The organism is Micromonospora sp. BQ32 (assembly GCF_059358895.1).
In genome coordinates, this window is sequence record NZ_JCADBI010000003.1 from 171,344 (window position 1) to 286,686 (window position 115,343).

At 71.7% G+C, this 115,343-nt stretch carries 95 protein-coding genes and 1 riboswitch (2 of these 96 running past the window's edge); of the genes, 42 read left to right on the forward strand and 53 right to left on the reverse strand.

What is annotated here, in order from left to right:
* Nucleotides 1–124, forward strand: partial view of a TrmH family RNA methyltransferase gene (locus tag AC5L30_RS07780; RefSeq protein WP_112699877.1) — the 3' portion only. Its footprint begins 395 nt before the window's first position; the window shows 124 of its 519 coding nt (coding positions 396–519); its start codon lies off the left edge, out of view; the stop codon is at nt 122–124.
* 200 nt (nt 125–324) lie between these two features.
* On the opposite strand, the gene AC5L30_RS07785 is transcribed toward AC5L30_RS07780, so the two are convergent.
* Nucleotides 325–762 (reverse strand): hypothetical protein, encoded by a 438-nt coding sequence (locus AC5L30_RS07785; protein WP_494866235.1) that lies wholly within the window; start codon nt 760–762, stop codon nt 325–327.
* A gap of 87 nt (nt 763–849) precedes the next feature.
* Nucleotides 850–1,422, reverse strand: coding sequence for a peptidoglycan-binding domain-containing protein (locus AC5L30_RS07790; protein WP_494866236.1), 573 nt, complete (start codon nt 1,420–1,422; stop codon nt 850–852).
* 380 nt (nt 1,423–1,802) lie between these two features.
* Between AC5L30_RS07790 and AC5L30_RS07795 the strand changes: the two genes are divergently transcribed.
* Nucleotides 1,803–4,550, forward strand: coding sequence for an AfsR/SARP family transcriptional regulator (locus AC5L30_RS07795; protein ID WP_494866237.1), 2,748 nt, complete (start codon nt 1,803–1,805; stop codon nt 4,548–4,550).
* Between the two features lie 13 nt (nt 4,551–4,563).
* Here AC5L30_RS07795 and AC5L30_RS07800 read toward each other — a convergent pair whose 3' ends face one another.
* The 7 genes from AC5L30_RS07800 to pseB all read right to left on the reverse strand — a co-directional run bounded on the left by AC5L30_RS07800 (nt 4,564) and on the right by pseB (nt 11,940).
* Nucleotides 4,564–5,199, reverse strand: coding sequence for an alpha-ketoglutarate-dependent dioxygenase AlkB (locus AC5L30_RS07800; RefSeq protein WP_355421817.1), 636 nt, complete (start codon nt 5,197–5,199; stop codon nt 4,564–4,566).
* A gap of 67 nt (nt 5,200–5,266) precedes the next feature.
* A complete protein-coding gene (locus AC5L30_RS07805; protein WP_494866549.1) occupies nt 5,267–6,370 on the reverse strand; it encodes a PseG/SpsG family protein in 1,104 nt (367 codons plus the stop codon).
* Nucleotides 6,367–7,116: a cytidylyltransferase domain-containing protein gene (locus AC5L30_RS07810; protein WP_494866550.1), complete on the reverse strand. Its 750-nt coding sequence runs from the start codon at nt 7,114–7,116 to the stop codon at nt 6,367–6,369. Before AC5L30_RS07810 ends, AC5L30_RS07805 begins: the two co-directional genes overlap by 4 nt.
* An 11-nt stretch (nt 7,117–7,127) precedes the next feature.
* Nucleotides 7,128–8,954, reverse strand: a complete 1,827-nt coding sequence (locus tag AC5L30_RS07815) for a class I SAM-dependent methyltransferase (RefSeq protein ID WP_494866238.1) — start codon at nt 8,952–8,954, stop codon at nt 7,128–7,130.
* A complete protein-coding gene (locus tag AC5L30_RS07820) occupies nt 8,944–9,792 on the reverse strand; it encodes a hypothetical protein (RefSeq protein ID WP_494866551.1) in 849 nt (282 codons plus the stop codon). The genes AC5L30_RS07815 and AC5L30_RS07820 overlap by 11 nt, the downstream gene beginning before the upstream one ends.
* A gap of 10 nt (nt 9,793–9,802) precedes the next feature.
* Nucleotides 9,803–10,960 carry a DegT/DnrJ/EryC1/StrS family aminotransferase gene (locus AC5L30_RS07825; RefSeq protein WP_494866239.1) on the reverse strand — a complete coding sequence of 386 codons (1,158 nt, stop codon included), beginning with the start codon at nt 10,958–10,960 and terminating at the stop codon, nt 9,803–9,805.
* Nucleotides 10,957–11,940, reverse strand: a complete 984-nt coding sequence (gene pseB, locus AC5L30_RS07830; RefSeq protein ID WP_494866240.1) for a UDP-N-acetylglucosamine 4,6-dehydratase (inverting) — start codon at nt 11,938–11,940, stop codon at nt 10,957–10,959. The genes AC5L30_RS07825 and pseB overlap by 4 nt, the downstream gene beginning before the upstream one ends.
* A 365-nt stretch (nt 11,941–12,305) precedes the next feature.
* Here pseB and AC5L30_RS07835 point away from each other — a divergent pair, with 365 nt between their 5' ends.
* Nucleotides 12,306–14,042, forward strand: coding sequence for a hypothetical protein (locus AC5L30_RS07835; RefSeq protein ID WP_494866241.1), 1,737 nt, complete (start codon nt 12,306–12,308; stop codon nt 14,040–14,042).
* A 97-nt stretch (nt 14,043–14,139) separates the two neighbouring features.
* Here AC5L30_RS07835 and AC5L30_RS07840 read toward each other — a convergent pair whose 3' ends face one another.
* Entirely contained in the window at nt 14,140–14,649 is a 510-nt protein-coding gene (locus AC5L30_RS07840) for a GNAT family N-acetyltransferase (protein WP_494866242.1), read from the reverse strand.
* Between the two features lie 100 nt (nt 14,650–14,749).
* On the opposite strand from AC5L30_RS07840, the gene AC5L30_RS07845 reads away from it, so the two are divergent.
* Genes AC5L30_RS07845 through AC5L30_RS07860 form a run of 4 tightly spaced genes read left to right on the forward strand, consistent with a single transcriptional unit; the run spans nt 14,750 to nt 17,504 of the window.
* Complete coding sequence (locus tag AC5L30_RS07845; RefSeq protein ID WP_091401397.1) at nt 14,750–15,001, forward strand: acyl carrier protein; 252 nt, start codon at nt 14,750–14,752, stop codon at nt 14,999–15,001.
* Nucleotides 14,998–16,278, forward strand: a complete 1,281-nt coding sequence (locus AC5L30_RS07850; RefSeq protein ID WP_494866243.1) for an AMP-binding protein — start codon at nt 14,998–15,000, stop codon at nt 16,276–16,278. The genes AC5L30_RS07845 and AC5L30_RS07850 overlap by 4 nt, the downstream gene beginning before the upstream one ends.
* Nucleotides 16,271–17,026, forward strand: a complete 756-nt coding sequence (locus AC5L30_RS07855; RefSeq protein WP_494866244.1) for an SDR family NAD(P)-dependent oxidoreductase — start codon at nt 16,271–16,273, stop codon at nt 17,024–17,026. Before AC5L30_RS07850 ends, AC5L30_RS07855 begins: the two co-directional genes overlap by 8 nt.
* Before the next feature lie 52 nt (nt 17,027–17,078).
* Nucleotides 17,079–17,504: a hypothetical protein gene (locus AC5L30_RS07860; protein WP_494866245.1), complete on the forward strand. Its 426-nt coding sequence runs from the start codon at nt 17,079–17,081 to the stop codon at nt 17,502–17,504.
* Nucleotides 17,505–17,564: 60 nt separating this feature from the next.
* Here the strand turns inward: AC5L30_RS07860 and pseI are convergent, their stop codons facing one another.
* Both pseI and AC5L30_RS07870 read right to left on the reverse strand, forming a co-directional pair.
* Entirely contained in the window at nt 17,565–18,617 is a 1,053-nt protein-coding gene (gene pseI, locus AC5L30_RS07865; protein ID WP_494866246.1) for a pseudaminic acid synthase, read from the reverse strand.
* A 133-nt stretch (nt 18,618–18,750) separates the two neighbouring features.
* On the reverse strand, nt 18,751–19,914 hold the full coding sequence (locus AC5L30_RS07870) for a glycosyltransferase family 2 protein (RefSeq protein ID WP_494866247.1): 1,164 nt from the start codon (nt 19,912–19,914) through the stop codon (nt 18,751–18,753).
* 297 nt (nt 19,915–20,211) lie between these two features.
* On the opposite strand from AC5L30_RS07870, the gene AC5L30_RS07875 reads away from it, so the two are divergent.
* The 5 genes from AC5L30_RS07875 (at nt 20,212) to AC5L30_RS07895 (ending at nt 25,266) form a co-directional block, all read left to right on the forward strand.
* Entirely contained in the window at nt 20,212–21,465 is a 1,254-nt protein-coding gene (locus AC5L30_RS07875; RefSeq protein ID WP_494866248.1) for an acyltransferase family protein, read from the forward strand.
* A 91-nt stretch (nt 21,466–21,556) separates the two neighbouring features.
* The gene (locus AC5L30_RS07880) at nt 21,557–21,979 is read left to right on the forward strand and encodes a hypothetical protein (protein ID WP_494866249.1); all 423 of its coding nucleotides are present in this window, start codon (nt 21,557–21,559) and stop codon (nt 21,977–21,979) included.
* A 128-nt stretch (nt 21,980–22,107) separates the two neighbouring features.
* Complete coding sequence (locus AC5L30_RS07885) at nt 22,108–22,878, forward strand: hypothetical protein (RefSeq protein ID WP_494866250.1); 771 nt, start codon at nt 22,108–22,110, stop codon at nt 22,876–22,878.
* A 285-nt stretch (nt 22,879–23,163) separates the two neighbouring features.
* Nucleotides 23,164–23,305: riboswitch (cyclic di-AMP (ydaO/yuaA leader) on the forward strand.
* A gap of 231 nt (nt 23,306–23,536) precedes the next feature.
* A complete protein-coding gene (locus tag AC5L30_RS07890; RefSeq protein WP_494866251.1) occupies nt 23,537–24,385 on the forward strand; it encodes a C39 family peptidase in 849 nt (282 codons plus the stop codon).
* Nucleotides 24,386–24,519: 134 nt separating this feature from the next.
* Entirely contained in the window at nt 24,520–25,266 is a 747-nt protein-coding gene (locus tag AC5L30_RS07895) for an alpha/beta hydrolase (protein WP_494866252.1), read from the forward strand.
* Between the two features lie 4 nt (nt 25,267–25,270).
* On the opposite strand, the gene AC5L30_RS07900 is transcribed toward AC5L30_RS07895, so the two are convergent.
* From AC5L30_RS07900 to AC5L30_RS07915, 4 genes are all read right to left on the reverse strand, one after another.
* Nucleotides 25,271–26,941: a CDP-glycerol glycerophosphotransferase family protein gene (locus AC5L30_RS07900; RefSeq protein ID WP_494866253.1), complete on the reverse strand. Its 1,671-nt coding sequence runs from the start codon at nt 26,939–26,941 to the stop codon at nt 25,271–25,273.
* 33 nt (nt 26,942–26,974) lie between these two features.
* On the reverse strand, nt 26,975–28,492 hold the full coding sequence (locus AC5L30_RS07905; protein ID WP_494866254.1) for a D-ribitol-5-phosphate cytidylyltransferase: 1,518 nt from the start codon (nt 28,490–28,492) through the stop codon (nt 26,975–26,977).
* A 145-nt stretch (nt 28,493–28,637) separates the two neighbouring features.
* Nucleotides 28,638–29,414: an ABC transporter ATP-binding protein gene (locus AC5L30_RS07910; RefSeq protein ID WP_210781399.1), complete on the reverse strand. Its 777-nt coding sequence runs from the start codon at nt 29,412–29,414 to the stop codon at nt 28,638–28,640.
* Between the two features lie 34 nt (nt 29,415–29,448).
* Entirely contained in the window at nt 29,449–30,345 is an 897-nt protein-coding gene (locus AC5L30_RS07915; protein WP_494866255.1) for an ABC transporter permease, read from the reverse strand.
* Nucleotides 30,346–30,525: 180 nt separating this feature from the next.
* On the opposite strand from AC5L30_RS07915, the gene AC5L30_RS07920 reads away from it, so the two are divergent.
* The 3 genes from AC5L30_RS07920 to AC5L30_RS07930 all read left to right on the forward strand — a co-directional run bounded on the left by AC5L30_RS07920 (nt 30,526) and on the right by AC5L30_RS07930 (nt 35,394).
* Nucleotides 30,526–31,164, forward strand: coding sequence for a TetR/AcrR family transcriptional regulator (locus tag AC5L30_RS07920; protein ID WP_494866256.1), 639 nt, complete (start codon nt 30,526–30,528; stop codon nt 31,162–31,164).
* Between the two features lie 125 nt (nt 31,165–31,289).
* Nucleotides 31,290–33,410: a DUF6077 domain-containing protein gene (locus tag AC5L30_RS07925; protein WP_494866257.1), complete on the forward strand. Its 2,121-nt coding sequence runs from the start codon at nt 31,290–31,292 to the stop codon at nt 33,408–33,410.
* 226 nt (nt 33,411–33,636) lie between these two features.
* Entirely contained in the window at nt 33,637–35,394 is a 1,758-nt protein-coding gene (locus AC5L30_RS07930; RefSeq protein ID WP_494866258.1) for a CDP-glycerol glycerophosphotransferase family protein, read from the forward strand.
* Nucleotides 35,395–35,486: 92 nt separating this feature from the next.
* On the opposite strand, the gene AC5L30_RS07935 is transcribed toward AC5L30_RS07930, so the two are convergent.
* Nucleotides 35,487–35,825, reverse strand: coding sequence for a DUF952 domain-containing protein (locus tag AC5L30_RS07935; protein WP_494866259.1), 339 nt, complete (start codon nt 35,823–35,825; stop codon nt 35,487–35,489).
* 113 nt (nt 35,826–35,938) lie between these two features.
* On the opposite strand from AC5L30_RS07935, the gene AC5L30_RS07940 reads away from it, so the two are divergent.
* The 3 genes from AC5L30_RS07940 (at nt 35,939) to AC5L30_RS07950 (ending at nt 38,455) form a co-directional block, all read left to right on the forward strand.
* The gene (locus AC5L30_RS07940) at nt 35,939–36,250 is read left to right on the forward strand and encodes a hypothetical protein (protein ID WP_110561958.1); all 312 of its coding nucleotides are present in this window, start codon (nt 35,939–35,941) and stop codon (nt 36,248–36,250) included.
* 108 nt (nt 36,251–36,358) lie between these two features.
* Nucleotides 36,359–37,015, forward strand: coding sequence for a response regulator transcription factor (locus tag AC5L30_RS07945; RefSeq protein WP_091401433.1), 657 nt, complete (start codon nt 36,359–36,361; stop codon nt 37,013–37,015).
* Between the two features lie 9 nt (nt 37,016–37,024).
* A complete protein-coding gene (locus tag AC5L30_RS07950) occupies nt 37,025–38,455 on the forward strand; it encodes a sensor histidine kinase (protein WP_494866260.1) in 1,431 nt (476 codons plus the stop codon).
* 10 nt (nt 38,456–38,465) lie between these two features.
* On the opposite strand, the gene AC5L30_RS07955 is transcribed toward AC5L30_RS07950, so the two are convergent.
* The 4 genes from AC5L30_RS07955 to AC5L30_RS07970 all read right to left on the reverse strand — a co-directional run bounded on the left by AC5L30_RS07955 (nt 38,466) and on the right by AC5L30_RS07970 (nt 42,858).
* Nucleotides 38,466–39,365, reverse strand: coding sequence for a TAXI family TRAP transporter solute-binding subunit (locus tag AC5L30_RS07955; RefSeq protein ID WP_494866552.1), 900 nt, complete (start codon nt 39,363–39,365; stop codon nt 38,466–38,468).
* 121 nt (nt 39,366–39,486) lie between these two features.
* The gene (locus AC5L30_RS07960) at nt 39,487–40,269 is read right to left on the reverse strand and encodes a hypothetical protein (protein WP_494866261.1); all 783 of its coding nucleotides are present in this window, start codon (nt 40,267–40,269) and stop codon (nt 39,487–39,489) included.
* Between the two features lie 106 nt (nt 40,270–40,375).
* Nucleotides 40,376–41,173 (reverse strand): peroxide stress protein YaaA, encoded by a 798-nt coding sequence (yaaA, locus tag AC5L30_RS07965; protein ID WP_494866262.1) that lies wholly within the window; start codon nt 41,171–41,173, stop codon nt 40,376–40,378.
* A gap of 65 nt (nt 41,174–41,238) precedes the next feature.
* A complete protein-coding gene (locus AC5L30_RS07970) occupies nt 41,239–42,858 on the reverse strand; it encodes an ArnT family glycosyltransferase (RefSeq protein ID WP_494866263.1) in 1,620 nt (539 codons plus the stop codon).
* A 138-nt stretch (nt 42,859–42,996) separates the two neighbouring features.
* Here AC5L30_RS07970 and AC5L30_RS07975 point away from each other — a divergent pair, with 138 nt between their 5' ends.
* The gene (locus AC5L30_RS07975; protein WP_494866264.1) at nt 42,997–44,073 is read left to right on the forward strand and encodes an App1 family protein phosphatidate phosphatase; all 1,077 of its coding nucleotides are present in this window, start codon (nt 42,997–42,999) and stop codon (nt 44,071–44,073) included.
* 13 nt (nt 44,074–44,086) lie between these two features.
* On the opposite strand, the gene glgB is transcribed toward AC5L30_RS07975, so the two are convergent.
* From glgB to AC5L30_RS07995, 4 genes are all read right to left on the reverse strand, one after another.
* Nucleotides 44,087–46,189, reverse strand: coding sequence for a 1,4-alpha-glucan branching protein GlgB (gene glgB, locus AC5L30_RS07980; protein ID WP_494866265.1), 2,103 nt, complete (start codon nt 46,187–46,189; stop codon nt 44,087–44,089).
* Nucleotides 46,177–48,384, reverse strand: coding sequence for an alpha-1,4-glucan--maltose-1-phosphate maltosyltransferase (locus AC5L30_RS07985; RefSeq protein WP_494866266.1), 2,208 nt, complete (start codon nt 48,382–48,384; stop codon nt 46,177–46,179). The genes glgB and AC5L30_RS07985 overlap by 13 nt, the downstream gene beginning before the upstream one ends.
* 224 nt (nt 48,385–48,608) lie before the next feature.
* Nucleotides 48,609–49,412, reverse strand: a complete 804-nt coding sequence (locus tag AC5L30_RS07990) for a hypothetical protein (protein WP_494866267.1) — start codon at nt 49,410–49,412, stop codon at nt 48,609–48,611.
* Between the two features lie 67 nt (nt 49,413–49,479).
* On the reverse strand, nt 49,480–49,707 hold the full coding sequence (locus tag AC5L30_RS07995) for a winged helix-turn-helix domain-containing protein (protein WP_494866268.1): 228 nt from the start codon (nt 49,705–49,707) through the stop codon (nt 49,480–49,482).
* Nucleotides 49,708–49,958: 251 nt separating this feature from the next.
* Between AC5L30_RS07995 and AC5L30_RS08000 the strand changes: the two genes are divergently transcribed.
* Together AC5L30_RS08000 and AC5L30_RS08005 are read left to right on the forward strand one after the other, a co-directional pair.
* Nucleotides 49,959–50,156 (forward strand): hypothetical protein, encoded by a 198-nt coding sequence (locus tag AC5L30_RS08000; RefSeq protein WP_494866269.1) that lies wholly within the window; start codon nt 49,959–49,961, stop codon nt 50,154–50,156.
* 16 nt (nt 50,157–50,172) lie between these two features.
* Nucleotides 50,173–51,384 carry a helix-turn-helix domain-containing protein gene (locus tag AC5L30_RS08005; RefSeq protein WP_494866270.1) on the forward strand — a complete coding sequence of 404 codons (1,212 nt, stop codon included), beginning with the start codon at nt 50,173–50,175 and terminating at the stop codon, nt 51,382–51,384.
* 192 nt (nt 51,385–51,576) lie between these two features.
* Here the strand turns inward: AC5L30_RS08005 and AC5L30_RS08010 are convergent, their stop codons facing one another.
* Nucleotides 51,577–52,827: an HNH endonuclease signature motif containing protein gene (locus tag AC5L30_RS08010; RefSeq protein WP_494866271.1), complete on the reverse strand. Its 1,251-nt coding sequence runs from the start codon at nt 52,825–52,827 to the stop codon at nt 51,577–51,579.
* Nucleotides 52,828–52,923: 96 nt separating this feature from the next.
* On the opposite strand from AC5L30_RS08010, the gene AC5L30_RS08015 reads away from it, so the two are divergent.
* Nucleotides 52,924–53,868: an inositol-3-phosphate synthase gene (locus AC5L30_RS08015; RefSeq protein WP_494866272.1), complete on the forward strand. Its 945-nt coding sequence runs from the start codon at nt 52,924–52,926 to the stop codon at nt 53,866–53,868.
* A 38-nt stretch (nt 53,869–53,906) separates the two neighbouring features.
* Here the strand turns inward: AC5L30_RS08015 and glgA are convergent, their stop codons facing one another.
* Nucleotides 53,907–55,124 carry a glycogen synthase gene (glgA, locus tag AC5L30_RS08020; RefSeq protein ID WP_494866273.1) on the reverse strand — a complete coding sequence of 406 codons (1,218 nt, stop codon included), beginning with the start codon at nt 55,122–55,124 and terminating at the stop codon, nt 53,907–53,909.
* A gap of 70 nt (nt 55,125–55,194) precedes the next feature.
* Here glgA and glgC point away from each other — a divergent pair, with 70 nt between their 5' ends.
* Both glgC and pgm read left to right on the forward strand, forming a co-directional pair.
* Nucleotides 55,195–56,427 carry a glucose-1-phosphate adenylyltransferase gene (gene glgC, locus AC5L30_RS08025; protein ID WP_494866274.1) on the forward strand — a complete coding sequence of 411 codons (1,233 nt, stop codon included), beginning with the start codon at nt 55,195–55,197 and terminating at the stop codon, nt 56,425–56,427.
* Nucleotides 56,428–56,458: 31 nt separating this feature from the next.
* Entirely contained in the window at nt 56,459–58,099 is a 1,641-nt protein-coding gene (gene pgm / locus AC5L30_RS08030) for a phosphoglucomutase (alpha-D-glucose-1,6-bisphosphate-dependent) (RefSeq protein WP_494866275.1), read from the forward strand.
* 144 nt (nt 58,100–58,243) lie between these two features.
* Here the strand turns inward: pgm and AC5L30_RS08035 are convergent, their stop codons facing one another.
* Nucleotides 58,244–59,152 carry an NAD(+)/NADH kinase gene (locus tag AC5L30_RS08035; protein ID WP_494866553.1) on the reverse strand — a complete coding sequence of 303 codons (909 nt, stop codon included), beginning with the start codon at nt 59,150–59,152 and terminating at the stop codon, nt 58,244–58,246.
* 100 nt (nt 59,153–59,252) lie between these two features.
* Nucleotides 59,253–62,360: a M14 family metallopeptidase gene (locus AC5L30_RS08040; protein WP_494866276.1), complete on the reverse strand. Its 3,108-nt coding sequence runs from the start codon at nt 62,358–62,360 to the stop codon at nt 59,253–59,255.
* Nucleotides 62,361–62,600: 240 nt separating this feature from the next.
* On the opposite strand from AC5L30_RS08040, the gene AC5L30_RS08045 reads away from it, so the two are divergent.
* On the forward strand, nt 62,601–63,911 hold the full coding sequence (locus AC5L30_RS08045) for a phenylacetate--CoA ligase family protein (protein WP_494866277.1): 1,311 nt from the start codon (nt 62,601–62,603) through the stop codon (nt 63,909–63,911).
* Nucleotides 63,912–63,995: 84 nt separating this feature from the next.
* Here AC5L30_RS08045 and AC5L30_RS08050 read toward each other — a convergent pair whose 3' ends face one another.
* Nucleotides 63,996–65,165, reverse strand: coding sequence for a hypothetical protein (locus tag AC5L30_RS08050; protein ID WP_494866278.1), 1,170 nt, complete (start codon nt 65,163–65,165; stop codon nt 63,996–63,998).
* 155 nt (nt 65,166–65,320) lie between these two features.
* On the reverse strand, nt 65,321–66,592 hold the full coding sequence (locus AC5L30_RS08055) for a glycosyltransferase family 4 protein (protein ID WP_494866279.1): 1,272 nt from the start codon (nt 66,590–66,592) through the stop codon (nt 65,321–65,323).
* A 130-nt stretch (nt 66,593–66,722) separates the two neighbouring features.
* On the opposite strand from AC5L30_RS08055, the gene AC5L30_RS08060 reads away from it, so the two are divergent.
* The 5 genes from AC5L30_RS08060 (at nt 66,723) to wecB (ending at nt 72,915) form a co-directional block, all read left to right on the forward strand.
* On the forward strand, nt 66,723–68,225 hold the full coding sequence (locus AC5L30_RS08060; protein ID WP_494866280.1) for a hypothetical protein: 1,503 nt from the start codon (nt 66,723–66,725) through the stop codon (nt 68,223–68,225).
* 169 nt (nt 68,226–68,394) lie between these two features.
* The gene (locus AC5L30_RS08065) at nt 68,395–69,435 is read left to right on the forward strand and encodes an SDR family NAD(P)-dependent oxidoreductase (RefSeq protein ID WP_494866281.1); all 1,041 of its coding nucleotides are present in this window, start codon (nt 68,395–68,397) and stop codon (nt 69,433–69,435) included.
* Entirely contained in the window at nt 69,429–70,556 is a 1,128-nt protein-coding gene (locus tag AC5L30_RS08070) for a polysaccharide biosynthesis C-terminal domain-containing protein (RefSeq protein WP_494866282.1), read from the forward strand. The genes AC5L30_RS08065 and AC5L30_RS08070 overlap by 7 nt, the downstream gene beginning before the upstream one ends.
* Entirely contained in the window at nt 70,553–71,791 is a 1,239-nt protein-coding gene (locus AC5L30_RS08075; RefSeq protein ID WP_494866283.1) for a glycosyltransferase family 4 protein, read from the forward strand. Before AC5L30_RS08070 ends, AC5L30_RS08075 begins: the two co-directional genes overlap by 4 nt.
* The gene (wecB, locus tag AC5L30_RS08080) at nt 71,788–72,915 is read left to right on the forward strand and encodes a non-hydrolyzing UDP-N-acetylglucosamine 2-epimerase (RefSeq protein WP_494866284.1); all 1,128 of its coding nucleotides are present in this window, start codon (nt 71,788–71,790) and stop codon (nt 72,913–72,915) included. Before AC5L30_RS08075 ends, wecB begins: the two co-directional genes overlap by 4 nt.
* A 192-nt stretch (nt 72,916–73,107) precedes the next feature.
* Here the strand turns inward: wecB and AC5L30_RS08085 are convergent, their stop codons facing one another.
* The 4 genes from AC5L30_RS08085 to AC5L30_RS08100 all read right to left on the reverse strand — a co-directional run bounded on the left by AC5L30_RS08085 (nt 73,108) and on the right by AC5L30_RS08100 (nt 77,625).
* Nucleotides 73,108–74,982, reverse strand: a complete 1,875-nt coding sequence (locus AC5L30_RS08085; protein WP_494866285.1) for a polysaccharide biosynthesis protein — start codon at nt 74,980–74,982, stop codon at nt 73,108–73,110.
* A gap of 147 nt (nt 74,983–75,129) precedes the next feature.
* Nucleotides 75,130–75,774, reverse strand: coding sequence for an acetyltransferase (locus AC5L30_RS08090; protein WP_494866286.1), 645 nt, complete (start codon nt 75,772–75,774; stop codon nt 75,130–75,132).
* Nucleotides 75,771–76,919 (reverse strand): DegT/DnrJ/EryC1/StrS family aminotransferase, encoded by a 1,149-nt coding sequence (locus tag AC5L30_RS08095; protein ID WP_494866287.1) that lies wholly within the window; start codon nt 76,917–76,919, stop codon nt 75,771–75,773. The genes AC5L30_RS08090 and AC5L30_RS08095 overlap by 4 nt, the downstream gene beginning before the upstream one ends.
* A gap of 22 nt (nt 76,920–76,941) precedes the next feature.
* On the reverse strand, nt 76,942–77,625 hold the full coding sequence (locus AC5L30_RS08100) for a sugar transferase (protein WP_494866288.1): 684 nt from the start codon (nt 77,623–77,625) through the stop codon (nt 76,942–76,944).
* Between the two features lie 240 nt (nt 77,626–77,865).
* Between AC5L30_RS08100 and AC5L30_RS08105 the strand changes: the two genes are divergently transcribed.
* Nucleotides 77,866–78,804, forward strand: a complete 939-nt coding sequence (locus tag AC5L30_RS08105) for a DUF389 domain-containing protein (protein WP_494866289.1) — start codon at nt 77,866–77,868, stop codon at nt 78,802–78,804.
* Here the strand turns inward: AC5L30_RS08105 and AC5L30_RS08110 are convergent.
* The 3 genes from AC5L30_RS08110 to AC5L30_RS08120 form a co-directional block, all read right to left on the reverse strand.
* On the reverse strand, nt 78,743–79,201 hold the full coding sequence (locus AC5L30_RS08110; protein ID WP_494866290.1) for a hypothetical protein: 459 nt from the start codon (nt 79,199–79,201) through the stop codon (nt 78,743–78,745). The two genes, AC5L30_RS08105 and AC5L30_RS08110, sit on opposite strands and share 62 nt — an antisense overlap.
* Nucleotides 79,202–79,225: 24 nt before the next feature.
* Nucleotides 79,226–80,110: an aminoglycoside phosphotransferase family protein gene (locus tag AC5L30_RS08115; RefSeq protein ID WP_494866555.1), complete on the reverse strand. Its 885-nt coding sequence runs from the start codon at nt 80,108–80,110 to the stop codon at nt 79,226–79,228.
* 204 nt (nt 80,111–80,314) lie between these two features.
* Nucleotides 80,315–82,837: a Tex family protein gene (locus AC5L30_RS08120; RefSeq protein ID WP_494866291.1), complete on the reverse strand. Its 2,523-nt coding sequence runs from the start codon at nt 82,835–82,837 to the stop codon at nt 80,315–80,317.
* A 116-nt stretch (nt 82,838–82,953) separates the two neighbouring features.
* Here AC5L30_RS08120 and AC5L30_RS08125 point away from each other — a divergent pair, with 116 nt between their 5' ends.
* Nucleotides 82,954–84,465: a deoxyguanosinetriphosphate triphosphohydrolase family protein gene (locus AC5L30_RS08125; RefSeq protein WP_494866292.1), complete on the forward strand. Its 1,512-nt coding sequence runs from the start codon at nt 82,954–82,956 to the stop codon at nt 84,463–84,465.
* A gap of 48 nt (nt 84,466–84,513) precedes the next feature.
* Here the strand turns inward: AC5L30_RS08125 and AC5L30_RS08130 are convergent, their stop codons facing one another.
* The 7 genes from AC5L30_RS08130 to AC5L30_RS08160 all read right to left on the reverse strand — a co-directional run bounded on the left by AC5L30_RS08130 (nt 84,514) and on the right by AC5L30_RS08160 (nt 93,625).
* A complete protein-coding gene (locus AC5L30_RS08130) occupies nt 84,514–85,668 on the reverse strand; it encodes an MBL fold metallo-hydrolase (RefSeq protein ID WP_494866293.1) in 1,155 nt (384 codons plus the stop codon).
* 125 nt (nt 85,669–85,793) lie between these two features.
* Entirely contained in the window at nt 85,794–86,798 is a 1,005-nt protein-coding gene (locus AC5L30_RS08135; RefSeq protein WP_494866294.1) for a serine hydrolase, read from the reverse strand.
* A 112-nt stretch (nt 86,799–86,910) separates the two neighbouring features.
* Nucleotides 86,911–87,831 (reverse strand): SDR family NAD(P)-dependent oxidoreductase, encoded by a 921-nt coding sequence (locus tag AC5L30_RS08140; protein WP_494866295.1) that lies wholly within the window; start codon nt 87,829–87,831, stop codon nt 86,911–86,913.
* A gap of 64 nt (nt 87,832–87,895) precedes the next feature.
* Entirely contained in the window at nt 87,896–89,080 is a 1,185-nt protein-coding gene (locus AC5L30_RS08145; protein WP_494866556.1) for a zinc-dependent alcohol dehydrogenase, read from the reverse strand.
* Between the two features lie 1,161 nt (nt 89,081–90,241).
* Nucleotides 90,242–91,006, reverse strand: coding sequence for a succinate dehydrogenase/fumarate reductase iron-sulfur subunit (locus AC5L30_RS08150; RefSeq protein WP_091401529.1), 765 nt, complete (start codon nt 91,004–91,006; stop codon nt 90,242–90,244).
* Nucleotides 91,003–92,940 (reverse strand): fumarate reductase/succinate dehydrogenase flavoprotein subunit, encoded by a 1,938-nt coding sequence (locus tag AC5L30_RS08155; RefSeq protein WP_494866296.1) that lies wholly within the window; start codon nt 92,938–92,940, stop codon nt 91,003–91,005. The genes AC5L30_RS08150 and AC5L30_RS08155 overlap by 4 nt, the downstream gene beginning before the upstream one ends.
* A gap of 1 nt (nt 92,941) precedes the next feature.
* On the reverse strand, nt 92,942–93,625 hold the full coding sequence (locus AC5L30_RS08160) for a succinate dehydrogenase cytochrome b subunit (RefSeq protein ID WP_494866557.1): 684 nt from the start codon (nt 93,623–93,625) through the stop codon (nt 92,942–92,944).
* A gap of 83 nt (nt 93,626–93,708) precedes the next feature.
* Between AC5L30_RS08160 and AC5L30_RS08165 the strand changes: the two genes are divergently transcribed.
* Nucleotides 93,709–94,641, forward strand: a complete 933-nt coding sequence (locus AC5L30_RS08165) for a LysR family transcriptional regulator (protein WP_494866297.1) — start codon at nt 93,709–93,711, stop codon at nt 94,639–94,641.
* Between the two features lie 57 nt (nt 94,642–94,698).
* Here AC5L30_RS08165 and hrpA read toward each other — a convergent pair whose 3' ends face one another.
* Complete coding sequence (hrpA, locus tag AC5L30_RS08170; protein WP_494866298.1) at nt 94,699–98,763, reverse strand: ATP-dependent RNA helicase HrpA; 4,065 nt, start codon at nt 98,761–98,763, stop codon at nt 94,699–94,701.
* 169 nt (nt 98,764–98,932) lie between these two features.
* Between hrpA and AC5L30_RS08175 the strand changes: the two genes are divergently transcribed.
* Complete coding sequence (locus AC5L30_RS08175) at nt 98,933–99,376, forward strand: cytidine deaminase family protein (RefSeq protein ID WP_494866299.1); 444 nt, start codon at nt 98,933–98,935, stop codon at nt 99,374–99,376.
* 10 nt (nt 99,377–99,386) lie between these two features.
* Here the strand turns inward: AC5L30_RS08175 and AC5L30_RS08180 are convergent, their stop codons facing one another.
* A complete protein-coding gene (locus tag AC5L30_RS08180; RefSeq protein ID WP_494866300.1) occupies nt 99,387–99,746 on the reverse strand; it encodes a YciI family protein in 360 nt (119 codons plus the stop codon).
* A 141-nt stretch (nt 99,747–99,887) separates the two neighbouring features.
* Between AC5L30_RS08180 and AC5L30_RS08185 the strand changes: the two genes are divergently transcribed.
* The 5 genes from AC5L30_RS08185 to AC5L30_RS08205 all read left to right on the forward strand — a co-directional run bounded on the left by AC5L30_RS08185 (nt 99,888) and on the right by AC5L30_RS08205 (nt 106,248).
* The gene (locus tag AC5L30_RS08185; RefSeq protein ID WP_494866301.1) at nt 99,888–100,934 is read left to right on the forward strand and encodes a FecCD family ABC transporter permease; all 1,047 of its coding nucleotides are present in this window, start codon (nt 99,888–99,890) and stop codon (nt 100,932–100,934) included.
* Complete coding sequence (locus AC5L30_RS08190; protein WP_494866302.1) at nt 100,931–102,004, forward strand: FecCD family ABC transporter permease; 1,074 nt, start codon at nt 100,931–100,933, stop codon at nt 102,002–102,004. The genes AC5L30_RS08185 and AC5L30_RS08190 overlap by 4 nt, the downstream gene beginning before the upstream one ends.
* A gap of 19 nt (nt 102,005–102,023) precedes the next feature.
* The gene (locus tag AC5L30_RS08195) at nt 102,024–102,926 is read left to right on the forward strand and encodes an ABC transporter ATP-binding protein (protein ID WP_494866303.1); all 903 of its coding nucleotides are present in this window, start codon (nt 102,024–102,026) and stop codon (nt 102,924–102,926) included.
* On the forward strand, nt 102,926–103,873 hold the full coding sequence (locus AC5L30_RS08200) for an ABC transporter substrate-binding protein (protein ID WP_494866304.1): 948 nt from the start codon (nt 102,926–102,928) through the stop codon (nt 103,871–103,873). Before AC5L30_RS08195 ends, AC5L30_RS08200 begins: the two co-directional genes overlap by 1 nt.
* A gap of 257 nt (nt 103,874–104,130) precedes the next feature.
* Complete coding sequence (locus AC5L30_RS08205) at nt 104,131–106,248, forward strand: acyltransferase family protein (RefSeq protein ID WP_494866305.1); 2,118 nt, start codon at nt 104,131–104,133, stop codon at nt 106,246–106,248.
* A gap of 139 nt (nt 106,249–106,387) precedes the next feature.
* Here AC5L30_RS08205 and AC5L30_RS08210 read toward each other — a convergent pair whose 3' ends face one another.
* The 3 genes from AC5L30_RS08210 to trmB form a co-directional block, all read right to left on the reverse strand.
* On the reverse strand, nt 106,388–107,032 hold the full coding sequence (locus tag AC5L30_RS08210) for a hypothetical protein (protein WP_494866306.1): 645 nt from the start codon (nt 107,030–107,032) through the stop codon (nt 106,388–106,390).
* 399 nt (nt 107,033–107,431) lie between these two features.
* On the reverse strand, nt 107,432–109,945 hold the full coding sequence (locus tag AC5L30_RS08215; protein WP_494866307.1) for a DEAD/DEAH box helicase: 2,514 nt from the start codon (nt 109,943–109,945) through the stop codon (nt 107,432–107,434).
* 112 nt (nt 109,946–110,057) lie between these two features.
* Entirely contained in the window at nt 110,058–110,687 is a 630-nt protein-coding gene (gene trmB, locus AC5L30_RS08220; protein WP_494866558.1) for a tRNA (guanosine(46)-N7)-methyltransferase TrmB, read from the reverse strand.
* Nucleotides 110,688–110,895: 208 nt separating this feature from the next.
* Here trmB and AC5L30_RS08225 point away from each other — a divergent pair, with 208 nt between their 5' ends.
* Both AC5L30_RS08225 and AC5L30_RS08230 read left to right on the forward strand, forming a co-directional pair.
* Nucleotides 110,896–111,633, forward strand: a complete 738-nt coding sequence (locus AC5L30_RS08225; protein ID WP_494866559.1) for a hypothetical protein — start codon at nt 110,896–110,898, stop codon at nt 111,631–111,633.
* A gap of 217 nt (nt 111,634–111,850) precedes the next feature.
* Nucleotides 111,851–112,516 carry a class F sortase gene (locus AC5L30_RS08230; RefSeq protein ID WP_494866308.1) on the forward strand — a complete coding sequence of 222 codons (666 nt, stop codon included), beginning with the start codon at nt 111,851–111,853 and terminating at the stop codon, nt 112,514–112,516.
* 243 nt (nt 112,517–112,759) lie between these two features.
* Here AC5L30_RS08230 and AC5L30_RS08235 read toward each other — a convergent pair whose 3' ends face one another.
* The 3 genes from AC5L30_RS08235 to AC5L30_RS08245 all read right to left on the reverse strand — a co-directional run bounded on the left by AC5L30_RS08235 (nt 112,760) and on the right by AC5L30_RS08245 (nt 114,913).
* A complete protein-coding gene (locus AC5L30_RS08235; protein ID WP_494866309.1) occupies nt 112,760–113,077 on the reverse strand; it encodes an antibiotic biosynthesis monooxygenase family protein in 318 nt (105 codons plus the stop codon).
* An 80-nt stretch (nt 113,078–113,157) separates the two neighbouring features.
* Nucleotides 113,158–113,955 carry an exodeoxyribonuclease III gene (locus AC5L30_RS08240; protein WP_494866310.1) on the reverse strand — a complete coding sequence of 266 codons (798 nt, stop codon included), beginning with the start codon at nt 113,953–113,955 and terminating at the stop codon, nt 113,158–113,160.
* Between the two features lie 37 nt (nt 113,956–113,992).
* A complete protein-coding gene (locus tag AC5L30_RS08245; RefSeq protein WP_124820583.1) occupies nt 113,993–114,913 on the reverse strand; it encodes a proteasome assembly chaperone family protein in 921 nt (306 codons plus the stop codon).
* Nucleotides 114,914–115,333: 420 nt separating this feature from the next.
* Between AC5L30_RS08245 and AC5L30_RS08250 the strand changes: the two genes are divergently transcribed.
* A protein-coding gene (locus AC5L30_RS08250; RefSeq protein ID WP_494866311.1) for a peptidase M23 crosses the window boundary here: on the forward strand, nt 115,334–115,343 show its 5' end (the start). 851 nt of this gene lie beyond the right edge of the window; 10 of the gene's 861 nt are visible here — the first part of the coding sequence; its start codon is at nt 115,334–115,336; the stop codon falls past the right edge of the window.

Below are 115,343 nucleotides of genomic sequence, written 5' to 3' on the forward strand. Positions count from 1 at the left end.
CCCGCCCGAGGCGCTCGACCAGCTGGACGCGGCGGTCGAGATTCCCATGGTCGGCCATGGCCACAGCCTGAACGTCGCGGTGGCCGGCTCCCTGGTCCTCTACAAACTGGCCGGCCTCCTCTAGTACGGCAGCCGCCGTTGAGAGGTGTCCCCGGGACCACGTCGCAGCCTTCATCGACGCGCCCGGTCGCCGCTGGATCAATGGCGATCAGGCCGGAGAACCGCAAGGAAGGTCCGGACAACGGGTCCCGTCGTGTCCGGACCTACCTTGCGGTCGCTGGTCACCGCGTGGCGGTCGGGCCACCCGCGATGATGCTCAGTCGGTCAGACCGCCGGGTTGGAGTAGGCCTTGCGCCAGAACGCCGCCTTGGTCCCCGGCCCGGCGATGCCGTCGATGACACCGGTGTAGCCGTTGAACTTCTTCAGGTTGGCCTGTAGCGACACGATCGCCCCCGTTCCCACGATCCCGTCGATGGCGCCCCGGTAGGGAGAGGGCTGTCCGGGCCAGTTGGCCAGGTAGCGCTGCATCGCCTTCCAGCTGTTGGTCCCGAGCGCCCCGTCGATCGTGCCGTTGTAGCCGTACATGGTGAGGATCCACCGCTGGATCCGCTTGGCACCTTGATTGTCAAGGCCGAGGTTGACCACGGCCGCGCTCGCCGGGCCCGCGAAACCGGCCACCGCCACGCCCGATGCCGCCACCGCCAGCAGCCCACCTCGGATCAGCCGGCGACGCGAGACGCCGTTCCGCCCGTTCTGCCCCATGCTCTTCCCTCCATTGGTCGGGATCCTTCTTCCGGATCGGCACACGGGCCGGCGCCCGGCATCCGCCACGTCGTGGTCCTGGCGAGGTCAGCAGGTGCGGGAGTTGTAGGCGGCCCAGTAGGGGCCGCTGCCCTGGGGCGGGTAGAACCGGTAGTTTCCGTCGGGCGAGCGCTGCAGGACGAACTGGTGCGAGCCGTACGGGCTCCTGGAACCCGTCGCCCCGTGGTACACCACGTACAGCCACCCGTTCTGGTTGTCGTGCTGCACCAGCTTGTCGCCGGCCTTCGTCCAGCTGTTCCGGCCTGCGGAGCCATCAGCTGAGAGGCCCTTGTCGCGCTGGAAGTTCCTCGTCGCGGCATCGGTCTGGTCGCCGAAGACGCCGTCGACCCCGGACGAGGGCAGGTAGCCGTTCGCCCAGAGAATGGTCTGCCAGAGGCAGGCGACGTTCGAGCTGCGGTGCGTGGTGACGTTGGTGACGCCTTCGTCATCGAAGTCGTCAGACACTCCGCCGGCGCCATGGACGAACGCCCGGCCCGTGTAGGAGCCGCTGGCCGCGGCTGGCGTGGCGATGGTGACGTTGATGCCGATGGCCAGTGCCGCGCCGATGGCGGGCACCGCGACGCTCTTGAGGACGCGGCGGATGGGGCGGAGCGACGACATGTATCTCCTTTGGTCGGGAATCATGAGCAACGGTGCTGGGGCGTCACGCCAGCCGGCGGTGTCAGGCCCGACACGACGAGGCGAGGTGGCCTCGCGCCAGCTGTGGACAGACGTTCCGTTCGACCTCGCGCCATCGTCGTGCAACCAGGCCCGGCGGATGGGTGCTCTTGGATGGGGCGGTGAGGACGGTAGAACGGTACGGTGGGGCCGGTACAACCGCCGCACAACTGGCGTATAGATCAACTACTCGCCCGCGTTGTCCGGGTGTTGTATACGTGGTGGCACATGGCAGCGCCCACAGGTGAGGTGCCTGGTTGCGTTTCGAACTCCTTGGCCCGTTCCGGGTGTACCGCGACGGCCGGTTGGTTCCACTGGGCTCGGTGAAGCAGCGTCTCCTGCTGGCGACTCTGCTGCTGCGTCCGAATGAGGTCGTCGGCGCCAACGAGTTGGCCGCGATGCTGTGGGGCGACGATGAGCCGGCATCGGCCGCCGCGAACCTGCGCACCTATGTGCGCGGGCTGCGGCGGTCACTGGGCGGTGGGGAGACCTGGGATGGGATAACCGCCGCGGCCGGTGGCTACCTGCTGCGGGTGGGCCCCGGCGAACGGGACCTGGACCTGTTCGACGCCGCGGCGGCGCGGGGCCGTGAGGCGCTCGCCGCTTCCGATCTGGACCGGGCCGAGGCCGAACTCTCCGCCGCGGTGGGCCTGTGGCGTGGCGCACCGCTGTCCGACCTGCCGCTGCGCTCGATGCTGGCCCGGCGGGTGGCGCAGTTGGAGGAGCGCCGGCTGCTCGTCGAGGAGGACTACGCCGAGGCGGTGCTGGCCCTCGGCGCGCCGGCCGACGCCGTGCACCGGTTGCGCGGCCTGCTCGACCGGCACCCGCTGCGGCAGCGGGCGTGGGGCCAGCTGATGGTGGGCCTGTACCGCATCGGAGACGTGGCCGGCGCACTGGATGCTTTCCGGCAGGCCCGACAGACGCTGGCGGAGGAGACGGGCCTCGATCCCGCACCCGAGCTCGTCACGCTGTACGACGACATCCTGCACCACCGCCCGGGGCTGGCGGCGCAACCGCCAACGGGGCCGGACCGGCCGGCGCCGGACACGGCAGTGGGGCCGCTCGTTCAGCGCCCCGAGCAACTGCCGCGTGCGGTGCCGGAGTTCGTCGGACGCAGCGTCGAGCTGGCCGGCCTCGACGGGCTTCTGCACGGCGGGGCTGAGGGGCCGACGAGTGTGGCCATCTCCGTGGTGTCCGGCATGGCCGGAGTCGGCAAGACGGCCCTGGCGTTGCACTGGGCGCACCGGGTTGCCGACCGTTTCCCGGACGGCCAGCTCTATGTGAACCTTCGCGGCTACGACGAAGCCGGCGTGGTGTCCCCGCCCGACGCCCTGTCCGGCTTCCTCGAAGCGCTCGGCGTGCCCCACGCCCGGATACCCTCCGACATGGAGGCGCGGACTGGTCTCTACCGCAGCCTGCTGGCCTCCCGGCGGATGCTCCTGGTGCTCGACAACGCCCGCGACTCCGCCCAGGTGCGCGCCCTGCTGCCCGGTGCGGGCCGCTGCATGGTCGTGGTCACCAGCCGTGACCGGCTCGGCGGCCTGATCGCCGCCGAGTGTGCCACGCCGTTGACACTGGACGTGCTCACGGCGGAGGAGTCGAGGAGCCTGCTCGCCAGACGTCTCGGGGTCAGCCGACTCGCCTCCGAGTCGGTGGCGGTGGCCGACATCATCGAGGCCGCAGGCCGGCTCCCGCTGGCACTGTCGATAGTGGCGGCGCGCGTCGCGACCCATCCCACGTTCCCGCTCAGCGCGATCGCCGCCGAACTGCACTCGTCCGAGGCGAGGCTGGACGCGTTGGCCGACGGCGACGTCCGGCGCGTCTTCTCGTGGTCGTTCCTGGCCCTGGGGGCGGACGCGGCCCGGCTGTTCACCCTGCTGGGGCTGCATCCGGGCCCGGACCTGACCACCGCAGCGGCCTCGGCGCTCGCCGGTGTGTCGGCTGCGGCCGTTACGCCGATCCTGCGGGAACTGACCCGGCTCCACCTGCTGGCGGAGCAGGCGCCCGGCCGGTTCGCCTTCCACGATCTCCTGCGCGCCTATGCGGCCGAGCTCGCACAGTCGTCCGAGCGCGGCGACGAACACGTCGCGGCGCGACAGCGCCTGTACGACCACTACCTGCACGCCGCCTATCCGGCCGCCCGGCTCCTCCAGCCGCAGTGGCCCCCGATCGAGCCGGTGCCGCCGCTGCCCGTACCCGCCAGGCAGCCGGTGACCGATCACGACGGCGCGCTCGCCTGGTTCACGGCGGAGCACCGGGTGCTGGTCCGGGTGGTCCGACAGGCCGCCGAGAACGGCTTCGAAACGTACGCCTGGCAGATCGCGTGGGCGCTGACCACCTTCGTGGCGCCGCGCGGCCTCTGGCAGGACCAGCTCGCCATCCAGGAGGTCGCGCTGGGGGCCGCAGAGAAGATCGACGACCTCGCCGGTCAGGCCGTCGCCAACCGGCTGGTCTCCCGCGCGCTGACCCGACTGGGCGACCGCACCACGGCCGAGTACCGGCTCAAGCGTGCGCTTGAGCTGCACGAACGTCTCGGCGACCCGATCGGCCAGGCCCAGACGCTGCACAACTACTGCGAACTCTGCTACCTGGACGGCCGGCTCGACGAGGCGCTCGCGCACGGTCGTGAGGCGCTGCGGCTCTACCGGCTGGTCGGCAATCACGCGGGCGAAGCCCGGACGCTCAACGCGATCGGTTGGCTGCTCGCCACCACCGGCGATTACGTCCAGGCCATCGCCAGCTGCACCGAGGCCCTCGACCAGCAACGACGGACCGACGACCGCAACGGTCAGGCCGCGACGCTGGACAGCCTCGGCTTCGCCTACGACCGCCTCGGTGAACGCGACCGCGCGGCCGACTGCTACGAGCAGGCGGTCAAACTCTTCCGCGACTCCGCGGACCGGTATCACGAGGCGGAGACCCTCATCCGACTCGGGGACACCCGGGAAGGGATGGGCGACCGGACGGCTGCCGCCGCCGCTTGGCGCCTGGCCGCGCGGATCTACGAGGACGTGGGCGATCCCGCAGCCGAGGAGGTCCGCCGCCGCCTCGAACGAGTGGTTCCGTCCTAGTACTGCCCCAGGGTCAGGCGACGTTGTGGGGGCGGAACTGGACGCTGACTCGGGGGCCTACCGGGCGGGTGGTTTTGGGGATGGCGTGCTCCCAGGTGCGTTGGCAGGAACCGCCCATGACGATCAGGTCGCCGTGGCCCACCGGGAAGCGCAGGCTCTCGCCGCCCCCGCGCGGGCGTAGCAGCAGCGGTCGGGGTGCTCCGAAGGACACGATCGCGACGATCGTGTCGGTGTGCGCCGAGCGGCCGATGGTGTCGCCGTGCCAGGCCACGCTGTCGCGCCCGGAGCGGTAGAGGCACATGCCGGCGGTGACGAAGGGCTCGCCCAACTCGGGGGCGTAGTAACTGGTCAGCGCGGCCCGCGCCGCGGTGAGCACGGGGTGGGGGAGTTGCCTCGCGCCGTCGTACCAGCAGAGCAGGCGGGGCACGTCGACCTCGGCGTCATACATGGTGCGCCGTTCGGCCCGCCAGGGCACCTCGGTGAGCAGGGTGTCGAGGACGGTGTCGGAGCCGCGCACCCAGCCGGCGAGGTGATCGACCCAGGCGCCCCGGCTGAGCTGGTGCCGGCGGATCTGGCCGGGCAGCGGCCCCAGGGTCGGCCCGGCGTCGGCCAGGTCGAGCATCGACGGCTGGTAGGCGGCCTGCGTCATACGGCCACCCTAGCAGCACTTTCGTACACCCGTGCTAGCCGTGAGCCGTGAGCTTGGCCTGCTGCGGTCAGCCCGTGACGGCGGCGGCGCGCACGGCGTCGAACACGGCGTCGACGACCCGCGCCCGGCCCTGCCCGTCGACGGTGGACCAGGCGCGCGCCGCGAGCGTCGCGCGCCGCTGCGGCGAGCTGAGCAACCCGTGCAGGGTCCGTGCCGCCGCCGCGCGGGCGGCTCGCCCGGCGACACCGCCGGCGGTCAGCTCCGGCAGCTCACCGAGGCCGGCGGCCAGGCCGTGCCGCACCACCCGGGTGTACGACTCGCGTTGGTTGTCGACCACGCAGACCAGTGCGCTGGGCGCGCCGAGGCAGCAGAGTTCCCAGGTTGACGTGCCGGCGGCGCTGACCACCAGGTCGGCTTCGGTGATCAGTGCCGGTAGCGAGGTGGTGGGTGGGACCGGTCGGATGATCTGCCCCCGGCCGGGGGTCACGTCCTCGACCTCCGCCTCGATCTCGGGTCGCCCGACGATGACCGTGAGGTCCATCGGGTGACCGGTGGCCACCAGCACCCGGGTCAGGACCGGGGCCGCGCCGACCGCGTCGGTGCCGCCGAAGAAGGCCAGCACCCGGGGGCGGCTGACCGCCGTGGCGGGCGGGGCCACCGGCGGCCGGGCGTTGATCACGCTGTCGCGCAGCAGGGCGTACCCGCTCCCGGCGAGCAGCCGGCCGGGCAGCCCCGCCCCGGCCCCCAGCGCCGTCAGTTCCGCTGCCGAACCGGGCCCGGGCAGGTCGGCGCCGAAGTTCTGGTCGAGGTAGAGGTCCGCGACCTGGCCCCGGCTGTCGCCGTCGATGATGGCGAGGGTGTACACGCCGGCGGCGCGCAGGGCGCCGGCCCCGGCCGGGTCCAGGTCGTAGGAGTCGAGGACCAGCACGTCCAGCTCGTGTCGGCGGGCCGCCTCGACCAGTTCGGCCGCCGAGTCCGGGCCGGGGAGCAGCGGGATGCCTCGCGCGGCCAGTTCGGCGGTGGCCCAGTCGAGCCGTTCGACGGTGCCGAACACGGTGACGTCGGCACCCCGGGCGAGGAACTCCTCGGCGAGCGCCAGGCAGCGGACGAGGTGGCCGACGCCGCGCCGTGGCCCGGCGTCACAGCGCAACCCGACCCTCAGGGTGCTCAGGACTCCTCCAGCTGCTTCTGTCGTACGTCGGCGTTGAGCGCGCGCAACCGGGGCTGACCGTCGAGCCAGTCGGCGAGCTTGGCCAGCGGCACGCTGACGTCACCGAAGTGGTTGATGATCGCGCTGACCAGCGTCCAGTCCTGCTCGGTGTCGAGGGTCAGCCGCAGCGCGGAGCGGTCCGGGGTGAGGGTCACCCCGAGCACCCGGAACAGCTCCGGATGGGTGTACGCGTACGAGGTCACGTGCACCCGGTGGTGGTCGGTGGCGAGCCGGCCCAGGGTGCGCAGCGTCTCCGCTCGGATGATCTCGACGTCCAGCCCTCGGGGCAGGGTCCGGGCGATCGACGTGCTCGCGTAGTCCAGCCCGGGGACTGCCCGGTACACCGACGCGACCAGGGTGATGATCTCCGGGTCGAGCAGCGGGCAGTCGGCGGTGAACCGCATGACGGCGTCGCCCGGGTGCGCCGCGAGGGCGCCCACGAATCGATCGAGCACGTCGTCGACCGGCCCGCGGTGGCACGGCACGTCCAGCCGCGCGCACTCGGCGGCCACCGCGTCGTCGACCGCGTCGGTGCTGGTGGCGACCACCAGGTCGGCCAGGACGCCGCTGTCCCGGGCGGCGCGTACCACCCGGCCCAGCACGGAACGTCCGGCGAGCGGGCGGAGCACCTTGCCGGGCAGCCGGGACGAACCCATGCGCGCCTGCACGATGCCGACGATCCGCGGCCCCGCGGCGACCGAGGGCATCGCTACGCCGCTCACTGCTGCTCCTCCTGCTTGGGGGCGAGCGCCGCGGTGGCCCGGCGTTTGGCGGCCCGGGCGCCCCGCTTGGCCAGCCGGGCCGGGGTGATGGCGAGTCGGCCCACCCGGTAGCTGATCGACCCGCTGAGCAGGCCGATCGTCGCCTCGGCCCGGCGCAGCGCCCGTTCCCGTGAGGTGAGCAGCTCCTCGGTCCAGGCGGTCAGCGCGGCCAGCCGGGTGAGTTCCTCGCGCTGGCGCAGCCACGCCTCGCGCAGCTGCTGGTAGCTGTGCCCGCCGACCGGCGGGTCGGTCGGCGCGACGGCGTGCAGTTCGGTGGCGAGGTCGACCCTGCCGCCGAGGTCCAGCCCGTGCAGCGCGGCGGCGATGGCGGCCTCGGCCTCGACCGCCTCGCTGACGGTCGCCCGGTCGAGGTCGTGGCCGGCGAGTCCGCCGAGCACCACGGTCAGGCCGGCGACGTCGAGAGTGGACGACCACGGGTGGGCGTACCCACCGGTGAGCAGGCCCGCCGCGAAGCGCCACAGCCCGCGGGCGAGCACCACGTCGGCGGGCAGCGCTGCGGTGGCCCGCCAGCTGGGGTCGAGCACCGCGTACCGCTCGCCGTCGACCACCACGTTGTCGGTGCCGGCCAGCGCCGCCGCGCCGGCGATCCGGCCGTCCGTGTCGGCCTGGTCGGCGAGCCAGCCCGCGTACCCGCGCAGCAGCGTCCGCAGGGTGCCCAGGTCGCGGCGCAGGGCCGCGTCGAGCAGCAGGGTACGCAGCAGCCGGCCGGCCGGCACCGGCCCGGACAACGCGTCCGCGTCCCGGTACGCGGCCTCGCGGCTGGCGAACGGCGCGACGGCCGGCGTCTCCGCGTCGGCGGCCGGGATGAGCCCCCAGCGCCACCCGGAGGGGCCGTGCAGCACCTGCAGCACGCCGATCCCGGGGCGACCGGTCTGCACGAGCGCCACCGGCAGCTCCCGGTAGGCGGTCGGCGTGGTCGGGTCCGTGGGGTTGGCGGGCCGGTGGGCGAGCGTCAGCCAGCCCGGTGCGAGGTCGGCGGCGCGCCCGGCGTGCAGCGCGTCCACCGCCAGCCGGGCCGGGTCCTGGAGCACGGTGGCGCTGGTGAAACCCCCGGCGCAGGCGCCGTGCAGCACCGCGTCGAACAGGCCGGAGCCCGCGTCCCGGTCCAGGTAGTCGGCGTCCAGCAGCGCCGTCGGGGTGCTGACATCGGGGTACGCGGCCCAGCACGCGGCCGGCCGCAGCCCCACCGCGCTGAGCCGCTCGCGCAGCTGGTTCCGGTTGGCCGGGTGGGCGCGGTCCAGCACGCCGCCGATCACCCAGGCGGAGTCGTCCCGGCGGGCGTACCAGGGGGTGGTGTCGACCAGCCGGTGCAGGCCCAGCGGGTTGTCCAGGCGCAGCAGCAACGCGCCACCCGGTCGCACCGCGGCGACGAGTCGTGCCAGCACACCGTCCCAGCCGAGCCGGGTGCCCTCCACCGACTCCACCGGGTCCAGCCCGGCGGCCGCGATCACCACGTCGTACGTCTCGTCGTCGGGCAGCCCGGCCGGTCCGCCCACCACCACGTGGGCGGCCCGGTGCGCCAGCGCCACCGCGTCCGGGTGGCTGCGCAGGAGGCAGGTCACCTCGGCGTGGGTGAGCTGGTCGAGCAGCGCCGGGTCGTGCGGACCGGCCACCAGGACCCGGGCGCCGGGCGGCACCAGCCGGGCGGCCAGCGCGGCGAGGGGCCCACCGTTGGCCAACCGTTCCGGCGGCAGGTCCGACCAGGCCAGCATCTCGCCGCCGGGCAGGGTGATCCGGCCGGCGGGTGCCGTCTCAGTCGTCACGGTCTTCCTCTTCTTCCTGGAGGTTCGCCCAACCGAGCAGCTCGCGGAGCTCGGCCGGCGTGCAGCGGTGGTCGGTGCCCAGCTCGGCGCGGGCGATCTCGACCGCGGTGGGCAGGTCGACCGTGGTGCCGTGCAGCTGCGGCCACTGCCGCCGGATCCGGGCGGTGCCGCCGAAGGTCGGGTCCTCGTTGGACAGGATCATCGGGTCGCCGTAGACCGCCGGTTCGCACCCCGCCGCGATGCCGTAGAAGATCGCGCTGGTCAGTCGGTTGGATGCTACCCGGCGGTGACGGCGCAGCTCGGTGAGCTGCCGGTCGAGGAACTCCGGGTCGGTGTCCTTCCACCAGTGTCCCCGGTAGCCGTGGCAGATCACCCGGAACCCGGCACGCTCGTAGAGCCGGCGCACGTTGCGCATCCGGTACTCGTGCCAGTAGAGGCAGACCGTCACCGGGCCGGGCTCGGTGTCCTGGATGAGGGCGATCAGTTTGCGGTGGTCGCCCTTGACGTGCTGACCCTCCCAGCCGTGGAACGGGTACCAGATGGTGCCCTCCCGCTCCTCGACCGGTGGTTCCTCGGGTCGCATGGCCAGCAGGTAGCTGAACGGCGCGCCGATGACGACCACGTTGCGTCGCCCCACCGACCAGGCCCGGCGGCGGGTCTGCTCGGACCAGAGCAGGCTGGGGGTGCGCTCGGCGTACGGGTGCCCGGGGGCCAGACCGTCACCGATGTTCCAGCCGTGCTGCACGTACCCGTTGATCCGTGGTGGGTGCCGGTCGCCGAGGCCGGCGTACCGGGCCAGCACGTGCGCGTGGCCGTAAAAGTGGTTGGCGTGGTGCATCAGGTTCCCATCAGGCGGCGGCACGCACCGAGCCGACCCGCACCGCGGCGGTCAGCGCGTCGATGACGCGGTCCTGGTCGGCGTCGCTGAGCCCCGGGTAGAGCGGCAGCGACAGCTGCTGGGAGTAGAACGACTCGGCCACCGGGCAGGATCCCCGTCGGTACCCCAGGTCGGCGAAGGCCGGGTGCCAGTGCACCGGGATGTAGTTGACCTGGACCCCGATGCCGGCGGCCCGCATCCGGTCGTACACCTCGCGGCGACGACCGTCGAGCACCCGGATCGGGTAGAGGTGCCAGGCCGGGTCGGCCCACGACTTGCGGTTCGGCAGCAGCACGCCGTCCAGGTCGGCCAGCGCCTCGTCGTAGCGGGCGACCAGGGCGCTGCGGCGGGCCGTGAACTCGCCGAGCCGACGCAGTTGGCTGCGGCCCAGGGCGCAGAGCACGTCCGGTAGGCGGTAGTTCAGCCCGAACTCGTGGACCTCGTAGTACCAGCCGCCCTGGTCCTCGAAGCGCAGCTGGTCGCGATCGCGGACCACGCCCACGCTGCGGAACCGGCGGGCCCGCTCAAGGACCTGTGGGTCCAGGGCGGCGACGGCACCACCCTCGGCGGTGGTCAGGTTCTTGGTGGGGAAGAACGAGAACGTGGTCAGGTCGGCGAGCGAGCCGACCGGTCGACCGTGGTACGTGCCGCCGATCGAGTGCGCAGCGTCGGCGAGCAGCAGCGCGTCGCTGCCCACCATCGACGTGCGCAGGGCGTCGTAGTCGGCCGGGTGACCGGCGTAGTCGACCGCGGCGACGACCTTCGTCCGCGAGGTGACCGCGGCGGCGGCCGCCGCCGGGTCGAGGCAGAAGGTCTCGTCCTCGACGTCGGCGAACACGATCGTCGCGCCGAGGGCGGCCGCGCTGCTGGCGGTCGCCACGAACGTCATCGGCGACACCACCACCTCGTCGCCCGGGCCCACCCCGGCGGCCGCGTACGCCACGTGCAGCGCCGCGGTGCCGTTGGACACGGTGGTGACGCCCACCCCGCCGGTCCACCGGGCGAGGTCGGCCTCGAAGGCGTCGACCTGCGGACCGGTGGTGAGCCAGTCGCCGCGCAGCACGTCGGAGACGGCCGCGACGTCGTCCTCGGTGACCGAGTGCCGGCCGTACGGGAGCATCCCCGTCATCCGTTGATGCCGAGCATGTCGCGCAACTGCTCGATGGTGAGCCACTCGTCGTTGGTGTCCGACTGGTAGGCGAAGCCGTCCGGCACCGGGTCGCAGCCGACCGGCGCCTGGTAGCCCCAGGTGGCGATGGTCGGCTGGACGATGAACCGGCCGTCGGCGCGCAGCGTCCGCCGGCTGTCGTCGGGCGCGATCATCTCCTCGTGCAGCTTCTCGCCCGGCCGGATTCCGATCTCGTGGGTGGTGGCGTCCGGGGCCACGGCCTCGACCAGGTCGAGGATGCGCATGCTCGGGATACGCGGCACGAACAGCTCGCCGCCCTGCATCTGGTCGAACGAGTCCATGACGAACTGCACGGCCTGGTCGAGCGTGATCCAGAAGCGGGTCATCCGCTTGTCGGTGATCGGCAGGCTCTTGCCCTCGGCGGCCAGCCGGCGGAACAGCGGGACGACCGAGCCGCGGCTGCCCACCACGTTGCCGTAGCGCACCACCGCGAACCGGGTGGGGTGCTGGGCGGCGTAGTGGTTGGCCGAGACGAACAGCTTGTCGCCGACCAGTTTCGTCGCGCCGTACAGGTTGATCGGGCTGGACGCCTTGTCGGTGGAGAGCGCGATGACCTTCTTGACGCCGGCCTCGATCGCCGCGTCGACGACGTGCTGCGAGCCGGTGATGTTGGTGGCGATGTACTCCGACGGGTTGTACTCCGCCGTGTCCACCTGCTTCAGCGCGGCGGCGTGCACCACGTGGTCCACGCCGTGCATGGCCCGGGTCAGGCGGTGCCGATCCCGGATGTCTCCGATGAACCAGCGCAGCCGCGGGTCGTCGCCGAGTTGCTGGCGCAGCTCGTACTGCTTGAGCTCGTCTCGGGAGAACACCACCACGCGGGCGGGGTCGGCCTCGTTGAGGATGTGCCGGAGGAACGTCCTGCCGAAGGAACCAGTTCCCCCGGTGATCAGAATGGACGATCCATTCAACTCACTCAATGTGGTGCTCCCGTGATCGTGGATGAACGAGCGGCCCTGGGCCGGCCGACCGGGGTGACACGCTAGCCATGGCGGGTTAACTCCTCGGCGCTCGCGGGTGAACCGCAACCCCTGCTCCCGTGAATGCCGGACACCGCGTAGGCGAACACTTTCGACCGCCCGGGACGGGGGCTGACCTGGCCGGATCGGGCCGCTACAGTGACCGCGCGAATGACCCGGCGGCCCTGCGCGAAGCCGGTTCCCGTGTTCACCCGACATTCACACCAGCTTGATGCGAGCGGGCCACCCCGAGCGTCACCGACGCCGGCCGACGGGCTCGTCGGATCCGCGCGGGCCCGGCCCGGCCGGCAATTCTGGAGGCGTTGATGGCACCCGGTAGTGACGTGGTCGAACGGCCGGCGGTGGTGGCCGAGACGCCGAGTGACCAGCCCGCCCGGCGTTGGCTGGTGCCGCTGCTGCTGGTCCTCGGTTGGGTGCTCAGCGTGGCCTGGCGGATGTGGTGGTCCCGGCACATCGTGCTGCCGATCGCGCACACCGACGAGGACAGCTACCTGAACACCGCCCGCGCGCTGGCCGGCGGCCCGGGGGGCTTCAGCAGCGAGAACGACCTGCTGCGCCGGGTCGGCTACCCGATGCTGATCTCGCCGGCGTTCCTCGGGGACCGGGACTTCACCGACAGCTACCGGATCGTCCAGCTGATCAACGCGATGGTGAACTCGATGCTGCTGCCGCTGGCGTACCTCTTCGGTCGCCGCCTGTTCCAGCTGCGCCGCTCGTACGCGCTGCTCGGCGCGGTCGCGGCGGTGACCCTGCCGGCCACCGCCTTCTACGCGGGCGTTGCCATGATCGACGCGGTGATGGCGCCGCTCGTGGTCGCCTGGCTGCTCGCCGTACACCGCTGGATCACCCGGCCCGGCCCGCTCGCCGCCGCCACCGTCGGCCTGCTGGTCGGCGGTTTCCACCTGCTGCACTCCCGCGGCCTGGTGATCGTGGCCGTGCACGCCGGGCTGGTCCTGCTGCTGTTCGTCCGCCGCCGGATCAGCCCGCCGGTGGTGCTCGCGGCGCTGCTGCCGGTGCTCGCCATGGCGCTCGTCAACGAGGCCGCCATCCGTTACCTCGGCGGCAAGGTCTACCTGCTCGGCAGCACCCCCGGCGGCGGCACGCTCGAGGCGATCGCCTCCGCCCAGGGTGTGGTCCGGGTGAGCGCGGCGGTCACCACCCAGCTCTGGTACCTCGTGGTGATCACGTTCGGGATGGCCGGGGTGGCCTGGGCCGGCGCGGTGCGCGAGCTGTGGCGTCCACGGCACGGCGACGCGGCCCGCTGGACGATGGGCGTGGCGCTCGCGGTGACCGTCGGGGTGGCCGGCGGCGCGTCGGTGATCCTGTCCGGCATCACCGGCAAGCCGTTGGACGCGATCTACGGCCGCTACGTGCAGATGCTGGCGCCGTTCTGGCTGCTGGTCGGGCTGGGGGTGCTGTTCACCGCCGGGTGGCGGGTGGTGCTGCGCCGGGCGGCCGTCGCGGTGGCGTTGCTGGTCGGTGGCGGTGCGCTGATCGCGGCCCGACTCGCGTACGTGGCCAGCCAGGGCCACCAGCTGCGCTACGGCGGTTTCAGCGCGCCGGACCTGGTGGCGTTGACCGGGGGCTGGGAGGAGCTGCGACCGGTCGTCGGGTCGCTGGTCGGCATCGCCGGCTGTGTGCTGCTCGTCGCCGCGGTCCGGGTGCCCCGCCTGCGGCTGCCGATCCTGGGCGCCCTCGTGGTGGTCAACCTCGTCACGATGCAGGTGATCGACCAACGGATCGTGCGACCGACCGCCGAGAGCACCGCCCCGACGCCCCGGGTGGCCGACGTCGGCGTACGCCCCGGTGAGCGGGTGTGGGCCTCGACCGGGGTGCACTACGTCCTCCGGTTCAACCTCAGCCACCAGGTGACCTGGACCGACGTCCGGTGGTTCGGCGACAAGCAGCCACCGGCCGCGGCCCAGGTGGTGTTCGCCCGCTGGGCACCCGGGCAGGCCGACGACTGGGACGGCGCGGCGTACGGCTTCGTCCGGCTCGGCGGGAACCCGGAGCAGCACTGGGCGGCCTGGCGGCGGACCTGACCCACCCCGGTGGACACCGCTAGTCGTGAACGGCGGATGTCCACCGGGAGCACGGTCGGTTAATGGTTCCGGTCCATTACGGGAAACTGTCCGACAATCAACGCTGACGACGGTCCGCCCGAGCCAGTGAAATCGGGATGACCGTGATTTCCCGACCGTCCGACAGCTCCTGTCTCGGGGTGCCCTCGACGAATCGGAAACGCCGGTTCATCTGGCGTACGACGGTATTGTGGCCGAGCACCTCGCCGTCGAGTCGGTCCAGGTGCAGCCCGTCGAAGGCGTACTCGACGGCCTCCCGCATGACCCCCAGCCAGGCGGGCAGGGTCTCGTCTCGCCGGTCCAGCCCGTCGGCGTCCAGATAGAAGCCCCAGGCGCCGGTGCGGGGGCCGTCCAACCGCAGGTCGAAGAAGGTGACCACCCCGCAGGGTCGGTCGTCGCGGACGTACACCAGCACCCGCCGCGACGGGTCGTCGCGGACCGCCGACCACCACCGGGCGTGCTCCTCGGCGGTGATCTCGTGACTGGTCTTGCTGACCTGTCGATTGGTTTCCTGATTACGCCAGGACAACATCAGATGAACGTCGTCCGCCGTCGCTTCGCGCAGCACGTGCGTCTCGCTTTCCTAGCCGTTCACGTCGGGTCCCGGCACCTTACCTGGGCCTACCGGGAAATCAGATATGCATTCGTTGGGTTGTAGACTGCGGCGCATGAACGAATTGAGTCGCGCGCAGATCCGCGACCTCATGGCTCAGGTGCTGAAGAACCAGGACAAGGAGCTGCCCGCGGACGACGCGGCGCAGTTGCGGGAGATCGGCTTCCGGTCACTCGACTTCTCCGAGCTGGCCCTGCGGGTGGAGGACGAGACGGGGGAGGAGCTCAACTTCGATGCCCCCGGGCTGCGTCGCATCGCCACCGTCGGGGACGTCCTCGACTTCCTCGTCGAGCTTCAACACCAGTGACCGTCGCGACGTCGCGCCAGCCCGTTCCCGCGCACCCGGAGCCGGCTGGTGTCGACAACCGGCTCGTCGTCGGCGGCGCCGCGCTGACCTGGCGCTCGCTGCCGACGCCCACCCTGCCCGACCCGGCGGCGGTGCTCGCCCACTCGGCCACGCACGCGCTCGCCGCGGCGCGGCAGCACGCCGTGCACGGCACTGAGCTGCTGCTCAGCACCGCGAGTCGGGTCGACGCGGCGATGCGCGCCGAGCTGTTGGAGGCCGGGTTCACCGTCGGCGACCTCGACGACGATGGCGTGCACCCGAGCGCACCGGCCCGGCCGCGAGCCGCCGAGCCCGGCCGGCTCTGGCTGCTGACCTCGGGTTCCACCGGGCGTCCGAAGCGGGTCGGGCACACCCTCGACACGCTGACCACCGTGCGGGCCGACCAGCCCGACCGCACCTGGCTCTGCCCGTACGCCCCCGGCACGTACGCCTGGTGGCAGGTGGTCACCCTGTCGTTGACCCAGCCCGGCCAGCACCTGGTGGTGGTCGAGCCGGACGAGTTGGACGACTGGCCCTCGGTCGCGGCCGCGCACGGGGTCGATTCGGCCTCCGGCACCCCGACCTTCTGGCGGCGCACCCTCTACCGCGACGCCGACGCGCTGGCCCGGGTGCCGCTGCGTCAGATCACCCTCGGCGGCGAGCCGGTGGACCAGGCGATCCTGGACCAGCTACGGGAAGTCTTCCCGACGGCCCGGATCTCCTGGATCTACGCGTCCTCCGAGGTGGGGGCGTCCATTGTGGTGCACGACGGGCGGGCCGGGTTCCCGGTCGACTGGCTGGACCGGGAGACCCCGGGGCGGCCGACGCTCTCCGTCCGCGATGACGAGCTGGTGGTCACCTCCCCGTACCACGGGGCCGGTCTGGCCGGCCCGATCCGCACCGGCGACCGGGTGCAGGTGCTTGACGGCCGGGTGCTGATCACCGGCCGGCTGGACTCCGACGAGATCAACGTCGGTGGCAGCAAGGTTTCCGCCGGCGTGGTCCGCGGCGTGCTGGCCGGGCATCCGGCGGTGGCCTGGGCCCGGGTGACCGGCCGCCGCGCCCCGGTGCTCGGGCGGATGGTGGTCGCCGAGGTGGTCCTCGCCCCGGCCGGCGCGGCCTCCGCTGACACCGGTGTGCCGGACGAGGCCGCGCTGGTCCGCTGGTGCGCCGACCGGCTTCCCGAGCACGCGGTGCCGCGCCGAATTCGCGTCCTGACCGACATTCCCGTCAAGGAGACCCTGAAGAGCGATGTCTGAGCCCGCCGACACCCAGCTCGTCCCGCCCAGCTCCGTGGTCCTCGTCTCCGGCGGTTCCCGTGGCCTGGGCCTGGCTATCGTCACCGACCTGCTCGACGCGGGCGTCCGCGTGGCCGCGTTCGCCCGCACCATCACCCCGGAGCTGGAGAAGCTCGCCGCCGAGCACCCCGACCGGGTGCACGTCGGCTCGGTGGACGTCACCGACCTGCGCGCCGCGCAGAGCTTCATCCGCGAGGTGGAGCAGCGCCTCGGCCCGATCGACGGCATCGTGAACAACGCCGCCATGGGGCAGGACTCCCTGCACGCGCACACCGCCACCGACGACATCGCCCGGATCATCGAGACCAACCTGACGGCCCCGCTCCAGCTGACCCGGCTGGTGATCCGCCGGATGCTCGCCAAGGGGCTGCGCGGGCGGATCGTCAACATCACCTCGATCTGTGGGCAGCGCGGGTTCCCGGGCCTCGTCGCGTACTCGGCCACCAAGGGCGGGATGGACGCCGCCACCCGCTCGCTCGCCCGCGAGCTGGGCGGCCGGATGCTGGTCAACTCGGTCGCGCCCGGCTTCTTCGCCTCGGAGATGTCCGCCGTGCTCGGTCCGACCCAGCTCGACCAGATTGTGCGCCGTACCCCGACCGGTCACCTGACCGAGCCGGTGGAGGTCACCCCCGTGGTGCGGATGCTGCTGCGGGAGCACACCAACATCAACGGCCAGGTCATCGTGGTGGACGGTGCCGCCGCCATCTGACCTGCGGCCGGTTCCCCTTCCGGTGGAACCGGCGCGGCACGGCGGGGCCGCCGTGCCGCGTCCGGTGCCGGGGCTGCTCGCCGCCGCCGAGCAGCACCTGCGCATCGGCTCACCGACCGCGATGGCCGACGCGGTGACCCGCAGCCACCTCGACGACGGACGGTGCGTCGGCTGGTACGGCCCACCGGTGCCCGGCTGGCGGGTGGCCATCGACGCGGAGCGCGCCGACGCCCCGGTCCCTGCGGCGCTGGCCCGCCGGTTCGGCGCGGGTGACTTCTGGGCCCGGTGGACCCGGGCCGAGTGCTGCTGCAAGCTGGCCGACGTGCCGATCGCGACCTGGTGGCGCTGGCACGGGCTGGGCACTCCGGCGGACGGCGCCGCGCTCTGGCGGACCCTGCGTACGGCTGACCTGGTGGTCACCGTCGGGTTCGCCCCGACCCTCCCGCCCCGCGATCTTGCACTTTCTGACGCCGAATAACGGCTTTCGCGCCTTCAGTCGGGACAGTAACTGCAAGATCGCCGGGGCGGGGGTGGGACGTTAGATCAGGTCCCAGCTCAGCGGGGTGCCGCGGGGGACGTCGGTGGCGAAGGTGCGGCCCAGTACCCGGTCGATCTCCACCGGGGCCAGCCCGCCGGCCGGCCGGATCGAGCGGACATTCTGCGCGGTCACCGGGTCGCCGGTCCGGACGTCCTCGACCACGAAGAGCGACCGACGGAACCGCAGCCCCTCCCGCTCGGCGGGAGTCGGGCCGATCGCGGTGCCGCCCAGCGCCGCGTACGCCCGGCCGGACTCGGCGACCAGGGCGGTGAGCTCGGCCGGGTTCAGGGAGAAGTCCGAGTCCACGCCGCCGTCGGCCCGGTCCAGCGTGACGTGCTTCTCGATGAAGCAGGCGCCGAGCGCCACCGAGGCGACCGCCACCCCGATGCCGGGCGTGTGGTCGGAGAGCCCGACCGGCAGGTCGAACGCACCGGCCAGCACCGGCAGCCGGCGCAGGTTGCTGTCGGCCGGCGGCGCCGGGTAGGACGCGGTGCAGGCCAGCAGGACGATGCCCGCCGCGCCACCGGCCCGGGCGGTCCGTACGGCGGCGTCGATCTCGGCGACCGTCGCCATTCCGGTGGAGATCACCATCGGCTTGCCGGTGCTGGCCACCAGCCGGATCAGCGGCAGGTCGACCAGCTCCGACGAAGCGATCTTGTACGCGGGCGCGTCCAGCGACTCCAGCAGCTCCACGGCGGTCGCGTCGAACGGCGACGAGAAGACGGTCAGGCCACGCTCACGGGCCCGCGCGAAGATCGGGGCGTGCCACTCGTACGGGGTGTGCGCGCGCTCGTAGAGGCGGTACAGGTTCTCCCCACCCCACAGCTCGTGCCCGCTGGAGATCCGGAACGCCGGGGTGTCGACGTCGATGGTGATGGTGTCCGGCCGGTACGTCTGGAGCTTGAGCGCGTGCGCCCCGCTCTCGGCCACCGCGTCGACGATCGCCAGCGCCCGGTTCAGATCGCCGTTGTGGTTGCCGGACATCTCGGCGACCACGAACGGTCGCTCCCCGGCACCGACCACGTGTGGTCCGATCTTGATTGTCGCCGTCATTCCGACCTCTGCTCGGGTACGCCCGCACCGGGGTGCGGTGGTGCTGTCGTCGTCCACCCGGCGGGCGGACGACCTGGAAAACCAGGGCGCCGGGAGCCGCCCCGGCTCCCGGCGTGCTCGGTGAAGGGGTTGATCACGGCAGCCGGCCAGCGGCCAGCGCGTCGCGCCGCTCCGGCGCGAGCCCGTCGTCAGGTGTCTCCGCGCTGCCCGCCGCTCGGCCCGGGTCCTCGTCGGCGGTGAGCGAACCGCTGTCGGCGCCGCCCGCCGGGCCGGGCCGACGCAGACGACCAGCGACCCGGTGGGCCTGGCGCAGCGCCGAGTACGCCAACCAGTCACCCCGCCCGATGAGGCGGTGCTTGAGCCCGGTCACGCCCGGGGGCAACGGGTAACCGCCGGTGGGCAGGTACCGACGGTAGTGCGCGGCGGCCCGGTGGAAGAAGTCGCGCCGCAGGTGTGGGTGCAGCCGGCCGTCGTTGCCCACCACCACCAGGTAGTGGCTGATCATCAGCTCGAACAGCTCGGCCTGCAACCGGTCGTCCGGGTGCTTGCGGGCGACCCAGTCCATCAGCCGCTCGTACTGGGCGAAGGCGTCGAAGTGCCGGCCGCTGCGGGTGGAGGTGATGGCGCCCTGGCGGCCCTGGCGGTACAGGTAGCAGACCCGGTCCAGCACGGAGATCTTCTCGGCCCCGATCAGCAGGGGATGGCTGAACGGGATGTCCTCGTACCAGCCGGGGAAGAACCGCAGCTCCAACTGATCCATGAAGTCCCGGCGGACCACCTTGTTCCAGGCGGTGTGCTGCACCCGCAGCAGCTGCGGCTGGTCGGCCAGCCGGGTGACGCCGGAAATCCCGCGCAGCAGCGGGCTGCTCGCGTCGACCTCCCGCCGGCCGTCGTCGTGCACCCGCAGGTGGTCGAGCATCAGCACGTCGGGCTGGTGCTGGCGCAGCCGGTCCAGCACCGCCGCGATGGTGCCCGGCGGTAACCAGTCGTCGCTGTCGACGAACCAGACGTACCGGCCGGTGGCCACGTCGAGCCCGGCGTTGCGGGCCAGCCCCAGACCCACGTTGCTGCTCAGGTGCACGACGCGGACGCCGGCGCGGCCGACCGCGTACGAGCGGAGCATGTCGCCGCAGCCATCCGGGGAGGCGTCGTCGACGGCGATCAGCTCGACCGCGTCCGACTCGGCCGCGGGGATGTCGGCCCGGATCGACTCGAGGCACTGGTACAGGTACGCCTCGACGCCGTACACGGGCACGACGATGCTCAGCAGCGGTGCGTGCGTCGGCTCATTGACCACGTCCGCCACCTTCGACGACCCGGGTGGCCGGCCCCGGAACCTGACGTTGCCGCCAATGGTGGAATCTCTGAACTCCCGCCCAGCGGAAGGTTAACGCCGGCCGGTGGGCGGTTCCCCAGTCCGGGCAACGCGGCTCGTGGGGCGGGTGGGACTCGTCCGGTTCACCCAGGAGTGACCCGGTAGGGTGCCTCGGTGCGGCCCTGCCGGGCCGTCGCGGGCGTCGCCGTCGCGTCGTCCGACGCGCGCCGAGGAGGATACGACCGTGCTGGTGACCCTGCGGGGCGTCGGGATCCCGGCATGACGAGCGTCGCCGCGGTGTCGGCCGCCCGGCCGGCATCCGCCCCGCCCCGGCTGCCCTCGCTGACCGGACTGCGCTGGATCGCCGCCCTGCTGGTCTTCGGCTTTCACGCGGGCACCATGCGGATCATCGCCGAGCCGGACTACAAGGCCGTGATCGACGCGCTGTTCACCCTGGGCCTCTCCGGGGTGCAGTTCTTCTTCATCCTCAGCGGTTTCGTGCTGGTCTGGTCAGCCCGCGCGGGCGACTCCCGGCGTACCTTCTGGCGGCGCCGGATCGCCAAGATCTACCCCAACCACCTGGTGCTGTGGGCGGCGACGTTGGTGGTCGCCTGGTGGTTCGCCGACCCGGTCCTACCGGCGGCGGCGTTGGAGAACCTGCTGCTGCTCCAGGCGTGGGACCCCCGGCCGGGCTGGTTCTACAGCATCAACACCGTCAGCTGGTCGCTCTCCTGCGAGTTCTTCTTCTACCTCTGTCTGCCGCTGGCGCTGCCGCTGCTGCGCCGGGCCCGACCGAGGCTGCTCTGGGCGCTGATCGTCGCGCTGCCGCTGCTGATCCTCGCGCTCTGGCCGGCGCAGGAGTTGGTGCCGGAGGTGAGCCGGTGGTGGTTCACCCAGATCTTCCCGCCGGTACGGTCCCTGGAGTTCTGGTTGGGCGCGGTGGCGGCCGAGTTGATGCGCCGAGGGCTCTGGCGCGGTCCCGGTCTGACCGTGGCCAGCGGCATCTTCCTGGTCACCTGGGTGGCGGCCGCGCAGTGGATCCGCGCCGAACTGTGGACCATGCTGCTCGCGGTCGCGTACCTGTTGGTGATCACCGCCGCCGCGGACGCGGACGTGCGGGGCCGGCGCTCGCCGTGGCGGTCCCGGCCGCTGGTCTGGCTCGGTGAGGTCTCGTTCGCCTTCTACCTGGTGCACGTGCTGGTGATGACGAGCGTGCTGCGCTGGAGCGGAGCCTGGGGGACCGGCTTCGCCGGATGGCGTGGCCCGGCCGTGGTGCTCGGCTTCCTGGTGGCGAACCTGATCCTCGCCGGGCTGCTGCACCGCTTCGTCGAGACCCCGATGATGCGCCGCCTCGCGCCGCGCCGTCCTCCGGCCCGTCCGGCGCCCGTCCCTCGGCAACGCGCGGCCGGCACGCGGGTCGCCGGTGACGACGACGCGCCAGACCCCGCGAGCAACGGCCGCGGCGACGTCGGCGGGGCTGCCGACGAGGTCGGTCAGGCCGGCGGTCGATCAACGTACGTCGACCTGCGCTGACAGTGTCCACCCTGGTCAACGGGTCGGCGCGGCGTGATCCGACACGCCCGTGGTCGGTGCGCCCGGGTCGGCACGACGGTAGCGTGGGGACGTGCTTCCGGTCGCGTTCACCTGTCCGCTGTGGTGGGTGGCGCGCTGGGCGACGCGGGTGCTGACCAGCCTCGCCGTCGTCGCGGCCCTGGCGCTCGGCGCAGGCCCGGCCACGGCCGCCGGGTCAACGGCCGGCCCGGTGTCACCGCCGAGCGCGGTGCCGGCCTCGGTCGCCGCCGGGTCGCTGGCGGCCTCCTGCCGGCACGCCGGGGCGCTCAGTGCGACCCGCCCGGCCTCGGCGATACCGCCGGAGGCCACCGAGGAGTCGGTACCGGCATGGTCGGTCGACACGCCGGTGACGCTCCCCGGCGATCAGGGCACCACCGCGACCGGCGCGCTGCCGGTCCGCGCGGCCGAGTCTGACCGGCTGCCCCTCGTCGAGGGTTCGAGCAGTCGGGCTTCCCGGGCTCCACCCGGGCGCTGAGCCACCGGGACGACCCGTCCCATCGCCGCGCCCCGTCGACCCACCGCTTCCCACCCCGCCGGCCCCTGGCCCACCGTGGCCCGCCGGCGCGGCTCCCATCGCACTGCTCTCTCCCCGAGGTGCCGACCATGGAGACCGTCGTCTTCTACCAGTTCGTGACCGAGGTGCCGCAGGCCGCCGCCATCTGGTCGACGCTGTTCCTGCTGACCCTGGGCCTCCTCACCGTGCTGGCCGCCCGTCCCGAACGGGACCGGCCCACGGACGAGCCGCTTCCGACCGTGCCCACCGCTCGGGAGCTGGCCGCCGCCGAGGTTGTCGACATGCGCCGTTACGCCGAGGAGGTGGCCGTCGCCGCGGCCGGCGCGGCCACCACCGCCCGGCGGCGACGCGCCGCCTGGCTGACCGCTCAGGAGCAGCTGGAGCGGGCCTGGACGGGGTACGACGAGGCGGACACCGCCGCGCGTCGCTTCGCGGGCGCCGGGGCGCTGCCCACCCCGCAGACCCCGCACACCCCCGCCGAGTACGCCGCCCGGGAACGCTATCTGCACCGCGCGGCGATGGCGGCGTACTGGCGGGGCGACCTGACCATGACGCAGCTCGGCGACGTGTTCGGGCACCGGCGCGGCTGGGATCCCCGGCGGCACCCGGTCGAGCAGGAGGTGCTGATCAGCCGGGTGATCCGGGATGCGCGGCTGGCCGACTACCAGGTGGCCGCCGGCCGTGAGCGGGCCGCCTGGCGCGACGCGGAGTTGGCCGCCGAGTCGGCTCGTACCCTCGCCGAGGAGGCGTATGCGGCGGCGGCCCGGCTGCGCCCGGCCCCGGTGCCCGCCCGCCGGACGGTGGTCAGGGCGTTGCGTCCCGCCGCCGTGGCACGGTGGCGCCCGGCCCGGGTGAGTTGAGCCCGATCCGTGATGTGAGGCCGGTCACCCAATTGCGGAATCGGACGGCCGGCGCGATCGGCGGCATTGTTCCCGCGATTATGGCCGCGTTCTTTGCGGCCTGTCCGGTTGTCGCCCGCAGACGTCGCCGTAACCGGTTGTCCCATCGAGTCACATCATCGGCAATACGCGCAGAAATTGTTGCCACGATTGAGGTTTACGCAGGTGAACCTGGCTTGGCAGGGGTGCGGAGTGACCAGTACTGTCGTCCCGTCCGGTGCGGTAACCGATCGCAAGACGCGACGCCGCACCGACCCGCTTAATCGTGATCAACGAACCGGGGACCCACCAGTAAGTCCGGGGTGAATCCGCGAGCCACGGCCCGCGGTAGGGCGATCTTCCCGCCCGAATCCGTCAGCTAACCCGGTAGGCGGTGTCGGAAGGAGTCACATCCTCGTGCAGCACCTTTCCACCCCTCGGTTGTTCCCTCGCCTCCACGGCGCGGCGGTGCACCCGCTCATTCGTCGCGTGACGGTGAGCTGACCCCCGGGTCATCGCCTTCCCCGCCCGGCCGCGCCGGGCGTTCCCCTGAGCGGTTCACCATCCGCGGACCACCGTCCGCGCGCTGGCGCCTGCCCGGATACCGGTCCGGCCCCGGTGTGCCGCTCTCCCCCGATCCGTGGAGGACCCCGTGAAGCACACCCTGAAGCGCCAGCTCCGCCGCCTCGCCACCGAGCGCCCGTACCAGATTGTCGCCGCCTCCGCCGCGGCCCTGGCGATCGCCACCACCACCGGCGCCCTGCTCACCACGGCCGATGACGCGCCGGCCGGTCAGCGCACCGCGACCACGGTCGCCGAGCTGCGCAGCGACGTCGCCGCCTCCCGCGGCGAGGTTCGGGACGCGTCCCCCCTTGCCAGCGCCGCGCCGACCACGGCCGCCCCGGCCACCAGTGCCGCGTCACCCGCCGCCAAGGCCAGCAGCAACCCGGACCTGACCCGGAAGCCGGAGCGGCCGAAGCCGCCCGCGACCAAGATCCTCGACTACGACTACGAGGCGCAGAACACTTACTACAACTGCGGCCCGGCGGCCACCCGCAACGCGCTCAGCGCCGCCGGCATCGACCGCACCCAGGATGAGCTCGGCGCCGAGCTGGGCACCACCGAGATGGGCACCAACTCGGCCGAGGACACCACCCGGGTCCTCAACGCCGAGGTGAAGGGCTCCCCGTACCGGACCCGGATGTTCCTCGGCGCACCCAGCCCGGCGCAGATGGACCGGCTCCAGGCCGACGTGGTGAAGGCCATCACCGACGGCCGGGGCGTGGTGGCCAACGTCGTCGGGGACGCCACCGACACCGACGGCGGCTGGCACTCCTACGGCGGCGGGCACTACATCGCCGTCGTGGGCTACAAGGACAACGGTCGCACCGTGCGGATCGCCGACTCGGCGAACCCGGCCGACTCGTCGTACTGGATCACCACCATCGACCTGGCCAACTGGATCGCCAGCCGGGGCTACTCCGCCTGACCCGGGCACGCTGACCGCCGCGGGCGCCGTCTCCCACAAGGGGCCGGCGCCCGCGGCGTTTCTCCGCGCGGTTCGCCGGTGGGCTGTCATCGACGACTCTCGTACCGGGCCGTGAACCGTGGGAGACTGCGGCCGTGGTGGAGAAATCGGGTGGTCACGCCGGTCGCAGGCCGGTCCTGCTGCTGCTGCACGGCATGGGGGCGACCGGGGACGTGTGGTTGCCCTGGGCGCCGTACCTTGAGCAGCACTGGCCCGGGCGGTGGCTGGCACCGGACCTCGCCGGCCACGGCTGGGCGCCGCCGCTGCCGTCGTACTCCTTTGTGGGCTTCGCCCAGCAGATCGCGCAGGCCCTCGCCCCCGACGACCGGCTGGTCGTGCTCGGGCACTCGCTGGGTGGCGTGGTCGGCCTGGCGCTGGCCGCCCGCGACGCCGGAACGCCGGTGGACGCGGTGGTCGGGCTGGGCATCAAGGCGGTCTGGTCACCCGCTGAGCTGACCCGCGCCGCCGAGGTCGCCGCCCGCCCGGTGAGCTGGTTCGCCAGCCGCACCGAGGCGGCTCGCCGCTACCTGCGGGTCTCCGGGCTGGCCGGCCTGGTCTCACCGGACCACCCGGTGGTGGACGCCGGGCTGCGCCAGGTCGACGGCCGGTGGCGCCTCGCCATGGACCCGACCGCCTTCGCCGTCGGCGAGCCCGACCTGGCCGCGCTGCTGGCGGCGACCGACGTGCCGGTGGTGCTGGCGCGTGGGGAGAACGACCCGATGGTCACCGACGAACAGCTCAAGGAGTACGGCGTACCGGTCGCCACGCTGCCCGGTCTCGGGCACAACGCGCACGTGGAGGACCCGGCGGCGGTGCTGGCGTTGCTGGACCCGTACCGCTGAGCGGCTACGCCGGTGCGGACGCGGTCAGTTTCTCCGCGGGCGTCAGCTCCCGGCGGGCGGCGGTCAGGAACGCCTCGGCGTACGACTCGGCCGGGAAGTCACCCAGGTAGCGGCGGCGGGTGGCCCAGCGGGCCTCGGCCAGCGGGTCGGTGTCCAACAGTGCGGTCAGCACCTCGTCCACGTTGGACATGTCCCCGCGCAGCACGTAACCCGACCCGGCCAACGGGAACCGCTCCACGAACCGGTCGCCCTCGTCGCCCATGTCGGTGACCGCGTACGGCTTGCCGGAGTAGAGGAAGTCCGAGATCACTCCGGAAACGTCGGAGACCAGCGCGTCGGCGGAGTTGACGCACTCGGTCAGGCTCAGTTCCCGAGCCGCCGCGCCGACGACGTGCTGGCGGCCGGTGCGGGCCCGGTCGGCGACGAGCAGCTCGGTCAGGCGGCCCAGCTGGCGGGCCGAGGCCGGGTTCTGCGCGGTGTACGGGTGGGCCCGCAGAATCACCGTCGCGCCGCGCTCCAACAGCCGGCGCAGCAGCCCTTCGGCCACCGGCAGCGAGCAGTAGTCGGCGTCGGCGTGGTGCCCGGTCCAGGTCGGGGTGTACAGCACCGTCGGGTGCGCCAGCCCGCGTGTGGGCTCCGGGCGTACCTCGATCGACTCGACCTGTGGGCGACCCACCACCACGAACTTCTCCGCCGGGATCTGCACCCCGGCGCGGGCGTACCGGTCGATCGCCGCCTGCCCGGCCACGAAGATCCGGTCGAAGATTCCCGACACCGGGTTGGCGCTCGGCGCCTTGTCGCTGTCGCCGTGGTGCAGCTGGATGTGGGTGAGCTGGGTGAAGCGGACGCAGTGGCTGTTCTTCGCCCCGTGGTTGACGTAGAACGCCGCTCGCAGGCTCGGCACCAACGCCTCGTCCATCGCCCCCAGGGTGGGGCAGTAGACCACCGGCGCGTCGGTGGCCGCCGCGATCGGGGCCAGGAACTCCGGCTCGCGCAGCACGACCAGGAACGGCCGGCCGATCCGTTCCAGGTACGGCAGCCACATGGTGACCTGGTATTCCGACCCGGGAGGCGCGGAGAAGTAGAGCAGGAACTCCGGCTGGTGCCGGCGCAGCGCGGCGGCCACCGACCCGCCGCCGGCCCGCGGCCGGAACCGCCGCCGGGCCAGGTCCAGTGCGACCGCGCCGGCGACCGCGCCGACCAGCAGGCTGGCGGCCAGCGCCACACCGGCCGGCAGGGCGAGCGCGGCGGCGAGAGCCAGGGCGGCGAGCAGCCCGAGCAGCGCCGTGCCGAGTCGGTCGGCGATCAGCGGCGTCCAGGCGCGTACCGGCAGATTGGCCGCCCGGATCTCCAGACTGCCGGCGGTGCGCAGCGGCCCCACCAGCAGCACCAGCCCCAGCAGGACCAGCCCGGTGGCGACCAGCGCGAGGTTGAGCCCGTCGTCCAGCCGCCGGGAGTAACCGACCAGGATCGCCGCGGCGATCAACGCGGTCTCCGCCACGAGGTCGGCGCTCGGCCGGATCCGCTGCTCAGCGGCCGAGGCGGCCAACGCGGCGACGGCCAGCGCCAGCCCCCAGCCGGTGGCGCCGGTGAGCGCCAGCACGACAAAGGCCAGCACGGCCAACCCGGTGGTCAGGCACCGGGCGGCCAGCTTTCGGACCAGGTCGCCGCGCATGTCGCTCCGTTCGTGGTTCCGCAGCCGTCGGCGTCAGTTCGCGGACGTCGCGCCGGCCGGCGTCTCGACCCGACCCGACCCGGCCTGCGCCGGCACGTTCGGCGTGGGCCCGTCACCGGGAGCCCGGCGTACGTCGATCACCTGACCGGTGAGGTCGGAGATCAGCACGTCCAGCGACGACTGGGCGACGGCCTCCGCGGCGAGCAGGGTGTGCTCCGGCTCCTCGCCGAAGGCCCGCGTCCGCATCGGGGTGGCGGTGCGCTCCGGGTTGATGCAGTTGACCCGGACGCCCATGTCGGCCCACTCGTCGGCGAGCGCCTGGGTGAGGTTGACCAGGGCGGCCTTGGTGGCCGAGTAGAGCGCGTAGCGGGCCCGACCCCGGGTGTAGGAGCTGGAGGTGTAGAGCAGCAGCTGGCCCTTGGTCTGCTGGAGGTACGGGAGGGCCTGGCGGGCGATGGTCACCGGGCCGACGAAGTTGACCTGGAGCAGCCGGTCCATGGTCTCCTCGTCCATCTCGGCGAGGGCGCCCTTCTCCAGGATGCCGGCGGTGACCACCACGTGGTCGATCCGGCCGGTGGCCTCGAAGGCGGTCGTCAGCGCGGCCTCGACGTCCTCGGCCCGCTCCACGTGGGTGCCGGTGCTGGAACGGCTGAACGGGAAGACCTGGGCGCCGTAGCGACGGGCCAGCTCGGTCAACTCGTGGCCGATGCCGTAGCTGCCGCCGAACACCACGATGGTGCGGCCGGTCAGCTCCTCGCTGTAGCTGCGGTGGTCGGTCAGCCGGGGCGCCTGCGCCGCGGCGAGCTGGAAGAGCTTGTCCGCCAGGTGCACGTCGACCGGGTGGGTGACCTTGATGTTCTCGTCCGAACCGTCGATCACCTTGATCGGGGTGCCGGGAAGGTAGCGCAGCACCACGCCGCAGTCGTCGGTGGCGGCGAAGTCCGGGTCGTCCTCGGCGATCCGGTACGCCGCCCGGATCGTGGGGGAGCGGAACGCCTGCGGGGTCTGTCCCCGACGCAGCCGGGAGCGCACCGGGATGTCGGTGATGCAGTCGTTGTCGTCGACCTGGATGATCGTGTCCGCGGAGGGGATGGCCACGTCCACGGCGGCGTAGCTCCAGAGCGCGTTGACGCACTCGCGCACGATCCGGCCGCTGAGCAGCGGGCGCACCGCGTCGTGGAAGAGGATGTTGCAGTCTTCCGGGCCGACCGCGTCCAGCGCGATCCGGGTGGTGGCGTTGCGGGTGTCACCGCCCTCGATCACCTTGGTGACCTTGCGCAGGCCGGCCTTCTCGACGATCTGCTGGGCGTCCTCGACGTGGCCGGTCGCCATCAGCACGATGATCTCGTCGATCTCCGGTGCCGCCTCGAAGACCGCCAGGGTGTGCTCGATGATCGGCTTACCGGCGATCTTCAGCAGCTGCTTCGGGATGCCGAGGCCCAGCCGGGTCCCCGTGCCTCCGGCCAGAACCACCGCCACTGTCCGTGAGGGCCGCCACGGCGTCGGGGTCTCCGCTTCGGCGTCCGGGCCAGTGGTCTGGTCCTGCGTCATTGCCGGATCCTCACTCTCAGGGATGCGTTAACGGAAGGTTCCGCCCGAGCGGCGACGGAATGAACCTTAACGCGCGGACCGCGTCGCCCCAACGCGGGCGACGCGGTCCTCAGGTGCGTGTCGATGCCGGACGTTCGCCGGAACTCTACTTGCTGTTCGCGTACGCCTCGTAGGCCCGGATGACCTCGTCGGTGGGGCCGTCCATCCGGATGAGGCCCGATTCCAGCCAGATCGTCCGTTCGCAGGTGTCCCGTACGGAGGAGAGCTGGTGGCTGACCAGGAACACCGTCCCCGCGCCCTCCCGCAACTCCCGCACCCGCTGCTCGCTGCGCTTGCGGAAGCCCTTGTCGCCGGTGGCGAGCGCCTCGTCGATGAGCAGCACGTCGTGCTTCTTGGCGGCGGCGATGGAGAACCGCAGCCGGGCCGCCATGCCGGACGAGTACGTCCGCATGGGCAGGCTGGCGAAGTCACCCCGCTCGTTGATCCCGGAGAAGTCGATGATCCCCGCGGCCTGCTTGGCCACGTCATCGGGGTGCATGCCCATGGCCAGGCAGCCGAGGGTGACGTTGCGCTCCCCGGAGAGGTCGTTGAGCAGGGCGGCGTTCACGCCGAGCAGGGACGGCTGCCCCTGGGTGTGGATCGCGCCCCGGTTGACCGGCAGCAGGCCGGCGATGGCCCGCAGGATGGTGGACTTGCCGGAGCCGTTGCTGCCGATCAGCCCGATCGCCTCGCCCCGGTACGCGGTGAAGGAGACGCCCTTGACGGCGTGTACCTCCCGCACGTTCGGCGCGTGGGTGCGCTTCACCAGCCGGCGCAGCGCGGCCACCGGCGTGGTGCCACCGGCGGCGCCCTGGTGCACCCGGTAGATGATGTGCGCGTCGTCCACGACCACGGTCGGGATGCGCTCCTGGGTTCGGGTCATCGTCGCGCTCGCCTCAACGGGGGCGTCGAAGTGATCAACCACGGCCGTACTCCTGTTCGCCGCGCCAGAAGTAGATGAAACCGCCGATGCCGGCGACCAGCGCCCACCCGGCGCCGACCAGCCAGAGCTGGGTCAGCGACTCGTTGAGCAGCGGCGCTTCCTCGAGCAGCGCGTACCGGGCCAGTTCGATGTAGACCAGCAGCGGGTTGTACTGCACGAGCGTCGTCGCCCAGCCGGGCAGCCGGTCGAAGAGGGTGACGCTGTAGAGGACGCCGGAGCCGTACATCCAGGTCCGCATGATGAACGGCATGACCTGCTTCAGGTCGCTCGCCTTGGAGCCCAGCCGGGCGACCAGCAGCACCACGCCGGCGTTGAACACCGCCTGTAGCAGCAGCGCCGGCAGCAGCATCAGCCACTTCCAGGTGAGCGGCTCACCGGTGACCAGCACGATGCCGACCAGCACCACCATCGAGGCCAGCAGCTGTTGGAACTGGGTGATCGTGGTGGACAGCGGCAGGCTGGCCCGGGGGAAGTGCAGTGCCCGGATCAACCCCAGGTTGCTGCTGATCGACTGGGTGCCGGCCAGGATCGCGCTCTGGGTGAAGTTGAAGATGAACAGCCCGGTGGTCAGGTAGGCGATGAAGTTCGGGATGTTGTCGTTCTGCGCCAGCACCACCCCGAAGATCAGGTAGTAGACCGCCGCGTTGGTCAGCGGGGTGAGCACCTGCCAGAGCTGACCCAGCTTGGCGTTGCTGTACGAGGCGACGAGCTTGGCGTTGGCGTACGCGGCGATGAAGTGCCGGTAGGCCCATAGTCGGCGGCTGTACTCGACGAGGCTGGGTCGCTCACCGGCGACCCGTAGCCCGTGCCGAGCGGCCAGCTGCGCCTGGGTCAGGCCCGTGTCGGGGTCGACCAGCGCGGTGGTGGCCATGGAAATGGCGCTCCGATCTTTCGTGCAGACGGGGGTTGCTCGCGACGATCGAATCCTAGTGGGAAATTTGCGCGGGGCGCCGCCTCGTCGCTGCGAGGACAGTAGTCCGAAACACGTCGGGACGCAACCGTACCGTCGTTGCGCTACGCTATCCCGCGTGACCTGCGATAAGAGCCCTCGATGACCACCGAAAAGAGGCGGGTGCCGGCCGGCGCGGCGGTGCTGCGCGACGAGATCACCACGGCGATCCGCCGCGCGCTGATGCAGGAGCTCGCCGCGGTCGGCTACGGCCGGCTCTCCATCGAGGCGGTGGCCCGGCGGGCCGGCGTCAGCAAGACGGCGGTCTACCGACGGTGGAGCTCGAAGCTCGACCTGGTGCTGGAGATCGTCGCCGCTGCGGCACACCGCAAGCTCCCCGCCCTCGACACCGGCACGCTACGCGGTGATCTCGCGCTGCTGTTCCAGGCGGTGGCGCACGCGCTCCGGCACCCGCTGGCGTCGCAGATCATCCCGGATCTGCTGGCCGAGGCCGCCCGCAACCCCAGCATCGACGTGACCCTGCGTCAGGTGCTGTACGCCCGGCAGCAGGAGATCGGCGGTCGCCTGGTCACGCGTGCCGTGCAGCGTGGCGAGCTGCCCGCCGACACCGAGCTGGACACCGCCGTCGACCTCATCGTGGGGCCGCTCTACTGGCGGCTCGCCATCGCCCGGCTCCCGCTCACCGACGGCTACCTCGACAACCTGGTCGAATCCGTGGCGGCCGGGCTCGGTGCCGACAGCGTGCTGTCCAGTCCCCGGGCGGCTCCGATTTCGGGTTGACCAGCCCTCCGACACACGGTCGCCGGCAGCAGCGGCCCCCCTGCCCGATTCCGCTACGCTGCCCCCTTGACACCCGGCCGTCACCGTGCCGATGCCCCTCATCCGCCTGACGAGTAAGGACGCCCGTGGCCCACGTCGACAGCATCGCCGTAGCGCCCGCCGAACCGGATCCGACGCCGCGGACCGGGCAGGCATCCCGGCCCGCCACCGCCCGCGCCGGGCTTTCCCGGGTACGCGCGCTGATGGCCGTCGCCCCGGCGCTGCTCACCGATGGCGCCGTGATCGCGTTCGCGCTCTTCACCGTGCTCTACCACCTGGCCTTCCTGGGGGACCTGCGTCCGTCGGTGACCTTCCGGATCTGGCTGCTGGCCTGTGTGGTGCTCGCGGTCGTGGCCGTGCTGCGCGCCCGTCGTCGCGCCGGCACCCCGGCGGCCGACAGCGCGCCGGCCGACAGCGCGCCGGCGGCTTCCGAGCAGCCCGCCAGCGCACGCCCGGCCGCCGACCGCCGCCTGCTGACCGGGGTTCTGGTCGCCGCCGCCGTGGCCGCCGTCTCCGCCGGTGTGGCCGGCACCGACGTCGGGCTCTCCTGGTGGATCCCGGCCGTGGCCGGCCTGCTCGCGGCCGTCGGCGGGCTCCTGCTGGTGCGCCAGGCCTGGCGCAACGGCCCGGCGCCCACCCCGGCGGCCCCGGCGCCCACCGCGGCGCAGTCGGCGTACGCGTTGGTCGTCTCGGTCCTGGTCGGCATCTCCTCGTTCTTCCTGGCCCGCAACACCCCGGACGACGTCTACTACGTCGGCAAGTCGGTGTGGATCGCCGAGCGTGACCTGATCCCGCTCAACGACTTCCTGTTCTCCGAGAACGTGCTGCCGGCCATGGGGTCGCAGCCACCCATCCCGTCGATCGAGGTCTTCGACGGCGCGTTCGCCAATGTCGTCGGCATCCACGCCAGCTCGGCCCTCTGGTACGTGCTACTGCCGATCATGGCGGTGCTCGCGGTGCTGGCGCTGTGGCGGCTGACCCACCGGTGGGCCCCGCGCCGTCCGCTGCTCGCCTTCACCGTGGCGATCGCGTACCTCTACCTCGTCGCGGGCGGGGACGCCGCACTGGGCACGTTCCACCTTCCTCGGCTGCACGAGGGCAAGGGCATGTTCGTCTCGGCGGTCATTCCGCTGATGTGGCTGTACCTGACCGAGTGGTTCGACAACCGGTCGCGGCGCAGCCTGCTGCTCATCGTGGCGCTCTCGATCACCGCGATCGGGCTCACCAACACCGCGGCGATCATCCTGCCGATGCTGGTCGGCGCCGCCGGCTTCGCCATGCTGCTGGTCGGCCGGTGGAAGGCGGCCGTCGTCGCGGCGGTCGCCGCCCTCGCGTACCCGATCGGCTCGCTGGTGGTCTCCCGCCTGGTGCTCGGCGGGATGGCCGCGACCGGCGCGGACGACGCCTTCTTCGACGCGGCGTACACCTACAAGCGGACCCTGCTGTTCGGCGTGGTCGGGGTGATCAGCGGTCTGGCGCTGTGGTGCGGGGCGTTGCTCGCCCGTCGGCGCACGCCCGCGCTGCTCGCCGCCGGTGCCGCCCTGGCGTTGAGCGTGTTGTTCGTGCCGGGCGTGCTGGAGGTGCTGAGCGCGTTGAGCGGCATCTCGGTGGTGCTCTGGCGCGTGCCGTGGTTGCTCGCCCTGCCGACGCTGATCGGGCTGCTGTGCACCGTGCGTGTGCCGGCGCCGACCCCGGCCCTGCGCCGGGCGGCGTCCGGGGGGATCGCGGTGTTGCTGGTCGCCTCGTTCGCGCTGTTCGCCACCCCGATGTGGTCGCCGAAGAGCTGGGTCGAGGTGCACGAGCGCCCCACCTGGAAGCTTCCGCAGCAGCGCCAGGCGATTTCCTTCTGGATCAAGGGTCTGGACCGCCCGCGGGGCATGCTGCTCGCCCCGAAGACGATCATGCGCACCACGCCGATCATCACCAGCGAGGTCCGGGTTGTCCTGCCCCGCGACTTCTACCTCGTCGAGTACGACCTCACCTCCCAGTTCGCCAAGGACCGGTTGCTGCTCGCCGGCTTCGCGGACGGCGCCGCCAGCCCGACGCCGGCCGAACTCAAGCCGGCGCTGGACCGCCTGGACGTGGGCACCATCTGCGTCTACAACGGCAACCAGTACGCCCGCGACACCGCGCCCCAGCTGGGCTACCAGGAGTTCGCCAAGCGCAAGGCGCCCGGCGCGATGACCTGCTTCCGGCGGGTCGGCTGAACGCTTCACCCGTATCGAGCGCCCGGCCCCGTGGTGGGGTCGGGCGCGCCCCGACGCGGAACTTTGCCCGAAATGGTGCCGGATACCCGAGCGACACCGAGGTGTCCCCTCGCGTTAAGGTCGCAGTCACACGCAGCCGGCCGCGATTGAGTCGCTGCGACGGGGGAGTGACGTCGGTCCATCACGGGCACCGCCCGCAACGAAATCTCGTAGGGAGCGAACTCGTTTGTTCGGCACGTTGACAGGACGCCTCGGAGTGGCCGCCCAGAGTGCGCTACTGGTACTGGCCTACCTGATCATGCTCGTCGGTGGCGTATTCGGTTGGATCGGCCTGTTCGCCGTCGCCGCGTTGGCCGCCATCATCGGCGAGTTCGCCGTCGCCCGCTGGTCGCCGCCGTCGCAACTGCTGTTGGAGAAGGTGGGCCTGCACTGGTCGTACCGACAGCTGACCCGGGACCTCGCCGCCGTGTTGCTGGTCGTCGCCGAGGTGCGGCTCAGCGGTGGCGAGCTGACCGTGCTGCTCGTGCTGCCGGCCGCGGTGTGGGTCGTCTCGGTCTTCGCCGGCGCGCTCTCCACCATGATCGATCGTCGTAACCCGCTCTCCGCCATGGTGCGCAACATCGAGCTGGGTCCACTGTCCAGCGCCCCCCAACCGCCCGCCTGGGCGGCGGCGGTCGCCGGTGACCGGATGCCCCTGCTCAACCTGCTGCTGGTGCCCGCCGGCGTGGCCGCCGCGGTGCAGCACGATGCGACGCCGTTCTTCGTGGCCGGCGCGGTGGCCGTCGTGGCGACCGGTGTGGTGGGCGCGATCATCGCGCTGACCTGGCTGCGCGGTCGGGGCGCCGGGCAGGGCCCGCTGCTGCCGGCGGTCCAGCGTTGGCTGGACAGCTACCGGCCGGAGGTGGCGCTCTACTTCGCCGGCCCGGCCAAGGACGTCTACCAGGCGAACATGTGGCTCGCCCCGACCGAGGCGCTCCAGCAGCGCGCGGTGGTGCTGATGCGCAGTCGGGAGGCGTTCCTGGAGCTGGCCGACACCCGGCTGCCGGTGATCTGCGTACCGGCCGGGGTCGACTTCATGAACCTCGACCTCGGCGGCATCCGCGCGGCGCTCTACTCCGCCAACGTCGGCGCGAACATCCACATGCTCCGCGAGCCGGGTACGAAGCACGTCTTCGTCGGGCACGGCGACAGCGACAAGCAGGCCAGCGTCAACCCCTACAGCAAGGTGTACGACGAGGTCTGGGTCGCCGGCCTGGCCGGCCGGGAGCGCTACGCGCGGGCCGGCGTGGGGGTGCTCGACTCGGACATCGTCGAGATCGGCCGGCCGCAGCTCGCCGGGGTGCACACGTTCGGCGCCGAGTCGGTGGACCGGCCGTTCACCGTGCTCTACGCGCCCACCTGGGAGGGCTGGCTCGACGACGACCCGTACCACACCTCGCTGGTGCTGATGGGTGAGCGGATCGTCAAGGGACTGCTCGCCACGGGTCCCCGAGTCCGCCTGATCTACAAGCCGCACCCGCTCACCGGGTCGCGGTCCAAGGCGGCGAAGGCCGTGCACGACCGGATCGTCACGGCGATCCGCGCCGCCGGCGGTGACCCGGACGCGTCCTCGCTGGACGGCACCGCGCACCTGGTGGTCACCGGCCGCACGCCGGCGCTGTTCGACTGCTTCAACCAGACCGACCTGCTGATCAGCGACGTGTCCAGTGTGGTGTCCGACTTCGTGCAGAGCCAACGGCCGTACGTGGTGGCCAACCCGGCCGGCCTGTCGGAGGACGACTTCCGCCGCGAGTACCCGACGGCTCGGGCCGCGTACCTGCTCTCCAAGGACTGCGGCGAGCTGGAGAAGATCGTGTCGGTCACCCGGGCCGGCGACGACCCGATGACCGAGGCCCGCCGGGAGCTGAAGACCTACCTGCTCGGGCCCGCCGAGGCGAACCCGATGGACCGGTTCCAGCAGGAGATCGACCGGCTCTGCCACTGAGTTCCGCGAACGGCAGCGACCGGCGCTGCCGCTGAACCCGGCCTCTATGGCCTCGCGCCCGACCCGACACCGTCGGGTCGGGCGCGACCGTGTCAGCCCAGCAGGGCGGCCACCGCGTCGGCGGCGGGAACGTCCGCCGGCAACGCCCGCGCCGCCACCACCGCCGCGACCGGCAGCGGGCCGTACACGTGTGGGAAGAGCTGCCCGCCGCGCGACGGCTCCCACCGCAGCGCGTCACCCAGTCGCTCCTCGTCGACGCTGAGCAGGGTCAACCCGGTCGCCCCGGTGAAGTACCGCCGCGCCGTCTCGACCACCTGGTCGCCGTCGGAGAGGTGGATGAAACCGTCCTGCCGGTCCACGGCGGAGCCGGCGAAGGCACCGGCGGCGAGGGCGTCGTCCCATTCCGCGCTCGACAGCAGTTTGTAGATCACCACAGCAGCGTACGGGGCCGCCGTCGGCGCGCTCGCCCGGTTTTCGCCGGTACCGCCGCGCCCGTCGCCCCCCGCCGGGCATGCTCAGGTCAAGGGCCGCGGAGGGATGGGCGATGCAGAGCTACGACGATGACTGGACCGACAGCCAGCGGGCGCTGTACGACGAGTGCTACCGGGCCGGCGGCGAGTGGGCCGAGGACCCGGACACTCCGTCCGACGACGTACAGCACGTGATCAACCTGGCCGAGGCGGACGACGACGCCTTCCAGGATGCCGAGATCGACTATCCGCCCCTGGTCGACGCGGTCACCCAGGCCAGCGGGGTCACCGTCACCAGCGTGCCGGCCAGCCACGAGGACCCGGGTTTCCGCGGGTTCACCGACGGCGTCCGGGACGCCACCGCCGACGACGTCTTCGGTCTGTGACCGGGGTCTTCGTCCGGTAGCCCGCCCAGCCCCGGCGGGCGGCCTCCCGGTCCGCGCGCGCTTCTGCCACCATTTCGCAGAACAGCGCTGCGACGGACGGGGGCACGGGTGCGGATCCTGCTGGTGGAGGACGACCGCCGGGTGGCCGCCGCGCTGTCCTCCGCCCTCACCCGCCGGGGGTACGAGGTCGAGCACGCGGCCACCGTCGCCGCCGCCCTCTCCGCCGCCCCCTGTGACCTGGTGCTGCTCGACCTGACCCTGCCCGACGGGGACGGCACCGACCTGTGCCGGGAGCTGCGTCGACGCAGCAGCCAACTCGGCATCATCGCGGTGACCGCCCGGGGCGAGGAACGTGACCGGGTGCTGGGTCTGCGCCTCGGCGCGGACGACTACGTGGTCAAGCCGTTCTCGATGGTGGAGTTGCAGGCCCGGATCGAGGCGGTGCTGCGTCGCGCCGCGAACGCCGCGCCCGAGCGGCACCTCATCGAGGCCGGGCCGGTACGCATCGACGTGGCCGCGCGGACGGTGACCGTGGACGGCCGGGCCGTCACGTTGACCCGCAAGGAGTTCGACGTGCTCCTCTCGCTGGCCCGCCAGCCCGGGGTGGCGGTGCCCCGCGACCGGATCCTGCTCGACGCCTGGGGCACCACCTGGGCCGACCGGCACACCGTCGAGGTGCACGTCGGGTCGCTGCGCGGCAAGCTCGGCGACGCCCGCCTGGTGGAGACCGTTCGCGGCGTCGGCTACCGGCTGCGCGACGCGTGAGGAGCTGACGTGCGCCGTCGCCTGGTGATCAGCTATCTGCTGCTGATGGTCCTCGTCCTCATCGCGTTGGAGACCCCACTGGCCGCCACCATGGCCAGCCGCGAGACCGAACGGGTCCGCGCCGACCGGCTCGCCGACGCCACCCGGTTCGCCTCGCTGGCCGGGCCGGCGTTGCGCGACGGCGGGCCGGGCCCGATCGAGTCGGAGCTGACCAGCTACGACGACCTGTACGAGATCGGCGCCGCGATCGTCGACCGGGACCGGAACATCCCGGTCTCGTCGCCGAGGTGGCAGCCCAGCCCGGGGACCGCGACGGTGCTGGACGTCGCGCTGTCCGGGCAGCAGACCAGCGCCCCCGAGTCGGTCTGGCCCTGGACGACCGACCCGGTGGTGGTGGCGGTACCGATCAACGACGGAGGTGAGGTGCTCGGCGCGGTGGTGATCGTGACCCCGGCCGGCCCGATCCGCCGAGCTGTCGTCGCGTGGTGGCTACTGCTCGCCCTGGCCGGTCTGCTCGCCGTGCTGGCCTGTGTGCTCACCGCGTTCGGGCTGGCCGGTTGGGTGCTGCGCCCGGTCACCGAACTGGACGCGGTCACCCACGAGATCGCCGAGGGCGACCGGGGCGCCCGGGTGCAACACCGGCTGGGGCCGCCGGAGCTGCGCCGCCTCGCGGCCAGCTTCAACCACATGGCCGACGTGGTCTCCGACGTGATGGACCGGCAGCGCGCCTTCGTCGCGCACGCCAGCCACCAACTGCGCAACCCGCTCACCGCGCTGCGGCTGCGGGTGGAGGAGTTGGGGCCCAGCCTCACCGACCCGGACGGCCGGTCCGAGCACCGGCTGGCCCTGGAGGAGACCGACCGGCTCGCGCTGGTGCTCGACGCGCTGCTCACCCTCGCCCGGGCCGAACGGGAGGAGAACGAGCGCGTCACCGTGGACGCCGCCGCGGTGGCCGCCTCCCGGGTGGCCGCGTGGGCGCCGCTGGCCCGGCACCGGTCGGTCGCGTTGCGGCTGGCCACGACCGACGCCCCGGCGTACGCCCAGACCGTGCCGACCGCCGTCGACCAGGCGTTGGACGCGCTCATCGACAACGCGGTGAAGTTCAGCGGGGCGGGCGGGGCGGTCACGGTGACGGTGGCCCGCCGCGACGGCGGGGTGGCGCTGGAGGTACGCGACTCCGGCCCCGGCATGACCGAGAGTCAGCTCGGCCAGGCGACCGAGCGGTTCTGGCGGGCCCCGGACGCGCAGAACGTGGACGGCGCGGGGCTCGGCCTGACCATCGCCGCCGTGCTGGTCGACGCGTCGGACGGGCGGCTCACCATGCGCCCGGGAGAGTCGCGGGGGCTGGTCGCCGCCCTGTGGTTCCCGACGCCGGCGCTTGCGGTGGACCCGGGGGAGGAGGAAGCGGCCGTCGACCTACGGCCCTCCCCGGCCCGCTGAGGCCCGGCCGTCACGGTTTGGTGGCGCGGTACCAGGCGGCGGCGCCCGGGTGCAGCGACAGCGGCGCGGTGACGATCGCCGAACGAGGGCTCATCCGTCCCGCCGCCGGATGGGCGGCGGCCAGTTCGGCCCGGCGTTCCATCAGCAGCCGGGTCACCTCACGCACCAACGGGTCCGGCAGGTCGGCCCGGACGATCAGGTAGTTCGGGTCGGCCACCGTGGTCACCGCGTCCACCCCGTACACCGAGCGGGGGATGTCCCGGGAGACGTAGACCTGGCCGTAGCGCGTGCGCAGCGGCTCGGTCCACTCGTTGAGGTCCACGATCCGGATCGCGCTGGCGTCGGCCAGCTCCTCGATGCCCCGAACCGGCAACCCGCCGGAGAAGAAGAACGCGTCGATCCGCCCGGAGCGCAGCGCCGCCACCGAGTCGTCCAGTCCGAGCCGTTCGCGGCGCACCTCGTCGCCACCGAGGCGGGCCACCTCCAGCAGGCGGGTCGCGGTGATCTCGGTGCCCGAGCCGGGCGCGCCGACGGAGACCCGCCGGCCGTTCAGGTCGGCGACCGTGCGGACCGGGCCGCCGCTCGTGGTGACCAGGTGCAGTTGGTCGTCGTACACCCGGGCGATGGCGTCGACCGTGGGGCTTCCCGCCGTGCTGGTGGGCAGCACATCGGCCTGGGTGAAGCCCAGCTCGGCCTCGCCGGAGCCGACGAGCTGGACGTTCTCCGCCGAGGCCGCGGTGATCACCACGCTGGCCCGTACGTCGGGGAGTTCCCGGTTGAGGATGGCCGCCAGGGACTGCCCGAACGCGTAGTAGACCGCGGTGGGGCTGCCGGTGGCGATGCGGATCGACGTCGGCTCGGTCGGGGTGTCCCGGCAGCTGGCGACGGCCAGGTTCGCGATCAGCAGCACCGTCGACAGGGCGGCCAGGCCGACGCGGCTGGACGAGGTACGACTCACGCGGTGCACTGTGCGCCGTCGGGCGGGTGCGCGCAAGCCCGGGCCGGCGACGTCCCGGACGGTCGGAACCCGATCAGCAGGCGGTCCGACCTGCCGGTGCCACGACCGCGCCGCGCGCCGACGCCGGGGGCAGCCCGCGCGCCGTCGCCGCCCCGGGTGCGGCCACCGGGTCGCGCGCCGGCTCCAACGCCGCGCTGTGCAGGATCCGCTGCCGGTCCCGGCCGTCGGCCACGCTGACCAGGAAGCAGCCGGTGCCCGGGCGGAGTCGGGCCGGCACGTCGAGCACGGCCGCGCCCCGGATCAGCACCGCGGCCAACTCCCGGTCGGTGAGCCGGACACCGAGGATGTGCCGGCGGACGTGCCGCCCGGCGGCCAGCAGCGCCGAGCGCCAGGCCGCCTCCGCCAGCCGGGTCACCAACCGCCGGCGGGCCGGCGAGGCGCCGGGCAGCGGCCCGCCGAGCAGCTCACGCCGCCCCTGCCACCAGCCCGCGTCCAACATCCGGGTGTACGCGCCCTGGTGTTCCCGGGGCACCCACAGCCGGTGCAGCTCGTAGCGGCGGCGTAGACCGCCGACGGTCACCTCGTGGGTGACCGGGATGTCCAGCCGGTTGAGCAGTTGCCGCATCCGCTGCGCGGCGTCCTCCCGGTTGAACTCCACCCCGGCGGTGTGCTCGGCCCGGACCGCGCTGGGCCGGGCGGCGGTCGGCGGTGGTGTGCAGCGCAGCAGGCAGGCAGCCTCGAACGCGTCGCCCAGTGTCAGCCAGCCCAGCGGGGCTGGGGGCGGCGGGGCTGGGGGCGGCGGGGCTGGGAGCGGCGGGGAGTGAGGCCGGTCGAGCAGGGCGGGTTCGCGGGTCAACGGAGGCTCCCTTGTCGGAGTCTGGGTTGCCCTACCGTGGCCCCTGCCACGCCGTTACGGAACCGGTCCGGCCCAGCCTTGAGCAAATCTTGCGGCTGCCGCGCCACTACAGGTCGGTGACCACCAGATCCACCTGCCGCACCCGGCCCGCGGCGGTGGCCTGCTCCAGCACCGTGTGCTTCAACTCTCGCAGCGTGCCGACCAGCTCCGCGGCGGTGCGCGGGCGGGCACCGGCGACGAGCAGGTCGCGGATCAGCCGCCCCTTGGTCGCCTTGTTGAAGTGGCTGACCACCGAGCGGACCAGCACGCCGTCGACCTCCCGCTCGTGCAGTACCCGCACGGTGACCGTCCGCTCGGCCAGCTCCCCGCGCGGCGTCCAGGTGGCGGCGTACGCGCCGGAGCGCAGATCCAGCACCGGGCCCCGCCCGGCAGCCTCGTCCACCGTGGGGGTCAGCTCCCTGCGCCAGTACGTCGACAGCGCCCCGACGTCGGGCAGGCGCGCGCCGATCGGGCAGCGGTACGGTGGGATCCGGTCGGCCAACCGGACCGCGCCCCACAGCCCGGAGCTGATCAGGATCGACCGGCGGGCCGCACGTTGCGCCGCGACCGGCAACGAGGCCAGGTCCAGCGCCTCGTAGAGCACCCCGGTGTAGAGCCGCTCGGCCGGCGCGGTGGCCGCCTCCCGCAGTCGGGCATTGCGCCGCAGCTCGCCCCGCTGCCCCTCGCTGAGACCGAGCGCCGCCCGCGCGACCTCCTCGTCCGGCCCGGCGCTCAGCGCCACCAGGGCGTCCAGCACCCGCTCGCGGGCCGGGTTCAGCTCGGGCAGTGAGAGCCGGTCCGGGGCCCACCGCCGTCCGGTGCCGGCGTCGGCCTTCCCCTCCGAGGGCGGCAACAGGATGAGCATGGGTCTCCTCGACGGGCGAAACGGCGGCGCCCCACGCGCCGGCCCGGCCAGCGTACGACCAGCCCCTACCGCCAGGGCCGCACCGGGGTGTCGGGGTGGTACACGCGATAGCCGCCGACCTCCCGCACCGGCGTGGCGTCGGCCCGGTCGGCGAGCAGCCGGCGCAACCGCCGGTCCATCGGTGAGTCGATCTCCACCACGTAGCCCGGCCGCTCGGCCCGCCCCACCTGCCGCCAGTACGGCCGGTAGCGGTTCTGCCCCGGGGACAGGTTCCCGTCGAGCACCCCGCAGACCACCGACTCATCCGTGTTGAAGATCAACCGGTTGCAGGTCCAGTAGTCCCCGTACACCTCGTGGGGTCCGTGGGCGCGCAGCGCGGCGGCCAACTCCCGGGCCTGGCGCTCCTCGGTCCGCGATGCCCGGGTGCCGGTGGTCGCGAAGAGCACGGTGACCACCAGCGTGGTCACGGTCAGCGCGGCCAGCACGGCGGTGGAGAGCGCGCCGGTGAGCCGCCCCAGCACGCTGCTGGTGCCCCGCCAGGCGGTCAGCGCCGCCACCCAGAGCGGCCAGAGCACCGCCGGCAGCGACAGTTGCAGCACCGACAGGTAGCGGGCGTTGTCCAGCGGGCTGGTCGCGGCGAGCGGGCTGCGTACGTACGACAGCAGGGTCAACGCCGCGCCGGCGATCAGCGCGAGCTGCACGACCGGCCCGACCCGTTCCCCGCGCGGCACCCGGGCCGCCCGCCGGTAGGCGAGCACCGCGAATGCCGCGCCGGCCAGCAGCAGCACCGGGTACAGCACGCCGAACCACTGTTGCCAGCGTCCGCAGCCGTCCACCGGGCAGAGCCCGTGCGCCAGCGGCACCCCCTCCAGCAGGCCGCCCCGGATCCGGTCGGACCACGGCGGCTGCGGCCCGGCCTTGGTGCTGACCTCCCGGAACACCGACAGCGAGTCCTCACCCGGCCCGGCCCGCAGGTTGTCGACGATCATCGGGGCCACACCGGCCACCACCCCCGCCACCAGCAGCAGGCCGGACCAGCCGAGCAACTCCCGCCGTACCGCCCAGAGCAGGGCCAGCCCGGCCACCGCGAGGTACGGCAGGATCAGCCAGTCCGACCAGACGGCCAGCCCGACGAGCAGCCCGAACAGGCCGAACGCGAGCCGTCGGCGGTGGACAGTGCCGGCGGCCAACCCCACCGTGATCAGCAGCATCAGCAGCACCGCCGGCTTCACCTCCGGCCGCCCACCGACGACGGTGAGCTGATCGCGCACCACCCGCTCCGGCCCGAGCGCCAGCAGACCCACCACGAACGCGGCGAACCACGGCGTGCAGAGCCGGCGGGTCAACCGGTGGATCAGGTAGAGGAAGACCGCGTACAGCGCGAGCATCGGCAGCCGCAGCACCGGCCAGCTCGGCCCGGCCAGCGCCACCAGCGGCGCCGCCAGGTACGACTCCAACATCCCCATGTAGTGCTGGCCGTACAGGAAGACCGGGTGTTCCCGGCCCTGCCCGATGTGTAGCGCGGCGAGGCCGAACGTCGCCTCGTCGCTGTTCGACACCGGCACCGTGAAGAGCGTCAGGACCAGCCGGTAGACGACACCGGCGAGCCCGAACAGCAGCGCGACGAGCGCCGGCCGGTCGAGTCGCGGACGCCATCGCCTGCGGTGCTGCTCTGGATGCGACACGACCAAGGCCCCCGTCGTCGTCCCGACCGGAGTGTTTCACGTTCGGCCGGGCCGCCGAGGTGGATCGGCGTAGCTGGGGCGGGACTGGATCCACCCGACGGTGGCCGGGCCGGATCGGCGCAGCCGGGGTTGGCTCGCATGGCCGTGGCTGTCGACGTGTGGCAGGGTTGGCGCGTGCCACCCACTCCCGCCGGCCAACTGGCCGTTCCGAACCTGCACCGGGCTGCGCGGATCGAGGACGCCGTGCACCAGCTCGTCGAGCGTCGCCTGCGGCGCACCGGCTGGCGGGTCAACATCGTCGCGTACACCGGCTATGGCGCGCCGGGTTGGGTGCGGGTGATGTGCCGGGTGCTGCTGGGCCGTCCGGACACCCGCCAGCGGGGTCGACTGGACAAGGTCCGTGGCTGGCGCAGCTTCACCACGCTGCCCAACAAACACGTCACCGTGACCATCGAGGCCGGCGGGGTGTGCCACGAGACGCGGGCCGACCGCAGCGGCTTCGTCGACACCCTGGTCGAGGCCGACCTGCCGCCCGGTTGGGGTACGGTCCGGCTCAGTGTCCCGGACGCCGAGCCGGTCGACGCCCCGGTGCGCATCCTCGACCCGGAGGTCAAGTTCGGCATCATCTCCGACATCGACGACACGGTGATGGTGACCGCGCTGCCCCGGCCGCTGCTCGCCGCATGGAACACGTTCGTGCTCGACGAGCATGCCCGCAACGCCGTGCCCGGCATGGCCGTGCTCTACGAGCGGCTCGTCACCGCGCACCCCGGCGCGCCGGTCTTCTACCTCTCCACCGGCGCCTGGAACGTGGCACCGACGCTGACCCGGTTCCTGTCCCGGCACCTCTACCCGGCCGGGCCGCTGCTGTTGACCGACTGGGGCCCGACCGCCGATCGCTGGTTCCGCAGCGGCATGGAACACAAGCGGGTCACCCTGGCCCGAATGGCCAAGGAGTTTCCCGACGTGAAGTGGCTGTTGGTGGGCGACGACGGGCAGCACGACCAGGAGATCTACCGGGAGTTCGCCGCCGCCCACCCGGAGAACGTCGCCGGGGTGGCGATCCGCCGGCTCTCGCCGACGCAGTCGGTGCTGGCCGGTAGCCTGCCCGCCCCGGCCGGCGCGTCGTCGGCGGGACCGGTGGGGCAGAAGTGGCTCTCCGCCCCGGACGGCGCCGGCCTGTGGCAGCTGCTCCGCGACGCCGGCCTGGTCTGACGATCCGGCCGGGTCAGCTGCGGCGGAGCCAGACGGCGCCCAGCGGCGGCACCTGAAGGGCCGCTGAGGCGACCATCCCGTGCCACGGCACGTCCTCGGCCCGTACCTCGCCGAGGTTGCCCACCCCCGACCCGCCGTAGTGCTGCGCGTCGGTATTGAGCACCTCCTGCCACGTCCCGCCGGCCGGCAACCCGATTCGGTAGTCGTGCAGCGGCTGGGCGGAGAAGTTCGCCACGCAGACCAGCGTCGAGCCGTCCGGGGCGATCCGGACGAACGACACGGTGTTGTTGGCGACGTCGTCGCCGGCGATCCACCGGAAACCGGCCGGTTCGGTGTCCTGTGCCCAGAGCGCCGGGGTGTCCCGGTAGACCCGGTTGAGGTCACCGACGAGCCGTTGCACGCCGGCCCGGGCCGGGTCGTGCAGCAGGTACCAGTCGAGGCCGCGTTCCTCGCTCCACTCCCGGTCGTCGGCCAGTTCGGAGCCCATGAAGAGCAGCTGCTTGCCGGGGTGCGCCCACATGTACGCCAGCAGCGCCCGGACGTTCGCCAGCCGCTGCCAGGTGTCGCCGGGCATCTTGCCGGCCAGCGAGCCCTTGCCGTGCACGACCTCGTCGTGGCTGATCGGCAGCACGTAGTTCTCGCTCCAGGCGTACGCCAGGGAGAAGGTGAGCTGGTGGTGGTGGTGCTGGCGGTAGATCGGGTCCTTCGAGGTGTAGAGCAGGGTGTCGTGCATCCAGCCCATGTTCCACTTGAACCCGAAGCCCAGCCCGCCCTCGGCGGTGGAGCGGGTGACCCCCGGCCACGCGGTGGACTCCTCGGCGATCATGACGACGCCGGCGTGGTGCTTGTAGACGGTCGCGTTCACCTCCTGCATGAACGCGATGGCCTCCAGGTTCTCCCGACCGCCGTACTTGTTCGGGGCCCACTCGCCCTGGTTGCGGGAGTAGTCGAGGTAGAGCATCGAGGCGACGGCGTCGACCCGCAGCCCGTCGACGTGGAACTGGTCGCACCAGTAGAGGGCGTTGGCGACCAGGAAGTTGCGGACCTCGTTGCGGCCGAAGTCGAAGACGTACGTGCCCCAGTCGGGGTGCTCGCCGCGCCGCGGGTCGGGGTGCTCGTAGAGCGGGGTGCCGTCGAACCGGGCCAGCGCCCACTCGTCCTTCGGGAAGTGCGCGGGCACCCAGTCCAGGAGTACGCCGATGCCGGCGGCGTGCAGCCGGTCGACGAGGTGGCGGAACTCGTCCGGGTCGCCGAACCGGGAGGTCGGCGCGTAGTAGCCGGTCACCTGGTAGCCCCAGGAGCCGCCGAACGGGTGCTCCATCACCGGCAGGAACTCCACGTGCGTGAAGCCCAGCTCGGTGACGTACGCGGTGAGTTGCTCTGCCAGCTCGCGGTAGCCCAGGCCGGGCCGCCAGGAGCCGAGGTGCACCTCGTAGACGCTCATCGGTTCCTGGTGCGGCTGCCGTTCGGCCCGCCGGGCCAGCCAGTCCGCGTCGTTCCACCGGTACGTGGAGTGGTGCACCACCGAGGCGGTGGCCGGCGGCACCTCGGCGTACGCGGCGAGGGGGTCGGCCTTGTCCCGCCACTGCCCGTCGGCGCCCAGCACCCGGTACTTGTAGCGGGCCCCGGCCCGGGCGTTGGGGACGAACAGCTCCCACACCCCGCTGGAGCCGAGCGACCGCATCGGCCAGCCGTCGTCGGGGGCCCAGCCGGTGAAGTCGCCGACCACCCGCACCCCACGGGCGTTGGGCGCCCAGACGCTGAACGCCACGCCCTCGTCGAAGACCCGGGCGCCGAGCGCCTCCCACAGCCGCTCGTGGCGGCCCTCGCGGATCAGGTGTAGGTCCAGCTCACCCAGGGTCGGCGGGTAGCGGTACGGGTCGTCGTGCGTGGTGCCGTCGACCTCGACCCGGTAGTCGAGCACGGTGCCGTCGACCTGCGCCTCGAAGACGCCCACGTCGTGCACCCGCTTCATCGGGTGCCGCTCGTCGCCGACGAGTAGCGCCACGTCGCCGGCGCCCCGCCGCATGGTGCGGATCGTCGTCGAGGAGTCGGCGGGATGCGCGCCGAGCAGCGCGTGCGGGTCGTGCGTCGCGCCGGAGATCAGCTGGTCCATCGGTCGTCCTTCGGGGCGGGAGCGGTCGGCGCGGAACGGGACGAGCGGGCGGCAGAAGCACGGGCGGCCAGCCGGGACGCCACCGTGGCCGGGGTTGTCGTGGCCGGGGTTGTCGTGGCCGGGGTTGTCGTGGCCGGAGTCGTCGTGGCCGGGGTCGTCGGCGCGGTGCCGCCGGAGAGGTCGTCCGGCACCTCGGCGACGGTGAGATCGGCCGGCTCGGCGCCCGCCGGCTGCGGCTCGGTTGGCGGGGTGGGGCGACGCACGGTCAACACGTGCGCGGGTTGCAGGTACGGGTCGAGCCGTACCGCGTTGCGCTGACCCCAGTCGTAACTGGTGCCGGTCAGCTCGTCGTACACCGTGAACCGTTCGTGCCAGTCGAAACCGAGCGCCGGCATGTCGAGGGTGGTGTTGCCCCACTGCACGACGCGCGGGTCGAACGAGCAGACCACGATGACCGTGTTGCCGGTCTCCGGGTCGTGCTTGGACCAGCAGAGCAACGCCGGGTTGTCGATCTCGTGGAAGCGCAGGTTACGGAGCTGGTGCAGGGCCGGGTTGTGGTGGCGTACCCGGTTGAGGGTGGCCAGGAACGGCGCCAGCGAGCGGCCCTGCGCCTCGGCGCCGGCCCAGTCCCGGGGTCGCAGCTCGTACTTCTCGTTGTCCAGGTACTCCTCGGCGCCCGGCCGGGCCACGTGCTCGAACAGCTCGTAACCGGCGTACAGGCCCCAGGAGGGGGAGAGCAGCGCGGCCAGCACCGCCCGGATCTTGAACATCGGCGGGCCGCCGTGCTGCAACGACTCGTGCAGGATGTCCGGGGTGTTCGGCCAGAAGTTCGGCCGCATGTAGTCGGCCGCCTCGATCAGCTCCTCGCAGTACGCCCGCATCTCGGCGGCCGTCGTGCGCCAGGTGAAATAGGTGTACGACTGGGTGAAGCCGATCTTGCCGAGGCCGTGCATGATGGCCGGCCGGGTGAACGCCTCGGCCAGGAACAGCACGTCCGGGTCGACCGCCTTCACCTCGGCGATCAACCAGTGCCAGAAGTCGAACGGCTTGGTGTGCGGGTTGTCCACCCGGAAGATCCGGATGCCCTCGCCGACCCAGTGCAGCACCACCCGCAGCACCTCGGCCCGGATGCCCTCCGGGTCGTTGTCGAAGTTGACCGGGTAGATGTCCTGGTACTTCTTCGGCGGGTTCTCCGCGTACGCGATGCTGCCGTCGGCCCGGGTGGTGAACCACTCCGGGTGCTCGGTGACCCAGGGGTGGTCCGGCGCGCACTGCAACGCCAGGTCCATCGCCACTTCCAGGCCCTGTGCCGCCGCCGCCTGGATGAAGGCCCGGAAGTCCGCCGGCGTACCCAGGTCGGGGTGGATGGCGTCGTGGCCGCCCTCGGCGGCACCGATCGCCCACGGCGAGCCCACGTCGGTCGGCCCGGCGGTGAGCGCGTTGTTGCGGCCCTTACGGTTGACTCGGCCGATCGGGTGGATCGGCGGCAGGTAGAGCACGTCGAAGCCCATCGCGGCCACACCTGGCAGCCGCTCGGTGGCGGTCGCGAAGGTGCCGGAGCGGCCACCCACCGCCCCTTCGGAGCGGGGGAAGAACTCGTACCAGGCCGAGTAGAGCGCCCGCTTGCGGTCCACCCAGATCGAGTACGTGTCACCGGCGGTGACCAGCTCCCGGACCGGGTGCTCCCAGAGCAGGTCGGCCAGGGCCAGCGCCGGGTCCACCCGCTGCGCCAGCGGCAGGTCGGTCTCGACCAGCGCGGTGAGCGCGTCGGCGACCCGCGGCCGGTCGGCGGTCGGGACGAGATCCCGTGCGGCGGCGAGCACGCGCGCGCCCTCGGCCAGGTCGTTGGCCAGGTCCTCCGGCCCCTGCCCGGCGGCGATCTTCTTGGTTACGGCGTTCTGCCAGGTCAGGTACGGGTCCTGGAACGCTTCGACGGAGAAGGTCCACGAGCCGACGGCGTCCGGTGCGATGGTGGCGTGCCAGCGGTCCTGGCCCGGCTCGCCGGGGCGCATCCGGGTGAACGGCCGGCTCGCGCCGTCCGGACCAGCCCACACCACGTTGCAGCCCAGCGCGTCGTGCCCCTCCCGGTAGGCGCGCGCCGACACCGCAACGGGCTCGTCGACCACCGCCTTGGCCGGGTATCGCCCGCACGAGACGACGGGGGAGACGTCTTCGATCGGGAACCGTCCAGTCACCCCGCCAACCTACTGCGCGAGATCCGTTCGCGCGCGGCCAAGCCTGCCGGTCCGCCCCACACGCGGTGCCGCGCGCCGGGCCGCGCGACAAGATCCGCCCACTTTCGGGGAAGTTGCTGCCTCAGGCGTCGTCGACGCAGCAACTTCCCCGAAATTGCGCGGATCTTCGCGGTGCCGGTCCAGTGGTTTCAGGCGGTCCAGTGGTTTCAGGCGGTCTGGTGGCGTCAGGCGGATTGCCCACGGTCGGACGGTGGCCCCGCGCCCCAGCCGGTGTTCGTCGCCCGCCAGGATGGCCAGTCCTGTGGCCAGGTGTCGGGCCAGTTGTCGACTCGGCCAGCCGGCACGATCCCGGCGGGGTTGAGCGCGTCTCGGGCGACCCGTTCGGCGATCTCACCGATCTCCACCGCGGTCAGCGGCGCCCACCAGCCGAACCGCTCGAGCGCTCCGTCGACCACCGCCTGCGCCCGGTCCGGCGGGACGCCGGCGGCGGTGAGGAACCACCGCAGAGTGCGCTGGCAGTTTCCCTGCCAGCCGTCGTCGTCGACGACGGGGGCGGCGACAAACGCCATCAGCTGTGCGACGGCGACCTCCCAGGCGGCGACGACGTCGGCCGCGCCGGCGGCCCGCGCCGGATCGAGCGACGGCAGAAGGTGGTCGAAACGCTCAGCCAGGCTCTCCAACCAGCGCCGCCAGGCCAGCAGCGAGTCGGCGACGAACGTCGGCGCGTCAGCCGGCGTCGGGATGCGGTCGGTCACGAAGCCCGCATGCTCCCTCTCCCAGGGCCCCCAGTGCCAGCGGTAGGCCCACGGGCCGTACCGGTCGGACAGGAGCACGCTGACGGACTCGACCCAGGCGAAGTCTTCTGACCACCCGGCGTGTCTACCGTCACCGGAGGTCGGCCGGGCAGGCGGCGCAGGCACCAACGTCCGGACCGCCACCGACAACTCGACCGGGTCGAACGGGTGCCGCACCGGGTCGACGTCCGCCCACGTCTCGAGAAGATGTCTGTTCGACCCGTCGTCCGCCATGGCTCCGCATCGTGGCAGCCGGCCATCCCAGCGTCGAGCCAATACCCGCGAGTGGTGGCCCAGGGAGTCAGGCTGGCGGCTCCGCAGCCACGAACGACCCCTTGCCCTGGTGCACCTCGATCCAGCCCCGCTCATCCATGATCCACAGCGCCCGCTTGATCGGGTTGTCGGACGAGTTGTACTGGCGGGCGAGTTCAGCGATGGTCGGCAGCTTGTCGCCGGGCTTGAGGGTGCCGCTTCGGATCGACGTCGTGATGTCATCGACCACCTGCTCGTAGACAGGCTTGCGGGGCATGGTGGGACCACCTCTCGTCAGCCTGTACAGAGTCTCACCACGCGCGACACAGTCTGGACCCTGTGTTGACTCTGGCTACTTAGGGTCCTAAGTTGGATGGCGTAGGAGGTCCTCTCGTCAGCAGCGGAGTGCCTCATCGAAGGCCGGGGAGGTTCCCGTGCCATGCCGCCCCTGATCTGCATCCTCATCACCGACCACTCCGTCGCCCAAACCCCATAACCATCAATTCGTCGCGCCGCGAGGAGGCACAGGTGGACGAGCGTTTGCCGGATGGGCCGCTGCCGCCCGCGTACCCCATGGCGGGCGCGCGGCCACCGCAGCCGGACGGGGATCGGGTGCCCGGTCCGGCCCGGCCGACGCGGGCGCCGCTCAGCCGGCGGCAGTACGCCTACGGCATCGCGATCGCGGTGGTCGTCCTCGTGCTGTTTGTGGTTGGGGTCCTGCGGTGAGCGCGACGGGCCGGCGGTGAACGAGCTGCCGGTGGGTCGCCGGGTCGCGCAGTGGCGGGTACGGCGGAACATGACGCAGCAGCAGTTCGCCGACCGGCTCGGCAAGTCGAAGAGTTGGGTGGACAAGGTCGAGCGTGGGGTACGCCGGTTGGAGCGGGTGTCCAACCTCCGGGAGGTCGCCGAGACGCTGCGCATCGACGTGGAGGTCCTGTTGGCGGCCCGGCCCGTGCGGCCGACCCCGGTCGCCGCCGGGGTGGACGAGGTGCGGACGGCGCTGGCCCGCTACCACCTACCGGGCGCGGACCGACCGCCGCTGGTGGAGGAGTTAAGTGCTCGGCTGGAGCATGCCGAGCAGAGCTATCGGCACGCCCGGTACCCGGCCTTGCTGGCGCTGCTGCCCGGTCTGCTCGACGGCGTCCGCGAAGCGCAGGCCGTTCGCGCCGGCGCGGCGGACGCGCTGCTGGTGTCGGTGTACGGACTCGCCGCGCTGGTGTTGGTCAAGGTCGACCAGGGGGAGTTGGCCTGGCTGGCCGCCGACCGTGGAATGACCGTCGCCCTGGCGACCCCCGACCCGCAGGTGGCCGGCGTCGCCACCGTGTCACTGAGTCAGGCCCTGCGGTCTCGTGGTCGACGGCGTTCCGCCCTGGACGCCGCGCTCGCCGCCGCGGAGCGCATCGGTGTGCACGATGGGCCCCTGGCCAGCGCGCTGCGCGGGACGCTGCTCCTTCAGGCGGCGCTCGCCGCCGCAGGCGGGGGAGACGAACGCCTCGCCCGCCAGTCACTCGACCAGGCCGCGACGATCGCCCGAGACATTGGCCCGGATGACGGCGGAGGTGGCGCTGGGTCTGGTGGCGTTGGGTCCGGTGGCGCTGGGTCCGGTGTCGGGGGTTTCGGTCGGGCGGCGGTTGAGGCGGCCCGGGTGGTTGCCGACGCGGCCCTCGGCGACGTCACCACGGCGACCGCCCGGCACGAGCGGCTGGTGGCCGGCGACGACTGGCGGTGGCTGCCGCCCGAGCACCGGGCCGCGTACCTCCTTGATGTGGCCCGCGCGTACGCCCTGGCCGGCGACATGCACCGCGCGGGCCGGGCGGTGCTCGACGCGGAGCGCACCGCCCGCAGTGAGGTGCACGACCGGCCCGCGGTACGGAAGTTGGTCGCTGTCGTGTGGCGGTCCGCCGACACGCCGGCCGGCCTGGCCCAGCTCGCCGCCACCCTTCGCGTCACGTGACACACGCCCCGCGACCTGGCTGCCCCGAGTTGTCGCCGCCGCGTTCTGGGCAGCCCGGCCGGGACCCGATTCGCGCGCCCACGAACGGGGCAGGTCGACGGCACACACTCCGGCGGCGGGCGGCGGGCGGCGGGCGGCGGGCGGCGGGCGGCGGGCGGCAGCGGCAGCGGCAGCGGCCGACGTCGTCGCTGGCTATCTGCGGAGGTGGTAGTGGTTGCGGCGGGGGACCTGTTCGGGGTCGAGCCAGGCCGGTGGGATGAACTCCGGATGCCCGTCGCCGCCAAGCCGGACGACCCAGTCGCCGTGGTGCACGTGTCGGTGGTGGTGGCCGCAGAGCAGCACGGCGTTGGCCAGGCAGGTCGTGCCGCCGTCGGCCCAGTGGCGGATGTGGTGGGCGTCGCACCAGCGCGGTGGTCGGTCGCAGCCGGGGAACGCGCAGCCCCGGTCGCGCAGCACCAGGGCGCGTCGCAGCGGGCCGCTGATGAGGCGGCGTTGTCGGCCGACGTCAAGGACCTGGCCGGCGCCGCCGAGCACAGCCGGCAGGATGCTCGCGTCGCAGGCCAGGCGGCGCACGGCTTCGGGGGTGAGGTGCGGGCCGATGTCGAGAGCGCCGGTGCCCACCTGTCGGGTCAGCCCGTCGTAGCCGGTGGTGACGACGACCTGGGCGAGGTCGCCGCCGTTCTCGGGTAGCTCACCGCTGCGAAGGGCGAGCCGGCACACGTCGGCCAGGGCATCGTGGCGGCGTTGCCCCGGGGTGCGGGCGTCGTCGGGCCCGGTGGGCGTGGTGAGCGGGTCGATGGCGGCGCGCAACGCGGCGGCGGCTTCGGTGTCGAGGATGCCGGACAGGCGTAGCCGGCCGTCGGTCTGCTCGCTGATGGTGACGTGCCGGTCCCGGGCGGCCCGCGACTCCTGCGCCCGCAGCGCCGCCTCGGCGGCGGCCTCGGCGACGTCCGGCGCGACGTGGTCGAGGATGCGGGTGCCGAGCTTGCGCAACAGGGCGGCGTCGAACTGCGTCGCCCAGTCGACGAGGACACCGACGGCCTTGTCGGCGGCCACCGCGCCGGCACTGGCGTGGACGGTCTCGACCGTCTCGGCGATGACCCGGATCTGCTCCACGTCGACCGACCCATCGGCCAACGCGTCCCGCACGCCGTTCGGCGCGGCGTCGAGCGTCGCGGCCAGCTCGACCAGGCGGCGGGCGACACCGACGCCGAGCCGCAGCCGGCCGCGCAACCACACGGCGGTCGAGGACGCGCCCTGTGCCGTCGCGGTGCCGCGACCGTCCAGCTCGCGCACGAGGCTCAACTTGACCGCGGCCAGGCGCTGCTCCAGGCGATGCGTCGCATCCAACGCCGCCACGAGATCGCGCTCGTCGGCAGCCCAGACGGACGTGTCGAAGCAGGCCGCCACCGCGGTCTCGGCCTGCTCCAACGCATCGATCACGATTGCAGACTAGAACACCTGTACGACAGTTTCCGGCCCCGTCGTGCGGTCCGGTCGAAGCGGACCACCGAGCCGAGGGTGACGTAGCCTCCCGCCATGATCGAACGCGTAAGAGTCGCGGTTGTCGGGGTCGGAAACAACACGTCGGCACTGGTGCAGGGGCTTGCTCTGCACCGCCAGAGCGGCAGCCTGGTCGGAATCCGCAGGCCGATGATCGACGGTCTCGGGGTGGGGGATGTCGACGTCGTGGCGGCCTTCGCCACCTCCGAGGAGAAGATTGGTCGGGACCTGACCGAGGCGATCTTCCTGGCGCCCAACAACTTTCCTCGGCTGGACTGCGACCTGCCCAGAGCGGGTGTGCCGGTCACGAAGGGCCTCGTCGACGCGACCGAGGTGCAGCGGGTGGCGGCGTCGCTGGCAGGGGCGGAGGTGCTGCTCTACTCGGCGCCGAGTGGCCGGCCAGAAACCGCCCAGGCGTACGCCGAGGCAGCCCACACAGCGGGTGTCGCCTTCATCAACACGACCTCCGACCCGGTGGCCCGCGATCCCCGCTGGATCGACAGGTTCGAGGCCGCCGGCCTGCCGCTGCTCGGCGACGATCTGGCCAGCCAGTTCGGCACCTCGGTGCTGCACAACGCGCTGCTGCGGCTCCTCAAGGAGCGGGGCCTCACCCTGGTCAGCTCCTACCAGGTCAATCTGGGCGGCACCGAGGACTTCCGCAACCTGGTCGAGAATCCCAACACCAAGAAGCAGTCCAAGCTCAACGCCCTGTCGGGGGCGGACAGCGTTGAGGTCGCCCCGCTCGGATACCTGCCGCATCTCGCGTCGCAGAAGGTGGCTCACCTCAACCTTGAGGCGCAGGGCTGGGGTGAGACATCGGTGAGCCTCGACGTGAAGCTGAAGGTGCACGATCCGAGCGGTGCCGCCGGCGTCAACATCGACCTCATCCGCATCGCCGCCAGCGCGCTACGGAACGGCCGTGGTGGTCACTGCGCCGAGGCGACCTCGTTGCTCAAGTCGCCGCCCGGAACGGCGATCTGAGGCGGGCGCCCTCCGCCGCTGAGCAGGGGTGGTCTCCCTCAGGCCGCGCCGACGGAGCGGTAGATCTCCAGGGTCTGCCGGGCGATGGCGTCCCAGGAGAAGTGCTGCACCGCGCGCCGCCGGCCGGCCAGGCCGAACCGCTCGGTGCGCGTCGGGTCGGCGAGCAGCGTGTTGATCGCGGCCGCCAGGTCGGCCACGAAGCGGTCCGGGTCCAGTGGGGTGCCCGAGCCGTCGGTGGCCTGCTCGATCGGCACCAGCAGGCCCGTCTCGTCGTCGGTCACGACCTCGGGGATGCCGCCGGTCGCGGTCGCCACCACGGCCGTCTCGCAGGCCATCGCCTCCAGGTTGACGATGCCCATCGGTTCGTAGACCGACGGGCAGACGAAGACGGTGGCGTGCGTGAGCACCTGGATCACCTCGGGCTTGGGCAGCATCTCGGCCACCCAGACCACGCCGGAGCGGTTGGCCCGCAGCTCGGCGACCAACTCCTCCACCTCGGCGGCGATCTCGGCGGTGTCCGGCGCGCCGGCGAGCAGCACGAGCTGGGTGTCCGCCGGCAACTCCCGGGCCGCCCGCAGCAGGTACGGCAGCCCCTTCTGCCGGGTGATCCGGCCCACGTAGACCACGCTGGGGCGGGACGGGTCGACGCCGAGCCGGTCGAGCACATCGGTGCCCCGATCCGGGGCGTACTGGATGGTGTCGATGCCGTTGTAGACCACCCGGACCCGGTCGGGGTCGATCTGCGGGTACGCGGTGAGGACGTCGTTGCGCATCCCGCCGCTGACCGCGATCACCGCGTCGGCGGCCTCCATCGCGGTGCGCTCGATCCAGGAGGAGAGCGCGTAACCGCCGCCGAGCTGCTCGGCCTTCCACGGCCGCAGCGGCTCCAGGCTGTGCGCGGTCACCACGTGCGGCACCCCGTGCAGCAGCTTCGCGGTGTGCCCGGCCAGGTTCGCGTACCAGGTGTGGCTGTGCACCACGTCGGTGCCGGCCGCGCCGGCGGCCATCTCCAGGTCCACACCCATGGTGCGCAGCGCGGCGTTCGCGCCGGTCAGGCCGGGCGGTTCGGGGTACGCGGTGACACCCGGCTCGGTGCGCGGCTGGCCGAAGCAGTGCACGCGTACGTCGGTGAGGCGGCGCAACTCCCGGGCCAGGTACTCGACGTGCACGCCCGCGCCGCCGTAGACCTCCGGTGGGTACTCACGGGTGAGCAGATCGACGCGCAGGGATCCGGTGGCCGGGGAGGAGTCGGTCATGTGCGCACCCTAGTGCAGAAGACTCCCCGTACGAGTGGTGAAGTGCGACGCGGGTGGATAGCGTCGGGGCATGGCTGCCAAGGTGCTCGCGATCGTCCTGGCGGGTGGGGAGGGCAAGCGCCTGATGCCACTCACCACGGATCGGGCCAAGCCGGCCGTCCCGTTCGGCGGGATGTACCGCATGGTCGACTTCGTCCTCTCCAACCTGGCCAACGCCGGCTATCTCAAGATCGTCGTGCTGACCCAGTACAAGTCCCACTCCCTCGACCGGCACATCACCAAGACCTGGCGGATGTCCACGCTGCTCGGCAACTACGTCACCCCGGTGCCCGCGCAGCAGCGTCGTGGCCCGTGGTGGTTCGCCGGCTCGGCCGACGCCATCTACCAGAGCTTCAACCTGATCAACGACGAGCAGCCCGACTACGTGATCGTCTTCGGCGCCGACCACATCTACCGGATGGACCCACGGCAGATGGTGGAGGACCACATCGCCTCCGGCGCGGCGGTGACCGTCGCCGGCATCCGCCAGCCGCTGTCGATGGCCGACCAGTTCGGCGTCATCGAGGTCGGCGACGACGGCAAGCGGATCCGGGCGTTCCGTGAGAAGCCCACCGACGCGGTCGGCCTGCCCGACGCGCCGGACGAGATCTACGCCTCGATGGGCAACTACGTCTTCACCACCCGGGCGCTCTGCGAGGCGGTCGAGCGCGACGCGGAAGACAAGTCCAGCAAGCACGACATGGGCGGCAGCATCATCCCGATGCTCGTCGAGCGGGGCGAGGCCAACGTCTACGACTTCCGTGACAACGAGGTGCCGGGCAGCACCGACCGTGATCGCGGCTACTGGCGGGACGTGGGAACGCTCGACTCGTTCTACGACGCGCACATGGATCTGATCAACGTGCACCCGGTCTTCAACATGTACAACTTCGACTGGCCGATCTACACCGAGCAGCCGCCGTGGCCGCCGGCGAAGTTCGTCCACCAGTGGGGTGAGCGGGTCGGCCGGGCGGTCGGCTCGATGGTCTCCCCGGGTGTGGTGATCTCCGGTTCGCTGGTGGAGAACTCGATCGTCTCGCCGAAGGTGCGGGTGCACTCCTGGGCGCACGTCGAGGGCTCGGTGCTGATGGAGGGTGTGGAGATCGGCCGGCACGCGGTGATCCGGCGGGCCATCCTGGACAAGAACGTGTTCGTCCCGGAAGGCGTCGAGATCGGCGTCGACCTGGAGAAGGACCGGCAGCGCTACACCGTCTCCGACAACGGCATCGTGGTGATCGGCAAGGGCCAGAAGGTCGTGCCGTGACCGACCCGCACTCCCCGAGGAGGATCCCGCAGTGACCCACCCCCGTGCCGGCCAGCCCGCCGAGCCCGCCGACCTGGTCGACGTGCCGCGACTGGTGACCGCCTACTACGCCGAGCATCCGGACCCCGCGGACCCGGCCCAGCAGGTCTCCTTCGGCACCTCCGGCCACCGCGGCTCCAGCCTGCGCAACGCGTTCAACTCCGACCACATCCTGGCGGTCACCCAGGCGCTCTGCGACTACCGGCGCGAGCAGGGGCTGGACGGGCCGCTCTTCCTCGCCCGGGACACCCACGCGCTGTCCGCGCCGGCCGCGGTGGACGCCCTGGAGGTGCTCGCCGCCAACGGGGTCACCGTGCTGGTGGACAGCCGCGACGGCTACACGCCGACCCCGGCGCTGTCGCACGCGATCCTCACCCACAACCGGGGGCGGACCACCGGGCTCGCCGACGGCATTGTGATCACCCCGTCGCACAACCCGCCCGACGACGGCGGTTTCAAGTACAACCCCACCAACGGCGGGCCGGCCGACACCGACGTGACCCGATGGATCCAGGACCGGGCCAACACCATCCTCGCCGCCGGGCTCAAGGAGGTCCGCCGGGTCACCTACGCGCGGGCGAGGGCCGCCGACACCACCGGGGAGTACGACTTCCTCGCCCACTACGTCGACGACCTGCCGGCGGCGATCGACATCGACGCCATCCGCGACGCGGGGATCCGGATCGGCGCGGACCCGCTGGGCGGGGCGAGCGTGGCGTACTGGGGTGAGATCGCCGAGCGGCACCGACTGGACCTGACCGTGGTCAACCCGACGGTCGACCCGACCTGGCGGTTCATGACCCTGGACGGCGACGGCAAGATCCGGATGGACTGCTCCTCGCCGAACGCGATGGCGTCGCTGATCGCCGCGCGGGCCGACTACCAGATCTCCACCGGCAACGACGCCGACGCCGACCGGCACGGCATCGTCACCCCGGACGCCGGGCTGATGAACCCCAACCACTACCTGGCGGTGGCGATCCGTCACCTGTTCCGTACCCGCACCGAGTGGGGTCCGGCCGCCGCGGTGGGCAAGACCCTGGTCTCCTCGTCAATGATCGACCGGGTCGCCGCCGACCTGGGTCGGCCGCTGCTGGAGGTGCCGGTCGGCTTCAAGTGGTTCGTGCCCGGCCTGCTGGACGGGGCGGTCGGCTTCGGCGGCGAGGAGAGCGCCGGGGCGTCGTTCCTGCGCCGCGACGGCTCGACCTGGACCACCGACAAGGACGGCCTGCTGCTCTGTCTGCTCGCCGCCGAGATCCAGGCCACCACCGGCCGCAGCCCGAGCGAGCACTGGGCGGAGTTGGCCGAGCGCTTCGGCGCGCCCGCGTACGCCCGGATCGACGCCCCGGCAACCCGGGAGCAGAAGGCCGTGCTCGGCAAGCTCTCCCCGGAGCAGGTCACCGCCACCGAGCTCGCCGGTGAGCCGATCACCGCGACGCTGACCACCGCCCCCGGCAACGGCGCAGCGATCGGCGGCCTCAAGGTCAGCACCGAGTCCGGCTGGTTCGCCGCGAGGCCCTCCGGCACCGAGGACGTCTACAAGATCTACGCCGAGTCCTTCCAGGGCCCCGACCACCTCAAAAAGATCCAGGAAGAAGCCAAGGCCCTGGTAGACCAAGCCCTAACCCCCTAACCCCGGCGCCACCCCGACCACCCACCCACCCACCCCGCCCACCCGCGTTGATCATGAAGTTATTGCCCTCCACCTCGGCGTGTCGCAGCAATAACTTCATGATCAACGGGGGCGGGGGCCGGGGCGGGACGGGTGAGGGTGGGGTTAGCAGGGTGGGGGTAGTTCTTGTTGGGTGCGGCGCAGCTCCTCGGGGAGCAGTTCGCGGAGCTGCTCGGGTAGGAACGGCAGGTCGAGCAGAGTCATCTTCAACTGGTTGCGTTCCTGGTAGCGCAGCGGGTCGAAGCGCACCACCAGGCCGGCGTTGCGGCGGTAGCTGATGTCCACCGCTCCCTCGGTAGCCGGGTCGCGGAACACCAACCCGTCCATCTCCACCACCACCGGGGACGAGTCGGGCTCCAGCTCCAGCCGGATCTTCTCGTCCGGTGAGAGCACCACCGACCGGGAGATGCCGGCCATCGGCGCCGACGGCGTGACCACCATCGAGTCCGCCGCGGGGGAGATCAGCGGGCCGCCGGCGGCGTAGCTGTACGCCGTCGAGCCGATCGGGGTGCTCACCACCACGGCGTCACACCGGTAGTAGCCGTACTGCTGACCGTCGATGGCGAGTGTGGCGTTGACGAACCCGGAGCCAGGCTGGCGCACCAGCGCGATGTCGTTGAACGCCACCACGTCGTCGCCACACACGTCGCAAGCGAGGCAGGCGTGCGACTCGACGGTGAACTCCTTCGACAGCAACCGGCTCAGCGCATCAGGCAGCTCCGGCGGCTCGATCTCGACGAGAAAACCCAGACGACCCAGGTGTACGCCGAGCACCGGCTTCGGGTCGAGGACAGCGGATCGCAGCGCACCCAACATGGTGCCGTCGCCGCCGATGCTGATCAGGGCGTCGGCGCGGGTCGCAACCTCGTCCGCCGGCACCGGGATGATGCAGGACGAGACGCGATGCTGGTCCTCCTCGCGCACCATCAGCGTCTTGTGGTGACGCTTCGCCCACCGTTCGATGATCCCGACCACCTCGGTGACATCCCGGGTGGGGTGCAGCACAAGTCCCAGCCCCGACACCCGTACAGCTCACCACATCGGCGGCGACCGCACCCCGCGTACCGCGAAGGTGCGCCGACGGCCCGCGAACCGTCGGCGCACCTCGCCGCCGTCAGGGGCGGGGCTGCCCGGTCAGGTGGGTCAGCGAGCGGGCGACCAGGTCATCGCGGGCCGCCGGAGGCAGGCCCTCCAACCCGAAGCCCAGATACACCGTGTCCCCGGTGACCACCACCGCGCCCTCCTCGAACGCCTGCTGACTGCGCGACCAGTCGTTGGCGTTGCCAGCGGAGCCGGGCGGTGGGCCGGCCACCGTCCAGCCACCCAGGTCGGCCGACTCGAACGAGGTCTCCGCCACGGTCGACCCGTCGACCAGCACCCGGGCGTCGTCCAGGAAGACGCCGAGACCCTGGGTGCCCCAGTCCGAGGCGTACGTGATCGACACCTCGACCTGCTTTCCGGCGTAACCCGACAGGTCGACCACGAACTCCTTCCAGCCTCCCGACGACCCGGTCGCCGCGTTCCAGCTGCCGGTGCTCCCGATGGGGGAGCAGTCCGCGCCCTGGTAGTGCGCGAGGAAGGGGTGCAACTGCTCCACCCAACCCTCGGCGCAGCTGTCCCCGGTGACCGTGCTGGTCTTGCCGTTGGCGTCCGGCAGGGTCGTCCAGTCGTCGCTGCCCACCTCGTGCGCCTCGACGAACATGAAGTCCCAGTCCTGCTCGATCTCGTAGGAGGTGAAGAAGCGCAACTGCCCGCTGCTCGCCCCGGTGAGGTCCACCGTGCGGGTGAGCCGCTTGTACGACTCGTCGGTCTGCCCGCTGTACAGGTACCAGTCACCCGTTCGCGGATCGAACGGCGCGCTGCCCGGTCGGGTCCAGCCCACCGGCGCGGAACTGGTGAACTGCGGGAACTCGTCCGGCGGCAGGAAACTCGACGTGGTCAGGAACGACGCGGTGTGCGCCTGGTTCTCCGCCGAGCCGGGGGCGTTCAGCTGCCCCGCGAAGCCGGTGAACGCCGCGTCGGTCCCGGCGACCGGGAACGGCGTCCCCTCCGGGCTGGTTCCGCCGTCGCTGACGTAGGTGTGCGCACCCAGCCAGTACTGCTGGAAGTCGTTCAACAGCGGCAGACAGCTGGCGGCCTCGGAGTCGGTGCACTCCGGTGGCGCGTCCGGGTGATAGACGTACGACCCGTTGGCGCCCTGCGCGAACAACGCGTACTGGCCGCTGACCAGCAGTTTGCCGCCCTCGTTCAGGTAGTCCCGAACGGCCAGCTCGGTTTCCAGCGCCGCCCTGGCCGTCGTGCCGGCCACCTGACCGGGGGAGCGCAGGATCACGTCGTCGCCGGTCTCCCAGACCACCGCCTGGTAGTGTGACAGCACGCCGAGCGGGTGCGGCGCCGTGCGCCCCATCGCGTCGAAGTCGTACACGTCGCTGCTGCGCCCGGCGGCGCTCAGCGACGCCGCGACCTCGTCGGCGTACTTCGCGGTGCTGCCGGTCTGCGCCGGGCTGAGGCCGGTGACGTCCTCCATCGCGAGGACCAGCACGTCGCCGCCGACGTCGTTGTGCACCCGATAGGTGAAGTGTTCGCTGGCCACCACCCCGGCCCGCGGTTTGTTTCCGGTGAACCAGACCTCCACCCGGTCACCCGGCTTCGCGCCGCTGACCGTGCCGCGTAGCTCGGCGTAGTAGTCGTCGTGGGTGTCGCCGTACCGCTCGCCGCCGCGCCACTCGCGGACCGCGACCGTCTTCGGCCGCCCACCGTTGACCGTGTAGTGCATCCGCACGTTCCTCAGCGCCCGACGGGTGATCGAGGCGACCTGCTGGGTGCGCCCGTACGAGGTGTCGAAGGCGTCCACCACGAAGTCCGGAGTGCTCCGACCGACCACCGAGACCGGGTCGTCCGGGTCAGCCGCGGACCGGGCCACCGCCAGCGCGAACGGTAGGTTCTTGCCCACCTCGCCGGCGATCAGCGCCTCGTCGTCAGGAAAGATGAAGCCGCTGACGCAGTCCTCCGGGCGCCACTCGTCGTCCGGGTCGACGGCCGAGGCGGCCTCGCAGGTGGACATCTCCGGGGTGAAGCCCAGCGTGCCGTACTTGACGGTGGCGTGACTGTCGGTGTCACCGTTGGTGGTGTACAGCTCCGCGGAGATGTCCGGGTCGTAGCCGGGCACCGCCGGGTGCGCGTCGTCACCGGCCATCGCCTGGTAGATCACGTCGTCCGGGGTGGGCGTGCTCACCTGCCAGCCGACGCCGTAGAGCAGCAGCTCGGCCGCCGAGTGGTAGTTGACGAAGAACTCGAACCCGACCCGCTTGAAGAGCCGGTCCAGGGCCTTGGTCTCCGGCTCGGAGTTGGGGCCCGGGCCCCGGTAGGTCTCGCTGTTCGGCTCCGGCGACGAGCCCTCGTTGTCGTACCCCCACTTGTAGCTGAAGTTGCGGTTCAGGTCGACGCCGTCGCCGGAGGTGATCTGCCCGTCACCGTTGTTGTCCCGCAGGTTCTTGCGCCACAAACGGTTACCGGGGGTGAACGTGAAGTCGTAGCCGTCCGGGTTGGCGACCGGCAGGAACCACAGCTCGGTCGTGTCCAGCAGGCGGGTGATCTCCCGGTCGGTGCCGTAGCTGTCCAGCACGTGGTGCATCAGCCGGCGGGTCATCTCCGGCGTGATCCACTCGCGGGCATGCTGCGCGCCGGCGTAGAGCACCGCCGGTCGCCGGCCGTCCGCGACGGTCCGCGCGTTCTTGGTGACCTTCACGGCGACGATCGGCTGCCCCTGCTGGCTGCGACCGATCGTCTCCACCTTGGTCAGCTGGGGATACCGGGCCGCTGTGGCGTTCAGCTCGTCGCGCAAGCCGCCCGGCTCACCGTAGGGACGGAAACTCGTCCAGCCGGCCGCGGCCTGCTCCCGCAGCGCCTGCGACGCGTCCTTGCCTCGCACCTTCTTCACCGACAGCGGTACGCCCTGGTCGGTCAGCCGCTTCGCCTGCCGTCGGCTGAGGACCGTCTCGACCGCGGTGCGGCCGGACGAGTCCGCCTTCGCGTCGTGGCCGAGGTCGACCCCCGCCGCGCGCAACTGCTCCCGCTGTTTCGCGTCGACCGTGCCGACGTACACCTCCAGGCCGTCGCGGACGCCCGGGTCGGACGGTGGTCGCGCGCTGGCCGGTGGGGTCAGTGCCAGTGCGCCGAGCAGGGTGACCACGCTGGCGATCGCCAGTCGTCTCGGTCTCATCGCGCCTCCTTGGGTGAAGGACCTGTAGGCGCGAGCCTTCGGTGCGGCGTGATCGGTGTCAATAGGTCGATAGGGGCAACGTTGCTGACCGTGTCTGTGCCGGTGCCGCCTGTGATGGCTGGACGCCTCGACTCGTAACTGGCATTTTGTCGCATCGTTGAAAGGGTGGCGATGAACGAGCGGGCTGGTGGACGTCAGCACTGCTCCCGAGGGTGCAGCGGAGCCAGGAGGCGAGTTGACGTGCGTGCGCTGATGGAGCATGGGTTGCTGTTCGCCGAACGCCGCCGGCGTCTCGAACGAAAGATCGCCCTCCACGACAAGTCCTTGTCCCGCGTGGAGATCGAGCGGATCCAGGTCGAGCGCTTCAACAGGATGTGGGCGTACTGCCTGACCCGGGTGCCGTTCTACCGGTCATGGCAGAAGGAGCACGGTCTGCCCAGCGTCATCTCGCGCCCGTCGGACCTTCGCCACTTCCCGATGCTCGACAAGGAACTGCTGATCAGCCGCTCGGCCGAGGTCTTCGCGGGTGGTTCGACGAAGCAGGCATACAGCACCGGCGGGAGCACCGGCCAGCCCACCAAGTTTCCCCGGGGGCGGAGCGAGTCGGCCGACCGGTGGGCGAACAACTATCTCGGGCGAGCTTGGCGGGGAGTCCAGCCGTTCGAGCCGCAGGTCCTGCTCTGGGGGCACTCGCACCTCTTCGGCGACGGGCTGGGTAGCCGGATCGCTCGGTTGCGGCGCGGCGTCGCCGACCGGCTGGTGAACATCACCCGGTTGAACGCCTACGACCTCAGCGATCCTGCGCTTCGAGGGCACTACGAGGCGATCCGGTCCCGGCAACCCGTGATGGTGGTCGGATACACCTCGGCGATCTTCAAAGTCGCCCGCTACATCGAGCGCAACACGCTGGACCTGGGAGACATGAGCCGGTTGCGCGCCGTGATCCTGACCGCGGAGACGGCCAGTGACGCGGACATCGCCCTGATCGAACGGGTCTTCGGGGCAAGGGCGGTCATCGAGTATGGCGCTGCGGAGACCGGCCTGGTGGCGATGTCCCGTGAGCAGGCACGGCCCATCCAGGTCATCTGGGACAGCTTCATCTGTCTCGTTGCCGATGATGGCTCGCTTGCGGTCACGACCCTCGACGACCGTCTGTTCCCACTGGTCAACTACGCCATCGGGGACCAGGTCGAACCAACTGACATCGTCGACGGCAACGCGTTCGAGTTCCGCTCGATCCTGGGTCGACGGCAGGAGATCGTTCAGGTCGGCTCCGCGCGCGGGACCCTCGACCTTTCGCCGATCCTGCCGGTGCACATCCTCAAGACCCTTCCGGGAATCATCGGCGTTCAGTTCCGCCAGGAGCGCCCTGATGCCCTGCACATCTACGTACAGGCAGACCACGAGCTTGATCTCGAAGCGGTGAGCCTGTACTTCGCTCGGGAACTGCGGAAGGACCACCCTGATCTTCGCGCCGAGTCGATAACGTTCCACCAGGTTGCCGACCAGGCTCGTACTCGTGCCGGCAAGCACGCTCTGTTCGTTTCCTGACCCTGATGGCGTTGCGGCCTCACCTGCCGATGAGGTCGACGGTTGGTGCGGGTGAGGCCCCCTGTTCGCGGCAATGGACCTGAGTCAGGGAGATCGACGCCGTCGGTATCGACGCGCCAACGCGGCCAGCACGAGGACCCCAGCGACCAGCATCTCGGCGACGGTGGTGGCGGCGGCGGCACCCGTCGGTCCAAGTGTCGCCGCCTGGATGAGCAGCGCGCAGCCCAGGAGCAAACCGATCGACAGGGCGAGACGGGTGGCGGCGGCGTAGTTCCCGTCCCCGATGCGGTTGAGTGTGTAGGCGCGGTTCATGGTGGTGAACGGTAGGGCAAGCGCCAACAGTTGCAGCCAGAGCGCCGATTCGGGTATCGGCAGCGCGAGCAGGCTCGTCGTGAGCCACGGCGCGGTGACGATGACCCCGGCGGCGATGACTGTCGCACCGATGACGGCGATCACCTCGCTCTCCCGGCTGATCTTCACTCTGGGACCGAGATTGTGTCGCCGCCGGGTCCGGATCGCCATGGGCACCCGGAGTCCGCTGAATGTGACCGCGACCAGTGCCTGGTAGATGGTGGTCAGGGCGCCGAAGCAGCCCACGACCTGGGGACTCGCCACCAACGAGAGAGCGATAGTGCTGACTCGGCCGGTGAACGCCTCGCCAAGGCTGTAGGCGAACAGCGGACGGCTCAACCGGAACGCGCGTCCGGCGGCCCGTAGTGATAGCCCTCTCCACATCGGGAGTGGGGCGGCCGGGCCGCGACAGGCGAGTATCTCCGTGCTGAGCAGGTAGGCGGCGGCGCCAACCAGCAGTGCGGTGGTCAACGGAGTGCCGGCGACCAGCAGCACCATGGACAGAAGACGGGTGCCGGTTATCGCTGCCGAGGCCGCGATGAAGCGCATCTGTCGGGCGAGGTCGCCGAAGCGCAGGTCGGCGAGGCTGTTGAAGATCATCACGCCGCCGGCGCTGATCAGGGCTGCCGCGCTGTATCCCTGATCGACGTAGAGCGCGGCGATCAGCAGGGCGGCGGTGGCCATCGCAGGCACTGCCACCAGGAGGCGCTGACTGTGCGCCGCGCGGCGTTCCTCGTCATTGCCGGACACGTACAGCAGGGACGATCCGCCCATCACCAGGTTGGCCACCCAGGTCAGCGCGGCCGTCATCACGCTGTAGGCCGCGATTTCGGCGGTCTGGCCCTGCCGCGCGCTGTAGGCGAGTATCCCGGCGTTCAGGAGGCCGCTCACCAGGCTGGACACCGACGCCACGACAGTGTTGGACCGCACCCCCGGCCGGCGACTTTCGTCGGAGCGGACAGCCTCGGTGGGCTTGACGAGCGTCTGCTCCGAAGTCGACCGTTCCTTCAACGTGGTCCTTTCGCGGCGGCTGGGCACCGCCCGCCGCCGGACGCGAGTCAGCGTCCCGCCACTGTCATCCTGATCCGGTCGAGGATGTTCGGCCCGGCGCTCTCGGCCCGCCAGGACCGATAGGCCTGCCCCGCCGCCCGGCGTGCCGCGAGCCGTTCCTCCTGGCTGCGCTGGGCGAACTGGTCAATCTGGTGAGCCAGAGTCACCACGGTGGCATCCACCAGGACGGCTCCACCGCCGGCCCGGAGCACCGGGCTCCAGGGGGTCTCGTCCGAACAGATCACCGGACATGACGCGGAGAGGCTCTCCGCGATGACGTGGCCGAAGTTCTCTCCCTGGGTCGGGAAGACGAACATGTCGTACCGCGCGAAGGTGGACCGGACTGCGCGGGGCGCGAGCTCCCCCCGGTAGGAGAGCGTCACGGACGCCGGCAACCGCTGGGCAAGCAGTTGGCATTCGGCCCAATAGGATCTGTCCTCAATCGGACCGTAGACATCGAACACCACCGGCCGCGTCACCAGCGCGAGGGCCTCGATCACCTTCGCCACATTCTTGATCGGGCTGATGCGACCGATGAATACGAGACGCAGAGAATCGCCGACCCCATCGGGTGGTATTGGCTCCGGCGGAAGTGACACCTCGTTGCCTCGCAGCTCGATCCGGGCCCAGGGAAAGAGGTTCCTGATCAGCTGTGCTTCGTGCGGGTTGGTGGCGTGCCAGTGGACCCTGAGCCGTTTGAGGATGGGTCGCCAAACGCGGAGAAAAAACCGCTTCTTCCGGCTCTTGACCCCCAGCGCACTCGCCGCCAGCTCACCCCGGGGGGCGAGGAGTATCTGTTCGACCCGGATGATCCGTGCCTGCGCCGCGAGAATTGGCAGAATCGATGACCTCGCCCAGAGACTGTTGACGTAGAGGAGGTCGAATCTGGTTGATCGGAGCGCTCTCAGCAGGCTGTACCACTGGCGGAGGCGACCCGGATCCAGGTAGTAGATGCGAGCGCGACCCCGGTCGACCCAGTGGCCGGAGTGACCGGGATACGGCTCCGTGGAGCCGAGATCGCGGTCTCTCGTCACCATCGTCACCTCGATCGCTGGCGATACGACGTCGAGCAGTTGGGCGACGGACCGGACGGGGCCGCCGGCGCGGAATCCCGGTTCGAAGAAGTCACACGTCAACAACACGCGATATGGCGGTGCGGGGACTGATTCCGCGGGCGCTGCGATGTCCCTCCGGTCGGGGACCGACATTGGCGAATCGCGAATGACATTCGCGGCTGCGGGAGTGGGGTCGCCGTGCAGCACGTCGAAGGTTTCAGCCACGTCCGGCTAACGATGGGTGGTGTGGATCGGTGACGCTACGGGGGATCGGTCTGAGCGATGTCGCAACGATCAGCACCGAATTCGCGGGACAAGCGGCCGAATTGGATGCCCGAATATATGCTCCGCTGTCATGGAGTCATTGACAGGGGCGCGTCCGATGGCCGGTGGGGATCGAGGCGTCCGTCCACGTCACGCACGCGACAGACCCGACGATGACGCGAGCCTCCCGACCAGCGGTCTCTGGCGCTGCTTCGCCGGGCTGGCCTGGCTCGTGCTGGGCGTGGCGTGCCTGCTCCTGGAAAGAAGCTCCTCCGTCGGGTGGAGCAGGGACGGAAACCTCGCGCTGAGCCTGTTGGCGACCCTCTTCGGCGCGTGGGTCTTCTGGCTCGACGGCGGTCGCCGCATCACCGCCGTAGGGCTCTACAACCTCGCCTTCGCGTTCTTTGTCGGCTTCAGCGGGCTTTACCAGACGGTGAAGGCGTGGACGGTCGATCCCGGCATCCCGCTCTTCACTGCTCTTGCCATCTGCTACTTCGTGCAGGTCGTGACGTGGTCGCTGTTCTGGAGCGGCACCGCGCCGAACCGGCTGCCACCGACCGCCGGGCAGGCGGACGGCAGGACGGCGGGGTGGGCGGTGAAGTGTGGCCTGCTCCTGCTGGTGCTCGGGGTGGGCATGGCGACAGTCGCACCGGACTCACTGCCGGTCGCCAACCCGATCGGCTTCGTCGGCGTCGTGCTCCTCGCGGTGGGGTTGCTGCGAGGCCCGAGGGCACGCCACACGGTCGTCTGGGGACTGGTTCTCCTGATCGCCTTCGCGTTCTACTTCACCTACCTCTTCAACGGCTTCGGACGGATCGTCGTCGGTACGCTGGCGCTCGCGCTGCTGGTGATATCGACCCACCGGGACCAGCGGCCCTATACCAAACTCCTCGTCCTCTGTGGAGCCGCGCCGGCTCTGCTGTTCCTCGCCGGGCTACGCGCCAGCAGCTCACAGGGCTCGGCGGTGATGGTCGACCAGGACGGCTTCGGCTCCGCGATCAGCCCGCTTCACTCGTTCGCCCAGCTGCTGCGCCTGCACGAGGTGGGGCTGCTGCCGCTCGGATGGGGAGAGACCTTCGCCAACGCCGCCGTCAGCCTGGTACCTCGCGCGCTGTGGGAGGGCAAGCCGGTCGGTTTCGGTTCTGACCTCGTCACCTTTCTGAATCCGGAACTGGTCGGCACGGGCCATTCCGCGGCGGCGCTCGCGCACGGGGAGTGGTTGTACAACTTCGGCCTGCTGGGCCTGGGGCTGATGGTGCCGGCGACCGGCCTGGCCGTCCGGTTCATCGACAGGGTCCTGGCCTGGGCCTCGTCCGGTCCGCTGACGACGCCGTACGCCGTGGGCGTCTACGCCGGTGCGATCGTCACCGCGGTCGGTCTGTTCGATCTCCTCTGGGTGGGCAGCTTCACCTACGTGGTGCGCGGCGGTGGGCGACTGCTGGTGCTGGCCGCGGTGATCCTGCTGATTGGTTGGCGGGTCTCCCGGGCGGCGGCGCCGAACCACCTGGTCGGCCATTACCGGACGCACGCGGCCCGCCCTGCGCGGTCGACGGGTGCCCCCACGATGACGGCGGTACGCGGGCGCGACGACTGACCGTCTTGGTTACGCGCCAGGACCATCGGGCTCGGAAACGGATTCGGTGTGCTTTGGCCCCTATGTGGGCGTTTCTCCAGCCGGTTTCCACTCGTTGCGGCAGTTGTGGCCGCACCACGGCCCCAACCAGCGCGGCCTACGCGAGCCACCATGAATGAACGGAGCGTCAGTGAGCTACTTGACCACCGGACGCCGGGTGCTCATCACCGGCGGCACGGGTTCCTTTGGGCAGGCGATGGTGCGCCGCCTCCTCGACCGTGGAGTTGGCGAGGTCCGGGTGCTCAGCCGGGACGAGGCCAAGCAGGACGCCATGCGTCGGCTGCTCGGCGACGAGCGAGCCCGTTACTACGTCGGAGACGTGCGGGACTACGACTCGGTGCTGAAGGCCAGCCGGGGCATCGACTACATCTTCCACGCGGCCGCACTCAAGCAGGTGCCCTCGTGCGAGTTCTTTCCGCTCGAGGCGGTCCGGACGAACGTGCTGGGCAGCAGCAATGTCGTCGAGGCTGCCGAGCGCAACGGCGTCGGCTCGGTCGTGGTGCTCAGCACCGACAAAGCCGTATACCCGGTCAACGCGATGGGCATGAGCAAGGCGATGATGGAGAAGGTCGCCCAGGCGCACGCTCGCCACAACCCGAACAGCGCCACCACGGTCTCCTGCGTCCGGTACGGCAACGTCATGTACTCCCGTGGGTCGGTGATACCGCTCTTCATCGAGCAGATCAAGGCGGGTCGGGCACCTACGGTGACCGACCCGGGAATGACCCGCTTCCTGATGTCGCTGGCCGACTCGGTGGAACTGGTCGAGCACGCCTTCCAGCACGCCCGGCCCGGCGACATCTTCATCCGCAAGGCCGCCGCTTGCACCATCGGCGACCTGGCTGAGGCGCTCTGTCAACTCTTCGACGTGCCCTCCAAGCTCGACGTGATCGGCGTACGGCACGGGGAGAAACAGGCAGAGACGCTGGCCAGCCGGGAGGAACTCGCTCATGCCGAGGATTTCGGGGACTTCCTTCGGGTGCCGCTCGACGCCCGTGACCTCAACTACGCGCTCTACGTCTCCGAAGGCGGCCTCGGCGACGGGCGGAACGAGGATTTCAACTCGTCGAACGCGCCACAGCTCGGCGTACCCGCGATCATCGAACTGCTGAAGGCGCTGCCCGAGGTTCGCGCGGAACTGGCGCTGCGGGATCCGGTGCTGGCGTGCTGAGGCTCGCCGTCACCGGTGCCGGGGGCTTCCTCGGCTGGCACGTCCGGGTACTGCTGCGCGCTCTGGGTTGGCCGGAACCGGTCGTGGTGACCCGGGATGAACTCGCCGATCCCGACGTGGTCGCCGCGAAGGTGGCCGGAGCCGACCGGGTGCTGCACCTGGCCGGCGTGAACCGGGGTGAGCCGGCCGATGTCGCTGCCGGCAACGTCCTGCTCGCCGCGCAGCTCGCGGAGGGTCTCAAGCACTGTGCGAACCCGCCGACGCGGGTTGTCTACGCCAACTCGGTGCAGGCCGGCAACGGCACTGCGTACGGCGACGCCAAGGCCACCGCGGCGCAGGTGCTGGCGGATACCGGCGTCGACCTCGATGACGTGTTGCTGCCGAACCTCTACGGCGAGCACGGACGCCCGTACTACAACTCCGCGGTGGCGACGTTCTGTCGGGTGCTCGCGGAGGGCGGCCGGCCGGAGGTGCACGCCGACCGTGAGCTGAGCCTCGTGCACGTCACCGACGCGGCTGCCCGGCTCATCGGCGTGCCGGCCGGCGGTTCGTGGGATCCGGCCATGCCGCCGCTGCGCATCGGAGTCCAGGGGCTGGCCCACCGGCTCACCGAGATCGCCGCGACGTACCGGACCGGGGACATCCCGCACCTGCTGAAGCGGCATGATGTGCGGCTCTTCAACACGTACCGGTCGCACTGTTTTCCGGCGCACTACCCGCTCGCGCTGCCTCGCCGCGCCGATGCCCGGGGTGAGCTGGTCGAGACGGTCAAGGCGCACGGCGGTGCCGGCCAGACCTTCTGCTCCACCACGCTGCCCGGGATAACCCGCGGCGAGCACTTCCACCTGGCGAAGGTGGAGCGGTTCGTGGTGCTGCGTGGCTCTGCTGAAATCAGCCTGCGGCGGGTGGGCGACACCAAAGTCCTGCGCTTCCCAGTGAGCGGCGAGGAGCCGGTGCTCGTGGACATGCCGACGATGTGGGCGCACAAGTTGGTGAACACCGGGCCGGACGAGCTGGTGACGATGTTCTGGACCAACGAGATCTTCGACCCGGACCGACCGGACACCTGGCCTGAGGCGGTGGTGGCGCCCCGACCGGCGCCGGTGGCGGTCGGGGCGTGAAGATTGGTCTGATCAGCCAGTGGTATCCGCCGGAGGGCGTCTTCATACCGGGTAACCTGGCGCACCAACTGGCCGGCCGTGGTCACGAGGTCAAGGTCCTCACCACATTCCCGAGCTACCCGTACGGCCGAGTCTTCCCAGGCTGGCGACAGCGCTGGCGGCATCGGGAAACTGAGGGGCCGGTGACGGTCCGGCGGGTGCCCGCCTATCCCAGCCACGACACCTCCACCGTCCGGCGCGCCCTGAGCCACCTCTCCTTCGGTGCCACCAGCGCGGTAGCCGGGGCGCGGTGGCTCGCTGACGTCGACGTCACGTACGTCTACCACCCGCCGCCCACGGCCATCGCCGCTGCGGCCCTGCAGCGTGCGGCCCGCCGAACACCGATCGTGCTTCACGTGCAGGATCTGTGGCCCGAGTCGGTGACGCAGTCCGGGATGGCACCGACCGGCCGGGCCGGGCGATGGCTGGAGCGGTCCATCGGGGCGCTGATGCGCGGGACGTACCGGCTGGCCGACGTCATCGTGGTGATTTCGCCGACGATGGCTGAGCGGGTCGTGGCCGCCGGCGCCGACCCGGACCGGGTGCGGGTGGTCTGGAACTGGACTGACGACGCGCTGTTTCGCCCGGTGCCGGTCACCGACGAGGCCCGTGCGGTGCTCGGTCACCGTCGGCGCTGCACGGTGATGTTCGCGGGCAACCTCGGGCTCCTGCAGGGCATCGAGACGGCCATCCGGGCGGCGGCCGCCGCGAGTGACCGGGTGGACCTGGTGCTGGTCGGCTCCGGCGCGGGTGAGGACGGCGCCCGTCGACTGGCCGCCGACCTGGGTGCCGACAACGTGCGGTTCATCGGTCGGCGTCCGCCCGAACAGATGGCGGAGCTGTACGCGGCAGCGCACTGGCAACTCGTGTGCCTGCGCGACGTACCCGCCCTGCGCGCCGCCGTCCCGTCGAAGCTGCAGGCCGCGTTGGCCTGCGGTGTTCCGGTGATCGCTGCCGCGGGCGGCGACACGGGGGCCCTCGTCCGGTCGGCCGGGGTCGGTCTCGTCTGCCCGCCCGAGGACTGGCGGGCGCTCGCCGAACGGTTCGTGGAGGCGTCCGACCAGCCGGCCGCCGCACGGCAGGAGATGGCCGACCGGGCCCGCCAGGTGTACCGCGATCGGATGTCCCTGCGCGTAGGCGTCGATCAGTTCGAAGACATCCTGACCAAGGCGGCAGCGCAGAGAGGACGGGCATGATGACCCGCATCATGACAGTGGTCGGCACCCGGCCGGAGATCATTCGACTGTCCCGGGTGCTGACCAGACTGGACAGCACGGTCGACCACACACTGATTCACACGGGGCAGAACTGGGACCCGACCCTGTCCGACGTGTTCTTCACCGAGCTGCGACTGCGCCAGCCGGACCGGTTCCTGGAGGTCGACACCTCCTCGCTCGGCCGCGTACTCGGTGGCGTCCTGGTCGGCATGGAACAGGCGATCGCCGAGCTGCGGCCTGATGCGCTGCTGGTGTTGGGCGACACGAACAGCTGCATCGCCGCGCTGATGGCGCGACGGATGCGGGTGCCGGTGTACCACATGGAGGCCGGCAACCGATGCTTCGATCTGAACGTGCCGGAGGAGACCAACCGGCGGCTGGTCGACCACGTGGCCGACTTCAACCTCGTCTACACCGAACACGCCCGGCGTAACCTGCTCGCCGAGGGCCTGCACCCGCGCCGGATCCTGCACACCGGCTCGCCGATGCGGGAGGTGCTGGCGCACTATCGGGAACCGATCGCCAGCTCGACCATCCTGCGGCGGCTGGAGCTCGATCGAGGCGGGTACTTCCTGGTCAGCGCCCACCGCGAGGAGAACGTGGACAGTCCCGACCGGCTTCGTCGGCTGCTGGACTGCCTCGTCGCGGTGCGGGACAGGTGGGGCCTTCCGGTGCTGGTCTCCACCCATCCGCGCACCCGTAAACGGCTGGAGGCGCTGGCCCCGGACGCCACCGCTCTGGACGGCATCGCCTTCCATGAGCCGTTCGGCCTGCTCGACTACGTGCACCTGCAGACCAAGGCGTACTGCACTCTGTCGGACAGTGGGACGATCAGCGAGGAGGCCGCCATCCTCGGCTTCCCCGCGGTGACGCTGCGCGAGTCGATCGAACGCCCGGAGGCGCTCGACGCCGGCGGCATCATCATGACCGGCCTCGACCCGCAGGGCGTGGTCGAGGCGGTCGAGGTGACAGTGGCCCAGGTCGCCGCCGAGGGGGTGCCCTGCCCGGTCGACTACCAGGTGTCGGACACCTCCCGGCGGGTGGTCGACTTCATCCTCTCCACCGTCCGCCGGCACCACGACTGGGCGGGCATCCGCCGCTGACAATCGGGGCACCAGGGCTGGCGACCACGAACCTGTGGTCGTCAGCCCTGGTTGCTGTGCGCGGAGTGCCTTGGCCCGGCGGCGCGGAGCGCCTTGGCCCGGGACGGGATGCCCTCCTGGCGAACGGAACGGGGTGACGCCGCGCGGCGTCACCCCGTGCATATCGCCGCCGCAGCGGCGGGGCCGATCAGATCAGTGCGACTGCAGCGGTACCCCCCGTGGGCCCTTCACCACCGGATCGACCGGCTGGACGCAGAGCAGCGCGAGATGCTCGACGATCTTCGCTGCGTCGTCGTACGGGTCGAGCCCGCTCACCTCGATCGGGTCGAGCGCCGGCACGGCCACGTGGGACACCAGGGGATGCAGCGGTCGGGTGTCGACCTCACCGGTCCCGAGCAGGTCCTCGTGCAGCTTCTCGCCGGGGCGCAGACCGGTGTAGACAATGGGCACGGAGCTGGAGGCATGATCGGCCATCTGACGCGCCAGATCGACGATCCGGACCGGGTCGCCCATGTCGAGCACCAGCGCCTCCCCGTCCCGGCCGATCTCGGCGGCCTGAAGCACCAGGTGGACGGCCTCTTGGACCGTCATCAGATAGCGGCTGACCTCCGGGTGGGTGACGGTCAGCGGCACCCCCGTCTCGATCTGCCGTTGGAAGGCTGTCACCACCGAGCCGCGGCTGCTCAGCACGTTGCCGAACCGGACGCTGAGGAACGTCCCCGGAAAGCGGGACGCGGCGTGCGCGGTCAACCGCTCCGTGATTCGCTTCGAGTAGCCGAGGACGCTGATCGGATCGGCCGCCTTGTCGGTCGAGATGTTGACGAACTTCGCCACGTCCTGGCAGGCGTCCAGTACGGAGAGCGTGCCCCACACGTTGGTCTTGATGGCTTCGCCCGGGTGCCGCTGCAGCAGCGTCAGGTGCTTGAGCGCCGCCGCATGAAAGATGATCTCCGGACGGCGCTCCCGGATGATCCGTCGGATGCCCTCGTCGTCGCGTAGGTCGGCGAGGATCAGCTCGGGGCCGTCCAGCATGGCCCGCCCGGCGAGCGACATCTGAAGGCTGTGCAGGGCCGACTCGTCCCGGTCCAGCATCATCAGCTCACCCGGGTTGGCCTTCATCACCTGACGGCAGAGCTCCGAGCCGATCGACCCGCCGGCGCCGGTGACCAGGATCCGTCGTCCGGTCAGGCTGTTGGTGCTCAGCGGTAGGTCACCGACCACCTGCCGGCGGCCGAGCAGGTCGCTGACCTGCACGTCCCGGACGTCGGTGACGGTGATCCGGTGATCGACCAGGTCCCGCACCGGGGGCAGCACCTTGAAGACCGCGCCGGCCTCCAGGGTGGCCTCGCGGATCTGACGGATCAGGGCGGCGTCCGCGTTGGCCACCGAGAAGATGACGGCGGTGGCGCCGGTGAGCCGGACGGAGGCGGCGACGTCGTGCCGGCCGCCGAGCACGCGTACTCCGCCGATGCGCAGGTCACGCTTGTCCGGGTCGTCGTCCAGCGCGCCCACCGGCAGGTACCGACCGCGTGGGTCGCCGAGCATGGCGCGGAGCAGCCCCTGCCCGGCGTCGCCCATTCCGAACAGCAGCACCGGCGTGGACGACCGGACGTCTGGCCTCATCGCGAGGTCTCGCCGGTGCCGGTACGCGAACCGGGCGCCGAGCATGAACAACAGGGCGAGCGCGCCGCCGACCAGGGGGGTGCTCGCCGGAACGGGCCGATCGTTGGCCGGCAACAGCCCGAGCAGCACGATGCCGGCGGTGGTGATGGTGGTGCCGGCGACGCCCTGGACCTCCTGGAGGCTACCCAGTGGATGTCGTCCGGAGTAGAGCCGGCGCAGCGCCGCCACCGCCACGTGCACGACCGCCGCGACCAGTCCGATCGCCGCCGCCCGGGACAGTTGGCCCGGGGGGAGCTGAAACTCGAACCGGGTCCACGCGGCCGCGACGAACCCACCGACCCACGCGGTGGTGTCGGTGGCCAGGAATCGGACGGTGCGCCGACGAGCCCGGGCTCGCCGTGCCTGTCGGTCGGCGTCCTGCGTGTTCTCGGTGTCCTGCGGCATGAGATGGCTCCCTGTTCCGTCGCACGACTGCTTCCGCCCGCGCGGCAGAAGAAGCCCCGGGGCTCTTTGTCCTTGTTACATGCCTAAACGGCATGGCTGGGCGTTTTTCGACAAGACGAGACGAATATCCTGTCTGTCCAAGGGCTCTCAGCGAGCCGGAACGCCCTTGACGGTCACCTGATCGGGTACATCCCGGACCACGCAGGCGCCGGCCCCGACCGTGCTGTCCCGCCCGATGCGCACGCCCTGCAGCACCGCGGCGGTGGTCCCGACCAGTACGCCGTCGGCCAGGTGGCAGTCACCGGACACCGCAGCCAGCGGGTTGACCGAGACGTAGTCGGCAAGTCTGCTGTCGTGGCCGACGGTGGCGTTCTGGTTGAGATGTACGTGCCGTCCGATGGTGACGTTCGTGGTCACCCGGGCTCCCGCAAAAGCGACGAACCCCGGCCCGTACTCGGTGTCCGGCCCGATGGTGGCGTCCGGGTGGACGAGGCTCGCGGGGGAGATGTCGTACCCGTCGATCCGGCCGTCGATGGCGCGGCGGACCCGCGGATCGCCGACTCCGATGAGGTACCGGGTGGTCGGGGGCGAGTCCCGCAGCCAGGCCACATCCCCGAGGTACGGCACGTCGAGTCGCTGCAACCGCTTGAGGTTCTCCTCGGTGGGCCGGTCGTCGACGACGCCCAGCAGTTGCCAGATGGGTCGGACGGCGGCCTCGTTCACCGCTCGGGCGATGGTGAGCACCTCCCGGCCGTGCCCGCCGCAGCCGACCACCACCAGTCCGGTCGTCATGCTGTGGACCCTCCCGACCGGGCGGCTAGAAACTCGTCGATCGCGCTGAACACCCGGGCGATCTGCGGCTCAGTCAGGGCGCTCCCGCTGGGCAGGGTGAGCCCGTTGGCGAAGAGCCGCTCCGACGTACCGGTGAGCAGGCTCTCCGCGCCGGCGTGCATGGGCTGCAGGTGCATCGGTTTCCACACCGGACGGGTTTCGATGTCCCGTTCGGCCAGGTGGGCCGCCAGGTCGTCGGCCCGCCACCCACACCGCTCCCGCTCGACAGTGATGACGGTGAGCCAGCAATTCGACTCGGTGTCCTCGGCCCCGAGCAGCTGGACGCCCGGCACCGGGGCGAAGAGCTTGGCGTACTGGTCACGCAGTTGCCGTCGTCGCGCGATCATTCCGTCCAGCCGAAGCAACTGGGCCCGGCCGAGCGCCGCGAGGAGGTTGCTGAGTCGGTAGTTGTAGCCCGTCTCACGGTGCTCGTAGTGCCGCGCCGGCTCTCGGGCCTGCGTGGAGAGGTAGCGAGCACGATCGAGGAGCGCCGCGTCGTCGGACACCAGCATTCCGCCACCGGACGTGGTCATGATCTTGTTGCCGTTGAACGAGAACACACCGGTGTGTCCGAAGGAGCCGGCGGGCTGTCCCCGGTGGCTGGCCCCGAGGGCCTCCGCGGCGTCCTCCACCAGGGGGACCTCGGCCTCGGCGCAGACCGGGACCAGGGCGCGGTAGTCGGCGCAGCTGCCGAACATGTCCACCGGGATGATCGCCCCGACCCGCTCGCCGCGCGATCGCAGTCGGCGCAGCAGGTCGGCGGCGAGGCCGACGTCGACGTTTCCGCTCCCGGGGTCGCAGTCGACGAAGACCGGACGCGCCCCGGTGTACCGGACCGCGTTCGCGGTGGCCACGAAGGTGAGCGTGGGCACGATCACCACGTCGCCCGGCCCGACTCCGACACCCAGCAGGGCCAGGTGCAGGGCGGCGGTGCCGGAACTGACCGCGACGGCCCCGCCGGTGCCGACGCGCTCGGCGATGTCCCGTTCGAACGCCTGAAGGTCCGGGCCGGCCGGTGCCACCCAGCCCGAACGCAGGGCCGCGACCAGGTACGACTCCTCAAGCGGCCCGACGTCGGGCGGGGACAGGTGGATCGTCTGGCTCATCGGCCGGCTCCCTGAGGGATGGTCATGCCGGTGTCTGATCCCGCTGCGGGGGTGCCGGGCGTCGGTGCGTGCCGAGGAACTCCGGCATGGTCGCGGACCCGGCGGCGTTGATGCCCTCGCGGCGCAGCACGGTGCGCGCGGTCGCGACCAGGATCGACAGGTCAAGTCGGAGGTTGCGGCTGTCGACGTACTGCACGTCGAGGTCCAGCTTCTCCTCCCAGCTCAGGCTGTTGCGGCCGCGCACCTGGGCCAGCCCGGTGACACCGGGCCGTACCTCATGCCGGCGAGCCTGGCTGGTGGTGTAGCGATCGAGGTATTCCGGCAGCAACGGGCGGGGGCCCACCAGGCTCATGTCGCCGCGTAGCACGTTCCAGAGCGTGGGCAGCTCGTCCAGGCTGGTGGCGCGCAGCCAGCGTCCCAGTGGAGTGAGTCGGTCGCCGTCGCCGACCAGGCCGTATTTGGGCGGCCGCATCGTGCGGAACTTGACCACCTCGAAGGGCTGGTCGTGCAGTCCGATGCGGCACTGACGGAACAGCACTGGCCGGCCGAGACCCACCGCGACCAGCACCGTCACCACGATCAACGCCGGTGACGCCAGGACGAGAAGAACCGCCGCCACGACGACGTCGATGATTCGCTTGCCCCTCCCCGGGCTGGTTCGGGGCAGCGACAGGTCGGCGTCGACGAGACCACCAGGCACCGGCACGTTGTGACCTCCCAGAAGACATCCACAAAAGGTATGATTCCGTCATACCAGGACAGACCGTATGGCGATGCTGAATACCGACGGTCGGTCCGCATTCCCCCGATCAACCCCGAAACCTCGTAGTCGGACACGGCTAGATCCGTGACCTTGTGCAGCTCTTGCGGCCATTGGACCGAGCGGTAGAGTCGCGACGGCCGGTCGGGCGAGGAGAGAACTGGCCGGTCGGGCGAGGGAGATGACGTGCTGCACCTGAGGGTGATCGCCCCGGCGGACCGGTCGGCGGAGGTCGTCGACCTCCTCGCCGCCGAGGCCGGGGTGACCCATCTGGCCGTGCTGCCCGGTGCTGCCCGGCAGCCACAGGGTGACCTCATCCTCTGTGACGTGGTGCGGGAGAGCGCCGACCGCGTACTGGGCAAGTTGCAGCGGATCGGCGTGGACACCAGCGGCGGCATCGCGGCCGAAGACGTCGAGCTGACCATCTCCGCGGCGGCCGACCGGGCGGCGGACAGGGCGCCGGGCAGCGGAGCGGACGCGGTGGTCTGGGACGAGATCGCCGCGAAGACCGGCGAGCAGACCGAACTGTCCGGCACCTACCTCGTGCTGATCGTGGTGGCAACCATGATCGCCGGCATCGGTGTGCTGCTGGACCAGCCGATCCTCATCGTCGGGGCGATGGTGGTCGGTCCGGAGTTCGGCCCTCTCGCCGCGCTCTGCGTGGCGCTGCTGCGCCGCCAACTCGGGGTGGTCGGCCGCTCGGTGCAGGCTCTCGCGGTCGGCTTCCTGGCGGCCATGGTGGCGACCGTGCTGAGCACCTGGGCGCTGACCGCCGCCGGCCTGGTCAGTCGGGAGATGCTGCTCGCCGAACGTCCGCTCACCGACTTCATCTGGCGGCCGGACGCGCTGTCCTGGGTGGTCGGTCTACTCGCCGGTGTCGCCGGCATGATCTCGCTGACGTCGAAGAAGTCCGGCAGCCTCGTCGGCGTGCTGATCTCGGTCACCACCGTTCCGGCGGCGGCGAACGTGGCGGTAGCGGCCGCCTACGGAGCGTGGGACGAAGCGGGTGGTTCGGCGCTCCAACTGGTGATCAACCTGTGCGCGATCGTCCTCGCCGGGCTGCTCACCCTCGTGGTCCAGCAGGCGTGGTGGTGGCGCCTGGCCCGTCGCCCAGCAACCGGGTGAGCAGCGTCCGCAGCGGGATCGACTCACCGTCGCGACCACCCGCGCCGACGATCAACGGCGCCGGGCTGGGCTCCGGATCGACGCCGAACAGCCGGGCCCGCAGACCGCCTGGCACGGTCAGCAGGTGGAACCGGCCATCCACGTCAACCGCCCGGGTCTGGGCGCGGTCGACGTACCAGCCGGTCAGCCTGGTCCGGTAGCGTCCGCGCCCGTCGTAACCCCGGGCGACCAGTCGGGTGGTGCGCAACCCTCGCCGGGTCGCCTCGGCCACGAACCAGGCCACCAGGTCCGCCGCCTCCGCGTGCTCGGCGGCCCGCCGCCGCGCGTCCGCGTCGGCGTGCGCCCGCACCGCCTGCCGCTGCTGATCCCGCCACTCCCGGCCGTCTCGCTCACCCACGACGCCGACGGTACGCGAGCCGACTCAGTCGAGTACGGCCCGCAGCGTGTGCCGGGCGATGCCGGCCATCACGGGGTTGGTCTCGACGTAGTACGGCAGCGCGTTGATCGCCTGCGCCAGGGCCCAGCCGCGCCCCCGCTCCCAGGTCGCGTCGTCCACGCCCAACGCCCGCCGGTACGTCTCCCGGGAACCCGCGTCGAACAGGTTCCACGCCGGCATCAGGTCCACCGCGGGGTCGCCCACGCCGACCGCGCCCAGATCGATGACCGCGGCCAGCCGGCCATCACGGACCAGCAGGTTCCCCGGCATCAGATCGCCGTGAATCCACACGTCGGCGGGGTCGTCGCGGCGCGCGTCCCGGCACCGCTCCCACACCTCGGTGAGCGCGGCGGTGTCGGTGAGCGCGCCGCTGAGCGCGAGTGCGGCTCGTACGTCGGTGTCCTCGGCGGCCAGCCGCCCGCCGCGCCCGTTCCCGGACCAGACCCGCCCGCCGGTGTCGATGCCGCGCAGCGCCGTCACCACGCTGGCCAGGTCACCGGCGAAGACGTCGAGGTCGCCGATCCGGTCGAGCTGGGCCGTCTCACCCGCGATGAACCGGTACGCCGTCCACGGCCCCGGATACCCGTCGCCCGGCTCGCCGAGACCGAGCGGTTCGGGCACCTCGACCGGCAGGTGCCCGCCGAGCAGCACCGCGTACTCCTGCTCGCGCCGCAGCTCGGCGCGCAGCTCGGGATTGGTCGAGGGGAGCAGCGGAAACCGCAGCACGACGTCCGGGCCGAGTCGGAACAGAGCGTTCACGGTGCCGGTCGAGGGGAGCGGTCGGACCGGCAGGCCCCGCCACCGCGGAAACTGTTCGGCCACCAGCGCGGAAACCACGTCCACGCTCACGTCCACCTGATCGGCGTGCATCCTCACCGCGAGATCATCACCCCGAACCTCACGGCCACGCGAGCGCATTTCCCGCCGCCCGTGCCGCTGCTTCCCGCGCCGCCCGCTTCCCGCGCCAGGGTTGGCCTCGGCGTTCCGGTGGTGACCGCCGGCAGAGGCTCTCAGGCGAGGCGCCGGGATGCCCGTCCGCTCGGCGGCATCCCGGCGCCTCGCGCTGGCTGACCGTCAGGCCAATCCGGCGCGGCGTAGCGCCTCCGCCATCGCGTCATTGGCCGGCGCCGGTGCGCCCTGCCGCTGCTGCCCGCCACGACCGCCCGGCTGTCCGCCGCCGCGACCACCCTGCCCGCCGCGACCGCCCTGCTGTCCGCCGCGACCACCCTGCTGTCCGCCGCGACCACCCTGCGGTCCACCGGAGGCGCCCTGGCCGCCGCGACCGCCCTGTGGCGCGCGTTGCGCCGGGCCCCGACCCTCCTGGCCGGTCCGGCTGCCGCCACCACCAGCGGCGGGGGGTTCGTCGTCCAGGCGCAGGGTCAGCGAGATGCGCTTACGCGGTACGTCCACGTCGAGCACCCGGACCTTGACCACGTCGCCGGACTTCACCACCTCGCGGGGGTCCTTCACGAAGGTCCGGGACATCGCCGAGACGTGCACCAGACCGTCCTGGTGCACCCCGACGTCGACGAACGCGCCGAACGCGGCCACGTTGGTGACCACTCCCTCCAGCACCATCCCCGGCGTCAGATCGCTGATCTTCTCCACCCCTTCCACGAAGGTGGCGGTGCGGAACTCCGGGCGGGGATCCCGGCCCGGCTTCTCCAACTCGGCGAGAATGTCGGTGACGGTGGGGAGGCCGAACCGGTCGTCGACGAAGTCGGTGGCCCGCAGCCCGCGCAGGATGCCGCTCTTACCGATCACCGAGCGCAGGTCCTGCCCCGTGGTGGAGAGGATGCGGCGCACCACCGGGTACGCCTCGGGGTGCACGCTGGAGGAGTCCAGCGGGTCGTCGCCGTCCGGGATGCGCAGGAAGCCGGCGCACTGCTCGAACGCCTTCGGCCCGAGCCGGGCCACCTTCTTCAGCTCGGTACGCGAGCGGAAAGGTCCATTGGCGTCCCGGTGCAGCACGATGTTCTCGGCCAGGCCGGCGCCGATCCCGGAGACCCGGGTCAGCAGCGGCGCGGAGGCGGTGTTGACGTCCACCCCGACCGCGTTGACGCAGTCCTCCACGACCGCGTCCAGCGACCGGGACAGCTTCACCTCGGACAGGTCGTGCTGGTACTGACCGACCCCGATCGAGCGCGGATCGATCTTGACCAGCTCCGCGAGGGGGTCCTGGAGGCGGCGGGCGATGGAGACCGCGCCGCGCAGCGACACGTCCATCCCGGGCAGCTCCTGCGAGGCGTACGCCGAGGCCGAGTAGACCGACGCGCCAGCCTCGGACACCATCACCTTGGTCAGGTTGAGCTGCGGGTGCCGGGCGATCAGCTCACCGGCGAGCTTGTCGGTCTCACGCGAGGCGGTGCCGTTGCCGATGGCGATCAGCTCCACCCCGTGCGCCCCGGCCAGCCGGGCGAGGGTCTCCACCGACGCGTCCCACTGCCGGCGCGGCTCGTGCGGGTAGATGGTGTCGGTGGCGACCACCTTGCCGGTGGCGTCCACCACGGCCACCTTCACGCCGGTCCGCAGACCCGGGTCCAGGCCCATGGTGGGCCGGGTGCCGGCCGGCGCGGCCAGCAGCAGGTCCCGCAGGTTGGTGGCGAAGACCCGCACCGCCTCCTCCTCGGCCGCCTGCCACAGCCGCATCCGCAGGTCCGCGCCGAGGTGGATGAGGATCCGGGTACGCCACGCCCAGCGGACCGTGTCGGTCAGCCAGCGGTCGGCCGGGCGGCCCGCGTCGGACACCCCGAACCGGCCGGCGATGGCCGCCTCGTACCGGGTCGGGCCGGTCGGTACGGCGTCCGCCTCGCCCGCCTCCTCCGACTCCATCGTCAGGTCGAGCACGCCCTCCTTCTCGCCCCGGAACATCGCCAGGATCCGGTGCGAGGGCAGCTTCGGGTACGGCTCGGAGAAGTCGAAGTAGTCGGCGAACTTGGCGCCGGCCGCCTCCTGACCCTCGCGTACCCGGGAAACCAGCCGGCCCCGCGACCACATCTGCTCGCGCAGCGTGCCGATCAGGTCGGCGTCCTCGGCGAAGGTCTCGATCAGGATGGCCCGCGCGCCCTCCAGCGCGGCGGCGGCGTCGGCGACGCCCTTCTCCTCATCGACGAACCCGGCGGCGGTGGCACGCGGGTCCTGACCCGGGTCGGCCAGCAGCGTCTCGGCCAACGGCGCCAACCCGGCCTCGCGGGCGATCTGCGCCCGGGTCCGCCGCTTCGGCTTGTACGGGAGGTAGATGTCCTCCAGCCGGGACTTCGAGTCGGCGGCCATGATCTGCGCTTCCAACGCCTCGTCCAACTTGCCCTGGCCGCGGATCGACTCCAGCACCGCGGCCCGCCGCTCGTCCAGCTCGCGCAGGTAGCGCAGCCGCTCCTCCAGGGTGCGCAGCTGGGTGTCGTCGAGCAGGCCGGTGGCCTCCTTGCGGTAGCGGGCGATGAACGGCACGGTGGCGCCGCCGTCGAGCAGCTCCACGGCCGCCCGCACCTGACGCTCGGCCACGCCGAGCTCGTCGGCGATCCGCTGATGAACAGACTGGGTCACGATCTCGATCCGCCTTCGACTCGATCCGCCTTCAAAGAGCGGGTACGCCTGCATTCTGCCGGGCGGACCGGGCCGCTGTCGCCGCGCCCGGCCGGGTCGGGGACCGCACCGCCGTGCCCGGCCGGGGTGACCGGCAGCGGTCCGGTCGGGCCTGCGCTAGCGTGGCGATCATGGAATCTGCTGCGGAGCCGCGCGCCCGGCGGCTCTTCGGCGGCAGCGCCCGAGCCCTCGGCGACCTCACGGCCAACCCGTTCCGGGCCGACCGGGACCGGATCGTCGGCTCACCGTTCTTCGCCCGCCTCGGCGGTGTCACCCAGGTGATCAGCCCGGTCGGCTCCGGGCTGCTGGTGCACAACCGGCTCACCCACAGCCTGAAGGTCGCCCAGGTGGCCCGGGCGATCGCCGAGCGGTTGGGCGCCGACGAGCGGTGGCGTGACCTGCTGGACAAGCTCGGCGGCTGCGACCCCGACGTGGTGGAGGCGGCGGCGCTCGCCCACGACCTCGGCCACCCACCGTTCGGGCACCTGGGGGAGCGGGTGCTGGACCGGCTGGCCCGCCAGCGCCTCGGCCTCCCCGACGGTTTCGAGGGCAACGCGCAGTCGTACCGGATCGTCACCAGCACCGAGATCCGCGGCGCGGCCACCACCGGGTTGGACCTGACCGCGGCGGTCCGCGCGGCCATGTTGAAGTACCCGTGGACCCGCCTGGACCACCCCGACCCGCACCCCCGCACCATGGACCCGCCGCCGCGCGGCGCCACCCCGCCGCCGGACGACCCGGAGAGCGGCTCGTCGAAGTTCGGCGCGTACCGGACCGAGCTGGACGACCTGCGGCAGGCCCGGGAGCCGTTCGCCGGTCGCATCCCGGACTGGCAACAGACCGTGGAGGCGTCCGTGATGGACACCGCCGACGACATCGCGTACGCCATCCACGACGTGGAGGACTTCTACCGGGTCGGGGTGCTCCAGCAGGGTTCGGTCTCCGCGGAGCTGATGGCCTGGCAGCGCGAGAGCGGGCACTTCCGGGCGATCACCGACGCGGCGCTGGCCACCGCAGCCCGGCGACCCGGGGCGGCGATCGAGCGGCTACGCCGCCAACTGCACCGCAAGGACGCCTGGATCGCCGACGACGACGCGTTCGCCGCCGCCGTCGAACACGTCCGCGAGGAGTTGGTGGACGGGCTGCTCGCGATGCCCTTCGACGGCTCGATCGAGGCCGAGCAGTACGTGGCCCGGTTCTCCGCCCGCTGGTCCACCCGCTTCGTCGAGGCGATCACGGTCACCGACCAGCCGTCGGTGCGCTCCGGGCACGTGCTGCTGAACTGCGCCCAGTGGCACGAGGTGCAGGTGCTCAAGTTCGTCCACCACCGGTTCGTGCTGGCCCGCCCGGATCTCGCCCTGCACCAGCGCGGCCAGGCCCGGCTGCTGGGCACCCTGGTCGAGGCGCTCTGGGAGTGGCTGCTCGACCCGGAGGAGGAGTCCCGGCTGCCCCGCCGGCTGCACGACCTGGTCGAGTTGGCCGAGGCGGAGCTGCACCCGCGTACCCCGGACCGGATCGGCCGGGCCCGGGGCCGGGCCATCGTGGACTTCGTCGCGCAGCTCACCGACGGTCAGGCAGTGGCCATGCTGGACGCGCTCTCCGGCCGTTCCGGCGCGCTCTGGACCGACGCGTTCGTGCTCTGACCCGGTTCGGCTGTGGCCTGGCTCAGGCCGTGCCGGCTGTGGCCTGACTCAGGCGACGGCCTGCCACCAGCCGTCGACGGCGGGTGGCTCGTCGACCACCACCCGCTCGCCGGGTCGGGGCACGGCGAGCCGCACGTCGCGGGCCTTCGCCTCGGCCCACAGCCGGTCGACCGGCTCGGACCAGTCGTGCAGGGCCAGGTTGAACGTCGCCCAGTGCACCGGCACGAACAGCCCGCCGCGCAGGTCGAGGTGGGCGCTGACCGCCTCCTCCGGGAACATGTGAATCGTCGGCCAGGCCCGGTCGTACGCCCCGATCTGCATCAGCGTCACGTCGAACGGCCCGTGCTCGGCGCCGATCTCGGCGTACCCGTCGAAGTAACCGGAGTCGCCGGTGTAGAAGACCTTGCGGCGCGCCCCGGCCACCACCCACGAACTCCAGAGCGTGCCGTCGCGGCGCAGCCCGCGACCGGAGAAGTGCTGGGCGGCGGTGGCGGTGATCTCCAAGCCGGCGACCCGGTGCGACTCGGACCAGTCCAGCTCGATGATCCGCTCGGCGGGTACGCCCCAGCGGTCCAGGTGCGCGCCCACACCGAGCGGCACCAGGAACGGCGCGGACTGCCCGGCGAGCAGCGCCCGCACGGTGGTCATGTCGAGGTGGTCGTAGTGGTCGTGCGAGATCAGGATGGCGTCCAGCGGGGGCAGCTCGTCGATGCCCACCGGTGGCTCGTGCAGCCGGCGCGGGCCGACCAGACCCGACGGGGAACACCGGTCGCTCCACACCGGGTCGAGCAGCACCCGCCGGCCCTCGATCTCGATCAACGTCGAGGCGTGGCCGTACCAGACGATGTTGAGCTCGTCGGTGGTGTCGGCGGCGAGCCCTGGCCGCACGGACGCGCTGGGGCGCAGCAGCGGCACCGGCGTGGTGGGATGCCGCTTCTGCTTGCCGAAGATCAGCTCGCGGAGCAGGTTGCGCCCCGGCTCGGCGACCATCGTGCGGGTGCCGGCCCGGTTGTGGAAGGTGCCCTCGCGGAACTGGGGCGAGCGGGCCGCCCGTTCCGCCCGCGCCCCGCTGAGCCGGCCACCCAGCGCCGCCGGCACATCCCGGGCGACCCAGGCCAGGCCGGCCAGCGCGGCCAGGCCGGCCGCGCCCCGCATCCGCCGCCCGAGCGACCGTTCGACGTCCGTGCTCCGCGCTCGTGCCATTGCCGTCCCTCCGACGTGTCCGCCCTACACGGTAGTCACCCGGACCGACCCGTGCCTCGGTGGTCGCCACGCCGGGTCGGTCGCCGGCAACGGCGACCGACCCGGGACGGGATTCAGAGCGTTCCCTAGCCGCCGTTGCTGGGGCGTCGGGCGGTGATCCGGAACGTCTTGCCCACGCCCGCGATCCGGTCCACCGCGGCCAGGAACCTGGGGCCCATGGCAGCCCGGGCCTGCACTGCCGGGTGGGTCGCGCCGAAGTCCTCCGGGTTGGCCTGCCCGTCGGCGAAGAGCGCGTAGGTGAGCACCGCCGCCCCGGAGCGGTCGAAGATCACACCGGCCTCGTGCCGGGCGTCGGCGTACCAGCCGGCCTTGGTGGCGATCCGGGCCCGCTCGTCCGAGGACATGGTGCGCCGGATGCCGTCGGTGAACGCCACCGGGGAACGCAGGAGGCCCAACAGGTACGTCGTCGAGGCGGGGGAGAGCAGCGTGCCCGCCACCAGGGCACGCAGCAGGTCGTGCGTCTCCCGGGGGGTGCTGGTGCCGAGGAAGAACCGGTTCGGGTTGGCGACCGGCTGGACCTGGGTGTTCGGGAAGCCCTTGGCGACCAGGATGGAGTTGATCTCGGCGGCCGGGGCGACCAGCCCGCACAGCCGCACCGCCGTGTCGTCCGAGACGGTCAGCAGGTTGGCCAGCACGTGCCCGATGGTCACCAGGCTCGGGTACGCGCCGTCCAGGCTGAAGATGCCGTCACCACCCGGTACGACGATCGCCGCGCTCACCTCGACCTGCTGGTCCAGGGTGAGCAGCCCGCGATCGACCTTGTCCAGCACCGCCGTGGCGACGGCGATCTTGTTGACGCTGTACGCCTCGATCCGCCGGTCCGCGTCGGCCTCCACCGCGACCACCGGCGTACCGGCCGGGTCGGCGACGCTGACGTACGCCTGCCAGTTGCCGCCGGCCTCGGTGCTGTGCTTGGTGAAGACGGAGGCGACCCGACGGGCGGCCCGGGCGGGGGTGGTCGGCGACGCCTGGGTGGCGTCGGCGGCGCTCGCCGGGGCGGCGGCGCCCAGCACCGTGCCAGCCGTGGCCACCGTGCCCAAGCCGAGCGCCGTTCTGCGGTTCAGTCGCATGGTCAATCGTCTCCCCGATCGTGGTGCGCCAGAGCGCTTGCTGGCCCACCACCCTAGGCGAGTTGATCGACGCACGAGGCCCCCGAACATGTCCCGAACAAGTCCGAACAGGTCAACCGAACCGTCGGCGCAGTGCGGCTCCCACCACACCCACCGACCCGAACACGAGGTGCCGCAGGTCGGGCAGGTGACCGCCGCGTACCGCCTCGCCGGCCGGGTGCGGCGCGAAGACCGAGCCGTCGTGCGCGGCGACCGACCGTCCACTGAGACCGGCTGCCCGCATCAACGGAACGACCAACACGTCGTAGACCCCCGGCAGTACGGTGAAGCCGGCGCGCAGCACCACGTTGAGCCGGCCCACGGAGACCTCCCGGCGAGGCCGGTCCACACAGTCCACGATGGCCCGGGCCACCCGCCGCGCGCTGGTGACCGGCGGCGGAGGTCGCCCGATCCGGCCCAGGTAGTTGGCTGCCTGCTGGTAGACCGGAGTGTCCACGCTGCCCGGGTTGACCAGGCAGAGCCGGATCTGCGGGCTGTCGCGCAACTCCTGCTGCACCGTCCGAACCAGACCCTGCAATCCCCACTTGCTCGCCACGTACGCGCTCATGTACGGCGCGGTGATGTGCGCGAGCACCGAACCGGTGAGGATCACCGTGCCGGCCCCGGCGTCCCGGAAGTGCCGCAGCGACACCCGCACCGAACCGGCGGCACCGAGCAGATCGGTCCGCACCACCTGGTCGAAGACCCGTTCCGGCAGCTCGTCGAAGCGACCGTAGGCCATCACCGCCGCCGTGTGCACCCACACGTCGATGCGGCCGAAGCGGTCGATCGCCGCGCCCGCGAGCGCGTCCAGCGCGTCCGGCTCGGTCACGTCGGTCGGCACGGTCAGCACGTCGACGTCGGCGCACTCCGCGCGTACCTCGGCCAGGGTCGTGGTGGCGCGGGCGGCGAGGACCAGCCGGTCGCCGCGCTCGGCGAACGCCCGGGCCGTCGCCCGACCGATCCCGCTGCTCGCGCCAACGATCACGACCACCCGGCTCACGGCACCGGCTGCATTCGTGACCGCGGGGCTCGCAACCCCGGCGCACTCCTCGCACTCATGGTTCGAGCACGACCTTGATGCAGCCGTCCTCCTTCTTCTGGAACATCTCGTACGCCTGCGGCGCCCGGGCCAGCGGCAACCGGTGGGTACGCAGGTCCTCCACACCCAGCGGATCGTCGTCACCGGAGAGCAGCGGCAAGATCTCGTCGGTCCACCGGCGCACGTGACACTGCCCCATCCGCAGCTGGATGCCCCGGTCGAACATCTCCATCAGCGGCATCGGGTCCGCCTCGCCGCCGTACACCCCGGAGAGCGAGACGGTGCCGCCGCGGCGAACCGCCTTGAGCGCGGCGTGCAGGACGGACAGCCGGTCCACCCCCACCCGGTCGGTCATCGTCTGGGCCAGCTTGTCCGGCAACAGCCCGGCGGCGGTCTGGGCCAACTTCCCCGCCGGCGAACCGTGCGCCTCCATCCCGACCGCGTCGATCACCGCGTCCGGGCCGCGACCGTCGACCAGGTCGATCAGCGCGCCCGGCACGTCGGACAGCTCGCTGACGTCGAGCACCTCGATGCCGTGCCGGCGGGCCAACTCCAGCCGCTCGGGCACCAGGTCCAGCCCGATCACCCGGCCTGCGCCGAGGTGGCGGCCGATCCGCGCGCAGAACTGACCGACCGGACCCAGGCCGAAGACGGCCAGGGTGCCGCCCGGCGGGGTGTCCGCGTACTTCACCGCCTGCCAGGCGGTGGGCAGAATGTCGGACAGGTAGAGGTAACGCTCGTCGGCGCCGGTCTGCGGGATCTTGATCGGCCCGAAATGGGCCTGCGGGACGCGCAGGTACTCGGCCTGCCCGCCCGGCACCGAACCGTAGAGCGAGGTGTAGCCGAACAGGGCCGCGCCCTTGCCCTCGCTGGTCACCTGGGTGGTCTCGCACTGGGCGTAGAGCTGGCGCGAACACATCCAGCAACTGCCGCAGGCGATGTTGAACGGCACCACCACCCGATCGCCCGGCTTCAGGCCGGTCACCTCCGAGCCGACCTCCTCGACGATGCCCATCGGCTCGTGGCCCAGGACGTCACCCGGCTTCAGGTACGGCCCGAGCACCTCGTACAGATGCAGGTCGGAACCGCAGATCGCGGTCGAGGTGATCTTCACGATCGCATCGGTCGGCTCCTCGATCCGGGGGTCCGGGACCTCCTCGACCCGTACGTCTCGCTTGCCCTGCCAGGTGAGCGCCTTCATGTCCCTCATCCCTTCTCACTGCCGTCTCGAAAGACTGCTACCCGGGCCAGGGCACTTGAACCTGCCGCCTGTCCCTGGCCTGTCCCTGGCCTGTCTCTGGCCTGTCTCTGGCCTTTGGGCGGTTGCGGTGGGGGTCTGGGGGCGACCGTCCCCGGTTTCGGGCGGTCAGGCTTGATCCCTACGCCGGGGACGGTCGCCCCCCAGCCCGTGGGTGGCCACTGCCCGTACCCGGCTTGGCCCCATCCCGGTCTGATCCGTGTCTCGGTCTGATCCGCCTCTCGGCCTGATCCGTGTCTCGGTCTGATCCGCCTCTCGGTGTGCCCGTGCCTGGTGTGCCCCATGCTCGGAGCGAGCCCAACCCGGTGCGCCCGCTGCATCTCCCAAGCGGCACATGATCCACTCGGGTTTCAGGAAATCGGCCTGTTGCCGGGCGCCGGATACCGCGACTTCAAGGAACGCGAGTCGATCAACCCGTGCGCTCCGCGGCCCGCTCCCGGCCCGCTCCCGGCCCGGTCCGTGGCCCGGTCCGTGGCCCGGTCCGTGGCCCGGTCCGTGGCCCGGTCCGTGGCCTGGTCGGTGGGCCAGGTTCGGGCCTGCGGGCTGGGTGCGTGAGTGGCTATTGCTTGTGCGCTTCGTGGCGGAGCCAACGAGCCGCGCGTCGGGGTGGCGATATGCGCGCCTTGACAGTCTTTGTCGCCCTAGTGTGCGACTCGTTCGGGCCGAGATCGAATTGATCCACTCGCGTTCCTTGAAGTCGCGGTATCCGGCGCCCGGCAACAGGCCGATTTCCTGAAACCCGAGTGGATCATGCGATGCGAGACGAGGTAAGGCGCGGTAAGGCGCGGTGAGGCGCGGTGCGGTGAGGCGCGGTGCGGTGAGATGCGGCGATGCGAGGCGAGGGTGGGGCCGCAGGTGCGGACGAGCCGTAACCAGGGTCAGGGCTGGGGCGACCGTCCCCGGCGGAGGGATCAAGCCTGACCGCCCGGAGCCGGGGACGGTCGCCCCAACCCCCACCGCAAGCGAAGGCCACCGCAAGCGAAGGCCACCGCAAGCGAAGGCCACCGCAAGCGAAGGCCACCGCAAGCAGAGACCGTCGGGAGGCCGAACGCCGACCGCCGTACCCCTGGGAAACGGGGATACGGCGGTCGGTACGGCGGACCTTCAGGAACCGGGGGTGTTGTTGGCTCCCTTGGCGGTGGCCGCGAGGTAGTCGCGGTTGAGCCGGCCGATGGTGTTCAGCGGGATGCCCTTCGGGCAGGCCGGGGTGCATTCGCCGGCGTTGGTGCAGCCGCCGAAGCCGGCCTCGTCGTGCGCGTCGACCATGCCGATCACCCGGGTGTAGCGCTCGGGCTGGCCCTGCGGCAGGAGCGAGAGCTGGGTGAGCTTGGCGGCGGTGAAGAGCATGCCGGAGCCGTTCGGGCAGGCCGCCACGCAGGCGCCGCAGCCGATGCAGGCCGCCGACTCGAAGGCGGCGTCGGCGTTGGCCTTGGCCACCGGGGTGGAGTGGGCTTCGGGCGCGCTGCCGGTCGGCGCGGTGACGTAGCCGCCAGCCGCGATGATCTTGTCGAAGGCGCTCCGGTTGACGACCAGGTCCTTGACGACCGGGAAGGCACTGGCCCGCCACGGCTCGATGTCGATCGTCTCGCCGTCCTTGAACTGCCGCATGTGCAGCTGACACGCGGTGGTGCCGCGCTGCGGCCCGTGCGCGTCGCCGTTGATCATCAGGCCGCACATGCCGCAGATGCCCTCACGGCAGTCGTGGTCGAACGCCACCGGGTCCTCGCCCGCGAGGATCAGCCGCTCGTTGAGCACGTCGAGCATCTCCAGGAACGACATGTCCGGGGACACGTCGTCGACCGGGTAGGTCACCATCCGACCCTTGTCCTCAGGGCCCTTCTGGCGCCAGATGCGCAGGGTCAGGTTCACTTGTAGCTCCGCTGCGTGGGGTGGACGTATTCGAACTTCAGGTCTTCCTTGTGCAGCACCGAGGGCTCACCGTCGGCGGTGAACTCCCAGGCCGCCACGTACGCGAACCGGTCGTCGTCGCGCTGCGCCTCACCGTCGGGGGTCTGGTGCTCGGCCCGGAAGTGGCCGCCACAGGACTCCTCGCGGTGCAGGGCGTCGATGCACATCAGCTCGGCCAGCTCGAAGAAGTCGGCCACCCGGCCGGCCTTCTCCAGCGACTGGTTGAGTTCCTCGCCGGTGCCGGACACCTTGACCCGCTGCCAGAACTGCTCGCGCAGGGCGCGGATCTCGTCGATCGCCTTGCGCAGCCCGGCCTCGCTGCGCTCCATGCCGCAGTGTTCCCACATGATCTGGCCCAGTTCCCGGTGGAACGAGTCCACGGTCCGGTCGCCGTCGACCGCGAGCAGCCGCTGGACGCGGTCCTCGACGTCGGTACGCGCCTCGACCGCCGCCGGGTGGCTGGCGTCGACCTTCTCCAGCGGACCGGAGGCCAGGTAGTTGGCGATGGTGGTGGGCAGCACGAAGTAGCCGTCGGCGAGGCCCTGCATCAGCGCCGAGGCGCCGAGCCGGTTCGCGCCGTGGTCGGAGAAGTTCGCCTCGCCGATCACGAACAGGCCGGGGATGTTCGACTGGAGGTCGTAGTCGACCCACAGGCCGCCCATCGTGTAGTGCACGGCGGGGTAGATCCGCATCGGCACCTCGTACGGGTCCTCGCCGGTGATCCGCTCGTACATCTCGAAGAGGTTGCCGTACTTGGCCTCGATGGCCTTGCGGCCCAGCCGGCCGATCGCGTCGGCGAAGTCGAGGTAGACGCCGAGCTTGGTCGGCCCGACGCCCCGACCCTCGTCGCACACGTTCTTGGCGGCGCGGGAGGCGATGTCGCGGGGGACCAGGTTGCCGAAGGAGGGGTAGATCCGCTCCAGGTAGTAGTCCCGCTCGTCCTCCGGAATGTCCTTCGGGCTGCGGTCGTCACCCTTGATCTTCGGCACCCAGACCCGGCCGTCGTTGCGCAGCGACTCGCTCATCAGGGTCAGCTTCGACTGGTGGTCGCCGGAGACCGGGATGCAGGTCGGGTGGATCTGCGTGTAGCACGGGTTGGCGAAGTACGCGCCCTTGCGGTGCGCGCGCCAGGTGGCGGTGACGTTGCAGCCCTTGGCGTTGGTGGAGAGGTAGAAGACGTTGCCGTAGCCGCCGGAGGCGAGCACCACGGCGTCGGCCATCTCGGTGCTGATCTCGCCGGTGACCAGGTCCCGGACGACGATGCCCCGGGCCTTGCCGTCCACCAGGACCAGCTCCAGCATCTCGTGCCGGGCGTTCATCTCGACGTTGCCCAGGCCGATCTGCCGCTCCAGGGCCTGGTACGCGCCGAGCAGCAGCTGCTGGCCCGTCTGGCCCCGGGCGTAGAAGGTGCGCTGCACCTGGGCGCCACCGAAGGAGCGGGTGTCCAGCAGGCCGCCGTACTCGCGGGCGAACGGCACCCCCTGCGCGACGCACTGGTCGATGATGTTGACCGACACCTCGGCGAGCCGGTGCACGTTCGACTCCCGGGAGCGGAAGTCGCCGCCCTTGACGGTGTCGTAGAAGAGCCGGTGCACGGAGTCGCCGTCGTTGCGGTAGTTCTTCGCCGCGTTGATGCCGCCCTGCGCGGCGATGGAGTGCGCCCGGCGCGGGCTGTCCTGGTAGCAGTAGGACTTGACGTGGTAGCCCTGCTCGGCCAGGGTCGCCGCGGCCGAGCCGCCGGCCAGGCCGGTGCCGACCACGATCACCGTCATCTTGCGGCGGTTGGCGGGGTTGACCAGCTTGGCCTCGAAGCGCCGGTTTTCCCAACGCTTCTCGACCGGGCCGGCGGGAGCCTTGGTGTCGGCGATCGGGTCGCCCTCGGTGAAGAGTTCCATGTCAGGACACCAATCCGGTGAGTACGGCGAACGGGACCACCAGGTACCCGGCGCAGAGCAGCACGGCGAAGATCAGAGCCGCGGTACGCGCCCTGCGCTCGCCGCGCGGCGTCTGCTGGCCGAGGCTGCGGAACGCGCTGAACGCGCCGTGGCGCAGGTGGAAGCCCACCGCGAGGATGGCGAGCGTGTAGAAGAGCGTGACGTACCAGCGCTCCGGGGCGAAGTCGGCGACGACGTTGCCGTACGGCTTGCTGGGGTCGCCGACCGGGTTCAGCGTGCCGGTGGTCAGGTCCAGCAGGTGGTAGATCACGAAGAGCAGGATGATCACGCCACCCCAGCGCATCGTGCGGGCCGCGTAGCTGCCGTTGACCTTCTTGCGGTGGGCGTACTTCACCGGGCGGGCGGCGCGGGCCCGCCGGGCCAGCACGGTGGCGGCCACGATGTGGGCGACGACCGCCACGACCAGCACGGTGCGCAGGATCCAGAGGAACCAGACGCCGGGCAGCAGTGGCTTGCCGATGTCGCGCAGCCAGTGCGCGTAGTGGTCGAACGAGGTCTCCCCCGTGAACACCTTCAGGTTCCCGAGCATGTGGGCGATGAGGAACAGCGCCAGCAGGATGCCCGTCACCGCCATGACGGCCTTGAGGCCGACGTTCGAGCGGATGGGCGACCGAGTTTTCGTGATTACCACACGACCGACGCTAGGAGCACTTCGATCAGTCGTCCAATGCATCAAACTCGCAGTGTTGATAGCCGTAGGCTATTTAGATGCAGCTCCATCAGCTTCGGTACTTCGTCGCGGTAGCCGAAGTACGACATTTTACCCAAGCCGCCGACATCGTGGGCATCACGCAGCCCTCGCTCAGTAAGCAAATTCACGCTCTGGAGGCCGACCTCGGTGCCCCGCTCTTCGAGCGGGTAAGGGGCAACATCGCACTCACCGCGGCGGGTGAGGTGCTGCTGCCGTTGGCCACCCGGATCCTCGCCGACGTGGAGACCGCGACCCGGGAGGTCCAGGAGTTGGTCGGGCTGCGCCGGGGCCGGGTCCGGCTCGGGGCCACCCCGAGTCTGGCCACCTCGCTCGCCCCGCCGGTGCTGCGCCGGTTCCGCGACGCGCACCCCACCATCGACCTGCGCGTCGAGGAGGGCGGCTCCCAGGATCTCGTGCGCGACCTGCTCCGCGGCGACCTCGACCTCGCCCTGATCATCATGCCGGCGCAGGGCGCCGACCCGGGGCTGCGGGTCGACCCGATCCTGCGGGAGAGCCTGGTGGTGGCCTCGGTGGGGGAGGTGGCGACCGCGTCGACGACCGGGGAGCTGCGCATCACCGACCTGCAGGACCAGCCGATGGTGATGTTCCGGGAGGGGTACGACCTGCGCGACGCGACCATCCAGGCGTGCCGGGAGGCGGGCTTCGAACCCACCTTCGCGGTGGACGGCGGCGAGATGGACGCGGTGCTCAGCTTCGTCGAGGCGGGGCTCGGCATCGCGCTCGTGCCCGGCATCGTGCTGGCCCGCCGGCCGGGCGTGCGGATCACCCCCCTCGCCCCGCCCGGGGTGCGGCGGACCATCGCGGTGGCCCGCCGACGCGACGTGGTACCCACCCACGCCGGTCGGGAGCTTCGGCGCATCCTGCTCGACTACATCCAGTCGGCGATCGACCTCGGCGAACTGCCCCCCGGCGTCGAGCCACTGACCTGATCTGACTCGGCCGAGGCCGCCGCCGCGAAGAGGCAGGCAGCGGCCCGGCCGCCGGGCTCAGCGGCCCTCGGCGTCGTCCATCGCCCGGTAGATCCGCTGCTCGGAGACGGGGTACGGGGTGCCCAACGCCTGGGCGAAGACGTTCACCCGCAGCTCCTCGATCATCCAGCGGATCTGCCGGACGGCCGTCTCCTGCCGGCGGGCCGGCGGCAGGTTGGCGAGCAGGTCGGCGTACTCCTTCTGCACCACCGCGATCCGGTCCTGCTGCTGGCGGTCGCGCTGCGGGTTGCCGCCCAGCCGGTCCAGCCGGCGCTCGATGGCGGTGAGGTAGCGCAGCAGGTCGGGCAGGCGCGCGTACCCGGCCTCGGTGATGAAACCGGCGTGCACCAGCCCGGCGAGCTGGCTGCGGATGTCGGCCAGCGCCGCCACCACGGCGAGGTTGCGGGTCGCGCCGAGCCGCTGCTCGACGGCGTACGCGGCGGCGAGGACCTTGCGGACCCGGTCCATCACCTCGACGACGGTGTCGACCAGGTCGGCGCGGACCTTCTCGCGCAGGGCCGCGAAACCGTCGGCGTCCCACGCCGGCCCGCCGGCCGCGCCGATCAGCCGGTCGATGGCCGCGCCCGCCGCGTCCTCGATCAACTCCTGGACACCGCCGTGCGGGTTGCGGCTCAGCGCCAGCTTCGCCTCGTTGTCCAGCCGCCCCTGAAGGAACCGCGCCGGGGACGGCACGGTGAGCCGCAGCAGCCGGCGGGTGCCGGCCCAGTGCGCCGCCTCCGCCTCGGCGGGGGAGTCGAACACCCTCACCCCGACCGTGACGCCCTCGTCGACGAGCGCCGGGTACGCGGTGACCGCGTATCCGGCGCGGACCTGCTCGATGGTCCGGGGCAGGGTGCCGATGCTCCACTCACGCAGCCCGGTACGGGCCACCTCCGGCGCGGCGGCCGCCACCACCTGGCGTACCTCCTGGCGCAGCTGGCGTTGCAGGGCCGGCAGATCCTTGCCCTCGGCGACCGGCTTCTCGTCGTCACCGAGGACCCGGAAGGTCACCCGCAGGTGCGCCGGCAGCTTGCCCGGCTCCCAGGCGTCGCGGGGCACGGTCACCCCGGTCATCCGGCGCAGCTGCCGGGTGAGCGCGTCCAGCAGCGACTCCTCGCCGGGCGTGGTCGCCGCCAGGGCGGCCCGGGCGTAGTCCGGCACCGGGACGAAGTTGCGGCGGATCGCCTTGGGCAGCGAGCGGATCAGCGCGATCACCGTCTCCTCGCGCAGCCCCGGCACCTGCCAGTCGAAGCTCTCCGCCGGCACCTGGTTGAGCAGCGGCAACGGGATGTCCACGGTGACGCCGTCGTCCGGTGTGCCCGGCTCGAACCGGTAGGTCAGTGGCAGGCTCACCCCGTCGGCCTGCCACTCGTCCGGGTAGTCGTCCTCGTCCACCCCCGGCCGGCCGTCGTTGATCAGCAGGTCGCGGGTGAAGGTGAGCAGGTCGGGTTGCTCGCGACGGGTCTTCTTCCACCAGCTGTCGAAGTGCCGGCCGGAGGACACGTCGGCCGGGATCCGCTGGTCGTAGAAGCCGAAGATGGTCTCGTCGTCGACCAGGATGTCCCGGCGTCGGGCCCGGCTCTCCAACTCCTCGATCTCGGCGAGCAGCCGCTTGTTGTCCGCCCAGAACTGGTGGTGGGTCTGCCAGTCGCCCTCGACGAGCGCGTGCCGGATGAACAGCTCCCGGCTCAGCGTCGGGTCGATCCGGCCAAAGTTGACCTTGCGGGAGCTGACCAGCGGAACGCCGTACAGGGTGACCTTCTCGTAGGCCATCACCGCGGCCTGCTTCTTCTCCCAGTGCGGCTCGCTGTAGCTGCGCTTGACCAGGTGCTGCGCCAGCGGCTCGACCCACTCCGGCTCGACCCGGCCGGCGATGCGCCCCCACAGCCGGGAGGTCTCCACCAGCTCGGCGGCCATCACCCAGCGCGGCGGCTTCTTGAACAGCGCCGACCCGGGGAAGAGCGCGAACTTCGCGCCCCGCGCCCCCAGGTACTCGTGTTTCTGGGCGTCCTTGAGGCCGATGTGCGACAGCAGGCCGGGCAGCAGCGACTGGTGCACCTTCGGAGTGTCGATCTCCTCCGGCAGGTCCGCGCCACCCCGGCGGCCCCGGCCGGCGTCCGCGTCGTCCGAGGTGTCGCGCGCCGGCCGCCCACCACGCCGGTCGCCGTCTGACGGGGTACGCAGCACCTGGCGCAGTTGGCTGACGATGTCCTGCCACTCGCGGATGCGCAGGTAGTTCAGGTACTCCGCCTTGCACATCCGGCGGAACGCGCTGGAGGAGAGCTCCCGCTGCTGCTCGCGCAGATAACGCCACAGGTTGAGGTAGGCGACGAAGTCCGACTCCTTGTCGGCGAACCGCGCGTGCGCCTGGTCCGCCTGGGCCTGCTTCTCCGCCGGCCGCTCCCGCGGGTCCTGGATGGAGAGCGCGGCGGCGATCACCAGCACCTCGGTGGCGCAGCCGTTACGTTCGCCCTCGACCACCATCCGGGCCAGCCGCGGGTCGACCGGCAGTTGGGCCAGCCGCCGGCCGAGCGCGGTGAGCCGCTTCGCCGGGTCCGCCTCGGTCGGGTCCAACGCGCCCAGCTCGTGCAGCAGGTTGACGCCGTCGGTGATGTTGCGCTTGTCCGGCGGGTCGATGAACGGGAACGCGGCGAGGTCGCCGAGCCCGATCGCGGTCATCTGGAGGATGACCGACGCCAGGTTGGTCCGCAGGATCTCCGGGTCGGTGAACTCGGGCCGGGAGAGGAAGTCCTGCTCGTCGTAGAGGCGGATGCAGATGCCGTCCGAGGTCCGGCCGCACCGGCCCTTGCGCTGGTTGGCCGAGGCCTGGGAGATCGGCTCGATCGGCAGCCGCTGCACCTTGAGCCGACTGGAGTAGCGGGAGATGCGGGCGGTGCCCGGGTCCACCACGTACTTGATCCCGGGCACGGTCAGCGAGGTCTCCGCGACGTTGGTGGCGAGCACCACCCGGCGCGAGGAGTGCGCGGCGAAGACCCGGTGCTGCTCGGCGCTGGAGAGCCGGGCGTACAGCGGCAGGATCTCGGTGCCGAGCAGCGAGCGTTTCTTCTGCACCAGCTTGCCCAGCGCGTCGGCGGTGTCCCGGATCTCCCGCTCACCGCTGAGGAAGACCAGGATGTCGCCGGGGCCCTCGGCGGCCAGCTCCTCGACGGCGTCGCCGATCGCCTGGATCTGGTCGCGGACGTTCTCCTCGTCGCCGTCGCCGTCCTCCTCGCCCTCGGCCAGCTCGACGAGGGGCCGGTAGCGCACCTCCACCGGGTAGGTGCGCCCCGACACCTCGACCACCGGCGCGGGCACGCCCTCCGGCTCGTCGGCGGTGGGTGCGCCGGCGAAGTGCCGGGCGAACCGGTCGGTCTCGATGGTCGCCGAGGTAATGATCACCTTGAGGTCGGGTCGTCGGGGCAGCAGCTCCCGCAGGTACCCGAGGATGAAGTCGATGTTGAGGCTGCGCTCGTGCGCCTCGTCGATGATCAGCGTGTCGTACTGGCGCAGCATCCGGTCGGTCTGCAACTCGGCCAGCAGGATGCCGTCGGTCATCAGCTTCACCAGGCTGCGCTCGCTGACCTGGTCGGTGAAGCGCACCTTGTAGCCGACCACGTCGCCCAACTCGGTGCCCAGCTCGTCGGCGATCCGGTCGGCCACCGTCCGGGCGGCCAACCGCCGGGGCTGGGTGTGCCCGATCAGGCCGTGCACCCCGCGCCCCAGCTCCAGGCAGATCTTGGGAATCTGGGTGGTCTTGCCGGAGCCGGTCTCACCCGCCACGATCACCACCTGGTGATCGCGGATGGCGGCGGCGATGTCGTCCTTGCGCTCACTGACCGGCAGACCCACCGGGTACGTGATCACGGGCACCGCCGCCTGGCGGGCGGCGAGCCGTTGCTCGGCCCGGACCAGGTCGGCGGTGATCTCGGTCAGCGCCGCCTCCCGACGCTGCGGGTCGCGCAGCTTGCGGGCACCGTCCAGCCGCCGCTGGAGCCGGCGCTGGTCGCGGAACATCAGAGGTGTGAGGCGGCGGTGCAGCTCGCGAACGGGGTCGGACGCGACGGAGGCGGTTGGATTCTGCATGTCGTGCCCAAGGATAGGCAGCCCGGCGGCGCACCGCCCCTGGGTTACCGAGCGGGCCGGCTCTTCGACGGGCCACCCGCGGGCGCCTCCGGTCCCCGGACGGCCACCAGCGGGAGCCAGGGCCTGCGGCAAAGCGCCTGGACGCCGCCTCGGCTCGACCCGAGGGCCTTTGACACAGGCCCTAGAGTTGGCGGCCGACGTCGAGCGCTGGGGGAGCCGGATGGAGATGCGCGACACCGACCGTGCCTTGGTGCAGGCCGCCACCGCGGTCTCCAAGCTGCGCTGCCGCAGCCCGCACCACACGGTCGCGGCGGCGGCCCGGACCGCGGACGGGCGGGTCTTCACCGGCGTGAACGTCCAGCACGCCACCGGAGGGGCCTGCGCCGAGCTGGTCGTGATCGGCACGGCCGCGACCCAGGGCGTCACCGCGTTGGAGACGATCGTCACGGTCGCCGACCGCGGCCGCGAGGTCGTGGCGCCCTGTGACCGGTGCCAGCAGGTGCTGCGGGACCACTTCCCGGCACTGCGGGTGATCGTCGGCCCGCTGGACGCCCTGCGGGTGGTCCCGCTCGGGGAGTCGGCGGTGCAGGCCGGGAGCGGCTCGGCCAGCTGACCGGGCGACGTCAGTCGCCGGAGGCTGCCTCCAGCATCGACTGCGGCACCGGCACGCTGTCGAAGCGCAGGTTGCCCTCCGAGAGCAGCCACGACGTGACCCGGGCGACCAGCCGCCCGGCCCGCACGGCCGGGTCGTTGGCGAAGAGCGCGCGCGCCTCGTCCGGGGCGATGGACAGCACCACGAAGCCCCGCAGCTGCTCGTCGTCGGGGTGCAGGAACGGCCCGGCCGCGAGCACCAGCCCCTGCCGCACGAGGCCCGCCTGGTGGGCGAGGTGCGCGTCCCGCAACCGGTCGATCGCGTCCTGTGGCAGCTCCGGCGGATCCGACGGTCGGGTCAGCAGGACGACCGTGTGCTGGTCGAATCGCATGAGCCCACCCTAGGTGCGCAGCCCCCTTCGCGCGGGCGTCTGCCCTGCTCAGCCTGTCGCGGATCGATAAGCGCCAGTTAGGTGACCCTCAACTGAGCGGCTAAGGTTAGGCGAACCTAAGCGTGAACGTGCAGGAGACTCGTGACCACCCTCGCCACCCGGCCGACCCCGGCCCGCAATCGGTCCGGCACACGCACCGGCCGCCGGGTGGCCGTCACCGTCGGGGCCGCGCTGGTGCTGCTGCTCACCGTGCTGGCCAGCTTCGCGCTCGGCAGCCGGCAACTCGGCGTCGACCAGGTCTGGCATGCGCTCGTCGCGCCGGACGGGGGCGACGCCAGCACCATCGTCCGTGAGCTGCGGATGCCGCGAACCGCGCTCGGCCTCGCTGTGGGGCTCGCGCTGGCCGTGGCGGGGGTGCTGTTCCAGGCACTCACCCGCAACCCCCTCGCCGAGCCGCGCATCCTCGGCATCAGCGCGGGCGCGTCGTTCGGGGTGGTGCTCGCGATCTCCGTCTTCGGCGTCGGCACGCTCGCCGGGTACGTCTGGTTCGGCATCGCCGGAGCCCTGATCGCCGGGCTGCTGGTCTTCGCCATCGCCGCCCGCGCCCGCGAGGGGGCCAGCCCGATCACCCTCGCGCTGGTCGGCGCGGCGCTCGACGCCAGCCTGGCCTCCGGGGTGTACGCGCTGCTCAGCATCGACGCCCGCACCTTCGAGGAATACCGCTTCTGGGTGGTCGGCGGGCTGGCCGGCCGGGACCTGTCGGTCGCCGCGCAGGTGCTGCCCTTCGTCCTCGCCGGGTTGGTGCTGGCCGCGCTGGTGGCCCGGGGTCTGGACGCGCTGGCCCTCGGCGACGACGTGGCCCGTGGTCTCGGCCACCGGATCGGCCTGGTCCGTCTCGGTGGTGGCCTTGCCGCCGTGCTGCTGACCGGTGCCGCGGTGGCCGCCGCCGGACCTGTCGCGTTCGTCGGGCTGGCCGTGCCACACCTGGCGCGCGCCCTGGTCGGCGCGGACCACCGCTGGACCCTCGCCGTCTCCGCCCTGCTCGGGCCGGCGCTGCTGCTCGCCGCCGACATCGTCGGTCGGCTCGTCGCCCCGCCCGGCGAGATCCCGGCCGGGATCATCACCGCCCTGATCGGCGCGCCCCTGCTGGCTGTGCTGGTCCGCCGCGCCCGGGTGGTGACCGCGTGACCACCACCCGCCGCCCAGGCTCGCCTGGTGCCGATGCGGCTCGGCTGCCCGGGCGGTCGCTGCTGCGGATCGGCCCGGTCAGCCTGCTGATCCGCCGTCGTGCGGTGCTGGTGGCCGCCGTCTTGACCGTGCTGCTCCTGCTGGCCGTCGTGCTCAGCCTCTCGCTGGGCACCCCGTACGTCGCACCGGCCGACGTGCTGCGGGCCCTCTCCGGCGCCGGCACCCCGTACGACCTCGTGGTTTTTGATCTTCGGCTGCCGCGGGTCGTGCTGGCGGCCGTGGCCGGCGCCGCCTTCGGCGTGGCCGGCACGCTGATCCAGAGCGTGGCCCGCAACCCGCTCGCCAGCCCGGACGTCATCGGCATCACCCAGGGCGCCGGCCTCGCCGCGACCGTGGCATTGACGACCGGGATGGCCGCGGTGCTGGTCGCGCCCACCGCGCTGGCGGGCGGACTGCTCGCGGCGGTGCTGCTGTTCGCCCTCGGTGCCCGGCACGGGCTGGCCGCGCAGCGGTTCGTGCTCGCCGGGGTGGCGGTCGCGTTCGGCTTCCGGGCGCTCACCGAGGTGGTCATGCTCACCGCCGACCCGATCGACGGGCTGCGCGCGCAGATCTGGCTGATCGGCACCCTGGCCGGCAAGGGCTGGACCGAGGCCGCCTGGATCGCCGGCACGCTGCTGGTGCTGCTGCCGGTGCTGGCCTGGGCCGGCTGGGCGCTGAACAGCACCGCCCTGGACGACGACACCGCCCGGGGCGTCGGGCTGCGCCCGGTGGCCCGCCGGATCGGCCTCGCCGGCACCGGCGTACTCGTCGCCGCGATGGTCACCGCCCAGGTCGGCGCCGTGGACTTCGTGGCGCTGGTCGCCCCGCAGGTGGCCCGTCGACTGGTACGCGCCGAACGGCCACCGCTGGTCTGCGCGGCGCTGCTCGGCGCCCTCCTGCTGGTGCTGGCCGACCTGGCCGGTCGCCGCCTGTTCGCACCCACCCAACTACCCGCCGGTGTGCTGACCGCCGCGATCGGCGGCCCATACCTGATCTTCCTGCTGCTGCGCGGCCGGCGGCGGTCGTCGTGACCCCTCAAGGAGTCGTGTGATGCTCTCCACCCGCGACCTGGTCGCCGGCTACGACGAGCGGACCGTGCTCGACGGGCTCGACCTCGACCTGCCCACCGACGCGTTCACCGTGATCGTCGGACCCAACGCGTGCGGCAAGTCCACCCTGCTGCGCACGATGGCCCGGTTGCTCACCCCCCGCCGAGGCACCGTGCTGCTGGACGGCACCGCCATCCGCGACCTGCCGACCCGGGAGGTGGCCCGCCGCCTCGGCGTCCTGCCGCAGAGCCCGCTGGTGCCCGAGGGCGTCACGGTGGCAGACCTGGTCGGGCGCGGCCGGCAGCCCTACCAGCGGTGGTGGAGCCAGTGGTCGGCGGAGGACGGCGCGGCGGTGGACCAGGCGATGGCCCTCGCCGACGTCACCGACCTGGCCGACCGGCCGGTGGACAGCCTCTCCGGGGGTCAGCGGCAACGGGTGTGGATCGCCATGACACTCGCCCAGGACACCGACGCCCTGCTGCTGGACGAGCCGACCACCTTCCTCGACCTGGCCCACCAGGTGGAGGTGCTGGATCTCCTGCACCGGCTGCGCTCCGAGCGGGGTCGCACCGTGGTCGCCGTCCTGCACGACCTGAACCAGGCCGCCCGCTACGCCGACCACCTGGTCGCCATGCGCGCCGGCGCCGTGGTCGCCGCCGGACCGCCCCGGGAGATACTCACCGCCGACCTGGTCCGCGACGTCTTCGGGCTGGCCTGCGTGGTCGTGCCCTGCCCCGTGACCGGAGCCCCGCTGGTGGTGCCCGCGTACTCCGGCGGCAACGCTCCGGCTCCCGCTGCCGCGGGTGTCCCCTCTTCCTCGACGGCGTCCGTACCGGACGCCCGACCCGCCACCGGCGACGCGGCCAACCCGCTCGCCGGCTCGCACCCCTCGAAAGGACTCTGATGCGTCGTCTCGTCGCAGTACTCGCCGCGGCCGCCGCCCTCGGCGTCGGACTCACCGCATGCGGTGAGAGCGACCCGGTCGCCGGCTCCACCACCGGGGAGACCCGGGAGATCACCCACGCCATGGGCACCACCAAGGTCCCGGCCGAGCCCAAGCGTGTCGTCGTACTCGACACCGACAAGATCGACACGGCGCTCTCGCTGGGCATCACGCCGGTCGGCGCCGCCACCGCCGGTGAGGCGAAGAGCTGGCCCACGTACTTCGGCGCGGACAAGCTCGCCGGCATCAAGGAGGTCGGGGTACTCACCGAGCCCGACCTGGAGGCGATCAACGCGCTGAAGCCGGACCTCATCCTCGGCAGCAAGTTCCGCCAGGAGAAGTTCTACGACGAGCTGGCCGCCATCGCGCCGACCGTGTTCACCGAGAAGGTGGGCATCACCTGGAAGGAGAATCTCCTCCTCGACGGCAAGGCGCTCGGTCGCGAGCAGCAGGCCAAGGATCTGCTCGCCACGTACGAGAAGCGGGCCAAGGACTTCGGCGCGACGCTCGGCGACGCCCCCGCGCGCAAGGTCTCCATCGTGCGGTTCCTGCCCGGCAACATCCGGGTGTACGGCCCGGACTCGTTCTCCGGCATCGTCATCGGCGACACCGGCCTGGGCCGCCCCGAGCGGCAGCTGCTCGCCAACAAGGAGGACAAGCGCTTCGACCTGGTCAGCCCCGAGCGGATCAACGAGGTCGACGGTGACGTCATCTTCGTGACCGCGTACGGCGACAAGGCCGCCGCCGAGCAGACCAAGGTCGCCGGCGGGACGCTGTGGAAGGGCCTCGGCGCGGTCAAGGCCGGCAAGGCGTACCCCGTCTCCGACGAGGTCTGGATGACCGGCATCGGCGTCGGCGCCGCCAACAAGATCCTCGACGACCTGACCAAGTACCTGCCCGCCGCCTGACCCACCCGGCGCCTGGCTGGCGTTCGGTGAGCGTTCCGCCACCGTTTCGAGGTAGTGGCCCCTCTCGCGCGCCGGGGGCCACTACCTCCGTGGCGCACATCCGCTGGCTCCCGGCTTCCCGGTGATGCGGGGTGGCGCGCCCAGGATGATCGTCGCCCAGCCGGAATACGGCCAACCAGCCCTGAAACGAATCGTAACCACCCACGCCTTCGCCCAGTTGTGCCAGCGACGCGAACGAGGCATGGGGTGGGGAACGAATGACACGAACGGCCGTGCGACCGGAAGCCAGTCCCCGGGCCGGATTCCGGGGTGACGTCGAAGGGCTGCGTGCCCTCGCCGTGGTCCTGGTGCTCGTGGGACATGCCGGCCAGCAACTGGTGCCAGGCGGCTTCGTCGGCGTTGACGTCTTCTTCGTCATTTCCGGATACCTGATCACCGGACTACTTGTGGCCGAGGTGAACCGGACGGGCCGCCTCTCGCTGACCGGCTTCTACGCCCGGCGTGCCAAGCGGCTCCTGCCGGCCGCGGTGGTGGTTCTCCTCGGGAGCCTGCTGCTCACGTTCGCCTTCCTGCCGCGCACCCGGTGGTCGGCCACCGGCTGGGATGTGGTGTTCAGCGGTTTGTACGCCATGAACTGGCGGCTCGCCGAACAGTCGGTCGACTATCTGGCGGCCAATCAGGCGCCCAGCATCCTCCAGCACTTCTGGTCCCTCGCCGTCGAGGAGCAGTTCTACCTGGTGTGGCCACTGCTGCTGGCTTCTGCGGTGTGGCTCGGCCGGCGAAGGTACGCCCGCACCGGATACCTGCTCTTCGCCCTCACGCTGGTCGCTGTGCCGTCATTCGCGTGGTCCGTCTGGCTGACCGAAGACAATCCCGCCCGCGCCTACTTCGTGACCACCACCCGGATGTGGGAGCTGGCCCTTGGCGGCTTCCTGGCCCTGCTCGCCGGGCATCTACAGCGTCTGCCCCGGCTGGTAGCGGCCGCGCTCGCCTGGTGCGGCCTCGCCGCGATCGTGGCGTCCGCCGCTCTGCTGTCGGAGGCTTCGGCCTTCCCCGGGTACGTGGCGTTGGCGCCCACCCTGGGCACGGCAGCGGTCATCGCCGGAGGCATGGCTGCCGGCCGTGTCGGGCCCGCCATGCTGCTGGCGCTGCGGCCGGTACGCGCCGTGGGAGCCATCTCCTACTCCCTCTACCTCTGGCACTGGCCTCTCCTCATCGCTGCGGAGGCTCGGTTCGGGGAGCTCACCGCCGCCACCGGTCTCGCCGTCGCCGCGATGTCGGTGGTGCCGGCCGCCCTCACCTACCGGTTCATTGAGAACCCGATCCGGATGTCGCCGACGCTCACCTGGGAACCTGCGCGGGCACTGCAACTCGGGGCGATCTGCACCGGAGTGACCCTCCTGGCTGGGCTGGCCTTCCAGCTCACCGTCCCGCCGGTGAGCTCCCCGATGCCGCCCACCGTGGCCCTGCCCACGGCGGGCAGTAGCGGCGTTCCCGTGGCTGCCTCGCCCGCGGTTCTGGGCGCCTCCGCTCTGGGCGGCTCTCCGGCCAGCAGCGACGCCGGGATTCCGGTCGACCGTGTCGGACCGTTCGTGCCGAACCCGCTGGCGGCCAGCAAGGACGGCCCCGACGCGTGGCGCGACGGATGCCATACGGACCAGCGCAGCAGTGCGGTCAGGGCCTGCCAGTACGGGGACCCGAACGCGTCATTCACCGTGGCTCTCGCCGGCGACTCCCACGCCGCTCAGTGGCTTCCGGCGCTGCAGAGGGTCGTCGAATCGAAGAAGTGGCGCCTCAACAGCTACACGAAGTCCTCCTGCCCGTTCATCGACGGCGAAGTCGCCCTAGACAGCCGGCCGTACCCCAGTTGCACGGAGTGGAACGACAAGCTTCGCGCGCAGGTGACCGGGGCCGAGCGCCCGAACGTGCTGGTGGTGAGCACGTCCTTCTATGTGATGATCCAGAACGGTGAGAGGGTCACCAGCCAAGCGCAGGCCGCCTTCGCTGACGCACTCCGGCGGACGTGGACCGCGATGGCGGCAGCCGGGATTCCCGTGATCGTGCTACGTGACACTCCTTACCACGACAGGGACATCGCGGAGTGCGTGTCCGCCAATCCGAAGAACCTGACCCGATGCGCATCCCCGCGCGACAAGGTCCTCGCGGGTGGCGGCGGCCCGGCCCACGAAGCGGCCGCCGGCGGCAACAACAAGGTCCACCTGGTGGACCTGAACCCAGCGATCTGCCCGCGTGAGCGGTGCTCGCCGGTCATTGGCGGGGTGCTCGTGTACCGCGACAACAACCACATCACCGCCACCTACGCTGCGACCCTCGCACCACGGCTGGGCACGGCGCTGGACCGCGTACTCGGCTGAGGGCTCCGCAGGCCCGGTGGTGGGTTACCCCTCGAACGTCAGGCCGCCGCCCGAGCGCCAAGCCGGCGGGTCAGCGGCGGCAGGGTGCTCGGGCGGCGGGGTGTCTCAGGCGGCGGGGTGTTTCAGGCGGCGGGGTGTTTCAGGCGGCGGTGGACCAGATGGCGCGGAAGGCGGCGGCTTCGCCGGAGAGCCATCGTTCGATTTGGTCGGGCTTGGCGTCGGTGGGCATGCGGTGGGCCTGGCCGCGGCGCACGTCGACCAGGACCGGCTCGGCGTGCGGGAGCACCGCGTCCATGTGACGGGCCATCAGGTGCAGGGTGGCGAGCACCGACTCCTCGCTCGGTGGGGCCTCGTCGAAGTGCAGGCGGACCGCTTCGGCGCGGCCGTCGGCGTGGCGTACCCCGAAGTGGGGGTTGATCTTGACGGGCAGGTCGCCCAGCATGGCCAGGGCGTCGCGGGTCTGGGCGAGATCGATGGCGGCCGGCTCGCCGAGGGAGTGCAGCCAGGTCGTGGCGCCGGGGACGAGCGCCTGGTAGAGCGGGCGCCATCGTGGCTTGACGACGTCGACCACCCCGGCCAGGTGGGTGCCGCCGGTGTGGAAGGCGATGTCGGCCTTGAGTGCCTTGACGAACTGGCCGTGCGGGTTGAAGCCGGACCGGCTGGCGCGCTGCTTGCGCAGCCCGCCGACGAAGGTCGCCTTGGTGGGGCCGGTGCGGTCGACGTAGCGGGTGAAACCGAGCAGTGTGGCGTAGGGGGTGAGGGGCGTGGAGGCGGGCGCGGTCACGGGCGTCCTCCCAGGTCAGGATCTTGATTAGTACATACATTCTAATCGACGGGTCTGACATTGCCCAGCGAAAGCGGGGGCGTGGAGGCACCTGCGGAGGCGGTGGTTTTTGCGCGGGCTCGCGTTGCAGATTGTGTATATAAGGCCGTTATGCAGGGTTAGTGTGCTGGGTGCCCATTACCTGGGCACCCAGGGTGCTCGGTCCCGGGCGCGACGCGACCGGGCGTCCGAGCGGCGTGGCCGGTTGGGCGGAACTGTTCTGGTGGGTCGTGCCCCTGCGGGTGCCGCCGGTGGGTGGGCTGGCCATGGCCGAGCATCGGGATGTCGCCGCCCGGCGTACCCTGGCGCTCTTCCGCCCCGGGCCGGTTCGCCCCCGACGGACCGCCGGGGGCAGACACGTCAGAGCTGGCCGACGTCGGTGATCCGCACGACCGCCGCGCCAACCTCGTCCGAGGCCGCCAGGTCGATCTCGGCGCTGATGCCCCAGTCATGGTCGCCGTCCGGGTCGTCGAAGATCTGCCGTACGGTCCACCGCTCCCGGCCCTGCTCGATCATGAGCAGCGCCGGGCCGCGGGCGTCCGGCCCGACCCCGATCGAGTCGTACGCCTCGAAGTACGGCCCGAGGGCGTCGGCCCACGCGTCGTAGTCCCAGCCGTCCTCGGCGTCCAACTCGGCGAGCAGATCCCAGCGGCGTAGCGCGGCCAACTCGACGCGGCGGAACAGCGCGTTGCGCACCAGCACCCGGAACGCCCGCGCGTTGCGGGTCACCGCCGGGGGCCGATCCGTCAGGGCGGCGTGCGCCTGGGCCACCTCGGCCACGTCGGACGGGTTGCGCAGCCGCTCCCACTCGTCGATGAGACTGGAGTCGACCTGGCGGACCAGCTCGCCCAACCACTCGATGAGATCGATCAGCTCCTCGGTCTTGGCGTCCTCGGGCACGGTCTGGCGCAGCGTCTTGTACGCGTCGGCCAGGTAGCGCAGGACGAGACCCTCCGAGCGGGTCAGCCCGTAGAACTGCACGTACTCGGTGAAGGTCATGGCCCGCTCGTACATGTCGCGGACGACGGCCTTGGGGGAGAGCTGGTGGTCGGCGACCCAGGGGTGCCCCTGCCGGTACATCTCGTACGCGGCCTCCAGCAGCTCGGCCAGGGGCTTCGGGTGGGTCACCTCGTCGAGCAGTTCGAGGCGTGCCTCGTACTCGATGCCCTCGGCCTTCATCGCGGCGACCGCCTCGCCGCGTGCCTTGAACTGCTGCGCCGACAGGATCTGCCGGGGGTCGTCGAGGATCGACTCGATCACGCTCAGCACGTCGAGCGCGTACGACGGGGACTCGGCGTCGAGCAGCTCGATGGTGGCCAGCGCGAGGGGGGAGAGCGGCTGGTTGAGGGCGAAGTCGAGCTGGAGGTCGACGGTGAGCCGGATCCGTCGTCCGGTCTCGTCCGGCTCGGGCAGCTCCTCGACGACCCCGCCGGCACGCAGCGCCCGGTAGATGGCGATGGCCCGGCGGATGTGCCGGCGCTGCGCGGCGGGCTCCTCGTGGTTGTCGGTGAGCAGGTGCCGCATCGCGGTGAACGCGTCCCCGGGTCGGCCGATGACGTTGAGCAGCATCGAGTGGCTGACCTGGAAGCTGGAGGTCAGTGGCTCCGGCTCGGCGTCGACGAGCCGGTCGAAGGTGGGCTGGCCCCAGCCGATCGAACCCTCCGGCGGCTTTTTGCGGACCACCTTGCGCCGCTTCTTCGGGTCGTCGCCGGCCTTGGCGAGCGCCTTCTCGTTGTCGATGACGTGCTCGGGGGCCTGCACCACGACCCGGCCGATGGTGTCGTAGCCGGCCCGGCCGGCCCGCCCGGCGATCTGGTGGAACTCCCGGTTCTTCAACAGCCGGGTACGGACCCCGTCGTACTTGGACAGGCCGGTGAACAGCACGGTGCGGATCGGCACGTTGATGCCGACGCCGAGGGTGTCGGTGCCGCAGATGACCTTGAGCAGGCCGGCCTGGGCGAGGGTCTCCACCAGGCGGCGGTACTTGGGCAGCATGCCGGCGTGGTGCACGCCGATGCCGTGCCGAACCAGCCGGGAGAGCGTCTTGCCGAAGCCGGCGGTGAACCGGAAACCACCGATCGCCTCGGCGATCATGTCCTTCTCGGCGCGGGTGCAGACGTTGACGCTGGTCAGCGCCTGGGCGCGTTCCAGCGCGGCGGCCTGGGTGAAGTGCACCACGTACACCGGGGCCTGCTTGGTCTCCAGCAGCTCCTCAAGCGTCTCGTGCAGCGGCGTCATCGCGTACGAGAAGATGAGCGGGACCGGCCGCTCCGCCGTGCGCACGACGGCGGTCGGCCGCCCGGTGCGCCGGGTCAGGTCGTCGACGAAGCGGGTGGTGTCCCCCAGGGTGGCGGACATCAGGATGAACTGGGCCTGCGGCAGCTCGATGATCGGCACCTGCCACGCCCAGCCCCGGTCGGGCTCGGCGTAGAAGTGGAACTCGTCCATGATCACCTGGCCGACGTCGGCCTTCGTGCCCTCGCGCAGCGCCAGGTTGGCCAGGATCTCCGCGGTGCAGCAGATGATCGGGGCGTCGGCGTTGACGCTGGCGTCGCCGGTGAGCATGCCGACGTTCTCGGCGCCGAAGACCTCGCAGAGCGCGAAGAACTTCTCCGACACCAACGCCTTGATCGGCGCGGTGTAGAAGGTCGTCCGGCTGTCGGCGAGGGCCGCGAAGTGCGCGGCGATCGCCACCAGGCTCTTACCCGAGCCGGTGGGCGTGTTCATGATCAGGTTGGCGCCGGAGACGATCTCGATGACCGCCTCTTCCTGATGGGGGTAGAGGTCGAGGCCGCGCTCCTTCGCCCAGCCGGCGAACGCGTCGAAGAGGGTGTCGGGGTCGGCGCTTGTCGGCAGCGCGGCGGTGAGCGTCATAGCCTGTCCATGGTGCCTGGATCATGCCCCGGTACGCCAACCCGGCCCGCACCGGACCCCCGTCCGGGCGTCCCGAACGCGCCGCCGCGTTCCGGTTCGGGCGTTTCGCCGGTCACCGTCGGCGGTACAGCAGGTCGGCGACCGGCCGACCGGCCGTGATCGCCCGCCGCTCGAACTTCGTCACCGGGCGGTGCGCCGGCCGCGGCGCGAAGCCGCCGTACGCGTCCACCAGCTCCGGGTCCGCCTCCAGCGTCTCCCGCATCGCCTCGGCGTACTCGGCCCAGTCGGTCGCGCAGTGCAGCGTGCCGCCGGAGCGTAGCCGGGACCGCAGCAGCGCCACGTGCGCCGGCTGGATGATCCGCCGCTTGTGGTGGCGGGACTTCGGCCACGGGTCCGGGAAGAAGATGTGCACGGCGTCCAACACGCCCTCGGTCAAGCCGTTGACCAGGGACAACGCGTCACCCTGCGCCACCCGCACGTTGCGCAGGCCACCGCGCTCCACCAGGCCGAGCAGGTTGGCGATTCCCGGCGTGTGCACCTCGACCGCCAGATAATCTCGATCCGGGTCGGTGGCAGCCATCGCAGCGGTGGTGTCGCCCATGCCCGAGCCGATCTCCAGCACCACTGGCGCCCGGCGACCGAACAGGTCGGCCAGGTCGACGGGCACCACAGGTCCGTCCGGCACATCCAGGCCGTACGCGGGCCAGAGCCGGCTCAGCGCGTCGGTCTGCCGGTCGCTCATCCGACCCCGGCGGGGGTGGAACGTGCGGATCGTCCGGCTCGCGGGCGGGACGGCGGGGTCATGGTCGATGGCGGTCACAGCGACCCGAGCGTACGCGACGCCGCTGGCGGATCGGATGTGATGTGCGACCGGAAATGAGAGGATCCAACTGGTACGGCAGGTCGGGTGCTCCACTGCCCGACCCGGCCGCACGGCGTCGAGAGGGGGCATCGTGAGAGTGACCCGAGGCGTCGTGACCCTGTCGCTGGTGACCGTGTTCGCCGGCCCCCTGCTGGCCGCCACCCCCGCCCTCGCGGCACCGGAGCCTGCCGCCGCTTCCCTTGCCGCATCCCAGCCTGCCGTCGCGGTTTTTCCCGTGCCCGAGCGGCCTGGTGCCGTTCTTGCCGTGCCCGAGCAGGCTGTTGCCGTCGCGCCCGCGCCCGAGCAGGCTGTTGCCGTCGCGCCCGCGCCCGGGCAGGCCGTTGCCCTCGCGCTCGCGCCGCAGCCGGAGGGGCCGCCCGGCGGCGCGCCTCAACCGGCGCCGTCGGTGGACATCTTCGTCGAGGTGAGCCCCAGCACGGTGCAGCCCGGTTACCTGGTCGGCATCCGGGCCAGTTGTCGGGACAACTCGGTGGGCGCCACCGTGGTCTCCGACGCCTTCGGGGCGGTCGGCGTGCAGCCACAAGGCGGGGTGCTCACCGCCGCGCCGATGGTCCGTGAGCGCACCCGCCCCGGCAACTACCGGGTCAAGCTGGAGTGCCGCGACGGCGAGACCGCCTCGACCATGCTCCAGGTGGTCAAGAAGGTCCCCGTCCACCCCAGCCGTGGCCCGGCGACCGGCTTCGGTGGGAGCACCGGCGGGATGACCGGCAAGCTGCTGCTGCCCGGCGGCGCGGCACTGATCATCACCGGGCTGATCCTCGCCGTGATGGCGCTGCGCCGCCCCCGAGCCGCCGCGCGTCGCTGAGCCCGCCATGGAGATCTTCCGCCCCACGCCGCCGCCGGCCGGTTCACGCCCGCCGTCCCCTGGTCGTCCCGCCCCGCCGCCCAACGGTGCCCGCCCGCCGTTCGCCGGCCGCCCTGCCCCGCCGCCCGATGACGATCGGTTCCCCTTGGACGACGGTTGGCCGGACTCCGACCGCCCACCGGGTCCGGACCGCTCGTCGAATCCCGGGCGCCCGTCGGTGGCCGCGCGTCCGCCGACCGCCGTCGCCCCCCGACGTAGTCGTCCGTCCGGCCGCAGCCCCTGGTCGGTACCGTTGGCCGTGGTGTTGGTGTTGGCCGGGGTCTTCGCCACCGGGGCGGGGCTGGGCCGTTCGGTCGGCCCGTTCGACCTGGCCCCGGCCGGCGGTGATCGGCCGGCTCGCAGTGAGTCGGTCGGGTTGTCGGCCAGTCGACCGGTGAGTCTCAGCGTGCCGGCGATCAAGGTGACCGCGCCGGTGGCGCCCGTCGGGCAGGCACGAGACGGCTCGATCGCCGTACCGCCGCTGGAACGGCACAACGAGACCGGTTGGTACGACCGTGGGCCCACCCCCGGTGAGCCCGGCCCAGCGGTGATCGTCGGGCACGTGGACACGAAGACCGGCCCGTCGGTCTTCTACGACCTGGGCAAGCTGCACCCCGGCGACCTGATCGAGGTGGCCCGGGCGGACGAGTCGGTGGTGGTGTTCCGGGTCGACACCGTCGAGCACTTCCCGAAGGACCAGTTGCCCGCCGAGCGGATCTACGGCCACGACGGGCCGCCCGGGCTGCGATTGATCACCTGCGGCGGGCAGTTCATCGGGGGCCGTACCGGCTACGCCGACAACGTCATCGCCTTCGCCACCCTCCAGTCCTCCCGCAAGTCCTGAGGCCGACCCCGGCCAGACCGGCTGGGGCCGCCCGCCCGCTCCCGCTTGATCGACTCGGGATCATTGAAGTCGGGGTGTCAGGCCGATCTGGACACCGCGGTTTCGTTGAACCCGAGTGGATCAACCGGCGGTCAAGGTCGTGCATGGTCTGGCTGAGATCCGCGCACTCTCGGTGAGATCGCTGCCTCACCACGTGTCGAGGTGGGGACCTCGTTCGCGTCTGACAGCCGGTGGGGGAGGTGGCTAGGGCTGGGGGACGTGTAGCGCCACCTCGAACTCCAGGAGGCTGGCACCGCTGGAGACCGGGGGACGGGGCTTGTCGCCAGCGGCGGTGGCGTGGGCGGCACGCGACGGGCCGGCGGCCCATGCCTGGAACGCTTCCTCGCTCTCCCACTTCGTGTAGACGAAGTAGCGGGTCTCGCCGGCCACCGGGCGGAGCAGTTCGAAGCCGAGGAAGCCGGGGGAGTTCTCCACAGTGCCGGCCCGGGCGGCGAACCGCTTCTCCAACTCCGCGCCGCCACCGGGCGGGACCTCGATTGCGTTGATCTTCACGACTGCCATCTGCCCACCCTAACCAGCGGGCGCGGCACCAGGACGGCAGCCCGCGGCATCAGGGCGGCAGCCGGGACGGCGGGGCGGGCTCAGAACGTCTCGACCGCCGGGACCAGGTCCGCGTCGACCACGATCGGCGCGTGGTCGGAGGGGCCCTTGCCCTTGCGGGCCTCGCGGTCGACGTACGCGGAGCGGACCGCTCGGGCGAACGGCGCGGACGCGTACACCAAATCGATTCTCATGCCCTTGTTCTGGTGGAACATGCCGGCCCGGTAGTCCCAGTAGGTGAAGGGGTGCGGGCCCTTCATCGGGGTGGGCACGACGTCGCTGAGACCCAGGTCGCGCAGCGCCGCGAGGGCTGCCCGCTCGGCCGGGGTGACGTGCGTGGAGTGGGTGAAGATTGCCGGGTCCCAGACGTCGGCGTCGGTCGGGGCGACGTTGAAGTCGCCGCACACCGCCAGCGGCAACCCGCCGGCCAGCTCCGCGTCCAGCGCGTCGCGCAGCGCCGCGAACCAGGCCAACTTGTACGCGTAGTGCGGGTCGTCCGGCGTCCGGCCGTTGGGCACGTACACCGACCAGACCCGCACCCCGTCGCAGGTGGCGGAGATGGCCCGGGCCTCCGGCTCGGGAAAGCCGGGCTCGTTCGCGAAGCCGACCCGGACGTCGCCCAGCCCGACCCGGGACAGGATGGCGACCCCGTTCCACCGGCCGTCGCTGTGGCTGGCCACGGTGTAGCCCAGCGCGCCCACCTCGGTCGCTGGGAAGGCGCCGTCCGGGCATTTGGTCTCCTGGAGGCAGACGACGTCCGGCCCGGTGTCGGCCAGCCACTCCAGCAGCCGGGGTAGGCGGGCCTTCACCGAGTTGACGTTCCAGGTCGCCAGGCGCATGCCCCCAGCCTGCCGCATCCGCCGCCGCGACGCCGGCTCAGCTGCCCGGGGTGTCGCCGGGACGGGTCTGTTCGGCCAGGAACCGTTCCAGTTCCGCGCCGAGTTCGTCGGCCGTGGGCAGCGGGCCGGCGTCCGGGGCGAGCAGGCTCTTCTCGCCCCGACCCCGGGCGAACGCGTCGTACTGCTCCTCCAGGGCCTGGACCAGGGCCGCGGCGTCCTCGGTCTGCGCGACCTGCCGGTCGATCTCCACCCGGACCACCTCGGCGGCCGAGCGCAGGCCGTCGCCGGGCAGCAGCAGCCCGGTGCTGCGCGACACCGAGGTGAGCAGCACCTCGGCGGCGGCCGGGTACTCGGTCTGGGCCACGTAGTGCGGCACGTGGGCGGCGAAGCCCAGCGCGTCGCGGCCCTGCTCGCCGAGGCGGAACTCCAGCAGGTGACCGACGCTGCCGGGCACCTGGACGCGTTGCAGCCAGGGCTCGTAGCCGCCGATCAGCTCGGGGCGGGTGGCGTGCGCGGTCACCCCGGTCGGCCGGGTGTGCGGGACCGCCATCGGGATCGAGTTGAGCCCCACGGTGAGCCGGACGTCCAGCCGGGCGGCGAGCCCGGCGACGGCGGCCACGAACCGCTCCCACTGCAGGTCCGGTTCGGGGCCGGTGAGCAGCAGGAACGGGGTCTCGTCGTCGTCGTGCAGCAGGTGCAGCTCCAGCTTGGGCGCGTCGACGCTCTCCCAGTGGTCCTCGACGAAGGTCATCACCGGGCGTCGCGATCGGTAGTCGAAGAGCTGGTCGACGTCGAAGGTGGCGATCGGCCGACCCTCCAGCGAGGTGAGTAGCTGCTCACGCGCCAGTCGGCTGGCGTTTCCGGCGTCCACGAACCCGGTGAGGGCCTGGATCAGGACCGGCTGCCCGAGGTCGGGCAGATCGTCGGTGAGCTGGTAGAGCTCGTGTGGGTCGAGCACCGGTGCGGACCTCCCTGAAATGTGCCTGCGGGGCGCCGTCGCGACGGAGGGCACCCGTTCGGGCAACGTACCCGCCATCCTGGCGCATTCCTGCTCCGGGCGATCCGTTGGCCGGGTGGTGGGCGTGACCGGACTAATCACCTGATTACGCCACCAGGCCGAGCCGGTTGGCCGATCGGTCGAGGTGCGGTTAGGCCCAAAGGCCAAGTTTGTCGATCATGTCAGGCTCGGTGGTCGGATGTCCGGCGCTGTCAGGGATCGTGCTGGTCCGCGCACGACGCCCGCTTCATCCGGTACGCGAGGTACCTTCCCCGGGCGGGTCGACCCGCCCAGGTCGTCCACCAGATCGGGTCGAATCTGTGTCGAGCACCACGTGATCACCGTGCCTGATCGGGGTTTCGGCCTGCCTAGCCTCGGTTGATGCGTGACG

Coding starts and splice junctions, on each gene's coding strand:
- AC5L30_RS08165 (WP_494866297.1), top strand. CDS start 93,709: ATGCAGCTCCATCAGCTTCGGTACTTCGTCGCGGTAGCCGAAGTACGA.
- AC5L30_RS08135 (WP_494866294.1), bottom strand. CDS start 86,798: ATGCGACTGAACCGCAGAACGGCGCTCGGCTTGGGCACGGTGGCCACG.
- AC5L30_RS07825 (WP_494866239.1), bottom strand. CDS start 10,960: ATGACGGGGATGCTCCCGTACGGCCGGCACTCGGTCACCGAGGACGAC.
- AC5L30_RS08200 (WP_494866304.1), top strand. CDS start 102,926: ATGCGTCGTCTCGTCGCAGTACTCGCCGCGGCCGCCGCCCTCGGCGTC.
- trmB (WP_494866558.1), bottom strand. CDS start 110,687: ATGAGCGACCGGCAGACCGACGCGCTGAGCCGGCTCTGGCCCGCGTAC.
- glgC (WP_494866274.1), top strand. CDS start 55,195: ATGGCTGCCAAGGTGCTCGCGATCGTCCTGGCGGGTGGGGAGGGCAAG.
- AC5L30_RS07790 (WP_494866236.1), bottom strand. CDS start 1,422: ATGTCGTCGCTCCGCCCCATCCGCCGCGTCCTCAAGAGCGTCGCGGTG.
- AC5L30_RS07820 (WP_494866551.1), bottom strand. CDS start 9,792: ATGCACCACGCCAACCACTTTTACGGCCACGCGCACGTGCTGGCCCGG.
- AC5L30_RS07995 (WP_494866268.1), bottom strand. CDS start 49,707: ATGCCCCGCAAGCCTGTCTACGAGCAGGTGGTCGATGACATCACGACG.
- yaaA (WP_494866262.1), bottom strand. CDS start 41,173: ATGCTCATCCTGTTGCCGCCCTCGGAGGGGAAGGCCGACGCCGGCACC.
- AC5L30_RS07905 (WP_494866254.1), bottom strand. CDS start 28,492: ATGACGCAGGACCAGACCACTGGCCCGGACGCCGAAGCGGAGACCCCG.
- AC5L30_RS08130 (WP_494866293.1), bottom strand. CDS start 85,668: ATGGCACGAGCGCGGAGCACGGACGTCGAACGGTCGCTCGGGCGGCGG.
- AC5L30_RS08085 (WP_494866285.1), bottom strand. CDS start 74,982: ATGCCGCAGGACACCGAGAACACGCAGGACGCCGACCGACAGGCACGG.
- AC5L30_RS08040 (WP_494866276.1), bottom strand. CDS start 62,360: ATGAGACCGAGACGACTGGCGATCGCCAGCGTGGTCACCCTGCTCGGC.
- AC5L30_RS07990 (WP_494866267.1), bottom strand. CDS start 49,412: ATGGCGGACGACGGGTCGAACAGACATCTTCTCGAGACGTGGGCGGAC.
- AC5L30_RS08095 (WP_494866287.1), bottom strand. CDS start 76,919: ATGAGCCAGACGATCCACCTGTCCCCGCCCGACGTCGGGCCGCTTGAG.
- pseI (WP_494866246.1), bottom strand. CDS start 18,617: ATGACGGCGACAATCAAGATCGGACCACACGTGGTCGGTGCCGGGGAG.
- AC5L30_RS08060 (WP_494866280.1), top strand. CDS start 66,723: ATGGAGTCATTGACAGGGGCGCGTCCGATGGCCGGTGGGGATCGAGGC.
- AC5L30_RS08240 (WP_494866310.1), bottom strand. CDS start 113,955: ATGCGCCTGGCGACCTGGAACGTCAACTCGGTGAAGGCCCGCCTACCC.
- AC5L30_RS08125 (WP_494866292.1), top strand. CDS start 82,954: ATGGAATCTGCTGCGGAGCCGCGCGCCCGGCGGCTCTTCGGCGGCAGC.
- AC5L30_RS07875 (WP_494866248.1), top strand. CDS start 20,212: ATGACGAGCGTCGCCGCGGTGTCGGCCGCCCGGCCGGCATCCGCCCCG.
- glgB (WP_494866265.1), bottom strand. CDS start 46,189: ATGGACCAGCTGATCTCCGGCGCGACGCACGACCCGCACGCGCTGCTC.
- AC5L30_RS08155 (WP_494866296.1), bottom strand. CDS start 92,940: ATGGAACTCTTCACCGAGGGCGACCCGATCGCCGACACCAAGGCTCCC.
- AC5L30_RS07785 (WP_494866235.1), bottom strand. CDS start 762: ATGGGGCAGAACGGGCGGAACGGCGTCTCGCGTCGCCGGCTGATCCGA.
- AC5L30_RS07940 (WP_110561958.1), top strand. CDS start 35,939: ATGCAGAGCTACGACGATGACTGGACCGACAGCCAGCGGGCGCTGTAC.
- AC5L30_RS08205 (WP_494866305.1), top strand. CDS start 104,131: ATGACACGAACGGCCGTGCGACCGGAAGCCAGTCCCCGGGCCGGATTC.
- AC5L30_RS07855 (WP_494866244.1), top strand. CDS start 16,271: ATGTCTGAGCCCGCCGACACCCAGCTCGTCCCGCCCAGCTCCGTGGTC.
- glgA (WP_494866273.1), bottom strand. CDS start 55,124: ATGACCGACTCCTCCCCGGCCACCGGATCCCTGCGCGTCGATCTGCTC.
- AC5L30_RS08115 (WP_494866555.1), bottom strand. CDS start 80,110: ATGCACGCCGATCAGGTGGACGTGAGCGTGGACGTGGTTTCCGCGCTG.
- AC5L30_RS08145 (WP_494866556.1), bottom strand. CDS start 89,080: ATGAAGGCGCTCACCTGGCAGGGCAAGCGAGACGTACGGGTCGAGGAG.
- wecB (WP_494866284.1), top strand. CDS start 71,788: ATGATGACCCGCATCATGACAGTGGTCGGCACCCGGCCGGAGATCATT.
- AC5L30_RS07885 (WP_494866250.1), top strand. CDS start 22,108: ATGGAGACCGTCGTCTTCTACCAGTTCGTGACCGAGGTGCCGCAGGCC.
- AC5L30_RS07900 (WP_494866253.1), bottom strand. CDS start 26,941: ATGCGCGGCGACCTGGTCCGAAAGCTGGCCGCCCGGTGCCTGACCACC.
- AC5L30_RS07975 (WP_494866264.1), top strand. CDS start 42,997: ATGGCCGTGGCTGTCGACGTGTGGCAGGGTTGGCGCGTGCCACCCACT.
- AC5L30_RS07910 (WP_210781399.1), bottom strand. CDS start 29,414: ATGACCCGAACCCAGGAGCGCATCCCGACCGTGGTCGTGGACGACGCG.
- AC5L30_RS08090 (WP_494866286.1), bottom strand. CDS start 75,774: ATGACGACCGGACTGGTGGTGGTCGGCTGCGGCGGGCACGGCCGGGAG.
- AC5L30_RS08015 (WP_494866272.1), top strand. CDS start 52,924: ATGATCGAACGCGTAAGAGTCGCGGTTGTCGGGGTCGGAAACAACACG.
- AC5L30_RS07920 (WP_494866256.1), top strand. CDS start 30,526: ATGACCACCGAAAAGAGGCGGGTGCCGGCCGGCGCGGCGGTGCTGCGC.
- AC5L30_RS07915 (WP_494866255.1), bottom strand. CDS start 30,345: ATGGCCACCACCGCGCTGGTCGACCCCGACACGGGCCTGACCCAGGCG.
- AC5L30_RS07800 (WP_355421817.1), bottom strand. CDS start 5,199: ATGACGCAGGCCGCCTACCAGCCGTCGATGCTCGACCTGGCCGACGCC.
- AC5L30_RS08120 (WP_494866291.1), bottom strand. CDS start 82,837: ATGCAGGCGTACCCGCTCTTTGAAGGCGGATCGAGTCGAAGGCGGATC.
- AC5L30_RS07835 (WP_494866241.1), top strand. CDS start 12,306: ATGGCACCCGGTAGTGACGTGGTCGAACGGCCGGCGGTGGTGGCCGAG.
- hrpA (WP_494866298.1), bottom strand. CDS start 98,763: ATGCAGAATCCAACCGCCTCCGTCGCGTCCGACCCCGTTCGCGAGCTG.
- AC5L30_RS08180 (WP_494866300.1), bottom strand. CDS start 99,746: ATGCGATTCGACCAGCACACGGTCGTCCTGCTGACCCGACCGTCGGAT.
- AC5L30_RS08215 (WP_494866307.1), bottom strand. CDS start 109,945: ATGACGCTCACCGCCGCGCTGCCGACAAGCGCCGACCCCGACACCCTC.
- AC5L30_RS07810 (WP_494866550.1), bottom strand. CDS start 7,116: ATGCCCTCGGTCGCCGCGGGGCCGCGGATCGTCGGCATCGTGCAGGCG.
- AC5L30_RS08195 (WP_494866303.1), top strand. CDS start 102,024: ATGCTCTCCACCCGCGACCTGGTCGCCGGCTACGACGAGCGGACCGTG.
- AC5L30_RS07845 (WP_091401397.1), top strand. CDS start 14,750: ATGAACGAATTGAGTCGCGCGCAGATCCGCGACCTCATGGCTCAGGTG.
- AC5L30_RS08235 (WP_494866309.1), bottom strand. CDS start 113,077: ATGGCAGTCGTGAAGATCAACGCAATCGAGGTCCCGCCCGGTGGCGGC.